At 27.3% G+C, this 115,343-nt stretch carries 106 protein-coding genes, 1 riboswitch and 1 other annotated feature (1 of these 108 only partly in view); of the genes, 36 read left to right on the top strand and 70 right to left on the bottom strand.

From position 1 onward, the window contains the following. The 4 genes from IC173_RS02175 to IC173_RS02160 form a co-directional block, all read right to left on the bottom strand. Positions 1-89, bottom strand: the 5' portion of a protein-coding gene (locus IC173_RS02175; protein WP_227823726.1) for a PAS domain-containing sensor histidine kinase. It extends 2,650 nt beyond the left edge of the window; only the first 89 of its 2,739 coding nucleotides appear in the window; the start codon lies at positions 87-89; its stop codon lies off the left edge, out of view. Positions 90-237: 148 nt separating this feature from the next. Then, on the bottom strand, positions 238-1,029 hold the full coding sequence (locus tag IC173_RS02170) for a MetQ/NlpA family ABC transporter substrate-binding protein (RefSeq protein ID WP_227855096.1): 792 nt from the start codon (positions 1,027-1,029) through the stop codon (positions 238-240). A gap of 37 nt (positions 1,030-1,066) precedes the next feature. Then, a complete protein-coding gene (locus IC173_RS02165) occupies positions 1,067-1,723 on the bottom strand; it encodes a methionine ABC transporter permease (protein WP_227432857.1) in 657 nt (218 codons plus the stop codon). Further along, a complete protein-coding gene (locus IC173_RS02160) occupies positions 1,716-2,681 on the bottom strand; it encodes a methionine ABC transporter ATP-binding protein (protein WP_227432855.1) in 966 nt (321 codons plus the stop codon). Before IC173_RS02160 ends, IC173_RS02165 begins: the two co-directional genes overlap by 8 nt. Positions 2,682-2,799: 118 nt before the next feature. After that, positions 2,800-2,906, bottom strand: a riboswitch (SAM riboswitch). A 350-nt stretch (positions 2,907-3,256) separates the two neighbouring features. Here IC173_RS02160 and IC173_RS02155 point away from each other — a divergent pair. Continuing rightward, on the top strand, positions 3,257-3,976 hold the full coding sequence (locus IC173_RS02155) for an alpha/beta fold hydrolase (protein ID WP_227855095.1): 720 nt from the start codon (positions 3,257-3,259) through the stop codon (positions 3,974-3,976). 26 nt (positions 3,977-4,002) lie between these two features. Continuing rightward, a complete protein-coding gene (locus tag IC173_RS20885) occupies positions 4,003-4,101 on the top strand; it encodes a cysteine-rich KTR domain-containing protein (protein ID WP_227433305.1) in 99 nt (32 codons plus the stop codon). A gap of 152 nt (positions 4,102-4,253) precedes the next feature. Here the strand turns inward: IC173_RS20885 and IC173_RS02145 are convergent, their stop codons facing one another. Beyond that, the gene (locus IC173_RS02145; RefSeq protein ID WP_227432853.1) at positions 4,254-4,853 is read right to left on the bottom strand and encodes a hypothetical protein; all 600 of its coding nucleotides are present in this window, start codon (positions 4,851-4,853) and stop codon (positions 4,254-4,256) included. Positions 4,854-5,097: 244 nt separating this feature from the next. On the opposite strand from IC173_RS02145, the gene IC173_RS02140 reads away from it, so the two are divergent. Then, the gene (locus IC173_RS02140) at positions 5,098-5,694 is read left to right on the top strand and encodes a DUF3793 family protein (protein WP_227432851.1); all 597 of its coding nucleotides are present in this window, start codon (positions 5,098-5,100) and stop codon (positions 5,692-5,694) included. Between the two features lie 115 nt (positions 5,695-5,809). Here IC173_RS02140 and IC173_RS02135 read toward each other — a convergent pair whose 3' ends face one another. From IC173_RS02135 to IC173_RS02080, 12 genes are all read right to left on the bottom strand, one after another. Continuing rightward, positions 5,810-6,772: an NrtA/SsuA/CpmA family ABC transporter substrate-binding protein gene (locus tag IC173_RS02135; protein ID WP_255612921.1), complete on the bottom strand. Its 963-nt coding sequence runs from the start codon at positions 6,770-6,772 to the stop codon at positions 5,810-5,812. A gap of 33 nt (positions 6,773-6,805) precedes the next feature. Further along, positions 6,806-7,537, bottom strand: a complete 732-nt coding sequence (locus tag IC173_RS02130; RefSeq protein WP_227432849.1) for an ABC transporter ATP-binding protein — start codon at positions 7,535-7,537, stop codon at positions 6,806-6,808. Further along, complete coding sequence (locus IC173_RS02125) at positions 7,530-8,300, bottom strand: ABC transporter permease (protein ID WP_227482321.1); 771 nt, start codon at positions 8,298-8,300, stop codon at positions 7,530-7,532. The genes IC173_RS02130 and IC173_RS02125 overlap by 8 nt, the downstream gene beginning before the upstream one ends. Positions 8,301-8,388: 88 nt before the next feature. Continuing rightward, entirely contained in the window at positions 8,389-9,099 is a 711-nt protein-coding gene (locus tag IC173_RS02120; RefSeq protein WP_227432847.1) for an AIM24 family protein, read from the bottom strand. A 180-nt stretch (positions 9,100-9,279) separates the two neighbouring features. Continuing rightward, positions 9,280-9,432: a FeoB-associated Cys-rich membrane protein gene (locus tag IC173_RS02115; RefSeq protein ID WP_227432846.1), complete on the bottom strand. Its 153-nt coding sequence runs from the start codon at positions 9,430-9,432 to the stop codon at positions 9,280-9,282. Between the two features lie 25 nt (positions 9,433-9,457). Next, positions 9,458-11,614, bottom strand: a complete 2,157-nt coding sequence (gene feoB / locus IC173_RS02110) for a ferrous iron transport protein B (protein ID WP_227855094.1) — start codon at positions 11,612-11,614, stop codon at positions 9,458-9,460. A gap of 99 nt (positions 11,615-11,713) precedes the next feature. Next, the gene (locus IC173_RS02105; RefSeq protein ID WP_227432844.1) at positions 11,714-11,935 is read right to left on the bottom strand and encodes a FeoA family protein; all 222 of its coding nucleotides are present in this window, start codon (positions 11,933-11,935) and stop codon (positions 11,714-11,716) included. Positions 11,936-11,947: 12 nt separating this feature from the next. Continuing rightward, positions 11,948-12,157 carry a FeoA family protein gene (locus tag IC173_RS02100; protein WP_227432843.1) on the bottom strand — a complete coding sequence of 70 codons (210 nt, stop codon included), beginning with the start codon at positions 12,155-12,157 and terminating at the stop codon, positions 11,948-11,950. 510 nt (positions 12,158-12,667) lie between these two features. Further along, positions 12,668-13,279 carry a dienelactone hydrolase family protein gene (locus IC173_RS02095; protein WP_227855093.1) on the bottom strand — a complete coding sequence of 204 codons (612 nt, stop codon included), beginning with the start codon at positions 13,277-13,279 and terminating at the stop codon, positions 12,668-12,670. A 164-nt stretch (positions 13,280-13,443) separates the two neighbouring features. Next, positions 13,444-13,989 carry an NADH peroxidase gene (locus IC173_RS02090; RefSeq protein WP_107594844.1) on the bottom strand — a complete coding sequence of 182 codons (546 nt, stop codon included), beginning with the start codon at positions 13,987-13,989 and terminating at the stop codon, positions 13,444-13,446. 118 nt (positions 13,990-14,107) lie between these two features. After that, entirely contained in the window at positions 14,108-15,931 is a 1,824-nt protein-coding gene (locus IC173_RS02085; RefSeq protein ID WP_227432841.1) for an ABC transporter ATP-binding protein, read from the bottom strand. A 12-nt stretch (positions 15,932-15,943) separates the two neighbouring features. Further along, the gene (locus IC173_RS02080) at positions 15,944-17,719 is read right to left on the bottom strand and encodes an ABC transporter ATP-binding protein (protein WP_227432840.1); all 1,776 of its coding nucleotides are present in this window, start codon (positions 17,717-17,719) and stop codon (positions 15,944-15,946) included. A 291-nt stretch (positions 17,720-18,010) separates the two neighbouring features. On the opposite strand from IC173_RS02080, the gene IC173_RS02075 reads away from it, so the two are divergent. Continuing rightward, complete coding sequence (locus IC173_RS02075; protein WP_227432838.1) at positions 18,011-20,239, top strand: YhgE/Pip domain-containing protein; 2,229 nt, start codon at positions 18,011-18,013, stop codon at positions 20,237-20,239. Between the two features lie 200 nt (positions 20,240-20,439). Next, positions 20,440-21,009, top strand: a complete 570-nt coding sequence (locus tag IC173_RS02070; RefSeq protein ID WP_227432836.1) for a TetR/AcrR family transcriptional regulator — start codon at positions 20,440-20,442, stop codon at positions 21,007-21,009. A 303-nt stretch (positions 21,010-21,312) separates the two neighbouring features. Here the strand turns inward: IC173_RS02070 and IC173_RS02065 are convergent, their stop codons facing one another. Beyond that, a complete protein-coding gene (locus IC173_RS02065; RefSeq protein ID WP_227482318.1) occupies positions 21,313-21,612 on the bottom strand; it encodes a rhodanese-like domain-containing protein in 300 nt (99 codons plus the stop codon). 207 nt (positions 21,613-21,819) lie between these two features. Between IC173_RS02065 and IC173_RS02060 the strand changes: the two genes are divergently transcribed. After that, positions 21,820-24,864: a serine hydrolase gene (locus IC173_RS02060; RefSeq protein WP_227855092.1), complete on the top strand. Its 3,045-nt coding sequence runs from the start codon at positions 21,820-21,822 to the stop codon at positions 24,862-24,864. Between the two features lie 75 nt (positions 24,865-24,939). Here IC173_RS02060 and IC173_RS02055 read toward each other — a convergent pair whose 3' ends face one another. The 6 genes from IC173_RS02055 to IC173_RS02030 all read right to left on the bottom strand — a co-directional run bounded on the left by IC173_RS02055 (position 24,940) and on the right by IC173_RS02030 (position 32,426). Beyond that, positions 24,940-26,214, bottom strand: coding sequence for a 4Fe-4S dicluster-binding protein (locus IC173_RS02055; RefSeq protein WP_227855091.1), 1,275 nt, complete (start codon positions 26,212-26,214; stop codon positions 24,940-24,942). 224 nt (positions 26,215-26,438) lie between these two features. Then, positions 26,439-29,003 (bottom strand): ABC transporter permease, encoded by a 2,565-nt coding sequence (locus IC173_RS02050; protein ID WP_227845310.1) that lies wholly within the window; start codon positions 29,001-29,003, stop codon positions 26,439-26,441. Beyond that, positions 29,004-29,681, bottom strand: a complete 678-nt coding sequence (locus IC173_RS02045) for an ABC transporter ATP-binding protein (protein WP_227432830.1) — start codon at positions 29,679-29,681, stop codon at positions 29,004-29,006. It abuts the gene before it with no gap. A gap of 79 nt (positions 29,682-29,760) precedes the next feature. Continuing rightward, positions 29,761-31,011, bottom strand: a complete 1,251-nt coding sequence (locus IC173_RS02040) for a sensor histidine kinase (protein ID WP_227855090.1) — start codon at positions 31,009-31,011, stop codon at positions 29,761-29,763. After that, on the bottom strand, positions 30,998-31,702 hold the full coding sequence (locus IC173_RS02035) for a response regulator transcription factor (protein ID WP_227482313.1): 705 nt from the start codon (positions 31,700-31,702) through the stop codon (positions 30,998-31,000). The genes IC173_RS02040 and IC173_RS02035 overlap by 14 nt, the downstream gene beginning before the upstream one ends. 268 nt (positions 31,703-31,970) lie before the next feature. After that, positions 31,971-32,426: a hypothetical protein gene (locus tag IC173_RS02030; RefSeq protein WP_227432827.1), complete on the bottom strand. Its 456-nt coding sequence runs from the start codon at positions 32,424-32,426 to the stop codon at positions 31,971-31,973. 206 nt (positions 32,427-32,632) lie between these two features. Between IC173_RS02030 and IC173_RS02025 the strand changes: the two genes are divergently transcribed. From IC173_RS02025 to IC173_RS02015, 3 genes are all read left to right on the top strand, one after another. Then, the gene (locus tag IC173_RS02025; RefSeq protein WP_227432825.1) at positions 32,633-33,022 is read left to right on the top strand and encodes a GntR family transcriptional regulator; all 390 of its coding nucleotides are present in this window, start codon (positions 32,633-32,635) and stop codon (positions 33,020-33,022) included. Beyond that, a complete protein-coding gene (locus IC173_RS02020; protein ID WP_227855089.1) occupies positions 33,015-34,112 on the top strand; it encodes a DUF5808 domain-containing protein in 1,098 nt (365 codons plus the stop codon). The genes IC173_RS02025 and IC173_RS02020 overlap by 8 nt, the downstream gene beginning before the upstream one ends. 118 nt (positions 34,113-34,230) lie before the next feature. After that, positions 34,231-34,707, top strand: a complete 477-nt coding sequence (locus tag IC173_RS02015; protein ID WP_227432822.1) for an HD domain-containing protein — start codon at positions 34,231-34,233, stop codon at positions 34,705-34,707. Positions 34,708-34,825: 118 nt separating this feature from the next. Here IC173_RS02015 and IC173_RS02010 read toward each other — a convergent pair whose 3' ends face one another. Beyond that, a complete protein-coding gene (locus IC173_RS02010; RefSeq protein WP_227432821.1) occupies positions 34,826-35,377 on the bottom strand; it encodes a tryptophan transporter in 552 nt (183 codons plus the stop codon). A gap of 170 nt (positions 35,378-35,547) precedes the next feature. Further along, positions 35,548-35,814, bottom strand: a binding site (T-box leader). 146 nt (positions 35,815-35,960) lie between these two features. On the opposite strand from IC173_RS02010, the gene IC173_RS02005 reads away from it, so the two are divergent. The 3 genes from IC173_RS02005 (at position 35,961) to IC173_RS01995 (ending at position 38,293) form a co-directional block, all read left to right on the top strand. Then, positions 35,961-36,428 carry a pyridoxamine 5'-phosphate oxidase family protein gene (locus IC173_RS02005; protein WP_227482310.1) on the top strand — a complete coding sequence of 156 codons (468 nt, stop codon included), beginning with the start codon at positions 35,961-35,963 and terminating at the stop codon, positions 36,426-36,428. 298 nt (positions 36,429-36,726) lie between these two features. Further along, a complete protein-coding gene (locus IC173_RS02000; protein ID WP_227432818.1) occupies positions 36,727-37,446 on the top strand; it encodes a hypothetical protein in 720 nt (239 codons plus the stop codon). 244 nt (positions 37,447-37,690) lie between these two features. Continuing rightward, positions 37,691-38,293 carry a TetR/AcrR family transcriptional regulator gene (locus tag IC173_RS01995; protein WP_227432817.1) on the top strand — a complete coding sequence of 201 codons (603 nt, stop codon included), beginning with the start codon at positions 37,691-37,693 and terminating at the stop codon, positions 38,291-38,293. 342 nt (positions 38,294-38,635) lie between these two features. On the opposite strand, the gene IC173_RS01990 is transcribed toward IC173_RS01995, so the two are convergent. The 26 genes from IC173_RS01990 to IC173_RS01865 all read right to left on the bottom strand — a co-directional run bounded on the left by IC173_RS01990 (position 38,636) and on the right by IC173_RS01865 (position 62,877). Next, entirely contained in the window at positions 38,636-39,157 is a 522-nt protein-coding gene (locus IC173_RS01990) for a GNAT family N-acetyltransferase (protein ID WP_227432815.1), read from the bottom strand. 142 nt (positions 39,158-39,299) lie between these two features. Further along, the gene (locus IC173_RS01985) at positions 39,300-39,881 is read right to left on the bottom strand and encodes a flavodoxin family protein (RefSeq protein WP_227432814.1); all 582 of its coding nucleotides are present in this window, start codon (positions 39,879-39,881) and stop codon (positions 39,300-39,302) included. Between the two features lie 62 nt (positions 39,882-39,943). Further along, positions 39,944-41,041 (bottom strand): Nif3-like dinuclear metal center hexameric protein, encoded by a 1,098-nt coding sequence (locus tag IC173_RS01980; RefSeq protein WP_227855088.1) that lies wholly within the window; start codon positions 41,039-41,041, stop codon positions 39,944-39,946. Positions 41,042-41,054: 13 nt separating this feature from the next. Then, positions 41,055-41,744: a class I SAM-dependent methyltransferase gene (locus IC173_RS01975; RefSeq protein WP_227831165.1), complete on the bottom strand. Its 690-nt coding sequence runs from the start codon at positions 41,742-41,744 to the stop codon at positions 41,055-41,057. 148 nt (positions 41,745-41,892) lie between these two features. After that, positions 41,893-43,059: an RNA polymerase sigma factor RpoD gene (rpoD, locus tag IC173_RS01970; RefSeq protein WP_227432810.1), complete on the bottom strand. Its 1,167-nt coding sequence runs from the start codon at positions 43,057-43,059 to the stop codon at positions 41,893-41,895. Between the two features lie 17 nt (positions 43,060-43,076). Next, complete coding sequence (dnaG, locus tag IC173_RS01965; RefSeq protein WP_413927533.1) at positions 43,077-44,900, bottom strand: DNA primase; 1,824 nt, start codon at positions 44,898-44,900, stop codon at positions 43,077-43,079. Between the two features lie 227 nt (positions 44,901-45,127). After that, positions 45,128-45,913 (bottom strand): 3-deoxy-7-phosphoheptulonate synthase, encoded by a 786-nt coding sequence (aroF, locus tag IC173_RS01960; protein ID WP_227855087.1) that lies wholly within the window; start codon positions 45,911-45,913, stop codon positions 45,128-45,130. Continuing rightward, positions 45,894-46,400, bottom strand: a complete 507-nt coding sequence (gene folK / locus IC173_RS01955) for a 2-amino-4-hydroxy-6-hydroxymethyldihydropteridine diphosphokinase (RefSeq protein ID WP_227432806.1) — start codon at positions 46,398-46,400, stop codon at positions 45,894-45,896. The genes aroF and folK overlap by 20 nt, the downstream gene beginning before the upstream one ends. After that, positions 46,393-46,758 carry a dihydroneopterin aldolase gene (folB, locus tag IC173_RS01950; protein WP_227432804.1) on the bottom strand — a complete coding sequence of 122 codons (366 nt, stop codon included), beginning with the start codon at positions 46,756-46,758 and terminating at the stop codon, positions 46,393-46,395. The genes folK and folB overlap by 8 nt, the downstream gene beginning before the upstream one ends. 10 nt (positions 46,759-46,768) lie before the next feature. Continuing rightward, entirely contained in the window at positions 46,769-47,560 is a 792-nt protein-coding gene (folP, locus tag IC173_RS01945; RefSeq protein WP_227432802.1) for a dihydropteroate synthase, read from the bottom strand. Positions 47,561-47,626: 66 nt separating this feature from the next. Further along, positions 47,627-48,199, bottom strand: a complete 573-nt coding sequence (gene folE / locus IC173_RS01940; protein WP_003429416.1) for a GTP cyclohydrolase I FolE — start codon at positions 48,197-48,199, stop codon at positions 47,627-47,629. 25 nt (positions 48,200-48,224) lie between these two features. Further along, positions 48,225-48,926: a hypothetical protein gene (locus IC173_RS01935; protein WP_227432800.1), complete on the bottom strand. Its 702-nt coding sequence runs from the start codon at positions 48,924-48,926 to the stop codon at positions 48,225-48,227. A 36-nt stretch (positions 48,927-48,962) separates the two neighbouring features. Next, positions 48,963-49,703 (bottom strand): aminotransferase class IV, encoded by a 741-nt coding sequence (locus tag IC173_RS01930; RefSeq protein ID WP_227432799.1) that lies wholly within the window; start codon positions 49,701-49,703, stop codon positions 48,963-48,965. Beyond that, positions 49,693-51,042: an aminodeoxychorismate synthase component I gene (gene pabB / locus IC173_RS01925; RefSeq protein ID WP_227432797.1), complete on the bottom strand. Its 1,350-nt coding sequence runs from the start codon at positions 51,040-51,042 to the stop codon at positions 49,693-49,695. Before pabB ends, IC173_RS01930 begins: the two co-directional genes overlap by 11 nt. A 1-nt stretch (position 51,043) precedes the next feature. Next, positions 51,044-51,628 carry an anthranilate synthase component II gene (locus tag IC173_RS01920; RefSeq protein WP_227432795.1) on the bottom strand — a complete coding sequence of 195 codons (585 nt, stop codon included), beginning with the start codon at positions 51,626-51,628 and terminating at the stop codon, positions 51,044-51,046. A gap of 24 nt (positions 51,629-51,652) precedes the next feature. Then, a complete protein-coding gene (locus IC173_RS01915) occupies positions 51,653-52,372 on the bottom strand; it encodes a polysaccharide deacetylase family protein (protein WP_227834603.1) in 720 nt (239 codons plus the stop codon). Positions 52,373-52,399: 27 nt separating this feature from the next. Then, positions 52,400-53,464, bottom strand: coding sequence for a CAP domain-containing protein (locus tag IC173_RS01910; protein ID WP_227432791.1), 1,065 nt, complete (start codon positions 53,462-53,464; stop codon positions 52,400-52,402). A gap of 159 nt (positions 53,465-53,623) precedes the next feature. Then, positions 53,624-54,433, bottom strand: a complete 810-nt coding sequence (locus IC173_RS01905) for an MORN repeat-containing protein (RefSeq protein ID WP_227432790.1) — start codon at positions 54,431-54,433, stop codon at positions 53,624-53,626. Positions 54,434-54,678: 245 nt separating this feature from the next. Beyond that, on the bottom strand, positions 54,679-55,545 hold the full coding sequence (locus IC173_RS01900) for a YitT family protein (RefSeq protein ID WP_227432788.1): 867 nt from the start codon (positions 55,543-55,545) through the stop codon (positions 54,679-54,681). Positions 55,546-56,056: 511 nt separating this feature from the next. Then, a complete protein-coding gene (locus tag IC173_RS01895; RefSeq protein WP_227432787.1) occupies positions 56,057-56,746 on the bottom strand; it encodes an LrgB family protein in 690 nt (229 codons plus the stop codon). Next, positions 56,739-57,110, bottom strand: a complete 372-nt coding sequence (locus IC173_RS01890) for a CidA/LrgA family protein (RefSeq protein WP_227432786.1) — start codon at positions 57,108-57,110, stop codon at positions 56,739-56,741. The genes IC173_RS01895 and IC173_RS01890 overlap by 8 nt, the downstream gene beginning before the upstream one ends. Before the next feature lie 180 nt (positions 57,111-57,290). Then, complete coding sequence (locus IC173_RS01885; protein ID WP_227855086.1) at positions 57,291-58,691, bottom strand: tetratricopeptide repeat protein; 1,401 nt, start codon at positions 58,689-58,691, stop codon at positions 57,291-57,293. 130 nt (positions 58,692-58,821) lie between these two features. Further along, positions 58,822-59,415, bottom strand: coding sequence for a GAF domain-containing protein (locus IC173_RS01880; protein ID WP_227432784.1), 594 nt, complete (start codon positions 59,413-59,415; stop codon positions 58,822-58,824). Positions 59,416-59,479: 64 nt separating this feature from the next. Next, positions 59,480-60,949 (bottom strand): VanW family protein, encoded by a 1,470-nt coding sequence (locus IC173_RS01875; RefSeq protein WP_227432783.1) that lies wholly within the window; start codon positions 60,947-60,949, stop codon positions 59,480-59,482. Positions 60,950-61,072: 123 nt separating this feature from the next. Beyond that, complete coding sequence (locus IC173_RS01870; RefSeq protein WP_227855085.1) at positions 61,073-62,464, bottom strand: UbiD family decarboxylase; 1,392 nt, start codon at positions 62,462-62,464, stop codon at positions 61,073-61,075. 164 nt (positions 62,465-62,628) lie between these two features. After that, complete coding sequence (locus IC173_RS01865; RefSeq protein ID WP_255612780.1) at positions 62,629-62,877, bottom strand: hypothetical protein; 249 nt, start codon at positions 62,875-62,877, stop codon at positions 62,629-62,631. A 264-nt stretch (positions 62,878-63,141) separates the two neighbouring features. Here IC173_RS01865 and IC173_RS01860 point away from each other — a divergent pair, with 264 nt between their 5' ends. Then, positions 63,142-65,265, top strand: a complete 2,124-nt coding sequence (locus IC173_RS01860; protein WP_227432778.1) for a peroxiredoxin — start codon at positions 63,142-63,144, stop codon at positions 65,263-65,265. Between the two features lie 184 nt (positions 65,266-65,449). On the opposite strand, the gene IC173_RS01855 is transcribed toward IC173_RS01860, so the two are convergent. Both IC173_RS01855 and IC173_RS01850 read right to left on the bottom strand, forming a co-directional pair. After that, positions 65,450-66,049: a viroplasmin family protein gene (locus IC173_RS01855; protein ID WP_227432776.1), complete on the bottom strand. Its 600-nt coding sequence runs from the start codon at positions 66,047-66,049 to the stop codon at positions 65,450-65,452. Between the two features lie 24 nt (positions 66,050-66,073). Further along, on the bottom strand, positions 66,074-69,184 hold the full coding sequence (locus tag IC173_RS01850) for a helicase C-terminal domain-containing protein (RefSeq protein ID WP_227855084.1): 3,111 nt from the start codon (positions 69,182-69,184) through the stop codon (positions 66,074-66,076). 224 nt (positions 69,185-69,408) lie between these two features. On the opposite strand from IC173_RS01850, the gene pdaA reads away from it, so the two are divergent. Next, positions 69,409-70,233, top strand: a complete 825-nt coding sequence (gene pdaA / locus IC173_RS01845; protein WP_227432773.1) for a delta-lactam-biosynthetic de-N-acetylase — start codon at positions 69,409-69,411, stop codon at positions 70,231-70,233. Between the two features lie 94 nt (positions 70,234-70,327). On the opposite strand, the gene IC173_RS01840 is transcribed toward pdaA, so the two are convergent. Beyond that, positions 70,328-71,113 carry a GNAT family N-acetyltransferase gene (locus IC173_RS01840; protein WP_227836039.1) on the bottom strand — a complete coding sequence of 262 codons (786 nt, stop codon included), beginning with the start codon at positions 71,111-71,113 and terminating at the stop codon, positions 70,328-70,330. A 642-nt stretch (positions 71,114-71,755) separates the two neighbouring features. On the opposite strand from IC173_RS01840, the gene IC173_RS01835 reads away from it, so the two are divergent. From IC173_RS01835 to IC173_RS01825, 3 genes are all read left to right on the top strand, one after another. After that, positions 71,756-72,034: a winged helix-turn-helix transcriptional regulator gene (locus IC173_RS01835; protein WP_413926667.1), complete on the top strand. Its 279-nt coding sequence runs from the start codon at positions 71,756-71,758 to the stop codon at positions 72,032-72,034. A 78-nt stretch (positions 72,035-72,112) separates the two neighbouring features. Next, positions 72,113-72,667, top strand: a complete 555-nt coding sequence (locus IC173_RS01830; protein WP_227823704.1) for a cysteine hydrolase family protein — start codon at positions 72,113-72,115, stop codon at positions 72,665-72,667. Between the two features lie 220 nt (positions 72,668-72,887). Then, positions 72,888-73,562: an MgtC/SapB family protein gene (locus tag IC173_RS01825; RefSeq protein ID WP_227432770.1), complete on the top strand. Its 675-nt coding sequence runs from the start codon at positions 72,888-72,890 to the stop codon at positions 73,560-73,562. 43 nt (positions 73,563-73,605) lie between these two features. Here IC173_RS01825 and IC173_RS01820 read toward each other — a convergent pair whose 3' ends face one another. Together IC173_RS01820 and IC173_RS01815 are read right to left on the bottom strand one after the other, a co-directional pair. Beyond that, positions 73,606-74,289, bottom strand: a complete 684-nt coding sequence (locus IC173_RS01820; protein WP_227855083.1) for a hypothetical protein — start codon at positions 74,287-74,289, stop codon at positions 73,606-73,608. Between the two features lie 440 nt (positions 74,290-74,729). Continuing rightward, complete coding sequence (locus IC173_RS01815; RefSeq protein WP_227432767.1) at positions 74,730-75,539, bottom strand: MerR family transcriptional regulator; 810 nt, start codon at positions 75,537-75,539, stop codon at positions 74,730-74,732. A 410-nt stretch (positions 75,540-75,949) separates the two neighbouring features. On the opposite strand from IC173_RS01815, the gene IC173_RS01810 reads away from it, so the two are divergent. Both IC173_RS01810 and IC173_RS01805 read left to right on the top strand, forming a co-directional pair. Beyond that, complete coding sequence (locus IC173_RS01810; RefSeq protein ID WP_227432765.1) at positions 75,950-78,184, top strand: EAL domain-containing protein; 2,235 nt, start codon at positions 75,950-75,952, stop codon at positions 78,182-78,184. A 413-nt stretch (positions 78,185-78,597) separates the two neighbouring features. Further along, complete coding sequence (locus IC173_RS01805; RefSeq protein ID WP_227432764.1) at positions 78,598-80,331, top strand: sensor domain-containing diguanylate cyclase; 1,734 nt, start codon at positions 78,598-78,600, stop codon at positions 80,329-80,331. A gap of 658 nt (positions 80,332-80,989) precedes the next feature. Here IC173_RS01805 and IC173_RS01800 read toward each other — a convergent pair. Next, a complete protein-coding gene (locus tag IC173_RS01800) occupies positions 80,990-81,172 on the bottom strand; it encodes a hypothetical protein (protein ID WP_227855082.1) in 183 nt (60 codons plus the stop codon). A 196-nt stretch (positions 81,173-81,368) separates the two neighbouring features. Between IC173_RS01800 and IC173_RS01795 the strand changes: the two genes are divergently transcribed. Continuing rightward, entirely contained in the window at positions 81,369-82,355 is a 987-nt protein-coding gene (locus tag IC173_RS01795; RefSeq protein WP_227855081.1) for a CPBP family intramembrane glutamic endopeptidase, read from the top strand. A 28-nt stretch (positions 82,356-82,383) separates the two neighbouring features. After that, positions 82,384-82,701, top strand: coding sequence for a hypothetical protein (locus tag IC173_RS01790; protein ID WP_227482290.1), 318 nt, complete (start codon positions 82,384-82,386; stop codon positions 82,699-82,701). Between the two features lie 701 nt (positions 82,702-83,402). Here the strand turns inward: IC173_RS01790 and IC173_RS01785 are convergent. Continuing rightward, on the bottom strand, positions 83,403-83,690 hold the full coding sequence (locus tag IC173_RS01785; RefSeq protein ID WP_227482289.1) for a hypothetical protein: 288 nt from the start codon (positions 83,688-83,690) through the stop codon (positions 83,403-83,405). Between the two features lie 948 nt (positions 83,691-84,638). On the opposite strand from IC173_RS01785, the gene IC173_RS01780 reads away from it, so the two are divergent. Next, positions 84,639-85,994 (top strand): MATE family efflux transporter, encoded by a 1,356-nt coding sequence (locus IC173_RS01780; RefSeq protein ID WP_227434323.1) that lies wholly within the window; start codon positions 84,639-84,641, stop codon positions 85,992-85,994. Between the two features lie 111 nt (positions 85,995-86,105). Here IC173_RS01780 and IC173_RS01775 read toward each other — a convergent pair whose 3' ends face one another. Further along, on the bottom strand, positions 86,106-86,756 hold the full coding sequence (locus tag IC173_RS01775; protein WP_227434322.1) for a diphthine--ammonia ligase: 651 nt from the start codon (positions 86,754-86,756) through the stop codon (positions 86,106-86,108). A gap of 90 nt (positions 86,757-86,846) precedes the next feature. Continuing rightward, positions 86,847-87,275, bottom strand: coding sequence for a DMT family transporter (locus IC173_RS01770; RefSeq protein ID WP_227855080.1), 429 nt, complete (start codon positions 87,273-87,275; stop codon positions 86,847-86,849). A 152-nt stretch (positions 87,276-87,427) separates the two neighbouring features. Between IC173_RS01770 and IC173_RS01765 the strand changes: the two genes are divergently transcribed. Next, on the top strand, positions 87,428-87,976 hold the full coding sequence (locus IC173_RS01765; protein ID WP_227434320.1) for a DUF308 domain-containing protein: 549 nt from the start codon (positions 87,428-87,430) through the stop codon (positions 87,974-87,976). Positions 87,977-88,094: 118 nt separating this feature from the next. Beyond that, positions 88,095-89,036 (top strand): TIGR01212 family radical SAM protein, encoded by a 942-nt coding sequence (locus tag IC173_RS01760; protein WP_227823701.1) that lies wholly within the window; start codon positions 88,095-88,097, stop codon positions 89,034-89,036. A 153-nt stretch (positions 89,037-89,189) separates the two neighbouring features. On the opposite strand, the gene IC173_RS01755 is transcribed toward IC173_RS01760, so the two are convergent. Beyond that, positions 89,190-90,134, bottom strand: coding sequence for a DMT family transporter (locus tag IC173_RS01755; protein ID WP_227434318.1), 945 nt, complete (start codon positions 90,132-90,134; stop codon positions 89,190-89,192). 325 nt (positions 90,135-90,459) lie between these two features. Between IC173_RS01755 and IC173_RS01750 the strand changes: the two genes are divergently transcribed. Both IC173_RS01750 and IC173_RS01745 read left to right on the top strand, forming a co-directional pair. After that, the gene (locus IC173_RS01750) at positions 90,460-91,881 is read left to right on the top strand and encodes a sigma-54 interaction domain-containing protein (protein ID WP_227434317.1); all 1,422 of its coding nucleotides are present in this window, start codon (positions 90,460-90,462) and stop codon (positions 91,879-91,881) included. A gap of 199 nt (positions 91,882-92,080) precedes the next feature. Then, positions 92,081-92,665: a zinc dependent phospholipase C family protein gene (locus tag IC173_RS01745; protein WP_227482286.1), complete on the top strand. Its 585-nt coding sequence runs from the start codon at positions 92,081-92,083 to the stop codon at positions 92,663-92,665. A gap of 193 nt (positions 92,666-92,858) precedes the next feature. Here the strand turns inward: IC173_RS01745 and IC173_RS01740 are convergent, their stop codons facing one another. Beyond that, a complete protein-coding gene (locus IC173_RS01740; RefSeq protein ID WP_227434315.1) occupies positions 92,859-93,638 on the bottom strand; it encodes an HAD family hydrolase in 780 nt (259 codons plus the stop codon). 69 nt (positions 93,639-93,707) lie between these two features. Further along, positions 93,708-94,964: a competence/damage-inducible protein A gene (locus IC173_RS01735; protein WP_227831182.1), complete on the bottom strand. Its 1,257-nt coding sequence runs from the start codon at positions 94,962-94,964 to the stop codon at positions 93,708-93,710. Between the two features lie 259 nt (positions 94,965-95,223). Between IC173_RS01735 and IC173_RS01730 the strand changes: the two genes are divergently transcribed. The 4 genes from IC173_RS01730 to IC173_RS01715 all read left to right on the top strand — a co-directional run bounded on the left by IC173_RS01730 (position 95,224) and on the right by IC173_RS01715 (position 100,404). Further along, positions 95,224-96,123 carry a D-alanine--D-alanine ligase gene (locus IC173_RS01730; protein ID WP_227482284.1) on the top strand — a complete coding sequence of 300 codons (900 nt, stop codon included), beginning with the start codon at positions 95,224-95,226 and terminating at the stop codon, positions 96,121-96,123. Between the two features lie 23 nt (positions 96,124-96,146). Continuing rightward, positions 96,147-97,595: a PLP-dependent aminotransferase family protein gene (locus tag IC173_RS01725; protein ID WP_227831183.1), complete on the top strand. Its 1,449-nt coding sequence runs from the start codon at positions 96,147-96,149 to the stop codon at positions 97,593-97,595. 81 nt (positions 97,596-97,676) lie between these two features. Next, positions 97,677-98,459, top strand: a complete 783-nt coding sequence (locus IC173_RS01720) for a M15 family metallopeptidase (protein WP_227836121.1) — start codon at positions 97,677-97,679, stop codon at positions 98,457-98,459. Positions 98,460-98,484: 25 nt separating this feature from the next. After that, positions 98,485-100,404, top strand: a complete 1,920-nt coding sequence (locus IC173_RS01715) for an ABC-F family ATP-binding cassette domain-containing protein (protein WP_227482282.1) — start codon at positions 98,485-98,487, stop codon at positions 100,402-100,404. A 146-nt stretch (positions 100,405-100,550) separates the two neighbouring features. On the opposite strand, the gene IC173_RS01710 is transcribed toward IC173_RS01715, so the two are convergent. The 3 genes from IC173_RS01710 to IC173_RS01700 form a co-directional block, all read right to left on the bottom strand. Next, positions 100,551-100,904: a PqqD family protein gene (locus IC173_RS01710; RefSeq protein WP_227434309.1), complete on the bottom strand. Its 354-nt coding sequence runs from the start codon at positions 100,902-100,904 to the stop codon at positions 100,551-100,553. Further along, complete coding sequence (locus IC173_RS01705) at positions 100,891-102,819, bottom strand: OPT family oligopeptide transporter (RefSeq protein ID WP_227434308.1); 1,929 nt, start codon at positions 102,817-102,819, stop codon at positions 100,891-100,893. The genes IC173_RS01710 and IC173_RS01705 overlap by 14 nt, the downstream gene beginning before the upstream one ends. A 410-nt stretch (positions 102,820-103,229) precedes the next feature. Then, positions 103,230-105,419, bottom strand: a complete 2,190-nt coding sequence (locus IC173_RS01700) for an amino acid adenylation domain-containing protein (RefSeq protein ID WP_227855079.1) — start codon at positions 105,417-105,419, stop codon at positions 103,230-103,232. 336 nt (positions 105,420-105,755) lie between these two features. Between IC173_RS01700 and IC173_RS01695 the strand changes: the two genes are divergently transcribed. After that, positions 105,756-106,487, top strand: coding sequence for a glycerophosphodiester phosphodiesterase (locus IC173_RS01695; protein ID WP_227434306.1), 732 nt, complete (start codon positions 105,756-105,758; stop codon positions 106,485-106,487). 79 nt (positions 106,488-106,566) lie between these two features. Beyond that, positions 106,567-107,205 (top strand): isochorismatase family cysteine hydrolase, encoded by a 639-nt coding sequence (locus IC173_RS01690; RefSeq protein ID WP_227434305.1) that lies wholly within the window; start codon positions 106,567-106,569, stop codon positions 107,203-107,205. Positions 107,206-107,427: 222 nt separating this feature from the next. Here the strand turns inward: IC173_RS01690 and IC173_RS01685 are convergent, their stop codons facing one another. Together IC173_RS01685 and IC173_RS01680 are read right to left on the bottom strand one after the other, a co-directional pair. Beyond that, the gene (locus IC173_RS01685; RefSeq protein ID WP_227434304.1) at positions 107,428-108,021 is read right to left on the bottom strand and encodes a DUF3867 domain-containing protein; all 594 of its coding nucleotides are present in this window, start codon (positions 108,019-108,021) and stop codon (positions 107,428-107,430) included. Between the two features lie 70 nt (positions 108,022-108,091). After that, a complete protein-coding gene (locus IC173_RS01680) occupies positions 108,092-108,955 on the bottom strand; it encodes a S66 peptidase family protein (RefSeq protein WP_227434303.1) in 864 nt (287 codons plus the stop codon). Positions 108,956-109,128: 173 nt separating this feature from the next. Between IC173_RS01680 and IC173_RS01675 the strand changes: the two genes are divergently transcribed. The 4 genes from IC173_RS01675 to IC173_RS01660 all read left to right on the top strand — a co-directional run bounded on the left by IC173_RS01675 (position 109,129) and on the right by IC173_RS01660 (position 112,737). After that, on the top strand, positions 109,129-110,298 hold the full coding sequence (locus IC173_RS01675; RefSeq protein WP_227855078.1) for a M20 family metallopeptidase: 1,170 nt from the start codon (positions 109,129-109,131) through the stop codon (positions 110,296-110,298). A 97-nt stretch (positions 110,299-110,395) separates the two neighbouring features. Beyond that, positions 110,396-110,872: an SAM-dependent methyltransferase gene (locus IC173_RS01670; protein WP_227482276.1), complete on the top strand. Its 477-nt coding sequence runs from the start codon at positions 110,396-110,398 to the stop codon at positions 110,870-110,872. 604 nt (positions 110,873-111,476) lie between these two features. Further along, entirely contained in the window at positions 111,477-112,271 is a 795-nt protein-coding gene (locus IC173_RS01665; RefSeq protein ID WP_227855077.1) for a M55 family metallopeptidase, read from the top strand. Between the two features lie 22 nt (positions 112,272-112,293). Next, positions 112,294-112,737, top strand: a complete 444-nt coding sequence (locus tag IC173_RS01660; protein WP_227434299.1) for a regulatory YrvL family protein — start codon at positions 112,294-112,296, stop codon at positions 112,735-112,737. Between the two features lie 78 nt (positions 112,738-112,815). Here IC173_RS01660 and IC173_RS01655 read toward each other — a convergent pair whose 3' ends face one another. Together IC173_RS01655 and IC173_RS01650 are read right to left on the bottom strand one after the other, a co-directional pair. Then, positions 112,816-114,102: a Gfo/Idh/MocA family protein gene (locus IC173_RS01655; protein WP_227434298.1), complete on the bottom strand. Its 1,287-nt coding sequence runs from the start codon at positions 114,100-114,102 to the stop codon at positions 112,816-112,818. Positions 114,103-114,288: 186 nt separating this feature from the next. Continuing rightward, complete coding sequence (locus IC173_RS01650) at positions 114,289-115,188, bottom strand: DMT family transporter (protein ID WP_227482274.1); 900 nt, start codon at positions 115,186-115,188, stop codon at positions 114,289-114,291. Between the last annotated feature and the right edge of the window lie 155 nt (positions 115,189-115,343).

Raw genomic sequence — 115,343 nt, 5'->3', positions numbered from 1 at the left:
AAATTTATATTCAAAAGTGCAATAATTAAAAATAACCCATTAGCCAATATATAGCCCTTATTCTTCCTTAAAGTTCCTTTAGATTCCATATTCTCCACCACTTCTTCATTTTTATATAGTTTTATCTATAAATATGTTACCACAATTCTCCCAAAAAATTTGTCACTTTCTAGTTATAAAAAAAAATGAGTAAAGTTTTTAAAATTTTACTCATTTTATAGATTTTGTATATTTAATTTAAAAAGCTGGAACTATACTTCCTTTATATTCATCTTGTATAAACTTTTTAACTTCTTTACTATTCATAGCCTCTGATAAAGCTTTAATCTTATCGCTATCTTTATTATCTTCTCTACAAGCAATTATATTTACATATGGAGAATCGCTTGATTCTATTACTATTGCATCTTTAGTAGGATTTAAATTCGCTGTTAAAGCATAGTTAGAATTTATTACTGCTCCATCAACATCTTTTAATACTGTTGGTAATTGTTCTGCATTCATTTCTTTTATTTGTATATTTTTAGGATTTTTAGTTATATCTTTTTTAGTTATAAGTTCGCCATCCTTTACTTCTATTAATTTATGCTTTGCTAATAATTTAAGTGCTCTAGCTCCATTAGTCGCATCATTTGGTACAGCTATAACTGCTCCATCTTTTACTTCATCTAATGATTTAACTTTTTCTGAATAGAATCCCATTGGCTCTATATGAACTTTAGATGTATAAGTAAGTTTATATTCCTTTTCCTTCACAGTCTCCTCTAAAAATGGAATATGTTGAAAGAAGTTAGCATCCAAAGAACCTTCATCTAAAGCTGTATTTGGAAGCACATAATCATCAAATATCTTTACTTCTAAATCATATCCTTTTTCTTTTAATAAAGGTTTTGCAACTTCCAATATTTTTGCATGTGGATTTGATGATGCCCCTACTAATATTTGTTTATCCTCTTTGTTTGAACATCCTACTGCTGATATTGCTATTGCTGACACTAATGCTACTGATAATAATTTTTTTAATTTCATTTTTTACTCCCCCTTTAAAAATGTTTTATTGATTAAATTATTTTAGTTTCTTATAAGCTAGATTTCCTAAACCTTGTATTATTTGAACTAGTATTACAAGTGCTATTACTGTATAAACCATTACTGCTGTGTCAAATCTTTGGTATCCGTAAATAAGAGCTATATTACCTAGTCCACCAGCTCCTACTGCACCTGCCATAGCTGTATAACCAAGTATAGAAATTACTGATAATGTAATTCCAGATACTATTGAAGGCATTGCTTCTTTTATCATAACTTTAAATACTATTTGTTTTTTTGTAGCTCCAAAAGATTTGGCAGCCTCTATTAGTCCCTTATCAACTTCGTTTAATGAACTTTCTATAATCCTAGCGATAAATGGTGCTGCACCAATAGTTATTGGTACTATTGCAGCAGTTTCTCCTATACTTGTTCCAACAATTAATCTTGTTATTGGAATCATTGCAACTATAAGTATCATAAATGGGAAACTTCTAAATATGTTTACTATAAATCCTAGTGCACTATTAATCGTACTATTTGGTTTTAATCCATCTGGTTTTGTCACTACTAATATAATTGCTAGTATAAATCCTAATATTGTTGCCACTACAGTTGGTACTATGACCATATATAAAGTTTGTAGTAATGCATTTGGAAATAGTGTTGTTAAAAAATCAATTAGACTATTCATTTATCATTTCCTCCCATCTTATGTCCTTATCTGTAAGATACTGTTTTACTTTATCTCCACTTTTATCTGAAACATTTATAATAAGTGAACCTAAAATATCTTCTTTAAATTGTTCTAATTTCCCAAATATTATAGATACATCTATGTTTAACTCTCTTGCCATTGTTGTAATAATAGCTTCATTAGAAATGTCTTTAGGGAATAGTATTTTTATATTTGTTCCTTTTGGTAAAATTATACTTTCTTCACCTATTAATTTTCTAAGTCCTTTAGTATTTCTCAAGAAAATTTCTTCTGTATCTCCTATTTCTAATACCTCTCCATTTTCCATTATTGCCACTCTTCCACAAATTTGTTTTATAACTTCCATTTGGTGAGTTACAACTATTATTGTTATTCCTAGGTTTTTGTTTATATCTTCAAGTAATGAAAGAATTGATTTTGTAGTATTTGGGTCTAGTGCTGAAGTTGCTTCATCACAAAGAAGTACTTGTGGGTTTAGTGCTAAAGCCCTAGCAATTGCAACTCTCTGTTTTTGACCACCACTTAAGTTTCTTGGTTTATCATTTTTCTTTTCAGATATACCAACCACTTCTAGTAACTCTAAAACTCTTTTTTTTATTTCTGCCTTTGTATATCCAAAGCACTCTAAAGGTAATGCTACATTATCAAACACTGTTTTTCTTTCAAGTAATGAAAAGTGTTGAAAAATCATACCTAACTCTTTTCTTAAATCCCTCATTTGCTTTTCATTTAATGACTTTACTTCCTTATTAGATACAAGCACACTACCTTCTTGATATTCTTCTAGCCCATTTATACATCTAAGTAGTGTTGATTTTCCAGCACCACTATGACCTATTATTCCAAAAATTTCTCCAGATTCTATCTCAATACTTACATCTTTAAGTACTTGAGTCTTTCCATAATACTTATTAACATTTTTTATGCTAATCATAAAATTTCCTCCCCACATATTCTGCTCAATTTGTATGTTTATTTTTATTTATGTATTTTAAATTTGTATCTAACAAAATAAAAGCCTGAGTATAAACTCAGGCTTAGAAAGCTATTTATACTCATCTATCAACTATATTAGTTGCAGGATTTAGCACCAATGTATATAAAATATACTGGTTGCCGGGTTTCAAAGGGCCAGTCCCTCCACCACTCTTGATAAGACGTTATTTAATTTGATTCGATTATCATTTCTTGCTATGTTATATATAATATATTTATTAATAATATTTGTCAATAAATTTATTTGAAATTTTTATTTTTTATTATTCTGAATTGAAAACAAAGTTCATAAAACCTCATATCAGTTTAGAAAATGGATATCAAGATACTACTCTTTCAATTATTTTGACAAAACTGATACTTGTTCTATCTAATTTCTATTTGGATGTGGATTTCTTCGAGTAGAATGTTAGTGATTTTCCAGCAAAAGTAGAAGCATATAAAGAACTTATTTGCAAAGAACTTGGAGTAAAAAATAAAAACGAACTATTTTAAAATGCGAAGTAAATATTTGTGAAAATATTAATCATGCTTCCTGGACTAGGCGATGGATTAACCACAGTCAAAAGAATGGCTATCGCATATCGCATGTACGCCAAAGACTATAAAGTATATGTTTTTAGCAGAAAAAACCATTTAAAAGAAGGTTATTCTACACGAGATATGGCTAAAGACCAAGCGAAAGCCATGAAAATACTTGGTATCACTAAAGCTAAAGTTTTAGGTATTTCTCAAGGTGGAATGATAGCACAATACCTTGCTATTGATTATCCCGATTTAATTGAGAAACTCGTACTGGCAGTTACGCTATCAAAGCAGAATAAAAACATACAAGAAGTTGTTGGGAATTGGATTACATTGGCAGAGCAAGAAAAATATAAGTATCTAATGATTGACATATCAGAAAATTCTTATTCAGAGAATTATCTAAAAAAATATCGTTTTCTTTACCCCTTGCTTGGGAAAATCGGTAAACCTAAAGATTTTAGACGGTTTCTCATACAAGCATCCTCTTGTATTCAGCATGATGCATATATGGAGTTGAATAATATTATATGTCCCACTTTGATAATTGGGGGCGATAACAATAAGATAGTTGGTGTAACTTCTTCTGTTGAATTAACTGATAAAATTAAGGACAGCGAATTATTTATATATAAAGGTCTTGGACATGCTGCGTATGAGGAAGCAAAAGATTTTAATAATCGTGTTCTAAATTATTTATCGAAATAAAGTAAAGCATTATAAAAATAGAGTAGATACGCTATCCTGTATGTGGCAACAAAACAAGGCTAAAAATTCGATTAGATACTATACCTGAAAATTTCTCGTTTTATATTTTTTTACTGTTTTTATAAGCCATCATTGAATATTGAAATCAAATAGGCGTAAAACGGAATTTTTAAGCAACTAAAATAGAAACACATAAAGCCACACAAACATAGTGTTCGTGTGGCTTTACAGCGCTTTATAAAATAATTTTTATTGTTGATATTGGCAGGTTATTCTACTATTTTTTATTATTTCCTGTTATTCCTAATCTATCATTCATGTCTTTTATCATTTTTCTAAAACCACTACCTATATCATTTCCAACATCTTCTGTTCCATGAACTAGTTTCATAAAGTCATTTTGACCTTTTTTCATATCTTCATCAGATACTTTATCTAATTTCTCTAATCTAGCATCTATATCTTTTACTAATCTTTCACCTTCAGTTATTAATTCATCATTCATTTTCTTTAATTCAGCATCTTCTGTTTTACCATCTTTTTTAAGAGATGTTACAAATGATTGTATTTTGTCTCTACTGTCTTTGTATGCAGCCTTTACATCACTTAAATATTTTTCATTTCCTGGATATTCTTTATCTTTAAATTGATTATTTATACTTTCTGGAGTATCATAAATAGAATATCTATTTAAACCTGCTATATAATCATTATAGCTTGTTGAATAATAATTCATATAACCTTCATTGTTGTTTACTGATTCATTTGGATTTTTTCCTGCATTTTCATTTGGTTTTTCAGTTTTTTTAGTACAAGCAGTCATACCTATAGCTAATACTAACGCTAGTCCTACAAATAAAGTTCTTTTTAATTTCATTTTTATTATCCTCCTAGATGTTTTATATTACAAAAAGTTTTAATAAAGTTCTTTCTCAATTTAGTATTTCTATATTTTTATTTTTTATTTACTAAAATTAAACAATTTATAATTTATTTTTTGGGAAATTATAATAGATAAGTAATTAATAAAAAAAATATAATTTTATTATTGATATTGATTATCATTCATAGTATAATTTAATTAATTGATATTAATTTTCATTTGAAGGAGGTTATCTTTTATGCATTGTTGCAATTCACAATTTTGTTGTAAGAATAAAATTGAATCATCATATATAAAATGGCTTTTAGAAGTTTTAGGTCCAGTTTTTTTAGGCTCTAAACCTGCTGAAATAATAAATATTTCATTTACTGATGTAAATAGAGAGGAAAAAATTAATGATATTTACAAATATCTATATAATTGTAAAAGAATAGATTTTATAGTTATTGATAAAGAAAAAAAAGGATTAAAAATTTTATTTGTAAATAAAACAGCATTGTCAGAAAGATTAAAATGTAAAAAAACAGTAAATTTCTTGAAGTTTTTAGGATACAAACAAAATACTAATGTAAATGCTTATTTAGAGCATCTAGTTGAAAAGCTTAAAACTGATACTTTTCCTGATGAAATAGGTATTTTTTTAGGATATCCCCTTAAAGATGTAATTGGATTTATGGGATATAGTAACTATGAAGTTTCTATGATTAGGTATTGGAAAGTTTATGGTGATCCAAAACAATCAGAAGACACATATTCTAAGTTCTTGCTTCATCGTAAAAAAATGAGAAAATTACTTGACTACATAAGTGTAGATAAAATAGTAAGCTGTTTCTAATTAGATTTTATTCTATAAAATAATTAAAAATAAAAATACATCCTTTTTTATCATGTTATTATCACAATAACTTAAGGATGTATTTTCTATTTTAATATGCTAATTTCTTAATATACTAATTTTGGTTATATAACATATCTTTAATATTTATTTTCTTTTCTTGCATTCCATTAGACATCAAGAATTCTTGTGTATCCTCTAACTCTTTTATGTCCTTATCTGTTATCTTAGAACTAAAATCATACCAAGAATACATTTCCTTTGTTTCATCTAAAGTTAAACCAACTTCTTTTGATACCTCTTCCATTACCTTATCTTTATTCTCATCCATATATTTTAAAGTATCTTCATGAACTTTCATAAATCTTTTTACTAATTCAGGATATTTTTGAGCAAAATCATCACTTACTGCAGTAACTATTATTCCACTAACTAAACCTTCTCCATTTACTATCATTTTGCTACCTGCATTTATTGTTTTTAAAGCCACTGGCCCTGCAAGCATTGCAACATCTGCACTTTTACTTTCTAATGCAGAGGCAGCACTAGGAATATCCATGTTTACATATTCAACATCATCTATCGTATAACCTTCCTTAGCAAGTGCAGCAATCAATAATTGATGAAGTATAGTCCCTTTTGGACCTACAATTTTCTTACCTTTTAAATCTTTTATAGATTTGATATTTTCATTGTTAGTTATAAGCATATATCCTTTTGGTGATCTACTATAGATATTTGTAACTTTAAGTCCAACTCCATTAGATGCTGCTATTATAGCAGATGTTCCACCTAATGCATGTAAAAAGTCTAATTCTCCAGCAGCTAGTGCCTGAGTTTGTTCTGGGCCTGTTGTTAGTTCATGAAAATTAACTTTTATATTATCCTTTTTAAATTCCTTACCAAATGAATCATCTTTCTTTTCCAGTATACTTGGAACGTTAAGTGGAGACTTCACATAGGTTAAATTTATTTCCTTAGGTAAACTAGTCTCTTTTTTTGTAGGAACATCTTTATTACCCTCTTCTTTGGTTGAACATCCCACAGTCCCAACCAATACCATTACTAAAGATGTCATTACTGCTAAAATTTTTTTGTTTCTCTTAATCACTTAAAACTCCCCCAATTCCCTTAATATTTCTTTTTTTAAGCTTATATAATAGCTTTTAGTTAAATCTCTATTATATTCATCTTCGACACTAAATTGTTTAATCCCTTTATTTTTACTAAAAACAATTATTTTCTTTGCTATTTCCATAGCTTCTTCTATATTATGAGTTACAAATACTACCCCTTTTTTAGTATTTTTATGGATATTTACTACTTCTTTTTGCATTTTTCTTCTTGTAAAATAATCTAATGCTGCAAATGGCTCATCCATCAATAGAATATCTGGGTTAAAAGAAAGAGCTCTTGCAATACTTACCCTGTGAGCCATTCCTCCTGATAACTCATTTGGATATGAGTTCTTAAACTTTTCAAGTTTCATCATCTTTAAATATCTATCTAAATCAACTTTATTTCTATTATTTTTTTCAGTATGTAAAAGTATATTTTCACTTACATTTAGCCATGGCATTAGTCTACTTTCTTGAAAAACAACTCCTACTTTTGGGATACACTTTTTATCATTATTAAAAAAATATACATTTCCACTAGTAGTACTTTCAAGACCTGCTAAAATTCTAAGCAAGGTTGTCTTCCCACAGCCACTTTCCCCTAGTATAACCGTTATTTCTTCGCTAGATATACTTAATGATATATCATCAAGCACTAAATGTTCTTTATTATCAACTAAATACTTTTTATGTATATTCTCTAATAAAAATCCATTTCTAACCATTTAAATCAACCTGCTTCCCTTTACTAAATTTTGCTATTGCCATTGAAAATAGATAATCTGAAAGTATACCTAAAAAACCAATAACAAAAATTCCAACCAGTACAATATCAGTTCTTGACATATCCTTACCGTCAGAAATCAAGTATCCTAAACCTGAAGAAGCCGCAATAAGTTCTGCACCAATTATAGCTCTAAAGCTATACCCAAGACCTAAACTAAGTCCAACAACAATATCTAACATAGAATTAGGAATTATTATTTTGCAAAAAATTCTTTTCTTAGATAAATTAAAAGACTTGCCTACTTCAATTAATTTACTGTCACAATTTTTTATCCCTTTTAGTGTATTTAAAAATATTGGAAAAAACGATGCTAAAACTATAATTATAATTTTAGACTCTTCACCTATACCAAACCATAAAATCAGCATAGGTATTAAGGCTAGTGGAGGTGTACTTCTCATAAATTCAAATAGTGGCTTGAAATATTCATACATTTTTTTATTTACACCAAACACGATTCCAAGTGGTATTGCTATCAATGAACTTATTAAAAAACCTATAAATATCCTCTTCACACTAGCATAAACATTTAAAAAAATAGAACCATCATTTATCATTTTTATAAAAGTTTCCAAAACTCTTTCAGGCGGAGGCAAAATATAGCTACTCCATATACCTAAAACACATACAATTTTCCATAAAATTAAGATTAGTAAGAAAATGTAATATCCTTTAAACTTTCTATGAATTCTCTCCAGCATCTAATACTCCTTTTTAATATACCTACCCCTGCTACCCTTTTTATTCTTTAAATATATTTTAAGCTACAATTAAAATTCACTATAAAAATTAATCTATGCCAATTCTTACTCCACCTGACCTCATTCTGTCAGAAGGTGTTGCATCTGTATTCAAGCTAGACAATCTTTCAGATGGTTGTATAATAACAATTTGACCATGCTCAACAAACTCCATATGATAAGATTCCCCTGAAGTCTGACCAACAAAAGTTTTCCATGATAGTTTTGCTACTTTAGGATATGGTTCCCTTCCAGTCCATGCTACTAACGCATCTGGGTCGACACAACAAGGCCCTTCAAGTATTAGAGGGTTCCCATCTGTTATTATGGCAATATCTTGATTTTGACTTGTTTTATTTATTAAATGTGTAGTAAAAAGTCCTTTTTGAGATATTACTCCTGAACCAATTAATTTTACACTATAATCTAGTTGTTCTGAAAATGCTAATAAGTTTTCACTCTCAACACAAATCGAGTCACCTGGGTCAATTGATATTACATCTACATGATAAGCATTTTGCGCTAGGTAAATTTCACCTTCACCTTCAACAACCATTATTGGCATTTGTTCTCCTGTCAATGACCTTTGAACATGTCCTAGCAATGCTCTACCTAAACCACCACCATTATTTGGGCCTAATATTAATTTTTCAAAGTTAAAATTTCCTTTAAATGCTACCATAGCACCTTTTTTAGCAAAAAATTTACCACTTCCTCTTGCTATACACATAAGTTCATTTGTTACATCAAATTTAAACATAATAAACATTTATATTGCTGTATTTAGCAATAATCCCTCCTAATCATATATTTGTCTATAATTATACAGTAAAAATATAATATAGTCTAATTGACTTCAAATATGAAATTTATTATTTATATATAAAATAAGAGCCTGATAAAAAGTTTAACTTACTTTATTATCAGACTCTTATTTTATCTATCTTTTAGTATCATGGCAACTCTTACTACTTGAGCATCCAGAACAACCACATCCACAACTACTGCCATTCTTTTTCTTGTTATTAACCATATGCATCACAGCCAATGCCATTAATACTACCACAATAGCTGCTATAATAAATGTAGCCATAATCATCACTCCTTATTTATATGAACTAATTTTTCATATAGCTCAAATTACCAATTTTATCTTTTTTTATTGTTCGATTTGAATAAGTTAAAACCCCAAATACTACAGCTATTGCTATAACTATAGATATTATTGCCCCAGCAATACTTCCACTAGTTCCTAAAAGTACACTTCCAACTTGATTGATAAGAAGAGCAACTATATAAGCTGTTAAAGTTTGGAACCCTAATGTAATCCATGTCCATTTCCATGAACCCATTTCTCTTTTTATAGCACCAATAGCTGCAAAACAAGGTGCACAAAGCATGTTAAATGCCATAAATGAAAATGCACTGACTACTGTAAACATACTTGCAACTGAACCAAGAAGTGTTGGGTCTTGTTCTGTTGCATCTGATATACCAAATAAAACGCCAAATGTTCCAACTACATTCTCTTTTGCTACTAGACCTGTAACTGTTGCTACTGATGATTGCCAGTTTCCAAATCCAAGAGGTGCAAATATTGGTGCAACTATATTTCCTAGACTAGCCAATATACTATCTCCTGCATCTACCATTTGTAGTGACCAGTTAAATGATTGTAAGAACCATATTACTCCACAAGCAACAAATATAATTGTACCTGCTTTGATTATAAATGCTTTTCCTCTATCCCACATATGAATTAAAACTCCTTTTGCACTAGGAACATGATATTGAGGTAGTTCCATAACAAATGGAGATGGTTCTCCAACAAATAAAGAAGTTCTTTTTAATATAATTCCACAAACAATTATCATTACAATTCCTAAGAAATACATTGATGGTGCTACCCATGAAGCCCCTCCAAACAGTGCTCCTGCAAATAAAGCTATTATTGGAATCTTAGCTCCACATGGAATAAATGTAGTTAACATGATAGTCATTTTTCTATCTCTGTCATTTTCTATAGTACGAGTTGACATAACACCAGGAACTCCACAACCTGAACTTATAAGCATCGGTATAAATGACTTTCCTGAAAGACCAAACTTACGGAATATTCTATCCATTATAAAAGCCACACGTGACATGTATCCACAATCTTCAAGTATTGATAATAGCAAAAATAAAAGCATGATTTGTGGTACAAATCCTAATACAGCTCCAACTCCACCAATTAAGCCATCAACTACAAGACCTTGTAACCAATCAGCTACATTTACGGAAGCTAGGAAATTACTTACATTACCTTGAATAATTTCTCCAAACAATACATCATTTGTCCAATCAGTTGCTATAGCACCCAATGAACTTACTGCTATGTAGTAAACTCCCCACATTATAAGTGCAAAAATAGGTAGTGCTAATATACGGTTTGTTACAAACTTATCTATTTTATCTGAAACAGTTTCTTTACCATTTCTATTTTTCTTTATTATGCTTGAAATTATTGAACTAATAAATTCATAACGATTTGCTGTGATTATACTTTCACTATCATCATCCAATTCATCTTCACAATTTCTAGTTATCTCTTCTATGTCATTTAATATTACTTTAGAAATATCAAGCTTTTGTATAACATTTTCATCTCTTTCAAATAACTTTATAGCTAACCAACGTGTTTCCATATCTATATATGGAGTTTTTTCCTCTATTATCTTTTCGATTTTTTCTATTGCTCCTTTGCTTTCATCAACAAAAGGTAACTTAAAATCTAATTTATTGTTACCACTTGCAATTTCAATTGCTTTTTGAGCAGCTTCCATAATTCCTTGCCCTTTAACAGCTGTTACTTCTACTACAGGGCAACCTATAACCTCTGATAATTTTTTAATATTTATCTTATCTCCATTTTTCTTAACAACGTCCATCATGTTAAGAGCTATAACAGTAGGTATACCTAATTCCAAAACCTGAGTTGTTAAATATAAATTTCTCTCTATATTTGATGCATCTACAATGTTTATTACTGCATCTGGTTTATCATCAAGCATAAAATTACGTGTAACAACTTCCTCTAATGTATATGGTGATAGAGAATAAATACCTGGTAAATCTACTATTTCTACATCTTTATTTCCTTTTAATTTTCCACCTTTTTTTTCAACTGTTACTCCTGGCCAGTTACCAACATATTGTGATGAACCTGTAAGTCCATTAAACATTGTTGTCTTGCCACAATTAGGATTTCCTATGAGACCTATTTTTATTGACATTTCCATTCCCTCCATTAATATTTAGATATATAAATTATTTTTGATACAGAAAATCATTCTCACTATATAATTGCATTAACTCTACTATAATTAACTTTATTATTCCACAATAATTTTTTCTGCATCTGATTTACGAATTGATAGTTCATAATCTCTAACTGTTATTTCAATTGGGTCTCCAAGAGGAGCTACTTTTCTCACAAATACATCAACACCTCTTGTAATTCCCATGTCCATTATACGTCTTCGTGTAGCTCCTTCTCCTTCTAATTTTTTAACTTTTACAGTTTCCCCACACTTAATATCCTTTAGCTTGTTCATATTACTACCTCCCTATATTATTATTCTACTTGCCATTTTTTTATCTAATGCAATTCTAGTATCCTTTACATCTATTATTAAATTACCATCTATCTTAGAAATTATTTTAACATTTGTTCCTACTACAAATCCTATGCTATTTAAAAATGTTCTTGTCTTATCACTTCCTGAAATCTTCTTTATAACTACTTCTTCTCCTATATTTGATAATACTAATGGCATACGATATTCCTCCTTATACTAGTTTAAATTTATATGTAAACTTTTCCTTCTATTTAAATTCTAGTATCTTATTTTTAAATTGTGGTTCATTAAAATGATTACCTATTTTTTTCCTTCTTTTTACAATTCTTAATTTTGATTTAAGTCTATCATAATAGTATAGTTTTTGCAAGTGATTATTGTATTCTTTTGATTTTTTCTCTCAATTAATTTTATTCCTCATACAAATCTTATTTATCTTAACATAATTTTTATAAAATAAAGATGCTTTTAGATAGTATCTTTGACTATCTAAAAGCATCTTTATTTTTCATCTATTTTATATTTATTTATATACTTAATTCTTACTTGGAAACATTTTCATTATTACTTTCATCTTTTTCTGTAAAAATGTCTTTATCTAATTTTAAAATATCAACAAACAAATGTATTTTGACATACTCTCTTCTTCTATGTATGAGAGTGTGACAAACAAAGTTTAAATTCTATTATAAATAATTATATTCTCTATTAACTTGAATATTTAGATAGAAACTCTATTTGTTGAAGATTAAATGTTTGTGTATGAATATTGGAATAATTTTTTGAGTATGTATCAACAAAACCATGATTTGCATCTGCGATTTCAATTTGAATATTTTGTTTTTTGGCAAGAAGTTGAGAGGCAACAAACTCAACATCAAATGAATCGTATTTTGCAAATACTAATAAAACAGGACATTTTGGAATTACATCCATATAATCTCTAATTCGAGAACCATAACAGCAAATTATTCCATCACATAAGGAATTTTCACTGCATCTCCATGCAATTGTTGCACCTACACTATATCCAATAACGAATACATGCTTATATTTTAATTTTAAATCATTTATAAGTTTTTCTACTTTTTCATAGATATTAAATCCTATATTACTTATAAAAAAATTATATGCATCTTGAGCTTTTAAATAAGAAAAAACTTTCCCGCTACCCAAAAGTTCAGGGCAAAATACATCATATCCATCTTGATAGTATTTTTCACAAATATCCTTTATAAAATTGTTAACTCCATAAATTTCATGTAGCACTACAATAGCTATATTACTTTTATGTGTATACTTAATCAGTTTATCCACCACCTTTATTAAATAGTCAATATTTTTATACTTAGTTTAATGTATTCCTATATGTATGTCAATTTACTGTTTTAGAATCTAATTTACTCAAAAAGGAGTATTTCACTCATAATCTTTAAAAACCATGAATGAAATACTCCTAAAAGTTTACTTAATTTATATTAAATTTATTTTCCAAAATATCTATTTAATAATCCTAAGAATGCTTTACCATGTCTAGCTTCATCTTTACACATTTCATGTACTGTATCATGTATAGCATCTAATCCTAATTCTTTAGCTTTTTTAGCTAATTTTAATTTTCCATCAGTTGCACCATATTCAGCGTCAACTCTAACTCTTAAGTTTTCTTTTGTATCTGCAACTACAACTTCTCCAAGAAGTTCTGCAAATTTAGCAGCATGTTCTGCTTCTTCAAAAGCTATTCTCTTATAAGCTTCTCCAACTTCTGGATATCCTTCTCTATCAGCTTGTCTACTCATTGCTAAATACATTCCTACTTCTGTACACTCACCAACAAAGTTAGCTCTTAATCCTTCGATTACTTCCTCATCTACACCTTGAGCTACTCCTATTCTGTGCTCATCAGCCCAATTCTTTTCGCCTTTCATTTCTTCAAACTTATCAGCTCCAACTTTACATACTGGACATTGTGCTGGTGCAGCATCCCCTTCATGTATATATCCACATACTGTACAAACAAATTTTTTCATAATTAATTTCCTCCTAATATTTTATATATCAAATTTAATTTTTTATTTTCTAAGTTATTCTATATATACCCGTGTCATATACCTTCAAACAATTTTTTTTAAAATTTTTTATTAATTTTTAATTTCGATTTGTCAGCAGTATATTTCTGTAGTAATGACCTTTGAGTTTCATTAGCTCTTTATGATTTCCAGATTCTACAATTCGTCCATTTTCTAAAACTATTATATTGTTACAATTTGATATAGTACTTAGTCTATGAGCTATAATTATACTAGTCTTTCCATAAGTCACATTATTTATTGCATCTTGAATCTTAGCTTCAGTTGCTATATCTATATTACTCGTAGCTTCATCCAAAATAAGTATTGGTGCATTTTTTAATACCGCCCTAGCAATACTAATTAATTGTTTTTGCCCCTCACTTAAATCCTCACCCCTATCTGATAAAACAGTCTCATATCCTCCATGCATTTTAATTATAAACTTGTGTAAATTTGCTATTTTACTAGCAGATATAACCTGTTCATCAGTTGCTGTTAGGTTTCCATACCTTATATTTTCCATAACAGTGTCATTAAATATATAACTTTCTTGTGGAACTACTCCAAAATAATTTCTTAAACAATTCCTATCAACTGAATATATATCATTCCCATCTAAAAATATCTTCCCTTTTTCTACTTGATAGAAATTTGTAATCAAATTTATAATTGTCGTTTTTCCACTGCCAGTTTCTCCTATTATAGCATTTGATGTTCCAGCCTTGATTTTTAAGTTTATATCACTTAGAATATTCTTTTTTGAGTCATATGAAAAACTTACATCTTTAAATTCAATATCTCCATTTATAAAAGATTTTTTTAAATTATTATTTTTATTGTTGTAAATGTCACTTTTAGTGTTACTATTTATTTGTTCTTCTTCTTGCTCATCCATAACTTCAAAGACTCTTTCACATCCTGCTACAGCTGAAAGCAATGTATTAAATAAGTTAGCTAATTCATTTAAAGGTCTTGTAAATTGTCTTACATAACTTAAAAAACTTGCTATAACGCCTATAGTTATAACGTCTTTAGACGCAAGTACTCCACCTATAATACATATAATTGCAAATCCTATATTACTAATTACGTTCATAATAGGCATTAAAAGAGATGTATAAATCTGTGATTTAAGTGAAATACTCAAAAGCCTATCATTGATTGCTTTGAAATCACCTACAGATTTTTTCTCATAATTAAAAGCTTTTACTACATTTATATTTGATATCATTTCTTCAATATGAGAATTTAGTTTTCCTAATTCTACTTGTTGTTGCTTAAAAAAAACTCTAGTCCTCTTTGCGATGAAATTGCTTAGAAACATTACTATTGGTATTAATACGATACTGCAAAAAGTTAAAATAGGGCTTAATATAAACATCATAATGAAAGTTAGCAATATGTTCAAAATTCCTGTAATTAATTGTACTAATGAAGTTGAAATACCTGTACTAATATTATCAACATCATTTGTTACTCTACTCATAATATCTCCAGTAGGGCTCTTATCAAAGAAAGTTATTGGTAAATTCCTAAATTTTAGAAATAAATTACTTCTCATATCTCTAACTATGCTTTGAGATAATCTAGCTGTAAATATCCCCTTGAACAACTTAACTAAAAATTCAATTATATAAAATAAAAGTAAAATAAGTATTCCTTTTAAGAAAATAGACTTTGAATATATATCAATATTTATTATGTCAACTACTTTTCCAAGAGTATATGGTATTATAGTTGATATAATTGAATCAATTATTACTAGTAAAAAAATTAATCTAGTAATTTTTTTATCTTTTTTAAAGTACATAAAAACTCTTTTAAATGTTTTTTTAAAATCTTTAGGCTTTGCTTTTTTCTTTAGTCTACTCACCTTTTGATTTCCAGTACTCAAATTCAATACACTTCCTCCTTAATTTACATCTTCATTTACTAGATTTTGCAACTCAAAAATCTTTTTATAAGTTGGAGAACTAACCAGTAAATCTTCATGTGCAGCAAATCCAACCACCTCTCCCTCATCTAAAACTAAAATCTTATCACAGTCAATTATAGAACTAATTTTTTGTGAAATAGTTATAATAGTACATTTCTTGTTTTCATTTTCTCTTAAATTATTTATATAATCTTTTATATTTTTCCTTATAACTGTTTCTGTATTGATGTCCATCGCACTAAAACAATCGTCAAGAATTAATATTTGTGGTTTTTTTGCTATAGCTCTAGCTATTGTAACTCTTTGTCTTTGTCCTCCTGATAGGTTTTTACCCCTTTGAAACAAAACTTCATCATAAGAATTTTCAAGTTTTGTTATAAATTGATTTGCATTTGCTATTTCGCATGCTTTTACAACATCTTCTTTACTTATATCTTTACTTCCCATAATTATATTTTCTGATATACTCTTTCCAAACACACTGCTATTTTGAAAGACTACACCTATTTTTTCTCTTAAACTATCTTTAGATATACTGTATATGCTATGCTCTCCAATCTTAATATCTCCTTTATCAACTATATATAGTTTTTGGATTAAATTGACTAAAGAAGTCTTTCCTGAACCAGTTTGACCAATCACGCCAATATTTTGCCCTTCTTTTATTTTAAAAGATATGTCTTTTAATATCTTCTCATCTATATTTTTATTATACGAAAAATCTACATTTTCAAAAATTATATCACCATTTATAAATTCTAACTCTCTTTCTTTAGCATCTAAATCAGTATTTTTGATAATTACTTCTTCATTCTCATCAATTAGGACTTCACTTATTCTTTCATAAGAAGCTTTTGCTCTCACAAAAACATTAAAAACGTGTGAAATCATTATAAGTGATGTTAATATTCTAGTCATGTAGTTTACATAGGCAACTATAATTCCAATTTTAATTTCTCCAGAATAAATTAAATATCTCCCAATTAGCAATATTATTATTATAGCAATGTTAATAATTATTGTAATTGTTGGTCTAAAAAATGACATCATTGTTGTGGCTTTTCTACTATTTTGAAAAAGTTCATTATTTAATTCTTCAAAACGTTTATTCTCATAATCATACCTACAGAATAATTTAACTACCTTTATTCCACCTAAAAACTGTCTCAATTTTGAGTTTATCTTATCTGTACTTTCTTGTACTTTTTTAAACAACTTATATCCAATCTTCATGTTAAGCAATATTATAATAAATATAATTGAAACTGCAATTAAAATAATTATTGACATTTTTAAATTTAATTTTATCGCTATAATTAAACTTCCTATACACATAATTGGTGATTTTATAAAAACTCTCATCATTCCATGAACAAATAATTGTATCTGATTAATATCATTAGTAATTCTTGTTATTAGTGAGGCTCTACCAAATTTATCTACTTGCTTCAATGAATATGTATTTATCTTTTCAAATACATCCTGTCTTAAATCATAAGAAAAACACTGAGAAACTCTTGCTGAGATTATACTTCTTATTATTGAAAATACTGCTCCTAAAAAAGTTATACCTATCATTAATGCTCCCGTTGATAATATGTAATCTAAGTCCTTATTTGAAACCCCTATATCAATTATTTTAGCCATTATAGTTGGTTGTGCCAAATCACAAAAAGCTTCCAATGTTAAGAAAAATATTGCTGTTAAAAACAACACTATATATTTTTTTATATATTTTTTAAAATACCTCATTCAACCATCCCTTCATAGCATTTTCTAACTATTAAAAGTATATCACAATCAATAATTTAATTGATTATATCAATTATAAATATTTGATTTATTCTTAATTTTTATACTATATATTTTATAAATTATTTGTTTTTATTTCCCATATTTATATATATTTATAGCATACTATTATATATAATATATATGTATTAAAATTAAGACAAAACTTTAACTTTACTATTTGTGTAAAAAGTAATATAATTTAAAATTGATTATAAATCTAACTTTTTTATCTATTAAAATATTCAGGAGGTGAGAGATTTGAAAAAAACAAATGGTTTAAAAGAAATTTTAAACTGGAATAATATGAAAAATTTAAGACCTTCAAAGGGTTTAAAAAATATATTAGAAATTTTTAAAAATGACCTAAAAGATATACGTGGAAATTATGCAGTACTTATAATAGTTGTAGGACTTGCTTTTTTACCATCTTTATATGCTTGGTTTAACATAAAAGCATCTTGGGACCCATATGGGAGTACTGCTAATATGCTTGTAGCAGTAACAAATGAAGATAAAGGTAATGAGATAGCAGGACAGAAAATTAATATCGGAGACCAGTTAATTGAACAACTTAAAGATAATAAAAGTTTAGGTTGGCAGTTTGTAGATGAGAAAACGGCTCTTGAAGGTGTTAAAAAAGGTACTTATTATGCATCACTTAAGATTCCAAAGAATTTCACAAAAGATTTAACTTCCCTAATTACAGATGATGTCAAAAAGGGTGAACTTATCTATACAGTAAATGAAAAGATAAATGCAGTTGCACCAAAGATTACTGACAAGGGAGCTTCTGCAATACAGTTACAAGTTAATCAAACAATAATAAAGACAGTGAGTGAAATAGTTCTTGGTGTATCAAATGGAGTTGGTGCAGGAATTGAACATGGGCTTCCAAAACTAACAAAAGTTGAAAACTCTCTTATGGACCTTCAAAAAAGATTTGACCATATAAATAAAACGGTCGATTTAGCTGCTGATGCTACTTCAAAATTATCAGGTACAGTTAGAGATATTAAGGCTGATTTACCTACAATTAAAAAGACTTTAAATGATACAAAATTATTATCAAGTGATGTAAAAAAATTCTTAGAGGATACAAATAACAATGTAGATGAACTTTCTCCTCTTATAAAGTCTGATTTAAATTTAATGGTTGACCTTTCATCTTCTGCTTCTTCTCTTACATTAAATTTAATTGATGCTGTAAACAGTGGAAGTGAAGATGTACCAAAATTGATAGACAATTTATCAGAAAAGCTTTCTAACTTACAATCTTTAAATGATACTTTAGAAGATTTTTTAACTAAATTGAATCAGCTTACATCCAACAATAGACTGGATGATGTAATAAATAGCCTTGAAGATTCCAGTAATAAAATAGATTCTTCTATATCAACATTAAATGATATTAAAGATAAGGTTATATCTGGGCAACAGCCATCTATAAGTGCCTTAAATAATGTTTTAAGTTTATCAAATGGTATAGGAAGAATTAATTTAAATATTTTGAATAATTTTGACTCAAAAATATCAAAACCTATAAACAGTATATTTGAAAAAAGCATAAATGTAGCAAATGATATAATTACTGTTTTAGATAAAGCAGAAGCAAAACTTCCAAAGGTTGAAGAAATTCTTACTACTTCTTTAAGTCTTTCAGGAAATGCACAAGAAAGTATATCATTAATAAGAGAAAAACTGCCTTTGGCAAAAGGAATGTTGGATGACTTAGTTGATACTTTAAGTAAAATTAGCAATGGCGAGGATATGAAAAAATTAGTTAACTTACTTGAAAGTGATATATTGACAAAATCAAACTTTTTAAAGGAACCTGTTGAAGTAAAGACAGAAAAATTATATCCAATTGCCAACTATGGTTCTGCAATGACACCATTTTATAGTGTTCTTTCTACATGGGTAGGTATATTACTGCTTTCAGCATTATTATCTACATCTGTACATGGAAACTATAAACCTTATGAGATTTATTTTGGAAGAGGACTTACTTTTTTAAGTATAGCCCTCGTTCAAGGATTTATAATTGGAACTGGAGATATATTATTATTAGGAGTAACAGCAGAACATCCAATTTTACTAATAATTCTACTCATGTTTACTAGTATGGTGTTTAATTTTATAGTTTACTCTTTAGTGTCTGTGTTTGGAAATATAGGAAAGGCAATTGCAATAGTACTACTAGTTGTACAGATTGGTTCTTCTGGTGGTACATTCCCTATACAAGTTACACCTACATTCTTCCAAAGAATAAACCCTATAATGCCATTTACTTACGCAATAGGTGCCACAAGGGAGGCTGTTGGTGGTATATATCCTCCAAATTTAATTAAGGATGTATTAGTATTACTATTATTTATGATTTTGTTCATCTGCTTAAATGTACTTTTAAAAGGGCCTATAAATAGAGTTATAAAACCATTTAACAAAAAATTTGGTGATAGTAATTTAACTGGACATTAAACACTTGATTATATCTTTAAAAATCCTATAAAAATAATCTATAGTTTAAGTTTATATTAAAGGTAGTAGCTTCTCAGTTACTACCTTTTTCTAGTTAATAGACTATCCCTCACAATTACTTATAAATGACTGATATTCATTCATTGACTTTCAAAATCCCATATGCTATTATGTACTTGAAATCAGAAGGAGGATGCTATATGCCACGTATTACTAAAGAACCTAATGAGCGTAGACAAGAAATTTTAGATACTGCAATGAAGTTATTTTATGAAAATGGATATGAAAAAACTTCTATTACTGATATTGCAAAATATATGAATGTTGCACAAGGTTTATGTTATCGTTATTTTCCATCAAAAGAAATCTTATTTGATAGTGCTATAGATCAGTATGCACAAACTTTAGTAGATAAAATGCTATCTATACTAAACGATAAAAATAAAACATTAAAACAAATAATTGAAGAAGTACCAACATTTATTGATATAGAAACTGATGATAATCTTTATTACAAAATATGTCATGGAGAACAAAACAAAAAAATTCATGACCAGTTATCTTTAAAAGTCTGTGAAAAGCTTTTGCCAATTGTAAAAAAACAAATTGAACTAGCTCATTCGCGAGGAGAAATTGATGTTCCTGATTCCGATACAACAGCATACTTTTGTGTATACGGTCAACAAGGTATATTACTACGTAATGACATTTCTAATGATGAAAAGATAGAAAGAATTCGTTCTTTTCTAACTTATCTTATGAATATTTAAATATATACCAGCTCAATAATCAGAGATACATATATTTTACAAATACAATTTAGCATTATACTCTATCTCTTACTTCTATATCTAAAGATACACAGATTGACACTTTTTATACCACTCTGCATATCTTTAGATAAACTTGTAGTTACATTAATCCTTTGTAATTCTCTTCCTCTAAAAAATAACTATAACTTTTACATATATTCTAGCTTTATTTTCTTTAAATAAAAATATGCCTTTATAATTTATAAAAGCATATCATAAAAATTTAATATTAAATTACTTCACCTAACATAACCTAAGTATTTAATTCATATAATCAGTTATTCCAGATTTTAAGTTATACAAATGCTTAAAACCTTCCTCGACTAATAAATTACATGCTGTAACACTTCTGTGACCACTTCTACAATAAACTATTACCTTTTTATCCTTATATTCATAAATTTCATCTATATTATTAATTAACTCTTGTAAAGATATATTTATCGCATTTTCTATTTTACTTTCATTAAATTCATCTTTAGTTCTTACATCTAACAATAAAACATCTTTTTCATTTTTCATCATTTCCTTAAGTTGATTTTTATTTATAGTTTTGTACATAATTTAAGATTCCTCCATTTTATTTATATATTACTTATACCCTTTATTTTTTATCAGATAACAAAATATTGTATTTTTATTTTTCTCATATATATAAAATGTATACTTATTATAAATACACTTTTATTGAACAATAATCTGTTGATTAAAATAATTAAGAATGTTATGCTAATTATAATTATTAAAAGGGAAAAGAGGTAATTTAATATGTTTAAGCAAAGATTATGTAAGTTATTATCTAGCACATTAGTACTTAGTATGTTATTTACTGCTACTCCAAGTATTACTTTTGCTGATAATGACACAAACAATATCTCCGATAAGTATCAAAGCTCTGATATAGAGTTAAATGATTATAGTAAAGGTTCGGAGTCTTACACAAAAACTAGAGCTCTTGCTAAAGAGAAAATTCAAACTTTACTATCTAAATATGGTGCTGTAAGCGCTCAATATGCTCTAATTGATAATGGTAAAATTGAGATTTCTGGAAATGGTGGAGTATACAGCAAACAAGATAATAAAAATTTAACTAAGGATAATATGTATAATATTGCCTCTATCAGTAAAGTATTTACTACTACAGCTGTTATGAAGTTGGTTGAACAGGGAAAAGTAAATTTAGATACTCCTGTTGTAAAATATATACCTGAATTTAAGATGGCTGATGATAGATATAAAGAAATCACTCCAAGAATGTTATTAAATCACTCATCAGGGCTAATGGGAGGAAGTTTAAAAAATGCCCTTTTATTGGGAGACAATGATTCTTATAGTCATGATAATTTCTTAGAAGAATTAAAGAAACAAAGATTAAAAGCTAAGCCAGGAGCTTTTTCCGTTTATTGTAATGATGGATTTACTTTAGCTGAAATTTTAGTAGAGAAAGTATCTGGTATGTCATTTACTAATTTTCTTGATAAGTACATAAATAATCCACTTAACTTACAAAACACAAAAACTCCAGAAAATAGCTTTGATAGTTCAAAACTTGCAAAAGCCTATGTACCTTATTGGGAAGATGCAGTTCCACAAGATAACTTTAATACTATAGGTATGGGTGGCTTATATTCAAGTGCAGAAAATCTATGTACATTTGCACAAACATTTATGAAAAAATCAAATGGAATTCTTTCTCCTGCTTCAGTAAAAGCTATGGAAAATAAAGAATATTTAAATGGTCTATGGCCTGAGGGAGAAGACTCTATCCTTGGATATGGTTTAGGATGGGATTGTGTCAACACTTATCCATTTAATCAATATAATCTAAAAGCACTTACAAAAGGTGGAGATTCTTTATTATTCCATAGTAATCTTACAGTGCTTCCAGATGAAAATATGGCAGTTGCAGTTGTTTCTTCTGGTGGAAGTAGTCAACTTAACGAAGTAATCGGACAAGAAATTTTACTATCTGCACTAAAAGAAAAAGGTAAAATTAAAGAAATAAAACCTGATAAAACATTTAGTAAGCCACAACAAGTCAAAATGCCAAGTTACTTAAAAGAAAATAGTGGACTTTATGCTTCTTCAAATATGCTAAAAATCGATGTTAATGATAATGGTACTCTAACAGTATCTTCTCCATACATAGAAAATGGACCTGAAGATAAATATGTATACATAGGTCAAGATAGATTTGTATCTGAAAAAGGTAATAGTTGCCTAAAATTTGTAAAAGAAAAAAATAATATCACATATTTAAATATGAGCTCTTATGATGATGTTCCTGGATTAGGTCAGACAGCAAGTTTATACTACGTAGCTCAAAAGGTAGATGACAATGATATATCAGATAGTGTCAAAGAAGCATGGGAAAAAAGAGGTGAAAAAGGCTACTATATAGTGGATGAAAAATATAGTTCTCAACACTATATGCTTGGTTCTGTTAAAGCAATTCTTGGTGTTTCTGATAAAACTCCAGGTTTTTTAGCTAATACTAAAATAATAGATGAGAATAATTCAAATGCTTTTATAGAAATACCTGGTGTAATGGGTCGTGATTTGAGTGATATCAAACTGTATAAAGAAAATGGTACAGAATACCTAAAATTTGCAACACAAACATATGTAAGTGAAGATTCCCTAACTAATTTATCATCAGAAAAATCTTTTACATATCAAATAGATTCAAAAGGGTATGCAAAATGGTACAAAATTGGCGATGATATAGCAAATAAAAAAATAGAAGTTAATCTTCCTCAAAATTCATCTTTTGCAGTTTATGATGATAAAGGAACTCCTGTAAATTACTCTTTAGTGACAAAGAATAATAGAGTTAGATTGCCAAAAGGAGGCGTAATAGCTTTCTTAGGAAGTCCAAATGCCAAATTTGAAGTTACATACCAAGATGAAGTAAATGCAAATGAATTAACAGGAACTGATAGATATGAAACTTCTATTAAGATAAGCCAAGCAGGTTGGGAAAATGCTGAAAATGCTGTTTTAATAAATGATTCTGCAATTGCAGATGCTTTGGCTGCAACACCATTTGCATATAAAAAAGATGCTCCTATATTGTTAACTGGAAGTTCTCAAATAAATGAAAAAACTTTAGCTGAATTAAAGAGATTAAAAGTTAAAAATGTATATGTAATCGGTGGTGAAGCTTCTGTAAACGAAAAATCTTTAGATACTATAAAGTCAGATAATATGTCTGTATCTAGAATTTCAGGAAATGATAGATATGAGACTTCTTTAAATCTTGCTAAAGAATTAAAAGGAATTAGTAATGTATCAAAAATATCAGTAGTTAATGGTGAAAAAGGATTAGCAGATGCAGTAAGTATTGGTGCAGCATCAGCTCAAAATGATATGCCTATAATACTTACTAATGAAAATAGTAATATAACTGAAATAAATGATTTATTCAAAGATAAAAAAATAGATAAATCTTATATAATAGGTGGAGAATACACAGTTTCTAAAAATATAGAAAGTAAACTTAAAAATCCACAAAGAATATCAGGTAGTACTAGAAATGAAACAAATGCAAAAGTAATAAAAGAGTTTTACAAAGATTCTAATATAAATAACCTATATGTAGCTAAAAATGGAATCAATAAACAAGATGATTTAATAGATGGTTTATCTGTTGGGGTTTTAGCTGGAAAAACTAAATCTCCTGTAATACTAGTAGGAAATTTACTAGACTATAGTCAAAAAGAACTATTTAAAACTATGAGATTTAAATCAGTAACACAAATTGGTGGAAATGGAAATGAAAATTCATTTAAACAAATTAAAGAAATAGCTTAATATTTTAAAACGGGCTATATTCAAATAATTTTATTTGAATATAGCCCGTTTTTATTACAATTATAAAATTAATCTTTATTTATCATTCATACTTAGTAATTTATCTAAGTATACTGACTTTAGCTGCTTACTAGCCAAAGCTTTTTTAGCTGGTTCAAGTTTTAATATAGCTGATAGTATAGCTCCCATAGCTCTATGACTAGCTAAGGCATTATTATCAAAAATTAGATTTTGTAACTGCCCTTTTTCAATTGCCATGAGAACTGCTCTATGTACTGAATTTGCAGGAGTTATTATTTTTTCATCTCTCTTTAATAGCATAATACTATTTTTGTGACAATTTCTAACACAAACTCCACAACCTAGACATCTATCCTCATCAATTTTTATATATTCTTTATCATTTTCTTTTACTTTACTTATTGCATCTATTGGACATGCAGATATACATTTACCACACTTTACACAACTTTCATGGTTTATATTTGGTATAAAGCTAGTTGTTTGTACTGGGTGAAGATTTCCAAATCTTTTTGCTGCTACTAGCGCCTCACAACAGCAACCACAACAATTACATATAAATGTAACTCCTTTTCGAACATTTTCTCCACATTGAACTAAATTATGTTCATATGCTTGATGAAGTAATTCCTTACATTCTACTTTATCTACACGTCTTGCAAATTTATTGTTTATTAAAGAATTAGCTACATTGTCAAATGTCATACATATATCCATAGGAGCATCACAGGCTTTTCCAACATGTTGCATTCTATGTCTACAATAACACATGCTTATACCTATATGAGTCGATTCATCAATTATATGAGTAGCTCTTTCATAATCTAAAATACTTACTTCATTATCATTAGTCAATACTTCTTCTTGAACGTAAACTCTTCCAAGTTTTGTTTCTGTTGAATAAAATAAATCTTTAATAAAATCTTCTTCTACATTCATATACTGATAGTAAAGTTCTGATAAAAGTTTTTGGTCTATATCGTGTCTTGTTCTCATCATGGCAAACTCAAAAAAACCAGCCATTGGAGGAGGCATTATATATTTTTTACCTTTTTTATCTTCTATATCTAGTATTAGTGCCCTGCTAGCTAGCTTATCTAGCACCCTATATGCTTCACTTTCACTTATACTCCAAATTTTAGCTGCTGTTTTTACTCTAAAAGGCTTTATTGGAAGTTGTGCCACTAATTTTGCCTCTTGTTCTGTAAAAAGTACATTTAATATTTTATATAATGTATCGGAGGGTGGAGCACCCTGTGGAAATTTATTTATTCTTTCCTCTAAGCTTTTATACATGTTTTTAGCAGTTATATGAGAAATAGTAATCACCTTCTTTTTCTTTTGTTTTCCAATATAATCAAATATCTTTCTTTATTATCTAAACTCCTACTTTATATAATACCAATTCTTTCTAAATAATTAAATACCTCTAGCAATTTATTTATTAGATTTCTTATATAAATAAAAACCGTTTAATCAGCATAATTATAGTTTATACCAATTAAACGATTTTAATAATATTTTATATATCTATAAATTATTTTTATAGTATTTTATATACTTTCCTTTCTTATATTATCTATTATATTCTCCTTATTTAATTTATTCATAGGTATATATGCTGCTATAAAGGTTATTATAAACACACTAACTATGCATATGCCAATTGCTGTCCATGGTATAACTGTAGAAAATTCAATTACACCTGAAACTAATTTATTCATAATTAATATCAACCCAATACCAATTGGTACGCCAAACAATAAAGATAAAATACCATAGATAAAACTTTCTAAGTATATCATTTTTCTAAAACCTACAGGAGTAACACCTATTGATTGTATTATTGCTAGTTCTCTTTTTCTTAGATTTATACTTGTACTTATTGTATTTAGTATATTTGTAACACTTACTAGAGATATCACTACTATAAACCCATATACAAAAACTTTAATAGCTTTTAAATTTTGCTTTGCACTTTTGTCACTTGTATTTTCATCATGAAAATTGACATTATTTTTTTTAGCCAAAGACTCTACACTCTTCCTAGTCTGAGCACTTCCCCCTGAATCAATAAAGACAATACCTTTCTCTAACTTTAAATTCATATTTTCAGCAACCTCATCATAAGTTAAAAATTGCAATCCCATATTTTGATAACCCATTCCTAGACGTTTTTCATCTGTTATACCAAGAATTTTTATGTTTACTTTTTTCTTTGAATCATTTTCGCCAGTATATTCACAAGTTACAATATCTCCAACTTTGTAATTAGTTAACTCTATTACGCCTTTCTTACCCTTTGATTCAAAGTAACTTTTTCTAACAAATATCACTCCATTTTCTTTAATCGCTCTTTCTTTATCAAAAGAGCCTTTTATTAAGTTTTTTGTTTTATTTTGTATTGCAGTTTCTCCAGGAAAAATTAGTTCGTTGTTGTTAAACTCATATACATAACTATCTCCAACCTTACGTTGTTGATAATAATCCTTAATTAGATTTTCTTTAGATTTATTTATTTTATCCTTATCTACTCCTATAGAAATATACTCTCCTACAGCTACTTCAAAGTTTTTTATTCCAGATATATTTTTTAGTTTATTTATAGTATCATCCATAGACTTAGATATTTGTCTTGAACTTAAATATAAATCGTAGTTTCTTTGAGAATTTCTGATTTCTTCACCTTTTAAGAAATTCGCCATAAATCCGCTAAAAGATATAAATATTACTATACTTACTATTAAAGAAAAAAGTGTCACAATAAATTTCTTTCTATTTCTTCTTACACTTTTATATGCAAGTACACCTTCTGTTCCAAAAACTAATTTAATAAGTTTCGAATTTTTAACCTTACCTACTTTGTAATCTCCACTACTTCTTATTACACTAAGAGGAGAAATATTAGAGGCTGTTATTGCAGGTAGGAGAATTGATATAAAAATTGTAAGTAAAACAATTATTATACTGATAATTATTATTAATGGATTATATACTATTTGTAAACCCATCTGTGATACAACTGATTCTGTAAGATATTTATTTATAGCTTTAAATACTAAATCTATAGCTACTGTTCCAGACAATAGTCCTATTGGTATTCCAATACAGCTAATTATAATACCTTCAATAAAAACTAATCTTTTAATTTGATTAGTAGTAGCTCCTATAGAATTTAATATTCCAAACTGCTTTTTTCGTTCAGTTATAGAAATACTAAAAGAATTATATACTGTAGCAATTGTACATATAATTACTAAAATAGTTACCATAGTAATTATAGCTTTTATAGAACTATTTATATTTGCATACTTACTAGCTCCTTGTAATCTCAATAAATGTTCATTGTATTTTATCATTTCAGAGTTTGATGCTTTATCTTTATTTGTATATATATTATTACTTATTTTTCTTGTTATTTCATATATATCTTTAGGATTTTTTGCTGTTATTGATATATTCACTGTCTCTTTATTATTATCTATAGGATTAAAGTAAGTTAAACCAGTAGCAACTTGGTCAGTGAGTTCAAATCCTGGCCTTTTGATTATACCTACAATTTTAAATGTCTTTTCTTTTTCATTGGCAATATAATCACCTTCATGAAATACACTCATATCATCAATTTTTTTGTTATTACTATCAAACATATCACCTACTTTTAAGGTTATCTTATCTCCTATTTTTAGCTTTTTCTCCATAAGATTAACTATGTTTTCACTTAAAATAATTTCTCCATCTTTATCTGGAAATCTACCTTCTTTTATAGAAACTCTATATCCTTCCATAGCATTTTTATCATATTGCTTAACGCTTAATATACCATTTACAGTATCTTCTATTCTAGAGTATCCAAGTTGATTAGTAAGTGCATAACTTTTTATTTCAGCCGATTTTGTTGCATAGTCTATATTTTTTTTGTTTACATTGTAGAATTTAGCATGAAAACTCCCATCATTTTTTATGGTTTCTCTTATTTGATAATCCATAAAACTTTCAAATATGTTACCTATACCACAAATTAGAGCAGTGGAAAGTATTATTCCAATTATAGTTACAATAGTTCGTCTTTTATTTTGTTTTAAATATCTAACAGTTAGAGATGTATATAGATTCATTTATATCACCTCATCACTTTTTATAATTCCATCTTCTATGCCTATAATTCTATCCGCCTGAAGTGCTATATTTTTGTCATGAGTTATCATTATTAATGTTTGATTATATTTTTTCACTGATAATTTTAATAACTCTAGTATTTCTTTTGAGTTTTTGCTATCTAGATTACCTGTTGGTTCATCTGCTAATACTATAGATGGTCTATTAATTAAGGCACGTCCTATAGATGTTCTTTGTTGTTGACCTCCTGATAATTGATTAGGAAGATGATTTTCTCTATTGCTTAGACCCAATGTTTTCATCAAATCATTCAAGTATTCTTTATCAATCTTTCTATTATCAAGCTCTGCTGGAAGTAATATATTTTCTTTGACATTTAAAACTGGAATCAGATTATAGAATTGATATATAAGACCTATATTTCTTCTTCTAAAGATTGCCAAATCCTTAGTTTTTAGATTATATATATCTACATCATTTATATAAACCTTACCACTAGTAGGTCTATCAACACCTCCTAATAAATGTAATAATGTACTCTTTCCACTTCCGCTTGGACCTGTTATTGCTATAAACTCACCTTTTTCTATAGACAAGCTTACATTTTTTATTGCATCGACTTTTGTTTCATTTTTACCATAACTTTTAGTCAGATTTTCTACTCTTAAAATTTCCATAACTACCTCCAATATTTATATTCTATACTTCATATATTAGACTCAAGCTATTACTATAAAGTGAATTAAATATTACAGATTAGTCACTATTATCATCATATATCTTATGAAATGCTATATGAAATTCAGTTCCTTTACCTTTTTCACTATTTACATAAATATCTCCATTTTGGCTTTCTATTATGGATTTTGCCATTGCAAGCCCTATACCTACACTATCCTCTTTTGAACTACTTTTCCCTCTATAGAAACGTTTAAAAATATGTGGTATATCTTTTTTATCTATACCTTCACCATCATCTTTTATTATTAACTCTGAAAATAATGGATTTTCTTTGTAAATTATACTTATATTTCCAAACTCAGGAGTATGTTCTATACAATTTTTTATTATATTTACTAAAGCCTCAACTGACCAATCAATATCACCAACATAAGATACATTACCATTGCCTTCTATACTTAACTTTTGGTTTTTAATCTCCATAGGTATTTTCATTGGTTGGATTGCTCTATGTATAAGTTCACTAAACTTTATTTTTTCTCTCTTAAACTTTATAACTTTAGCTTCTACTTTTGATAATTTAAGCATACTTTTAATCAACCAATCCATACGATTTAGTTGATTTTTTATCTTGTCTAAAAAATCTATTTTCACTTCATATGGTACATCATTATATAATAAATCACTTAGTATGATTAAGGAAGTCATGGGAGTTTTTAACTGATGTGATATATCTGAAATTGTATTATTTAAAAATATTTTTTCTGAATTTAAAAGTTCAACTTTTTCATTAAGAATTGTTGTCATCTTCAATAGCTCTGTTTTTAAAAGACCTATCTGCCCTTCTTGATTTCTATTTTTCATATCAAATTCTTTTCCTTCTGAACTATAGTAAACATACTTAGTCATATCTGATAAATCATTATATATAGTTCTAAAATATTTAAGTATCAACATAAATATCATTATAAAAATTATACAAACTAAGATTATATTTATTTTTATAGTGTTTGAAAGTAATTTGGAAGTAAGAGGCTCAGAATTTATTCTAATAGTTTTGTCATAGTTATACTTACTTAATATTTTCTCACCAAATTCTACATTTTGCATGGACTTTCCTTGTGTTATTATATCTACGATATCACTTTCTAGTTTTGGATACTTGTTAACTAAGGTTCCTATTATAGCTTGATTATTTTTTACAATCGTATTTTTAGTTGTATTTATATTGATTATACCAAATCCAATTGATATAAGAATTACCATCAACATTAAAATAATATATTTACTAAAAAAGTTCTTTACTTCAGGATTATATAGAAACATTATTTTCACTTCCTATCCATTTATAACCTAGTCCTCTTACAGTTTCTATGTAAATTGGTTTACATAAGTCATCTCCTATTTTTTCTCTAAGTCTTTTTATATAAACAGTTAAAGTATTATCACTAACAAAATCATAAGTTACATCCCAAAGCTTTTCTAGTATTTGACTTCTACTCAAAACTGTATTTTTATTCTGTATAAGAATTAAAAGAAGCTTATATTCAACAGATGTCAGAAATATTTCCTTGTCATTTTTATATACTCTAGCTTCTAATGTATATATATTTAAATCTCTATATTTAAGTATCTTCTTATTTTCTTCTGTAGCGTCACCTTTTCTTCTTAAAACAGCTTTTATTCTCGATATTAATTCTCTAATTCTAAAAGGTTTTGTTATATAGTCATCTCCACCTATATCAAGACCCAGTACAATGTTTACTTCTTCATCACAAGCAGTTAAAAATATTATGGGAATCTGAGAAAACTTTCTTACATACTCACAAAATTCATATCCTGTTCCATCTGGTAACATTACATCCAGTAGTACCATACTATATTCATTAGAAGATATCATTTCTTTTCCACTTGATAAATCCTTTGATATATCTACACTAAATCCCTCTTGCTCCAATGCATACTTTATTCCAAAAGAGATAGTACTGTCATCCTCAACTATCAATAACTTTAACATAACTATTTCCCTTCTTAACATTTTAATTTTAAACTATTTACATATACAACTTTTATTATACACAATTGTTTTAGATACTAAAATATATTTAGAATTACAAAATAGTCACAAACAATTACTAAAAAACATAAAAATAAAAATGCAAGTTGACACTTAACTATTTTGAAAATAGTATAGATTTTTCTCAAGTTAAGCTACAACTCACATTTTAGATATTTAATTTTATATAAACTGGTATTCTCATCTGTTTAACTATTTAAAGCTTACTTTATTCTTCCTCATATTTTTTATATTCTTCTTCTTTATAAATATTATTTTTTTTGTCATCTTCATGTAAATCAATGTCTTTTTTATCATTTTTAACACTATTTACATAATGCATCATTTCTTCTTGAGAAACATGTGGACAATTTTCACAATTTATTCTTCTTGAATTAAATTCTCTTACTTTTTTTTTTAATTCTTCATATTCATAATCTTGTTTTTTATCACTACAATCACATTCATAACCAAACTCATCATATTTATAGTCATTGTATTGATTATTTCCATAATACTCTGTATCAATCATTTGAGACATTTGAGATTTAGATTTAATGTTTTTTATCATCCTATAAGTTGCATATGCACCCACTCCTGTAATCACGGCTCCTGCAAACATCATTGGCTTACTCATTCCATCATCTTTTTTATTCATTTGTCTTTTAATTAAATATGTTAACATATTTTTTCTCCTTTCTGATTTCTATTTATAGATAGTATCTGTATTATTTTGATAAAAATTATGTTATTTTTAAATTACAATTTTTACAAATAATATAAATCATCTTGTAGAATATAAATTTATATTTTGTACTTGATAATGTTTTTTGTGTTATACTATATATATAACAAGTATTTTTATTTATAACGATATTATGGAGGTTTTTTATGATTTTAAATTTAGATTTTAATAGTGATAAGTCTATTTATGTACAAATTAAAGAAGAGATAACTAAAGCTATAGCTTCAGGAGAATTAAAAATAAATGAATCACTTCCATCTGTAAGAAGTATGGCTGAAAATATTGGTGTAAATCTACATACTGTAAATAAGTCTTATAATGAACTAAAAGAAGAAGGATTTTTAAATATTGATAGGCGAAAAGGTGCAATTGTAGCTCAACTTCCAATGGAAACAGAAAATTCAACTCGCCAAAAAAATAGAATTGATTTAGAACTTTTAGTAGCAAAATCTTATTTATCAGGTATCAATAAAGAAGAGTTCTTGACGTTAAGTAAAAATCTATTTGATAAGTATGAGGTGAAATACTATGAATAAGATTGAATGTTTATTTACAATATTTTCAACCTTAATTTTGATGTATGCTACTTTTTATTTTATGCCACATCTTATTGGCAAAAATCACATTTATGGTGTTTCTATAAACCAAGAACATAGAAACTATCCTGATTTTATAATACTTGATAAAAAATTTAAAAAACTTTTATCTATAGGACTCATTGTGATTTTTATTTTAGTTTTAGCTCTAGTTTTTATGTTTGATAAAATAGAATTTTCTTATTCTATTAGTATTATAGGGTTTTTACTATATGAAAGTATATTATATATCTATATTCATAAAGAAGTTAAAATGACTAAATCCAAGTTTTTCACTGAATTAAGTCAGATAAGTGCAGACTCAAAATTGGTAATAGATATGGATTTTATAAATGAAAAAAATAAAATAATAAAAAAATTTAAGATATTGTATTTAATACCAGTATTACTTACTTTTGGAATAAGTATTTTTATATTGCTTAACTATAATCAATTACCAGATTTAATTACTACGCACTCTACTATAACAGGAAAACCTGATGGATTTATGAAAAAATCCTATCTTGGTGTGTTTAAATTAATAGGTCTTGAGTTTTGTATAATGATTTTATTATATATAACTTCTATTGGAGCTATAAAAGCGAGAATTAAAGTAGATACAAATAAAATTGAAGAAAGTAAAACTAAAAACATTAAATATCTAAATAAAATTGGTTATTTGTTTTTTATATTGATGATTATGATGATAGTACAATTCTTTATCGTTTTTTTATCATTAAAAACAAATTCAAATTTATTAACTGTTATAAATATAATAATGCTTTTAGTTATAATTTATTTAATGGTAACATATATTAATTCTCCAAATTTAAAATCCAATTCTTCTTATACTCCAGATAATGATGAAAAGTACTGGATAGGAGGTATTATATATAATAATCCAAACGACCCATCATTTATGGTTGATAAAAGATTTGGCATAGGATGGACTATAAATTTGGGAAATCCGATTGGAAAGATATTATATATTCTTATAGCTATATTTTTAATTTTTTCACTTTTTAGTGTTATAAAATCTCTTTTACTTTAAATACCATAAAAGGTATCTTACTTGTATTATTGGGTATTATATTTTGTAAGATAAGAAATATTTCATATTATCATTGAAATATAGTATTTATATATTACTAGGAATGGAGATTTGCATAATGTTGTCAAAAACTGAAATTAAATACTTTAATGATTGTGCTTCTGAGATACTTTCATCTGAAAAAGTACAACTTATGAGAACATTTCCTCATCATGGCAATGTTTCATGTCTTGAACATAGTTTATCAGTAGCATATTATAGTTATCTATTATGTAAAAAATTGCATTTAAATGTTGAAATTCAAAGCGTTATTAGAGGGGCTCTACTGCATGATTTTTTTCTTTATGACTGGCATTATAAAGGTGATAGAAAGGGATTACATGGTTTTACTCATCCTAAAGAAGCACTAAAAAACGCAAATTTATTCTTTCAAATAAATGAAAAAGAAACAGACATTATTTTAAAACATATGTGGCCACTTACTGTTAGACCTCCTAGATACAAAGAAGCATTAATTGTTTGCTTATTAGATAAATTTTGTTGTCTAGTTGAGACTCTAAGGATACACTCACTACTCTCTCCTTACCACATATAAAATAGGTCTTTGATATTGTTATAATTTAATTTAAAAAGAGGTATTAAGATTACATTTAACTTAATACCTCTTTATTAATTTATTATTTATTTTTGTCATATGCTTATAAAATATAATCTTATCCTTGATAACTTATTCTTCTTATAGAGATACTTACTACTTTAAATAATAACATACCAGCTATTAAGTTTATCAATATTGCTGGTACCACTGCTACCATAAATAACGCTGTGAATGAACCTCCAGGAAGACCTACTATAGCTTGAGCAACTAGTAAAAATAGAGTTCCACTTATAACTGTACCTACTGGGAATATTATTGTTGCAGCTATTAAATCTTGTTTTTTACTGTTCAATTTTTTCATAAATGGTAATTTATAAATTATATACATTATCATGAACATTATATTTATTGTAATAGTTTTATCAAGTATATTTGGAATCTGACCACCTGGGAATTTAGTTGTTAATGCTGCAAATATTCCTGTTACAATTCCTGCTACCAAACAAATCTTATAATCATCCTTATTTAGTATCATTATTATAAACATCATTGCTAGTGATATATCTGGTTGCATTGGAAGTCCTATAGCAGGTGTAAGTTGATGTATCAATAATCCCATAGCTAAAAGTATTGCATTTAAAGTTAATTTTTTTGTATTTGTTTTCATTGTAATATTTCCCCCTAATTTGTTTAATATTTATTTCATTTTCGTTCCAATTTTCCATATCATTCTCTTTAGCTTTAGAAGTTCATAACATCTCTCTCACCACCTTTTATTTTAAATTATATAATTTCTTTATTAATAGTTTTTGCAAAATAAAAAACTCCGTCCTAAATCAATAGGACGGAGATTATCCGCGTTGCCACCTAAATTATATAAAAAATAAGCTTAAAACTTAATTCTTATATATCTCATTATCAAGTACTTACATACCCTATTCGCTGTAACGTGCGACTGACGATAAAGTCTACTCTCATAAAAATATGATTTCAATTTATTCCTCTAAGGTCCATTCACTATATTCCTTCTTGCTAAGATTCCACCATCCTCAGCTCTCTATGTTGAAGCTAAACATAATTACTCTTCCTTGTCATAGGATTTTTAATTTGCTGTTGCTATTATAATATTCTAAATTTTTATAATTGTCAACTGTATTTTTTATTTTATTTAAAATTTACAAAAAGTGTAGAATAATTTTTATAAATGCTTTAAACTTTTATTTAAATATTGAATTAGGAAGGATGATATTATGTTTAGAGAAATGAGATTAAAAAAGAGAGAAATGACAAAAGAAGATACTATAGAAGTATTAAAAAATGGTGAATTTGGTACTTTTTCTACTATAAGTGAAAATGGCTATCCTTATGGAGTTGCTGTAAATTATGTATACTTTAATGATTCTGTATATTTTCATTGTGCAAGAAGTGGACATAAATTAGATAATATCTCAGCAAATAACAAGGTTTCTTTCTTAGTAGTAGCTAATGAAAGTGTTCTTCCAGATAAATTTAGTACTACATATGCTAGCGCTGTAGTATTTGGAAAAGCTTCAACAGTAGACAATGAGGAAAAGAAAAATGCTCTTGTAGAAATAATAAAAAAATATTCTAAGGGCTTTATTGAAGAAGGTATGAAGTACATAGAAAAAGATATAAATTTGACAACTGTAGTTAAAATAGAAATAGACCATATTTCTGGTAAAGCTTCTCGTTTATAATAATCTAATACGATATAATAAAGTGGCTATATGTATGGTCACTTTAAATATATTTATTTATCATTATTTTTATTAATTGAAAATGCTCAAAACACTTTAAGAAACTTCCTCAATACCTATGTAGATACAACACAAAGTTACTTGTATCCAAGCTGACATAAATTTTTCCACACCCATATAAAAACTTGAAAATAATACAGTCATATATGTCAAATATCAACATAAATTACAGAATTTTTTTGCCATTAAAACTATCAAAAAAAGTAAGTAATTATTGAAAGAGAGGTTGAAAATAATTATGAAATTCAAGAAAAAACCAAAGTTTTTACTCCTCATTACATTTTTAATAATAACTATATTATCAACAGGAGCAACAGCTTTAGAAATCCATACATCATCACAAGTACATGGTGATAGTGATATCAGCAATAGAGGAAATTTCAATACCTCTGCTAATTCCAAGGTAGGTGCAGACTCACAAAAAAGCAGTGATAGCTTACCTCACAATGCACAAAACCTTAATGTTTCTTTAGACATCTGCAATGGAGGAGTAGAAATACTACCAACCTCATCCAACAAAATAATAGCAAATTACAACAACCAATACTACAATATTAAAATGATAGAACAAAACGGAAAATGGGTTGTATCTATATCAGGAAAAACAGCTAAAATGGGCAATTCTAGCTATGTTCAACTCCATATTCCAAATATAAAATGCAATATGGATGTAAATGTGCTTGATGGTAGCTTTAGTTATGATTTACCCGAAAATTGTATTGATGCAATAAATGTTACTTCAAAAGATTCAAGTATAGAATTTACTTCAAAAAATCAATACAAAAATAGCACTATTTCTCTATCCGCAACAGATAAAGAATTTCTTAAATATGGTCTAATTAATTATCCAGACTATTTTACTAAGATGAATAAAGGATTTGAATATAAGAATGGTACGAGAAAAAATCAAATTGACATTTCGCTAACAGGATTTACTAATGTTGATTTTAGAGATTAAAACATAAAAAATTGAAGACTTTAGCCTTCTTTTTCTTTGACTTTCTATATTCATATTTATATTTTATTGTTTATTTTTCCTTTTGGATATGAGTACATATATCATAGCACTAGGTAAAATTGAACATATTACTCATCCACAAATAATAATTATAAGAACATTATTCTTTTTATTATTGACGTTATTTATACATTGTGATATTCTTTAAGCAAAACACCATTCTGTTTAAGGGAGGATTAAATAAATGGCACGAAAACCTATTTTAGAAGGTGGTAAAAGAGAAGAAATACTTAAATGCGCTTTACAGTTGTTTCTAAAAAACGGTTATGAAAGCACCTCTATTCGCATGATATTAAATGAGGTTGGTGGAGAAGTTGGGATGTTCTACCATTACTTTTCTTCCAAACAAGAATTATTTGATGAAGCCTTAAGACTCTTCATGAAAATGCAAGGAGAGCGAACTTCTAAACTGATGAGTCAGAAATCCGATAAGATTTCCCCACGAATGAGATTGGAACAACTTATAGAATGCTATGACAGCGGAATGGATGAATTTTCGAAATTATCTGATGGAGCTATTCATTGGTCAGTTTTATCATCTATTCACAGCTTAACCTTAGAAGCAATTCTGCCCTCTTTTAGGACAATGATTATTGAAATACTCAGATTAGCAGATAAAAAAGACTTAAGTGAGTCTAAATGGCTTGCGCCATTTGTACTAAAAGGTATCAGTGGATTATTACATGATAAATCATTTGCTGAATTAAGCAAAGAAAAACAGATGCTTTTAATTATAAATTTACTATGCAGAACTTTACAAGTTCCATATAGCTTGTTTGAAGAATAAGAGAATATCGACAATGAACATCTATGTATTAAAATTGAACAATGACATCAAAAGTATATCTGAGAGAAAATGGCATTAAAAACTGATATAAGATTTGGCACTCGTTATTATGAGTAAGCAAAGAAAACTGAGTTAAAAATATAGAAAACACCAACAACTCATAAAAATGTAGTGTTTATACGAGTTTTGGTGTTTTCCTTATTCTTGACTTGCATGAAAATATGATTGGCAAGAATGGGCTAGTATATACCACTCTTTCATGCTTGCCATTTTTAAAAACAGCAAAAATGATGTTTCGTAAAATATCTCAATAAGGCACATATAAATTATACCTACTCTGAATCATAACCCCATTACTGTTCTTCTTAAATACTGATTGAAATTACCATACTCAACTTTTGTCAATGTTTCTGGATAAGACATCAAAATTAACTGATGTCCATTGCATTCTTCATGGTATGGTGGGTGAATATGTTCAAAATCATTTACCTTATATCCAACCCTCTCATAAAAACCTTGTCGCTTGATGGAAATTTTATTAATGGGAGGGTCGATTTCTAGAATAACAGTTTTGCCTCGCTGGTTTAACAGCTCCAAAGCTCTTTTTCCATACTTTTTATTGCGCATTTCAGGATTGATACAGAAATGTTCCACATAAATAAAATTCTCTGTTTCCCAGCATAAAATGATACCAACCATGTCGTTTTCATCATAAATTAAGTTAAATTGATATTCTTCATGACCCATAATTTCTGCTTGTAAAGATGGGTTTCTCTGTTCATGAAAAGGAAAACTTACATTGTATAACTTTATTGCCTCTAAATACAATTTATCTTCATATGTTCTTAGCCTCTCAAAGCGCATTTTGCTATCCTCCTATTATATAAAACAACCTTCGCATCACATCTTTTTAGTCTAATGAAACTCTAATTAGCTCTTATTTAGATTATAATATCTGTCCAAGTATAAAATGAATTGTAAGGTTAAACCATTGCTGAAAATATATCTATTTTTTATATATACTAAGACTGTTTAGATAATCTCTTATACCAAACTTAACATCATCACTTGGTCTTATATCAGAGTTATCTCCTGCTATATGAAGTATTCCATATGCTGGATGGCCTCCTCTTACTGTACATGGAACTGATAAAAGCGTCATCCCCATATGTTGAGCAAATATATTCATTGATTGTAAAGCTAGTTCTCCTCCTCCATGTTGTGAACCTGCAGTAGCAAAACAACCAAATATTTTTCCACTTAAAGGTGCTCCTACCCATACATCAGAAAAACTGTCCATAAACATCTTCATTTGACCAGATACATTTCCATAATATGTTGGTGAACCCATAAATATTGCATCATAATCTAGTAATTCTTTTCCAGATTTAATTACATTTATACTTTCAAATTCATCTTTATGTTCCTTTGAATTTATCAAATAGTACTGAGGAAGTGTTTTTGCAACCTCATCACTTACTTTAAATATATCTACCTCTATATTCATTTCTTCAAGTACCTTTTTATACTCCCTTGCTAATAAATATGTACTTCCACAAACGCTATGAAAAATCACTGCTACTTTCATTTTTATCCCCCTAATCAAAATCAAATTTATTTTTTATATAGTGCTTTTATTATCAAGTACCATTAAATGATACTAAATGGATTTAAATATACATTACTTTTTATTGTTTCAATCTCTTCAAATTCATCCAAAAATCTCTTCATAACATGTTTAAATATATCTTCTGTATCAAAATGTCCACAATCTACTATACATATTCCCATATCAAGTGCATCTTGTGCCTCATGATATTTTACATCACCAGTTATTAGAACATCTGCTCCTTGTCTCTTAGCCTTTTTCACAAACTCAGAACCAGCTCCTGTTACAACAGCAATTTTTGTTATCTCGGTATTAAGACCTCCAACTACCCTTATATGCTTCATATTTAATTTTTCTTTTATTTTATTAGAAAGATTTTCTAATGTTGTACTTTCATCAAGTTTACTTATTCTACCTAATCCAAATGTTTTTCCTTTGTTTTCTAGCTTGTACAAATCATAAGCAACTTCTTCATAAGGATGTGCATCTATCATAGAACTTATCACTCCGCCTAAATGCTTCTGTGGTACTACAGTTTCAATTTTAACCTCATTTACACTTTCTATATCATTTATACTTCCAATAAACGGATTTGAGCCTTCTAATGGCTTAAATTGACCTTCTCCTTCTATAGAAAATGTACAGTTACTATAATTTCCTATATGACCTGCTCCTGAATTACTTAGTGCCTTTCTCAACACTTCTGAATAATTACATGGAGCATATACTGCAAGTTTGTATAAAGTCTCATTTTCAGTGACATCTAAAACTTTTGAGTTATTAAATCCCATAATCTCCATGAAATAATCATTTAGACCATCAAATGCTATGTCAAAATTGGTATGCATAGAATAAAGGGCTATATCATTTTTAATGAGTTTTTGTATAAGTCTACCTTTTAAGTCGGCGCTATTAATCTTATTAATTTTTCCAAATATAAAAGGATGATGTGTAACAATTAAATCAACATTTTGAGATATAGCTTCATTGATTACATTTTCATTGGCTTCTAAGGATACCAGAATCTTCTTTACATCCATATCAAAATCTCCAACTATAAGACCTACATTATCCCAATCTTCAGCTAAGCTTAGAGGATACTTTTTTTCAATTTTTCTAGTAAGACTCTTCAGTAACATATTTACCTCCTATTTATTTTATTAAATTTTCAAGTTTTCTTATTGCTATTTTACTTTCTTCTCTCTTCCTATCTATTTCTTCTCCATGTTTACCTTCTAGTTGATTAACTATAGCACTATATGTTTTTATTTTTTTTTCTACAAAGTCATAAAAAAGAGAATCTTTATTTTCTAAAAGTTTTATTCCAACTTCAAACTGTATCTCATCTTCTATTATAGTATTTTTACCTGTATATTTGGCAACTATTATTTCATATATCCTAAAATCTTCTCTCACTAAAGCCTCTGTTAAAATTTCATATCCATTATTCAGAAGATAGCGTCTAAGCTCTTCTTGTGCCTGCATAGGCTGTAATATCAATTTTTCTATACTATGTGCTACTTCTTTTTTAGCTTCTAGAAGCTCACTTATCAATATACCTCCCATACCAGCAATTATTACTTCTTCAACTTCACCTATTTCTAGTACCTCTATACCAGAACCCAATCGTAAATCGACTTTCTCTAAAAGATTGTTCTGTATGACCTCTTTTCGTGCATTGTCAAGAGGTCCTTTATTAACATCTGCCAACACTGCAAATGGAACTCTTTCCTCCTTTAGCAAATAAACTGGTATGTATCCATGGTCCGTTCCTATATCAGCTATCTTTTTACCATCTGACACCAATGATGCTATTTTTAATAATCTATCTGTTAGTTTCAAAGATATATCTCCTTTCAATCTTTTTATTTGTTCTTGATTTTAAACTAAAACCAAGATAAAAAATAATATAAAATCTCTACCACAAAATAGCCATGAGATATCACTTATCCCATGGCCTTTATTGCAAAAACATTAATGATGTATCTTTTTAATCTAAATAATCTCTAAGTTTTTTTGATCTACTTGGATGTCTTAATTTTCTTAGTGCTTTTGCTTCTATTTGTCTTATTCTTTCTCTAGTTACATCAAACTCTTTTCCAACTTCTTCAAGAGTTCTAGCTCTTCCATCCTCAAGACCAAATCTAAGCTTTAATACCTTTTGCTCTCTATCATTTAATGAGCCAAGTACATCTTCTATTTGTTCTTTAAGTAAAGAATATGCTGCTGCCTCAGCTGGAGCTGGTGCATCATCATCTGGAATAAAATCTCCTAAATGACTGTCCTCTTCTTCGCCTATTGGAGTTTCTAAAGACACTGGGTCTTGAGCTATTTTCATTATCTCTCTTACTTTATCTTCTGTCATTTCCATTTCTTTTGCAATTTCTTCTGGTTTTGGGTCTCTTCCAAGTTCTTGAAGTAGTTGTCTTGATACTCTTATTAATTTATTTATAGTCTCTACCATATGCACTGGTATTCTTATAGTTCTCGCTTGGTCTGCTATAGCACGTGTTATAGCTTGTCTTATCCACCATGTTGCATAAGTACTAAACTTATAGCCCTTTGTATAGTCAAATTTTTCAACAGCTTTTATAAGACCTAAATTTCCTTCTTGTATTAAGTCTAAGAAAAGCATACCTCTACCTACATATCTTTTTGCTATACTTACAACTAGTCTTAAGTTCGCTTCAACTAATCTTTGCTTTGCTATCTCATCACCTTCATGCATTCTTCTAGCAAATTCTACCTCTTCATGTGGCTTAAGTAGAGGAATTTTTCCTATTTCTTTTAAGTACATTCTAACAGGGTCGTCTATACTTATCCCTTTTGGTAAAGATAAATCCACAGTTTCTATTTCTATTGCAGAAGAGTCCTCATGTGAAATTACTTCTGCATCTTCATCTATGTGGCTCATATTTAAATCGTCATCAGTAGCCGAAAAGTCTATATCAGCTTTATAGTTCTTTGTTTCTGTTATTTCTATTCCCAAATTACCTAAAGTTTCATAAAGATTTTCTACCTGATCCTTATCAAGTTCAGTTTCAGAAAAAGCTTCCATTATTTCTGCAAGCGTCAATGAACCTTGCTTTTTTCCTTTTTCTATTAGTGTCTTAGCGGTAACTTTTTTTAACTCTTTTTTATTCGACTTATTTTCCACACTCAAACCTCCTTTCTCTACAAGCTTTTTAAAATTTTATTTATCTCAACTATTTTTAAAGCAATTTCCATAACTTTACCATCTACCTCTTTCATATCATTATTATTTTCTAATTCCTGTTGTTCTTTCAACAAGTTATTAATTTGTTCTTCTAATGAGTTCTTTCTGATATTTGTTATTATTCCTTCTATTTCTTTTGTGTTCTCTAAGTTTATACTATTCAAAGAAATTGAATTTAATTCTTTTAAGTATTCTTCGGATATGTTTAAACTTTTCAATTTGTCAATAGTTATTTTGTCCAATTCTTGATTTTTAATCATGTAATTTAAAATTTCTTTACTTTCATTCAATAAAAAATCACTTTCTTCTACTTTAAGTAGAGCTATTTCTCTAATTTTTTTGTCTTCTAACATTATTTTTATTAGAGTTTCTTCAACTAATTGTTTTCCATCTTGTCTAACTTCGACTTTTTCAATTACTTTTTCTTCTATCTTTTTCTGGTTTTTATTATATGGCTTATTGTAGTTTTTACCATACACTTCCCTTTTTATAGACTCGACATTAATATCTATTTGATTACTTAAATATTTTGTATAAAAATCAATTTCTACAGGACTTGTCAATTGTTTTATAATCTTAGAAGCTTCTTTTGCAAACTTCACTCGTTCTTCATCTTTTTGAATATTGAATTCTTTTTTAAGATGATCTATTTTATATTTTATGTAGTGAGTAGAAACATCCATTGCCTTTTTATAATCACTAAGTCCGTACTTTCTTACAAATTCATCTGGGTCTTTAGAGTCTTTCAAATCCAAAACTTTTACAGTAATACCTAATTTAATAAGTATATCTATAGCTCTTAAAGTCGCTTTTATTCCAGCTTCATCAGAGTCATAAGATATAATAGCAGTATCCGCATATCTTTTTATTAAAATACCTTGTTGTTCAGTCAAGGCTGTTCCAAGGGTTGCTACTACATTTCTTATACCATACTGATAAAGTGAAATTAAATCCATATATCCTTCAACTAAGACTATAGTTTTATTATCTAAATTTTTTCTAGCAAAATTTAGTCCATATAAGTTTTGTTTTTTATTAAAAATTAATGTGTCTGGAGAATTTAAGTATTTTGGTAAAGAATCATCTAGTACTCTTCCTCCAAATCCAATTATATTTCCTCTATAATCAAATATAGGAAACATAACTCTATTTCTAAATTTATCATAGCAATTAGTTCCATCTCTATTTCTTGCAATTAGACCGCACTCCAATAAATCTTGTTTTGTATACCCTTTATTAATAAGAGCATTCATAAGAGAATTCCATGAATCCAAAGAAAATCCTAGACCAAATTTTTTAATTATTTTATCATCTAATCCTCTAATCCTTAAATATTCATACCCAAGATTTTTACTTCCCAATAAGTTTGAAAGATAAAATCTAGCAGCTTCTGTATGAATATCTTGAAACTTTTTAGATTTCTCTATTTTCATTCTAGTTTCTTCATTCATGTTGGTATTAATTTCTATACCACATTTATTTGCTAAAATTTTTACAGCATCCATAAAATCTAAATTTTCCATTTTCATGACAAAATTTATCACATCTCCACCTTCACCACAACCAAAACACTTATAAATTTGTTTTGATGTATTTATATAAAAAGATGGAGTTTTTTCTCCATGAAATGGACATAATCCTTTATAATTAGCTCCAGATTGTTTTATATTCATATATTCAGATATTATACTTGCTATATCACATCTAGCTTTTATTTCTTCGATAACGTCTTTTATATCATTCATATTATCACCTTCTGGTGTAATTTTTTGTGTTAACATTTCTATTCTACACTATATTCTAAATTTGTCAATCACTCAATATACAGAATTCGACTTTTTTTATTGATATCCTTCTTATTAATCAAAAAATTTTTATTTTTTATGTTAATTACATCAATATTAGATTTTTATTTATGTCAAATAATCTAACTATTAAATTATATATCTATTATCTTATAAATTTACATCAAAACTATCACGAATAAAAAAGAGGCTCTTGCCTCTTTTTAATAAACACTAATTGATTTCATCAAATCTTCAAATTCATCAAAGCAGAGAGATTGAATCCCATCTGATAGAGCATTTTCTGGGTCTGGATGAACTTCTACCATTATTCCATCTGCTCCACATGCAAGTGATGCCATTGACATAGGTTTTACTAAATATCTAACTCCAGTAGCATGACTTGGGTCTACTACAACAGGAAGTCCCGTTTCTTTTTGAATAATCGGTACAGCCGCTAAGTCTAATGTATTTCTAGTATAATCATTGTATGTTCTTATACCTCTCTCACACATTATAATGTTACTATTTCCTTCTATTGCTATATATTCTGCTGCACCTATCCATTCAGTAATTGTTGATGCGATTCCTCTTTTTAACATAACAGGCTTATTTTGTTTTCCGATTTCACTTAAAAGAGTAAAGTTTTGCATATTTCTTGAGCCAATTTGAATTATATCACTGATACTATATAATTCATCCATATCTCTTATATCCATAAGTTCTGTAATAACAGCTATCCCAACCTCTTCTTTAACTGCTTTTAATATTTCAAGACCTTCTTTTTTTAATCCCTGAAATGAGTTTGGTGATGTTCTTGGCTTATATGCTCCTCCTCTTAAAATATTTGCACCATGAGTTTTTACAAATTTAGCAGTCTTTAAAAGTTGCTCATAACTTTCTATTGCACATGGCCCAGCTATTACAAGTTTATCTTCTTTTACAGTTATTTCTTTATTATTTGTATTTATCACTATCTTTGAATTATCATTAAATAGGTTTTTTCTCATAACCTACAAGCTCCTTTACTTCTTCTATTTCTTTAGCAGATAGGAGATTTAAATATTCTTTTATTGATTTTTTATTTATTAAAAGTTCCTCATTCAAATCCATAAGTGGTATCAAAACAAAAGCTCTATCTTGAATCCTTGGATGTGGTATTAGTAATCTTTCATCAGTTGAAACTACATCATTAAAAAATAGTATATCTACATCAATAGTTCTTGGACCCCAATGTACTATTCTCTCTCTATGCAATTCTTCTTCTATTTTTTGACAATATTCTAACAACTCATAAGGTTCAAACTCTGTTTCTATCTCTACACACATATTTAGAAAATCTGCTTGTTCTGTATATCCCCATGGCTTTGTTTCATATAATTTTGATTCTTTTACTTCATATATAGAATCACTATCTCTCAAAAGTTCGCATGCTTTTGATAAATTATCAAATCTATTGCCCATATTCGTCCCTATTCCCAAATAAGCCTTATTCATCTCTTGTTCTCCTTATCTCAACACCAAAGTAGTCATAAATTCCATTTACAGGAGCTTCTGGCTTTCTAACTCTAACCATAACTCCATTTACAAGGTTAAATTTATTTAAGACTTCTTCAGCAATGTTCTCTGCCAAAGCCTCCAAAAGATTAAATTGTTTATTTTCTGTAATATCCTTAACAACACTATAAACTTCAGCATAGTTTACAGATTTATTTATATCATCACTAAGTCCTGCTTCTCTTGAATCAACATAAAGTTCCATGTCGACAAAAAATTTCTGACCTAGAAAATTTTCTTCTTTAAGCACACCATGATATCCATAGAATCCTAGATTACTAAGTAATATTTTATCCATTATACTACACCTACTTTCTATATATTGCATCAGTCATTTTAGCTGCCATTAAATTTTCATAAACATCATGCACCCTAACTATATCTACACCATCTCTTATTCCAAGTACAGTAGTAGCTATTGTTCCTTCCAATCTCTTTTTAGGTTCAACTGGAAGTACTTTTCCTATTACTGATTTTCGAGATGTTCCAAGTAAAATAGGATAGTCTAATTCTTTCAATTCATTTAATCTTCTTAATACTTCTATATTTTGCTCAAATGTCTTCCCAAACCCTATCCCTGGATCAAGAACTATTTTTTCTTTTTTTACACCACAGTCTATTGCCATTTTTATGCTCTCTTTAAAGAAGTCCTTTATTGACTCCATTATATCTTTGTCATAGTTTGTCCCATCTTGATTATGCATTATACATACTTCTGCATCATATTTTCCTACTACAGAAGCCATATTCTTATCTCTTCTAAGCCCCCAAACATCATTTACCATAGTGACACCTAATTTTAGAGCTTCTTCTGCAACATCTGCCTTGTAAGTATCTATTGATATTGGTATATCTAATTCTTTTTTAAGTTTTTTTATCACAGGGATTACTCTTCTTAGTTCTTCCTCTGAATCTACATATCTATGACCTGGACGTGTAGATTCACCACCTAAGTCAATTATATCAGCACCTTGTTCAACCATTTCTTTTGCATGTTTTATTGCTATGTCTAAATTACTAAAGTCTCCTCCATCAGAAAAACTATCTGGAGTTACATTTAATATACCCATTATATAAGTTCTTTTACCATAATCAAACACAGTTAATGACACTCCCTTAAATTAAAATTTATATCTTATCAAACGATTTTTATCTACAATAATTTACTACTTCATAGTAATTAAACTCATAGCCTCAGCTCTTGATGCAATATCTTTTTCAAATATACCTCTAACTGCTGATGTAACAGTTTTTGAACCAGGCTTTTTTACACCTCTCATTGTCATACACATATGTTCAGCTTCCACTACTACTAAAACACCATATGGCTGTAGCTCTTCCATTATTATGTCTGCTGCATTTTTAGTAATTCTTTCTTGTAATTGAGGTCTTTTTGCTAATGTGTCTATTACTCTAGCAAGCTTAGAAAGCCCTGTAAGTCTTCCACCTTTTGGTAAATAAGCGATATGTGCCTTTCCAAAAAAAGGAACCAAATGATGCTCACAGCATGAATAAAATGGAATATCTTTTACTAGTACTAGTTCTTCATGCTTTTCATCTGCAAAAAGAACTTTTAAGTGGTCTCTTGGTTCTTCACTAAGACCAGAGAATATCTCTTCATACATTCTAGCAACTCTATTTGGAGTCTCTATTAGACCTTCTCTATCTGGGTCTTCACCAATTGCTTCTAATATTTCTCTTACTGCATGTTGTATTTTTTCTTTATCTACTTTATTCATTTAAACTCCCCCCATTGACTCGTGACTAGAAGATTAATTTTATAATCTTTTTTGTCTCAATTTCTTTAAAAATATAATTATAAACATCTAAAAGTTTTTGATAGTCATAACTTTCACTTACCTTTGATACTAGGTTAAAAAGTTCCTTATTTTCTTTTTTCAAAACTTTTAGCAATTTTTTATCTTTTGGTACCCATTTATCATTTATATTAAAGTACCCAATTATTATATCTTTTAAATATAAATTCGTCAAAAAATGATATTCAAAAACATCAAATTTTTCTTTATTTTTCAACTTTGATATTTTTGTTTCAATATCTTGTTTTAAAAAAGACTTTTCTTCTAAAGACAATTTGCTAGGACCTTTTAAGTAAATATCTCTGCTCATATCTTTTATAGTATTGGATATATTCTCCATATCAAATAGTACTTTAGCATCCTTCATCTCTTTCACAAAGAAGTACTCTCTATCTGACAATAATTTTTTTACACCATCTTTTGAAAAATAATTTATATCAAATTCTATTCCCTTTTGTTCAAACAGTACTCGCTCTTGTTTTTCCCCTTCTTTTACAAAAACGAATACATCAATATCATTAACTTCTACATTATAAAAACTAAAATCTACATCTTTACTAGAACCCACTAGAAATACTGCTAATGTATTTGGATTGTCTATTATTTTTTTAATATTTTCACTATATACTTTATAAGTATGACTTGCCATCTCTTATCTCCAATAAATTGTTAATATTTTAATTTATTACAAACACTCTATTATTTTATTAAAAATAATATTTTCTTTGCCAAATTCTGTCTTGTCAATTTCTGTAACTTTCATTGCTCCCATAAGACTATTTGTGACAAAAACAAAATCAAAACTACTAATTTCTGATATGTTAATTTCATTTTCCATCAACTCTATATGTAATTCGTCACAAATCTTTATAATCCTTTTTTTTATTGTTCCATTTAAAATTGGTAATTTACTACTGGGTGTATATACTTTACTTCCTCTTATAAAGAATATATTACTCATAGAACATTCTAAAATCACACCATCTGAATTTATAAATATACCATCATTGTATCCATTCTTATTTGCAATATTTTTAGTATATATATTTTCAAAATAATTAGTAGTCTTATGTCTATAAATTAGGCTATCTCCCCTAACTATAGGAGATATAGTCAATTTAAAACCTTTATTATATGCTTCTTTATTATATGGAATTTCTCTAATAGATATATTGTAACCTTCATCAAAAACGGTAATCCTAAGTGCTTTATTAATAATATTTTCTTTTTTTATGTATTTAATAATTTCATCTATTAGAAATCGCTTTTCATAATTTATATTCAAATCCAAACATGTTATCGAATTGAGCATCCTATCTATATGTGTATTTAAATCTATAGCTATACCATCTTTAACTTTAATAGTCTCAAATAACCCAATTCCAAATTTACTCAAGCTACTATTAAAGCTTAAATTATTCTTCATAATATCCCCTCAAGGCTTTCATTATAGATTTTGCTTTATCTAGTGTTTCTTGGTATTCTTCATCTGGGTCAGAATCCCAAGTCATGCCTCCTCCAACTTGGAAGTATACTTTTTTGTCTTTTTTTATTATAGTTCTAATTGCTATATTAAAATCCATATCACCATTAAAACCTATATATCCAATTGAACCAGTATATACATTTCTCTGTGTTGGTTCCAGTTCATCTATGATTTCCATTGCTCTAATTTTAGGTGCTCCTGTTATAGAACCACCTGGAAAAGTTGCTTTTATTATATCAGTAGCATCCTTATCATCTTTTAGTTCACCTACAACTGTTGAAACCAGATGATTTACATTTGCATAAGGTTCAATTACAAACAACTCTGGAACTTTGACACTTCCAGTTTTGGATATTCTACCAATATCATTTCTTTCTAAATCCACTATCATAAGTAACTCTGCTCTATCTTTTTCGCTATTTTTAAGCTCCTCTTGAAGCTTTAAATCTTCTTCCTTATTTTTACCTCTTGGTCGAGTGCCTTTTATTGGTCTTGCTTCTATTTTTTTATCAATACATCTTATAAATCTCTCTGGAGAATTTGATAAGATATGTGCTTCTTCAAAATTTAAAAATGCTCCAAATGGTGCTGGACTAAATCTTCTTAAATCTCTATATAACTCAAAACTTGTCAATTCTGTTTCCCCACTAAACCTTTGTGTCAAATTAGCTTGATATATGTCACCTTGTCTTATGTACTCTCTAACATTTCCAACTGCATTTTTAAATTCTTCCTTTGTAAAGTTAGATTTAAGTTGAATAGGTTTTACATCTTTTTCCTGATAGCATATACTATCTATTCCTTTTTTCTCTCCTGTTAATATTTTTTCTTCTATATCAGCTATTATTTTTTCTTCTACTTTTATATCTATATCTGGAGTGGCTATGTAAGTTTTTCCCTTCAAATGGTCTATTACTATAACATGGTTATAAAATCCAAAATACATATCAGGCATCTCAATATCATCTATAGCAGTTCTAGGTAATTTTTCTATATAATTTCCCAAATCATAAGACAAATATCCTACAGCTCCACCTATAAACGGTAAGTCAGTTTTATTTACAACTTTATATTTATCTAATTCTTTTTTCAAATTTTCTAATGGATTTTCATCAGTATTTTTATATCTTAACACTTTAAATGGCTGGCTACTTATAAAAGAATATCTTCCTAACTTTTCTTTGTCCATAGCACTATCTAATATAAAACTATCATTTTCATTTCTAAAAATAGTAAATATCTCAAAAGAATTTAATTTAGTTTTTATTTCTCTTATCATTTTATCTATGTATCCTTTCCCTAGCTTCTTTTATAAAGTTTTTCAGCATTTCATGACCATACTCTGATAAAATAGCTTCTGGATGAAATTGTACTCCTTCTATTAAATACTTCTTATGTCTAATTCCCATTATTTCACCTTTACTTGTTGTTGCTGTAACTTCAAGTTCATCTGGAACTGTATCAGAATCAATTATAAGCGAATGATACCTAGTAACATTTAAAGGATTTTTAAGACTACTAAAAACTCCCTTATTACTATGGTTTATACTGTATACTTTTCCATGAACAGGTTGTTGTGCTTTTATTATGTTACCACCAAAAACATGTCCAATAGTTTGGTGACCTAAACAAATTCCTAGTATAGGCTTCTTATCTTTGAAATATTCAACAATATCTATACAAACCCCAGCTTCTTTTGGAGAACATGGACCTGGAGATAACACAATTATCTCTGGATTTAGTTCTTCAATATCTCTTAATGTTATTTCATTATTTCTTTTTACTATAACTGTTTCCCCCAATTCTTCTATGTATTGTACTAAGTTATACACAAAAGAATCATAATTGTCTATCATGAGAATCATACTATAAATCTCCCCCCAAAAAAATTATTTAATTAATTCAGAAACTGTAACAAACTTAAAACCTTTTTCTATCATCTTTGGAATAAATATATCCAAAGCTTTGACTGTATCATCAGTTGCATAGTCATGTAAAAGTATTATATCTCCATTTTGTACTTTATTAATTATTTTATCTGCGATACTATTAGCTCCAGGATTTTTCCAATCCCTCACATCTACACCTGTCCATAAAACTACTTTGTAATTATGCTTTTTTGCAATTTCTACTAAATCCTTTTCTCTGTAACTCCCAAATGGTGGTCTAAATAATGTAGGTTTCTTTCCAGTAACTTTCTTTAAAATTTCTTCACACTTAACAATCTCCTCTTCAATTTGACTAGAAGTTAAATTGCTTATATCAGGATGATTAAAAGTATGATTTCCTATTTCATGCCCTTCTTTACTTGCTCTTACCAGTGGTTCTTTATACCACTGTGCATGTTTTCCAGCTATAAAAAATGTAGCCTTTACATTATAATTCTTTAACACATCTAAAACTTGATCAGTTTCTTTAGGATGAGGTCCATCATCAAAGGTAATTGCTATTAGTTTCTTTTCCCTTGAACCATGTTTAATTAAAATATTTTCATTCGTTTCCATCATTAAAGCAGAAACTTTACTAAAATTGGCTATTAGTATTATTCCACAAAACAAGACTACTGCTATTAAACTCTTAAATATTGTCTTTTTTTTCCCTGGTGTCATTTTTAAACTTCCTTTCAAATATTTTAGTTATTTATAAAAATTTTGAGTGTAGTACGTTTTATAACTTCCTCCAAATATTACTCCAACTCCAATATTATTATAATTCCCCAAAATATTTTTTCTATGTCCTTCTGAATTCATCCAAGCTTCATGTGCATATATTGCATTAATCTGTCCTGCTGCTATGTTTTCTCCTGCTGAAGTATATATTATTCCTTCTCTTTTCATTCTATCAAAAGGAGTTTCATCTTTTTTGTTTATATGGTCAAAAAAATTATTATCTCTCATATCTTCACTGTGTTTTCTTGAACTTAAAGTGGCTTGCTCACTGTATCTTAGTGAATTCAATCCTCTTTGATTTCTAACACTATTTACAAGGTCTATAATTTCAAATTCAAAGCATTTTTTAAGTTCTTCTTTATCAGTTGGATATAATTCTTTGAACTCATCTTCTGTACTTTTATCAATTATTAAATATGAACAAACTCTATTTTTTTCATGAATATCGTAGAAAATTGTAATATATTTACCTTCCTTATTTATTATATCATATTGATTTTCTGAATTTATTATATATCTAGTATTTCCTTTTTTCTTATATTTTAATGGAGTAATCTTGTTTCTTACTGTTTGTCTATCTTGATTTATTTTTATATCTTGATTTTCACATGAGTTCATAGAGTTACTGTAAAGTGCAACTACCTCATCATTTTCAACACCAACCATTGCAAAATCTTTTCCATATTGATTATATACATACCAGTCAAATCCATATTCACTAGTATCAATTCTACCAGGCTTTCCAATATTAGCTAAAACTTGATTTAAGTTTTCTCCTAAATTTAGTTTTTCAAAATTTTTTATATTAGTCTCGTTTAAATTATTCTCTCCATTATTATTTAGTTGTGAGCTTTGATTTTTCTCATCTTCCTTTTTCTTTGAATTATCACTTAAGTTTATTTTATCTAAAAACTCATTCCATATTTCGCTTTGAAAAAATTTTTCCTTCAAATCATCTACTTCTCTCAATAATTCAGGACTATAAAATAAAACAATAAGTATTACTAATACTAAAGCAATTAATTTTTTCAATATATTCCTCCTTTAAAAAGCTTCACTAAAAATTTCTAATATATACATTATCATGTATTAATACTGATAATATATACTAATTAAATCCTATTAACATCTCTTTATATGTTTTTTATTTAATAAGTATTATAAAAAAGCTTTACCTATTAATAGATAAAGCTACAATCTTAATGAAAATATTTCATCTAAAGTTCTATCAAAGATAGATGGCTTATCAAATTTCCAAGTTCCTTCATAAACTAATTCATTATTTAGATAAAAAGTACCTTGACCATGTTTTTTACCATGCATAAACTCTCCTACATACTTCTTTCCTTTTGACCATATGTAAGTTCCTTTTCCATGAATCAAATTATTTTTCCATTCTCCTTCATAAAGTATTTCTCCTTCACTATTATAACAAATACCATATCCCTCCATCTTTCCACCTTTAAATTCTCCTGCATATATACATCCATCATTCCATTTATAAATACCTTTTCCATCTTTTTTGCCATTCTTCCAAGTTCCAATATATTCATCTTTACTGTTATAGAGCATATTCCCAATGCCATTCATCATGTCTTCCTCAAAATAACCTATATACTCATTACCGTTTGAAAATACAAAATTTCCTTTTCCATTTTTTTTATCTTGTTTAAATTCTCCTATGTACTCCATATCAGTTCCTTCATCAACAAAAAAAGTATATGAACCTTGACCTTCCATCTTTCCTTCTAAAAACTTTCCTACATATACATCTCCATTAGAAAATTTATATATTTTGTTTTTTGGCTTTTTTGTATCGACATCATCTATATCACGAATTGTTTTTCCTTCTAATTCCAAGACTTCACTTTCTGATGCAAAATCACCCTTTTTTAAAACACGTTTTTTCATATTTTTTATGCTCTTAATCTCTTTATTTACTTCATTTATATATTTTAAATAATTATCATACAAATCAACATATTCTTTAGATAAATTCATAATGCCATTCCTCCAACGTTATTCATAGATATTTTATTAAATCTATTAAATTTATTATATCCTAATACTGGTCATGTTTTCTACACATTGAGTAATTTTTTCAATTTTAATTTTAAAATAACCTCTTTTAAAGTGATACACAAATAGTAAATAAACCATATTTATTATATTTTTAAATAAAAGAAGCTGAGGACTATAATATATAAATTTACATATTACAAACCCTCAGCTTATATTTTTATAGTTTATAAGTCTTTTGCTTTAAATCCTCTTCCTTTTACCTCTGTAACATCATTTACAGATATAAATGCTTTTTTATCATATTTTAAAGCTATATCCTTTATCTTTGGTATCTCACTTGATGCAACTATTGTATATATAATCTTCTTTTTTTGATGAGTGTATGCACCCTCTGCATCCAAGAAAGTTACACCTCTAACTAAACTTCTCATTATGTCTTCTGCTATCAAATCGACTTCAGTTGACATTACCATAACAGATTTTTGATAATTCATTGCATCTTTAATAAAAGTCATTGAATATGCATTTAGAAATAATCCTATGAGAGTATATAATGCTAAATCTAAACCAAATAAAAAGCTTCCTGTAAGTACTATCAAACCATTTATTGCTAAAGCAGTATCTTTCATTTCTATATTTTTCTTAATTTTTAGTATTGCAGCTATAATGTCTGTACCACCTTGAGAAGACCTAGTTCTAAATACAATACCAACTCCTAAACCAGATAATATACCTCCATACACACTTTGAAGTAATATATCATTGATAGGTATGATATTACTTACTTCCTGAGTTGCACCTAATAATAATGAAAATACAATCATATTTAATAAACTTGAAATACAAAATTCTTTTTCTAGGTATATAAAACCTAAAATAAATATTGGAATATTGATTAAAAATGTTAATAGACCCACATTGATATTTGTCAAATAGTTTATAGATGTTGCTATACCTGTAGCACCTCCACTTAATAGATGTGCTGGTCTTAAGAACCCATTTATTCCTATAGATGTCATCAACATCCCCAGTAGCATTGTTGAATATCTTAAAGCTGGATGTTTTTGTAGGGTATTCTTAACTTCACTCATTTCTTTCTCCCTTCAATTCTTATAAATCTTTAGAATTTTAAAAACTTACTTTTATATATATTATTACTGATGTAATAGATAATATTTCAAGCAAATTTTTTCATAGAGTTTCTTGAACTGTCATCTATTACATCATCTATTATAGTATCTTTTATATATATGTCTAGTGCATTTTTTTATATTCCAAAATTTCAAAGTACTTAAATTCTCTCATTTATGCTCCAAATTAAAATTCTTCTAGCACAATATGATACTATATATTATGCAACTTGCAATATAGTAAATTTATAGTATTTTTTCTTAAATATTTATTTTTATAGTATTTTAGTAAACTTAACCATATAATTCTTTATTCATAATTAAGTTTTAAATGAAATTTTTATTTTTATAATTTCAGTACATGATTTTTTTATTTCATTATTTGCAATTTTTTCATTCAGTTTTTACTTTAAAATTTTTTTATTTTATTTTGTTTTAAGTATTCAAAGACGCCTATTGTTACTTTATATTTTTACATAAAATTCATTATAATTGGGATTAATATTACTGTAATCGTACCAGAAACCCCAATAGAAACTCCACTCATTGCTCCTTCTACTTCTCCAAGTTCAAAAGCTTTAGTTGTTCCCAGAGCATGTGCTGATGTCCCAAGTGCAATTCCTTTAGCAACTGGATGATTTATATTTCCAAGTTTAAATACAGTAGAAGCAACCATCCCACCAAAAATACCTGTAAAAATTATAGCTACTACTGTTATTGACTCTACACCATTTAAAGAATTTGCTAAAGATATTCCCATTGGTGTTGTTATAGATTTTGGAATAAGAGAGTTTATTATACTTACATCTGAATTAGCTATTTTACCAATTATTAATACAGATGCAAAAGAAATTATTATACCACAACCTATTCCTATAACAATCTCAAGCATATGCTTTTTAAATAATTCAAACTGTTTATAAAGTGGAACTGCAAGCACTACTGTAACAGGTCCTAAAAAGAAATTTATGCTATCTGCTCCTATCTTGTAATTTTCATAAGGAATTTTTGTTATGCTTAGAAATAATATGATTCCTACAATAGCAATTAACATAGGGTTACATATAGGATTATTTGTTTTTCGCTGAATGTATCTCCCTAAATTAAAAAACACGATTGTTACTATTATACCAAATACTGGTGTTTGTAATACATTATACATTCTTTTGTCCTTCTTCCTTCTTTTTTATCATTTTTTCCACTATAATTCCAGTGGTGTACATTACTACTAATGTACTTAGACATATAACTAGTAAAAGTACTAATACATTTTCTTTTATTAGGTCTAGTGATTTTATAAGAGACACTCCCGCTGGTATAAAAAATACAGCCATATTATCAAGGAAAAATCCACTTATATTTTCTATACTGCTTAAATCCAACACTTTAAATTGTAGCAATAGGAATAATAATAGCATGCCAACTATACTCCCAGGAATAAGTATAACACTTTGTATAAATGAGCTTATATACTCTCCTATTACCCATATACATAAAATTATTACTAATTGATTGAAAACTTTCATTTTCCACCTCCAAAAACTAAAGAGATTGTTTCAAACCATATATTTGTAGTCTTATAAACAAGCAAATATCTTTCTTCAAATAGAAAGTTATGATTTAATACAATCTCTCTTTAAATTTATTTTTATTTTAATTTAATAAAATACATACTTGGTTGTTTCAAAAAACTTAATTATATAAATCTATTTTTTGCTTAAAATTTCTTTTATTTTTGAATTGTTATACATACTATCTGGAACTTCACTTCTTAAACTATAAAAAGTTTTTTTTGCATTTTCTAAATCTCCATTATCATAATATAGCATGCCTAACTCATAGTATGAATCATCATAGTACTGGTCATTTTTAGTATACGTATTTATATACTTCTTATAATACTTTATAGCTTCATCCTTATTTTTCAATGCTTTATTTGTTATTGCTAATTGATATATTGATTCAGAAATGTATTTTTTAGTTTTTCCTGAGGAAACTATACTTTTGAAACTATCTATCGCTTTTTCATACTCTTTATTTTTCTTTAAATCTAAAGCCTTATAGTATAAGTCTTCCTCATTAGCTACAGTGATTTCTTTTTCTGGTTCTTTATTTTTAGCTTCATCTAACTCTTTATTTGTTTTTTCTAATTCTTTATTTGTTTCACCCAGTTTTTTATCAGTTTCAGTTAACTTCTCATCTTTCTTACTTATCTGATTATTCAAGGTTTCTATTCTCTTTTTACTTTGAATAAAATATACACCCATTGCAATTACAATACAAGCAAATATAATATATGGTAAGCTATTTTTCTTCTTCTTTTTAACTCGTTTTTCCTCTTCTTTTTTACTTGTATCTTCTGGTTTCTCTTCTTCTTTTTCAAATACTGGATTATCTTTATCTATCTCTTTGAGTCTATCCAAATATCCTTCTCTCTTTTTTACATTACCTAGTTTATCATACAATAAAGATAGGATTACATATGGTTCTATTAGTTGTGGTTCTTCCTCTACTATATTCTCCAAAATATGTATTGACTCATAATTCATTTCTTCATTTATAAACCTTATAGAATGATTGTATCTGCCTAAAAATGTTTTGAAATCTTCAGATGAAATTAAATTAACATATTTTCTTGATATATGATTATTTTCATAACATAGAGCAGTATAAAAACTTTCAAATGATTTAGCAAAATCGCATTTTAATAACTTTAGAAGCCCTCTAAGATTTAATATATCAATATCTTTAGGATTTATTTCTAAAGCTTTATTTACCATATTAACAGCACTAGTTATATAGTCTTTATACGCTAAGTCCAATGCATTATTGTACCTTTTATATGATTCTAATTTTAACTCCTTTGATGTTGTATCTGACTTTGACTTCAAAGCTCCTTGTAAATTTAAAAGAGTCTCTTCTTTATAATTAGTAGTCACATAGCTTTGTTTTAATGCTTTTAGTGTCTCATCACCATCTTCTTCTTCTATGTTAAAAAAAGTTAAATCGCTTTTATTTTCTTCTATCAAAGATATATCTAAAATTTTTCTAGGCATGTTTTCTATATCTTGTTTTATATCTTTTACTAAAATAATAATCACCTCCACTTCAAAATATATATTTAAGATAACATATTTAATATGTCAAGTCAAAACTATACATTTTTTGCCATTATTCTCACAATAAAAAAGGTAATCCAATTCTTTTTATGAAAAGGTTACCTTTTTTACAATATTACTAACTTTTAATGTTGAATTTTTTTACTTTTCTATAAAGAGTAGCTATACCTATATTCAATGCTTCTGCTACTTTTTTCATTCCTTCTGTATTACTGCCATATTTTTTGATAGCATTTTCTATAGCTTCTCTTTCAAGGTCATCCATAGTCTTAACCTCTTGTTTGTATAGTTCATCCAATTTAAAAGATATTAAATCAGACATACTCCTTACAAAAGCAGTTAATTCCTTATCTTTTGAAAGTATCTTTTCTTTTTGCTCTTCATTAAATGCAGCTATACCCAATATTCCAAGTATATGTTCTCCCATTTTAACAGGAGTACAGATATCTGCTAACTCTTTACAGTTTTCTCTATTTGCACACTTATTACAGTTCTCTTCTATTTCCTTATTTATAACATAGGATTTTCCATCTTTTAAAACAAGAGAATACACAGATTTCTCTGATATTGTTTCTCCTATTTTACCTCTGAATATTCCTGTTCCTGCTATCCTAGTCAAATCTTTTGTAACTAAAGTAACATCTACATCTAACACATTAGAAATATTCTCGCAAATACTTTGAACGTAATTAGTTATATTATTTAAATTCAAAGTAATCCCTCCTATTTAGATTTATATTTTTTAATACTCTACATAAATCCTATTCTTGAGAACTTTAAGCTTGTGGTTGTGGTTGTGTCTCACTAGGTTTATTATCAGTTGGTGGTGTTTCTGGTTTTGGTTTATTATCTGTATTTTGATTATTTGTATTTTGATTATCTTTATTTTCATCTGTCTTTGGCTTTTCTTCTGGTTTTGGTTCCATAGTTCCAACTAATATAATACCTTCCTTCTTAGGATAATATGAATTAGCTATTTTTTCAGTTTTAATTTTCTTGCCATTTGCATCATTAAATGTTCTATATGTTGATACAGAGTATGCATTTCTTCCACTCTTATCTACTTTTTCTTTTCCTTTAGGCATTGAAGAATCATTGACCCTCTTCATTGTAGTTTGTGAAACTCCATCTAATTTTGTTGATATTGTTATATTTTGTTTATCCTCTGCACTTCCATATATATTGCAAACAATTTGATTTCCTGAAACATAATTTTTTATGTAAATTGGATGCTTAAGATTGTTTTTAAATAAGAAATCTATTCCGCTGTCTGCAACAGTGGCATCCCTTCCTTTTGGAACATAACTTGATGGTATAGTATGATTTTTTACATTAGTAATTTCTAAGCCTGCATATAAAACAGAATTATATAGAGTTGATGAAACTTGACAAACTCCTCCACCATAATCCTCTTCCATTTCTCCCTCTACTATAACAGGAGCACTTTTGTAGCCATTCGCTTTGCTTCTTTTTCCTGTATGTTCATTAAACGAAAAAGTTTCTCCTGGCATAAGTAAAATATTACTTATACTATCTGTTGCTAATTTTATATTTATACTTCTATTTACCTGAGAAGTTTTAAATGTTGTTGCATATTTACCTAAATTTGTGTCTATATTAGCAAGTTGCTCTTTTTTTATTTTTGCTGAAGTAGCTTTTACCACTAACTTATTTGTATACTTTCCTTTTTTAATCTGACTGTCAAAACTATTCATACTCTTAGAAATATCCATTTTAAGGCCATCAGAATCTGGTACAACCTTTACCTTATCACTACTTATATCAATTGTTGCATCTTTTACCTCTACATCTATTTCTTTAGCTATTTTTTCCATTTCTGTTTTTAACTTATTTTTATCATAATTTGTTACTACTACTAAATTACTCTTTTTACCAAAATTTGCTGAAATAGTTTTTGATAGGTTGCTAAAGAAACCATTCTTTCTATTTAAATTATATGCATTTTCTACAGTTTTATCCAAATCAGCAGATAAATTTAGGTCTTGACTTTTAACTTTCCAACTTCTATCGTTGTAATTAAATTCAACATTATCTAAATTGTATTTTTTAGCTAATTCCTGCTTAGCCTGAGATTTAGTTAATCCTCCAACACTTATGCTATTAACATATGTGTTTTTTGCTATTTTCTCCCCTTTAAACTGCATACACATTATACCTACAAATATTACTAATAATAATGCTACAGCTCCAATAGCTATAACTAGCTTTTTGTTCACATTAATCATCCCTTACTTCTCCTTACAATAAAATTATTTATATACACCTACTATTATATTACTACATAATGTGCCTTAAAAACCCAAAAACTTTTTAATTATATAATAATTTAACATTATCAATATAAATAACTAATATTCACTCAATCCTTTTTCTGATATAGAATATATTTTTTCATTGTATATGTTGATAGCATAAACTTCTTTTCCTCTAAATAAACCTTTGTTTACTACAGCATAATAATAAATATTTTTTTGTTTTCCAAATAATTCTTCTAAACTTTTTTTACTTTTTACATATTTATCAGCTTTTTCTATATCCAATATATCAACCTTTTTGTATTTATTTTCTTTTTCATCAAGAGTATTAGTCAACACAAATTTAGCTTTATCTTTAGTAATACCAAATTGATAGCTTCCATCTTCTAATATTCTAAAATATCCTTCTCCATAGTCCACCTTATAATCTTTTTTACCATCTTTATATGAATATAAATCTTTAGTTTTTGCACTTATTAAAACTTCATTTATTAATTTATCATACTCATATACCTCAGCATAATAGTATTTATCGTTTTTTACCATTTGTGGAAGTGAGTTTATAGATAGATTTGCCTTTTCTTTCCCACTTTTTTTAGAGATTATATTTATAATGTCATCAGATGTTAAAGTATACAATGATAAATTCTTTTTATATTTCTTCTCTAAACTTTGTACCTTTTCATCGTCTGAATAGTCTTCTTTTAGATAGTCTATATACTGTAATGCTTTCTCATAATCACCAGAAGTGTTTGCTTCTTCTGCTTTACTTATATAGTAATCATACATTTCTTCAACACATTGTTTTTTAGCGCTTTGAGCTAGGTTGTAATATTTTTCGTCTTCTTTTAATACTTTATTATATTTTTCAATAGCATCATAATATTTATATACTTTTTGGTCTTTTACTGCAGAGTCATAAACATCTCTGGATTCTTTAATTGTTTCTACATTTTGCTTGTATACATCTAAGTTGCTACCTATACCATTTAAAATTGAAATAGTATTTATGTAAGAAATTGCCACATTGTAAGTAATATTTTCTTCTTTATACATTTCTCCAACTCTATTAGCTTGAGTTATTAAATCATCTACATTTATATTTATTTTATCTAATGATTTTACTGTATTTATTAATCCAATAAAACTTTCTTGACTTATATCTCCATCTAAATATTTGTCACCACTATTTAATAATAATTTATTTATTTTTTTAGAAATGGATTTATTAAACCTTTCCATTTTTGAATCAGAAAACTTTTTATCTACACTTGCATAGTAATCCACAGCAATAGAGTATTGTCTTTTCTCTACAATTTTTAACAACTCATTTGCTTCATTTCCTACACTAAATTCATTACTACTTAAGAAAAATACTATGATTAAAACAAGTATGCCTAATGCTGATAATGAAACTGCTACTATAGATTTTCTTTTTTCATCAATAAAATCTACAGTTTTTTCAAATAAATCTCTAAAATTCATTATAGTTCCCTCTCTATTTAGCAATATTTATATTTATGATAAACTAAATTTCTTATTGGTTATTATATCATAATTCCTGAAAAAAAATAAAAACACAAGTTAAATCGTGTTTTTATTTTACCTACCAATCATTATTTTATACATAAATATTTCCTTTACATAAATTATGATATCTTTCTTTTTATATCCCTAGAATGACTTTTTTGTTTTTTATTAGCACTGACATTTTTCATTCTTGTTGTATGTATAGTTTTGTTAGCAAATATTTTTCTAGCATTGCATAAAACAACTCCTGTAGTCAAGCATACTGTAAGCACACTCGCCATTAAAAAGTAATAATCCAATCCTACATGTACTCCCATAACTGAATTTATTAATACTAATGCAAAAGTCATTGCAAAACATATCATCATGGAGATAACTAAAATTCTTAGAATTTTTTTCAATCCAATCACCTCGTATAATCACTAATATTGACACTACCCCTTATCCATTACTATACCAAATTAGTAAAAAAATAGCAATTATTATTGTCATTTATATTACGAAAATATTAAATATTTTTAATAAATATCTTTTTTTGACATTAGTATTCCTTCATTTTTATAAAATAGTAACACTAATCTGTGCTAATTAATAGAATGAAATAAATGATAATTTATTGAGGGGTGATTTACATGCCAAATTTGCCAAGTTTAGGATCCAAGGCTCCTGATTTTAAAGCCAATACAACAGATGGCCCTATTAGACTGTCTGATTACAAAGGTAATTGGGTTGTTTTATTTTCACATCCTGGTGATTTTACACCAGTTTGTACTACTGAATTTTTATGCTTTGCTAAATATTATGATGAATTTAAGAAAAGAAATACAGAATTAATCGGCCTAAGTGTTGATAGCAATAGCTCTCATTTAGCTTGGATGTACAATATGTTTTTACTTACAGGTGTAGAAATCCCATTCCCTATCATAGAAGATAGAGATATGAGAATTGCCAAATTATATGGCATGATATCAAAACCAATGAGTGATACATCTACTATCCGTTCTGTATTTATTATAGATAATAATCAAATATTAAGAACTATTCTTTATTATCCATTGACTACAGGAAGAAATATACCAGAAATACTTAGAATAGTAGATGCTCTTCAAACTAGTGATAGAGATAATGTAGTTACTCCTGCAAACTGGTTCCCTGGAATGCCTGTTATCTTGCCATATCCTAAAAACTATAAAGAGTTAAAAAATAGAGTAAATAGTTGTAATAAAAAGTATTCATGTATGGATTGGTACTTATGTTTTGTGCCAGATAATTACACAGATGAAGAATATACTAAAAATATTGATGATACTTACAGTTGTAAAAAAGAACATACTAAAAATATTGAAAATGATTACGAACAAGAAAATATTAAGTGTATAAACAAATCTCATGACCACAAACAAGAATACAATAAGGATGTTAAAGATAGTTGTGATTGCGAACAAAAACATACTAAAAATACTAACAAAATTCATAACTCCAAACAGGATAAACTTAAAGATAAATCCTGTGATGAAATAAAATACAAATACGATAAATGTAGTAAAGAGGATAATAGCTATGATAAATGCGATAAAGAAGATAATAGCTATGAGGATTTCTATAAACAAAATTATAAAAACTATGATTATACAAGTGAAAAAAATTCTAAAAAAATAGCTATGAAAACATTAAAAGACTCAAAGAAGTTAGTTAGACCACAAATAAATGACCCATATAATCCAATAGTTGAAAATATAAATTGTCCAGATATAAATCCTATTGTAATGGAATATGTTCTTGGTAATCCAACTAATGTAGATGCTCAGTTATTAGATGCAGTTATTTTTGCATTTGCTGAAATAGACCAATATGGTAATTTATTTATTCCTTATCCTAGATTCCTAAACCAATTGCTTGCGCTTAAAGCTGAAAAGCCTAGCTTAAAAGTAATTGTAGCCATTGGTGGTTGGGGAGCTGAAGGATTCTCCGATGCAGCTTTAACGCCTACATCCAGATATAACTTTGCAAGACAAGTCAATCAAATGATAAATGAATATGCTTTAGATGGAGTTGATATAGACTGGGAATATCCTGGAAGTAGTGCAGCTGGTATAAAATCGAGACCTCAAGATAGAGAAAATTTCACACTTTTACTAACAGCTATAAGAGACGTTATAGGAGATGAGAAATGGCTTAGCGTAGCTGGAACAGGGGATATGGGATATATAAACTCAAGTGCTGAAATAGATAAAATAGCTCCAATAATAGATTATTTTAATCTTATGAGTTATGATTTCACAGCAGGTGAAACAGGGCCAAATGGCAGAAAACATCAGGCAAACCTTTTTGACTCAGACTTATCCTTACCAGGATATAGTGTTGATGCAATGGTTAGAAACCTTGAAAATGCTGGAATGCCTTCTGAAAAAATCCTTCTTGGCCTTCCATTTTATGGAAGATTAGGTGCCACTATAACAAGAACTTATGATGAACTTAGAAAAGATTATATAAATAAAAATGGATATGAATATAGATTTGATAGAGTTGCTCAGGTTCCATATTTAGTTAAAGATGGAGAATTTGCAATGTCATATGATGATTCATTATCTATATTCTTAAAAACTCAATATGTGCTTAGAAACTGTTTAGGTGGTGTATTCTCTTGGACATCAACTTATGACCAGGCAAATATATTAGCTAGAACTATGTCTATTGGTATAAATGACCCTGAATTGTTAAAAGAAGAACTTGAAGGTCTTTATGGTCAATTCTAATTAGACATAATATAAAATTTTATACTTTTGCCATATAAAAAAGCAGATTGCATTATATTAAATGAGTTTTACTTAATTGATAATAATATCAATTATTTTGAAATCAGAAACTTATCTTATTATAATACAATTCTGCTTTTTTGGTTATAAGTCAATGTTTTTTTAATAGCATGCTAATTCCTAATTATATACCAATAGCTTTTTTGGCTAACTTATCAGCTTCTTCATTGTATTTATTTCCAGAATGCGCTTTAACTTTCATAAATCTGACATTTAACTCCGTTTTGATACTATCATAAAAGTTTTTATATGCTATAGTTCCTTCTTTATTTGTTTTCCAAACTCCAGTGCACCACTTTTCAATACCTTCATAGTCAAAATATAAAATCAGGTTTTGAATATTATTATCAATACAGTACTGCATTGCAATTTTAGAAGCTTCTATCTCACCCGCCACATTTCTCATACCTACTAAAGTTTGCTCTTTTCCATTTTTACTATAAGTTTTTATAACTTCATTCTTCTTTAGAATTACAACACCTGAACCATACATCTTTATTGAATGCTCATAACTACCATCAACATATGCTTCTATAAATTCTTCATCTTCTTTAAATGTTGGTTTTGTTGCTCCATAAACATACTCTTTTGCTTCCTGTGATGTAGTAAAACTCTTGTATTCAGCTCCTGAAAATCCATTTACTTGTTTTTTACACTCATCCCATGTCTCATATATTCCAATTTTTTTGCCCTTTTTTACAGCATAAAACTTTTGTTTTGCCAAATATATCACTCCCACCATTAGTTTTTATGTTTCTCTCATAAATATATCTAGATTTATTAGATAATTTTTATCGAAATACTTTACTCTCATATCTTTGTTTTCAATATCTATATGATATACTTCTCCTTTTACAGCTCTTTGCCTTATATTTTCATTGATATCTTTTTTTATAGTATTTTTATCAACTTCATCATGTTCTATTTTAGTATTGACCTGTAATGCTTTTATAGTATCAAATATAACAGATTTTAGTATTAGGCTTCTAGATTTATTTAAGTGTTTTTTTGCATAAGTATAAAAATCGTTACTATTCATCTTTAAAATTTTACAACCATGCAAATCTTGCTCTAGTCTTTTTAATATGCTTATATTAGTGCCAACATCAAAAATCACAAAGCATCCATAATCATATTTACTTCTTAAAAGTCTTCCCATAGCTTGCTTTACTTTTATAGTCATCTGGGGATAATTTATACTGTAATAATCTATATTATACTTCTTCATTATAGTATAATACAAAGGGTCTTTAGGGTTTAAATTAGGAAGCTTGTCCAAAGTTACACATACCAAACCATCGCCTGGAATGTCTACACCTTCAAAACATCCTTTTGAGCCAAGTACTACACACTTTCTATTTAAATCATTAAGATGTCTAACACCTTTTTTATTAGCATAAATTTCTAAATTTAAACCATGCAAATATTTTTTTAATATATCATAAGTTTTTTCTTGTCTATTTTTACTATTAAAAAGAGCTAACATATGCCCTTCTGTAATGCATGATATATTCGATATAATTTTACTTATTTCATTTGGAAATTCAGCATTTTTATACTCACAAATATCAGAAAACGCTACTACAGAAACCATATTCTTATAATCAAAAATTGGTTCTATAATTTTTTCTATATTCTTAACCCTATCTATTCCCAATGTAGTTTTAAAATAAGACATATTTTGAGATAAACTTAAGGTTGCTGATAAAAATATTCCTTTCTCTAGCTGAGATAAAATATTTTCTTCAAATAAATCTGCTATTTTTAATGGAACTACTCTAAATTCAAAATCATTATAATTCTTTTCAATTTCAACTATTCTTGCATAATCATCATTCTCATCATACTCCAAGAAAATTTCAAAAACAATTTTTATATCCTCTAAGTCTCTTGTCTTTGCTTTTCCAAACTTGTATATATCTGTTTCTTTATCTATACTATCATCATCAATATTCCTATAAATTACAATTATTATTGAAACTAAATTTTTTATTATTTTTTCACAACTTAGCTTTATCTTTTCACTATACAATCTATAGCTAACTTCAGTATCTATATCATCTTTTTTTATTTTTCCTGCAATTTCATCTATTTGTAAATTTAATTCCCACCTTAAGTTATAATTGCTTACATTACCATATTCACTACAATTGCCAAATGCTAATATTGAATCTATTTCTTCAATAATAAGATTTATACTCCTAGCAATCTTTTGTTTATCTTTTCTTTCAATTTTTAATATATGATAGAATTTATCAAAAGCCTTTATTTTCTTCATGTTTGTATTAGTTTTTTTATACATAAAACTACTATCTTGTATAAATTCATAAGGATAAATTTCTTGCAATAAGTATCTTAAAGACTTTGAATTTATGATACTTGAAAAAAAATCATATCCTTTTTCAGTTAAATTGTGAGCCTCATCTACTATTATATTTTCTAAAGGCTTTTCATCTTTATATGGCCATTTAGCCAGTAAAGAGTGGTTTATTACTGTTATATGTTCATCTTTTAACTCTTCTGTCCTATTTTTATATAGACAATCTTTTTTACATTTTTTAGGTTTACACATGTTTGGGTCACAACTTATATTTCTTAAGTGAGTATTTATTTCCTTGAAGTTATCCAACACCCAATAATTTATTTCTTCTATATCTCCATATTTACCACCTTCAACTAATCTTTCTAAAAATATTAAAGATAATATTTCTTCTTTAGTAGGTTCTTGAGACTCATAATCTGCTATATATGCTTCTAATCTATCTATACATATATAGTTGTTTTTTCCCTTTATATATCCATAACTTACTTTACCATTTAACCCTAAAGAATTTAACACATTTGGAATATCTTTATTTATCAATTGTATCTGCAATTCTTTTGTATCAGTAGAAATTAGCAATCTTTTTTTATTAATTCTAGCTTCTAATATAGCTGGCAATAAGTATCCAACACTTTTTCCTATCCCTGTTGGCGCCTCTATGCACGCAATTTTTTCGTCATCTTCATTATTTCTAAACAATTCTCGTATTGCCTTAGTAAGCTCATACTGACCTGGTCTATATTCATATGTAAATCCCTCTTTACTCTCCCATATATGCTTATATTTTAATAATTCTTCATATTTCTTTTCTTGCTCACGTAAAATTTTTAAAGTTTCTTTTTCTTTTATATTTTCTTCTTTTGGATTAAACTCCTCATGTTCTTTTATAATACTTACATCATGAGATAAATCATAGTTTGCTTCTTCTAAAAATTTACTCCATTCCCATTTTCCAAGATTAAACTTATTTAGATATGAATTTATTTTAAAACTTAATGGCTCTAAATTAGTTTTCTCATGGTTATTAAATCTTATTAAAAGAGAATTTACAATATTTATAGTATCAATAGCATCTGATAAAGCTCTATTCTTGGTCTCAGATTTATCACTAGTTAAAATACTTTTTAAATACACCAAACTATAATCCTTATGATATGGCTCTAAAATAATTGCCAACTCAATTGAATCAATAAATTTATTTTTTAGCTTTGGCATATAGTACTCAAAAAACTTTATTTTAAAACTTAAATCATGACATATAATCAGACTATCTCCTACAAAATTTCTTAACTCCTCTTCTACCATTTTTAGATTAAAAGCATCTTCTAAATCAATTTTTTTAAGATTATCACATAGAGAGAATACTTCTATAGGTACTTCAGCTTTATTTTTTATTAACGATTGATATGTCTCAGCTTTCCAATCTTTAATTTTAACAGCTCCAACTTCTAAAATTTCTGAATTTAAATAGTCTATTCCACTAACTTCTATATCTAAAAAAACAACATCATTCAATATACTTATTATATTATTCATTTTTTTATCCCTTCAAGTTAAACCAATTTCACTTCTACACAATAATTGCTCCTTATATTTTATCATTTATAATGTATTTTGTTTAAGATAATTAATGTTATTTTATATATCTTAAAAGAAACTTCTTTAATTTATTATTTGTATATATGAATATTTTTAACTATAAATATTCAAACTATATTATAAGAAAGATTTACTTGAAATTTTAAATAAGAGGTGACATTGTGAAAAAAGATAGCCTGAAAAAATACATTATGATAGGAGCATTCGCTTTAATACTTTTTGGAATTGCTAGTATGAACTTTAAATCCCTAGATAAAACAAAAACTCAAATTTCTAGTCCAACACTTGATACACATGAATATGATTGGTATTTTAATCCTAGAGAGGATGGCAAACAACCATCCCCTATAAAAGAAGCCAATTTTTTTAAGAAATATGATTCATATTATGTAGGAAACCCTAATGAAAAAGTTATATACTTATCATTTGATGCTGGATATGAAAGTGGGAACACTCCAAAGTTGTTAGATACACTAAAAAAACACAATGCAAAGGCACAATTTTTCGTAGTTGAGAGTTATATAAAAAGTAATCCAGATTTAATAAAACGTATGGAAAAAGAAGGTCATTTGGTTTGTAATCACTCAAAAAGTCATCCATCAATGGCTGGAATTACAGATTTTGAAAAATTCAAAGAAGAAATTACAAGTGTAGAAAAAGCATATAAAGATGTTACTGGAAAAGAAATGCCTAAATATTTTAGACCACCAATGGGTAAATTTAGTGAACAATCTCTAAAATATACACAAGACTTGGGTTATAAATCTATATTTTGGAGTTTTGCTTATGTAGATTGGTATGAAAAGAAACAACCTACTCATGAGTTTGCTAAAAACAAAATTTACTCTAGAACACATCCTGGTGCAATAGTTTTATTACATCCAAATTCTTCAACTAATACTGAGATATTGGATGAAGTACTTACACATTGGGAAAAAGAAGGTTACAAACTTAAAACACTTGACTATTTAAGCAGTAAAAAATAACATTTTAATTAAAATAAAACTCCCTCATGAATTATAGTAAAAATAAATCTATTTATAAATACTTTAATTCTTGATGGAGTTTTGTGTTTTAGAATTATTTAAAAAGCATTGTCCATTCATTTATCTCTTCATATCCTATATCGTGATATATTTTTCCTGCTATTTCATTATTATAAAAAAGACATGGTATTTTCCCTTCTGACAATAGTTCTTTACTTAAATTGTACACCATATAACTAGCAAGCCCTTTTTTTCTATGCTGTTTGTCTGTACTTACAGAAACTATCATTGCTAAAAAACTAGTTTCCATACCAGTTGATACAGTACTAATCATAGTATTATTATCTTTTATGAAATATGCTCTTACGTTACCTTCTTTTAAGTACTCTTTTCTTGCTTCTATGTAATTTGGACTTACCTTATATCCTGATTCATTTAAAAGTTTTCCTATTTCATCAATGTCTCTTTCATATGCCTTTTCTATCCTATATTCATTCATAGTAGAAAAATCCAGCTCTTTTATTTTCTTTAATATACAAAATTTATTATCCAATTTTTCATAAAAATCTTTGTATATACTCACTAGTCTATCTATTACACACTTTTTTCCACTTATACTTTCTATATCTAATCCTTTTATATGGCTTTTCATTTCTTCTACATCAAAATTATTTTCTAAACTATAGATTATAAGTGTTGACTTATTTTTTAATATTATAGAAGTTATACTTCCTTCTTTTGTCTGAGACCATACTTCTTGAGAATCAGAACTAAATCCATAGTTTTCAACATATCCAATTATAAATAAGTTTAAACTTTCTTCATGTGATACATATTGCCAGAATTTTTTTTCTAAAGTATTATCTATTTTTACAATCAAGTGTACATCCTCCTTTTGTGTTAATAATGATATACCTTATAATTTATAGTATCATTTAAAGTTATTAACTTCTACTAAATATTCTAAATTTTTGTAAATAATTTAAATTTGTAAATTTATAATTTTTTCAGAAAAATCAATCAGTGATTATATTATATTTTCTACTTTACAAAATTGAACTATATTTTTAAATTTCTATGCAATATGTTGGTATTTCTGTTTATATTCTTTTAATGCCTCATCCTAGGCTTCTTCTACTGAGATACCTCTCTTGGTTGCAATCCTTTGTGCTAATTCTATTATTCTCATAGCTTTTCTTGATATATTCATATATTTTCCTCCTCTAAATTATCATAAATTATTTTAAAATTATTTAATTTGTATCAAATATATTACTTACTTATATATTACTAACTATTTGTGTACTAAGTGTGAACTATATTAGAAGAAATTTAGAACTTAATAAAACACAAATTTTATATATACTTCATATAGATTTGTCATATTATAAAAACAGTGATATAATTTATTATCATTTTATGGAGGTGATATATTATAAAAATAAGAGATGAATATACATGCCCTCTTGAAATTGTACATGATATCATTAAAGGGAAATGGAAGACTATAATTGTATTCAAGTTGAGACAATGTAATAAAACATTCTCTAACTTAGAGCATAGTATAGATGGAATAAGTCAAAAAATGTTAATCCAACAATTAAAAGAACTTAGAGAATTTGGTATTGTTGATAAAATCAGTTCAACTGGATATCCATTACATACTGAATATTTCCTTACCAATCGTGGCAAAAAAATGCTCCAAGCTGTAGAGATAATGCAAGAAATAGGTATAGAATATATGCTTGAACATGGACAACAAGAATTTTTAGACAATAAAGGAATCTGTTATAATAAATAATTCTATACATACCAAAAAGTAAGTAATTTACATTTCATTTAGCAGTATTATAATTAAAATATAAAAGGAGGTATAAATATGTCTATAGCTTTAATTTTAATTGATATTCAAAATGATTATTTTAAAAATGGGAAATGTGAATTATTTAATACAGAAAAAACTGCTGAAAATGCTAAAAAAATACTGACACTCTTTAGAAAAAATAACTTACCAATTATTCATATACAGCATATATCAATGAGTTCAACTTCATCATTCTTTCTCCCTGACACTTATGGTGCAAAAATAAATAAAAATGTTTTTCCACTTGAGAATGAAGAAATTATCATTAAACATACACCAGATAGTTTTTTTAAAACACGTTTACAAAGTTGTCTTGAAGAAAAAAACATAGATAAATTAGTGATTTGTGGAATGATGAGTCATATGTGTATTGATACAAGTGTAAGAACAGCAAAGAAACTTGGATACGATATTACGCTTATAAGCGATGCTTGCACAACAAAAAATTTATTTTGGGATGACAAAGAGATTAATGCTGAAATTGTACATCAAGTATTTATGGCATCCTTACAATCTAGTTTTGCAGATATAAAAAATACAGACATTTTTTTGTCTAATTATTGTAAATAAAAATATTTACCATTATAAAGAGCAAACTTAATTAATTTAAGTTTGCTCTTCAATCATATAATCTTATATATCCCTTCTAGTATTTTTATATATATAAAATACTTTTTCTGATTTTAGATTTAGGTGCAACAATCATATAATTTTCAAATGTTACTATATCCACATAAAAAATGTAGTGTTATAGTATATATAATATTACATAAAAGGGGGTGCTAAATAGATGAATAATCATATACTTATTCAATTTGAATATATAGCAAGAATCATTATTGCTGGTTTATGTGGAGCTTTGATTGGATATGAAAGAAAGAATAGGCTAAAAGAAGCTGGAATCCGAACTCATTTTATAGTAGCACTAGGATCAGCACTTATAATCATTGTTTCTAAATATGGGTTTGATGATGTAGTAGGTACTCCAGGTATTGGTTTAGACCCTGCCCGTGTTGCAGCACAGGTTGTCAGTGGGATAGGTTTTTTAGGGGCTGGATTGATATTTATCAGAAATCAATCAGTGAGTGGACTTACTACAGCTGCTGGTATATGGGCGACAGCAGGTACAGGGCTTGCAATTGGTTGTGGATTATACTTACTTGGTATTGTTTCAAGCATTATTATCGTTATCACGCAAATACTACTTCATAGAGATAGGAAATGGATGAAACTCCCTACAGCAGAGCAGGTCTCTCTCAAAATTTCTAACAGCACTGATTCAATCTCATATATTGAAGAAAAATTTAAGCAGTCTAAAATTGAAATTATAAATATGAATATTAAACGCATTGATGGAGATTGGCTAGAAGTAATTATCTATACTAAATTACCCAAAGGATATAAAAAGACAAATCTGTTAAAGTTGTTTAGTGATAATCCTCTTATAGAATCTTTAGAGATATAATATAAAAAATAGACTAGCTAAACACTAGTCTATTTCTTTGTTACTAATAACATATTTTACAAGCTACATATCCATTTGCTTCTGCTTCTTCTCTACTCATTGAAATTGCACCTTCCATATTATGTGCAGTATGAGAAGAATGATATTTATTTGATTTAGATTTTCCTCCATTTGCATATACAGTTTCAGATGTTTTTTGGTTGTTTGGATTTGATTCTTCAGTTTTAGGATTTTGAACTTGAACGTTTTCAGTTGACTTATCGACACTTTCTTTATCAAGTTTTTCTGCTTTTTCCTTTTCTTCTTTTTCTTTCTGAGCTAACTCTAACTCCTCTTGTTTTTTCTTTTCTTCTAACTCTTTTTTCTTTTGTTTCTCTAAGTTATCTTTTTCTTCTTTTGCTTTTAATTCTTGTTTTTCTTCTACTTCCTTGTCTTTTGTATCCTGTTCTTCTTTTATTTTTATTTCTTGTTGCTCATTTAAGTTAGGTTCTGTTGCTACTTTGAACGTTGCTCCCCACCATACCCAATTGAACATTAAGAGTATAAACACTACAAATAGGCTTATAACAACTTTTAATGTTTTTACTATTTTATTACTATTTTTATTTACACTTTTTACTAAAAATAGAATAGACAATAATAATAATGTTAATGGTAATAATAAAATTCCTATAATAACAATTAATATCTTTTGCCAACTTTTTAATACTTTAAACTTCTCAAACATAAATTCCCCTCCAAAACATTAAGTTAACTACTTTATCATCCATGACTATCAATCTAATAAGATTTAAGTCTGATAAATATTGATGTTAATTTTTAATAATCCCTTAATTTTCATCCTATATCCCCCTGTTTATACATTATTAATTAAATTATATAGTAAACAAATAATAAATGTTGTCGAAAATCAAAATTATATATTGTTAATTGGGTATAAAGATAATTATTACTAATTTTCAATCTAAACACTATCTACTTATACTTTAACCAATATAAAACATAATTAAGACTTATTCTTATGTCACACATAGAATGGAAATGAAACAGTAAATATTTTAGAAGTTCTTAAAATACAATTTGCCACCGATTTTATAATAAAGTGGCAAATTGGTGGCAAATTTACATTTTTTTATGTTATTTATTGTCTAGTTTATTAAAATTTAGCTATTTATTTACAGGAACTTGAATTTCAGTTACAAATTCATCTACAATTCCAGTTTCATGTATATCTATTTTATATATCTCTATTGGCGCAGCATTTATTTTATAATTATTTTCTTCTATAAATCTAAATACTTTTTCCATATATATTTTATTATTAGAGTTACTTCCAGTATAATTTAATGTTACATAGTACCCCTCATCAAAAACTATATTATATATCTCCTCATTATCTTCCAAAAAACAAAATACAGACTTAAACTCATTAAAGATACCATTATTGATTGCTTCAATAGAAAAAGCAGAACCAATATTATTATTTCCAAGTATATTAAATCTGTCTTCATATTCTTTTTGAAGCTTTTGAATTAAGAAATCAAAATCCTCATCTCTTTCTATATCAGCATTTAATTCTAAGGCTTTTCTTTTTTCTATATATACAACTTCTATCTCATCTATTTTAGTATTTTGAATCACACTTTCAATTGAACTTAATCTTGTTATGATATTTTCCTTGTGACTTACAAGTTCAAGCATCTTTTTGTCAATTAAATCAAGTTCTTCATTTAATATAGTTTTTGTAGATTCTATACTTCTATCGTCTAAATATTCTTTTATCTTTTTCATTGGAAAATTCAAACTTCTAAATTCTTTTATCAAATTCAATTTCCATATATCAGATATATTATACATTCTATATCCATTGGTATCTCTAAATGGTTTTAGAATTCCTATTTCTTCATAGTACATTAAAGAATCTCTTCCTATACCATATATTTTAGATATTTCTCCTATTTTATAATAATCTTTCATTTATATATAAAGACCTCCATAATTATATTTTTTCTTAAAAATAAATAACTCGTCTATTTCCCTAATTCTATTTTAGAATATACTAAAAAATCGTCTAAAACAAGTTTTCAAAAATAAATTGTATTTTGTTAACTATCTAAATATATCTATATTTTGTTCATTATTCTATTATAATATTGATTATGATGTTTCTGACTCTACGCTTTTCAAAAGATATATTTGACTTTGTATTTACACCTATGCCATTATGTTTTTATATGATATTTTTTATTTCCAAAATACCCCTTTATAAATTTAATAATATTGATATATTATTTCAGTATATTGTTCAAATATTAATTAACATTTAAATATTTTTAGTATAAACACAGTTAGTATCAAAAAATCAAAGTATCTTATGGAGGAATGCTATGCCAAATTATGATTATATAAAAATGTTAAATAAAAAAGTAGAACTATTGTCTAAAGATTTAGAGAAAAGAAATTGTAAATTAAAAGTCTCAAACGAAATAGATTTTTTTACTAAAATGCCAAATAGAAAATGTATATATCAATATATTGATAATTGTATTTCAAAAAATACTTCTATTGGAATTATGTTATTAAATATTGATAATTTTAAATTATTCAATGATATATACGGATACCTAGTTGGAGAAAATTTATTAATTAATCTCATTCAAAAACTATTGTATTATGTTCCAGAATCTAAAGGAATAGTTGGCCATTTAAAAGGAGAAGGATTTTTGATTGCTATCCCAAATATATCAAAGGAAAAATTAGATGATATGGGAACATCTATTATAAAATCTGCTAGGGAATTAAAAATACAACTTCCTAATGAAAAAGAAGTCTATTCTAATGTTACATTTAGTATTGGTAGTACAGTTTGGAATGGTAAATCAGATGTAACTACTTTAATACTTTTAAATCAAGTATATAGTGCTTTAAAAAAAGCTAAAAGTGAAGGTAAAAATAGATACATTTCATTTGATTTTAATGATAATAATTTTTATAATAAATTAGAAAGTGATAAAGAATTTTTATCAGAAATATCATATGCTTTATTGGATAAACAAATTGAGGTATTTTACCAACCACTTTATAACATAAAAAGTAATACTATAGTTGGATGTGAAGCACTTGCACGCTGGAGACATCCTCTTAAAGGGCTTCTCACTCCAGATAAATTTATATCTTTATTTGAACACTCTGGACTTATAATAGAATTAGATTTATATTTATTTGAAGAAAACTGTAGAAATATAAGAAGATGGATTGATAACAATGATGTGTTTGTATCAATTTGTTGTAATTTTTCTCGTCTTCACTTTTTTAACCCTAATTTTCCAAGTACTTTAAAAAATATTACTGAGAAATACAGTATATCTACATCAAATTTTAGCATTGAAATTACAGAAAATATATTAATAGAAGATACAAATACAATTATTCAACAACTAAACGAATTACGTTCTTTTGGTTTTTCTGTATCAATAGATGATTTTGGCTCTGGATATTCATCCTTTGGTATGTTGCAAAATCTCCCTTTGGATATAATAAAAATTGATAAAATATTTTTATCCCATGACTTAAATGATTTTAAAAATACAACAATTTTGTATTCTATAATAAATATTGCAAGAGCTCTTGGTATGCTTACAGTATGTGAAGGTGTTGAAACAAAACAACAAGTAGAGTTTATCAAAAGCATAAACTGTGACATTGCTCAAGGTTTTTATTATGCAAAACCTATGGAATGTAAGCAATTTGAAAGGTTACTATCTAAAAAAAATACTTCAGATAAAATGTTTATCAAATATTCTGATATAGGAAAATCTTTAATAGAAAAAATCTTTGATGCATTTTTTATTATGCAAGATATGCAAAAACTAAGAGCAAATGTTATTGAAAATATTAAATGGTTTGATTTTTATAACAAAAAAGAACTTATATCTTTTTCTGAGGTGATAGAACACTTTGAAAAACATATCAAAGGTAAAAAATTTTCTATTCTTTATAAAAGTATAACTCCACATGATGTTGGTTCAGATTCATTACTAATTAGTGGAGAAGCTGTTTTATCTGATGAAACTACTGATTATCAAAAATATAGTAATTTCTATTTTAGTGCAAATTGTATTATTTCAGAAAATAAATTAATCTTAACAAAAATACATTTAGATTTAATTAAAACTGCTGGTTATATAAATGAATTTGAATCATATTCAATACCTAAAATGACAAACACTCATCTCGATGAAAGTAGTACTTTATCACAATTTTATTCAATGCTACCTGTAGGTATCATTCGCTATGATTTACTTGGTGATATGATTATTACATATATGAATGAGGAAATGTTTGATATTATAGGTTATACAAAAGAACAATTTTTTGGTGAAATGAGTGGCAACTTAAGAGCAATTGTTCATCCAGATGATTTAGATTTTGTTTATAAAAAAAGTTTAGAAATGATTGACACAAATAATATTAATCCTTTTTTATACAGATTTATAAAACGTAATGGTCAGATTGTTACAGTTATGTATAAACAATGTAATCTTTCTGCAATTGATGGAAGATCTATTGCACAAGGTATGTATATAGATGTTGATAAAATAAAAAATTTAATAGATATTTAATTTTAACTGTCTCAACTATAAATAAATTACAAATACTGTTATAGATTTATTAAATTAAAATTCCAATTTATGTATAATTAATAACAATCGTTCGACAAATTGATGATAAAATTCCCACTATGTGCTATAAGTTAATATATAATGCAATAAAATTAATTTAAATTTAAGGCACTAAGCTATTTAGAGTAACTATTTTTGATTTATTTGTGTTTTTATAATAAAATCATTTGATGCTATAAATCAGAGTTAACATAGATAAAATAAGTTTTTATATAAAAAACCTACTTTTACTTAAAATATTGCATAAATTTTTCTTATTTCATAGAAATGTCATAGTTCAACAAAGTTTTCTAATTTAAAAGCATTAATGTATAATATAATTAATTTATATAATATTAAGAAAGGGGAATATCATGAGCACACTCTCAAAAAAAGCACCTGAATTGGTAAGACATATTTTAATGAGTTTTTATGTAAATCGAGATATTAATGAGGTATTAAGATATCTGTCAAAAGATATTACTTGGATTGGTCCAGGGGAACAAGAGTTTCTCACTTCTTTTAATGAAATAAAAGACTATTTTTATGCTGGTCAAAATGAAGTCCCTTCTTGTGATATGAATAATGAAACATTTGAAGTTGTAAGTGAAGATAAATATAGATGTATTGTAGTAGGAAAATATACTATTCGTACTAAAGAAAATGACCAAATGATTTTAGAGGTGTGTCAGCGTTGTACATTTGAAATAATTGAAAATAATGGACAGTTATTGGTGAGACATATGCATATATCAAATCCATATAGTGAAATGCAAGTTGATGAATTCTTCCCTAATAAAATAGGAACACAAAGTTATGATTATTTGCAAAGATTACTAAAGGAAAAAACAGAAGTAATTGAAATGATTACCAATAATATCAATGGTGGATTAAAAGGAAGTAATGATGATGATACATATTCATTCTTCTATGTCAATGAAGGATTACCCAAAATATTAGGATATACATACGATGAGTTTATTGAAATGAGTGGTGGCTCTGCAGTAGGTGCTGTATACCCACCAGATTTACCTAAAGCACTAGAAGATTGCCAACGTTGTTTTGCAAAAGGCACTACCTATTCATCTGAATATAGAATACGTAAAAAAGATGGAACATTAATGTGGGTATTAGACTCTGGAATGAAATCCTTAAATAGTGATGGTATCGTAAAAATTAATAGCATTATTACAGATATCACTCAACTAAAAAATATAGAGTCTGAATTAAAGTTAGAGAGAGAACGCTATCGCATTGCTTTACAAAACATTACAGATATTATGTTTGAATATGACATTGAAAACGATAACTTTATGATATATCAACGAGTTGAAATAGACCGAAAAATTGAACTAGAAAATTTTGAAACGAAAAATTATTCTAACATATTGAAAGATGGAAAAAGCATTCATCTTGATGATATTGGTAAATTATTAGAAGTACTTCGCGGAAATCTTCGTGAAACAATTGAAATACGACAGTTAGAATCATTAACTAAAGATGAATGGAGATGGATTCGTGTTCAATGTTCAGTTATTTATGATGGTGATCATAATCCAATCAAAACAATTGGTGTTTTGAAAGATATAACTGAAGACAAATCTAAATTAGAAAAATTAATTGCTCAAACTCAACGAGATCCATTAACACAGCTTTATAATCAAAAAGCATCAGAAAATTTTATAGATGAGTATCTTAACAATACTAAACAAAAAAATAGTGAAGCTTTAATGGTCATTGACATTGATGACTTTAAAACTGTAAATGATTCTTTTGGACATTTGGAAGGAAATGAAGTTTTAGTTGCTGTTTCAAAAATATTAATGCAAAATGCAGATGATAAGGATATAGTTGCTCGTATTGGCGGAGATGAGTTTATGATATTTATGAAATCGTTGACAAAGGATTTTGTAATAAAAAGTATTAATGATATTTTAACTGATGTAAGCAAAATAAAAGTAAAAAACAATCATCAAATAACATTAAGTATTGGTATCGCTTTTGCTACAGATTCAAGTAAATCATATAAAAACTTATTTTCTAAAGCAGATGAAGCTTTGTATTTAGCAAAAGCAAGTGGTAAAAATTGTTACAGAATATGTGAATAATATATTTATTTAACATATTCCATATTAATATAAATATAATTTATAAGACATATACTTTTATAAATGCTATAATGAAGCACTGTAAACAGTAAATTCTTCCCAAGTTAAATTATTACAATCAATATAATTTTTAATAATTCAACTTCTTTACTATATGCTCCAATCCTCTAACTACTACTTATATATTAAACTTTCTGAGGTTAACATATAGACCTCTTTACTGATTTTTATACTATCTTTTAATCTTATACATATTTTATATATAACGAAATATTTTTGTATAAAAACATTTCGTTATATATAAGTTTCTAATTTTATAATCAATAATATAAGTTAAAATATTTGTCAATTTAATAAGATGTATTTTTAATTTGTGTTATTGTTTATAAGTCATCTCGATGATATACTGAAATTATTTAAAACATCTTTCATATGCTTAAAGAATAAAAATACTATGAAAACAAAAAATTTAAAGAATATCCCCCTTTTACTGACAGTTTTTTCTTGGCATCAAAAGATGGAAATGCGATTTTTCCAAATGTCAAAAAACTTGATATTTCAGGAAGGCACTACTTTAAATCAATTAATAAACTTAAAATACCTCTAAGTCTAGAATCTGAATCAACATTTATAGTATATTCAAGTTGTAGTGCTAAGTTTACCCATTTACCCAAATATCTAAATCTATTGTTAACTCTTTTTCATACTTTTTACAATTTTTTAGTTTTTCTACTTCCACTTCAAGTAAATTGGATAAAATATTTTCATTGATGCTATCTTCATTGATTAATTTATTAAGTAAATGTTCTATATAATTACTATCTATCTTTTTTATTTCCATAAAAATTAGCCCTTCTAAATAAAATTTTATTAATTTATTTTTGTTATATTATATTTGAAGTTAAATCAATTTGTATTTGTAATTTTTTAGACACTCTTTATACTTATACTACTGCTATACTTTGATTAGGAAAATTAAATATAATATAATTTTGCGATTATTTAAAAAAAGTCATATCTTAAAGGAGGTTTTTCTATTGAAGTTAAAAGAAAAATGGATTGATTTATTAAACCCAAAATATATTGAAAACGAGGAAAAAAGAAATAAAATACAGATTATAATATTTTTTTCTATAACTTTTGGTTTAACTTATTTATTAGGTTTTCTATTATATTTCAATAAGTTTATTGACCCAGAAAATTTTGGATTATTTATGATGATATTGCCCTTATCCTCAGTTGCAATCGCAAAATTTTATACAGAAGGAGTGACTAATGATAAATATAAATTTTATTCATTAATAATATTATTTTTTCTAATTTACTTATTTTTACTTATTATTGAATTATTAAACTTAATAAATAATCAGCAATTTCAATCATTAAATACTATATTGGTTATTATAAGTAGTTTATCTATCATTCTTTATTCTGACAGTATAAAAGATTTGTCTCCTATAAAAAATATTAAAGTGGGTTGTTTACTAATTTTTTATTTCATATTTTCCAAAATTATTCCAGAATCACTTAGCCTGATAATACAAGGAAATCAACCTAACTATGAAGGTATTTTTAATTATATATTCTCTTCTATGATGTTATTCTTCTCTATATACCCTTTTTTTGGTGAAGAATATGGTTGGAGAGGATTTTTGCAAGATATATTTTTTGATAGATTTGGTAAAAAAATTGGTATTCTAGCACTAAGTATGTGTTGGAGTTTGTGGCATTTACCTCTAATATTTACATTATATACACCCGAAACACCAGTATTAGGCTTAATAACTCGCTCAATATATATATTTGGAATTTCAATATTTTTAGGATATGTATACATGAAGACTAAAAATGTATGGTTTTGTGCTATAATCCACGCTTTAAATAATACATCTTTTCTTATATCAGGTTCTAGTATTACCTATTGTTCAACTATTACTTATTCTGATATATTAGAAATATCCATACTTATTTTAATTTTTTATGTTCCATTTCTATTTACAAAAGAATATAAGCAAAACATATAAAAATTATTATGTAAAGGAGATATACTATATGAACTTTTGGAATACCTATCTTATATTTATTGGAATAGGAATTATAATATTAACTACAATAATATACTTAATTAAATATAAAATTATTTTTTGTAGTGAAAAATATTTTAATAAATTAGAATCAATGTATGGAAATATAGATAAAAAAAGAATTGTTAAGTTGGAAGTACTTTATCGTTATGTAATAGGACTTGAGTACATAGTTATAGGTTTATTCATAAGAAAATTAGATGTTGCAATAATAGCATTAATATTAGTATCTATTATAACAATAGTATCCTATTATCTAGTCAGAAAGAAATATATAACTGTATAAATTATTTATAATAAAATGCTAATATAAGTGATAATCAAAAGAAGGTGATATGATTACTCTATCACCTTTTGCTTAGTCTAATATTGTATGATTTCATCCTGTTTTTGTTAACTAACTCTATTTTTATATAAAATCGTTCAACAAATTGCTGATATAAACTCTTAAATATGCTATAAATTAAAGTATATTATTTACAGAATGTAGATGGACTAAGGAAGGATTTTTAATATGCCTAAATCTAATAATGAGATATATAATATGGATGAATTGAAAAAATTCATAAAGAGGAAATAATTGATATAGAAAATATTATGATTATAGTTTTAAATTTTATAATAATATGAAAGAAATGAACTCTATTGAAAATATAAGAAAAGGCTAGAATTAAGTCATCCTTGAAATCTAAAAATAACCCTGTAACCTCATTTTATATTACTTTGTATGTAGCATTTTTAACAACCTTCTTTGTAATTATAATTAGTAAATTAAAAATATACTTTATTATCATTGAAAGTTTTATCTTGATTTTCTTTATTCTTATTCTAGGTAAAGCAAATAAAAAATCAATAGAGTTTAAAGAATACCAGATATATTGCATGACTTCATTACAAATGTTGGATGACATGGAAAATAAAAAATTTATAGAAAGAAAATATATAAAAAGAAGGTAACAAATAACTCTAGTTGCTACCTTCTAACCATCAATTCTTAAGTTTTGATATACTAAAATTTTCAACTTGAGACTTAAATAACTGCTCAATCTCGTCAATTATACTTTGTATCTTATTTTCATGTTCTAAATCATAATATATATTTATCTCACCGATGCTATTTATACTTATAGAATATTCTTTTCTTTCTATTATACATATGCTTCCACAATCTGATAAATCATTCTTGTATATTGATTTTAATTGTCTTTTTATCTTGAGAAAGTCTATCGCTGGATAAATATTATTTGGATAAAAACTCTTATCATTTATTAACATCTTATCCACCCCTTATCATTCTATTTATTAAATTTATACCTTAATCAAAATCATATTAAACATATTTTCCATATTTTTCATAATTATTTATAATAAAATATTAAATCTATAATTTGGCTTTTACAAACTCTCTAGCCTTATCCATTGTAGACCACACATCATTGTCATATATCTGAGTGAATTTTTTTCCTATAATCTTACTCATTTCTTTTATTTTATTGCAAGTTACTCCACCAATTACATACAGATTTTGTGTTTAATGTGGCTTATAGGCTTCTATATCTGTAACTAGATAACTTTCTTTTACTCTCTTGTAATATAGTCCTAAAATGTCTGCTGATACTTTATCATCACCACTATAAACAATTGTTTATACATTTGCTTCACATCATTATTTACAATACTCTTATTTAATATACCTTCTACAATTAACTTGGCCATACTTTCATATCCAAGTTTTTTAGTTCTCTAATAATCTTCTTTATTGTCACAGAAAAAACTTTCAATTAACATTGCTGTAGGCTTTGAATCATTTAAAATATATCCACTAATATTGGTGCAACTCCAAGCAAAATAAATAATTCAAATTCTAAGTTTTATACAAAACAAGAAGCACAATTGTTATTAGAAAAATAGAAAAATATCCTTATAGGTATACCAATTTTTCTGATGCTAACTCTTGGATTGCATTTTGGTAAAGCTGTATCACTTAGATGGTCAGTTAAAATACTTTTTTTCTATTTGTCAGTTAAATGTCAGTAATATAGATAATACAATTTACTTATAAAACATTTAAAATCACTATTGTTTAATAAAATTTATAATTATTTGCTATTTGCTGTTGACATTGGTACTATACTATAGTTTATCATCTATATTAGTAATAAATAAAATTATTAATTAATAGTTTCATAATTTTTATAATAGCTTTACAAGGAGTGATAATAAATGGATACAAAAATATCTATAGACGAAAACATAAGTTTGGGCAAAAGGTTTTTTAAATACTTAGCTCCATCTGTAGTTGCAATGTGGGTTTTCTCATTATATACAATGGTTGATGGAATATTTGTAAGTAAAGGAGTTGGAGAATTAGCCTTAGCTGCTGTTAATATATCTATGCCTTTTATTAATTTTATATTTGCGGTTTCTTTGTTATTTTCAACTGGTGCATCTACTATAATCGCAATTTATCTAGGAAAAAAAGATATCAAATCTGCAAATGAAGTTTTTTCATTTAATTTAGTATCAATAATTATACTATCATTAATTATATTGGCAGTAACCTTTTTTAACTTAGATAGATTGGCATTATTTTTAGGTGCCACAGAATCTACAATTGGTATGGTTAAAGACTACCTAGGAATAATAATATTTTTTAATGGTTTCTTTATAGTTTCCTATTCTTTAGAAGTTATAATAAAAACTGATGGATTCCCAATATTGGCTACTGTTGGTGTTATAATATCAGCCCTTACAAACATCATACTAGATTATTTATTTGTAATAGAGTTTGGATGGGGTGTAAAGGGTGCTGGTATTGCGACTGGTTTGTCTCAAGTTTTTTCTACTGTTTTTTTCTTAATACACTTTTTTAGAAAAAACTCAACTTTGAATTTTTCTAAATTTAAGGTTAATTTTAAGACACTTAGAAAAATTCTCTTTATAGGTTTCCCTGATTCAACTACTGAATTAAGCTGCGGTATAGTTGTTTTACTTTTTAACTTGAGTCTTACTAAATATATAGGAGAAAATGCGCTTATTTATTATAGTGTTATAAACTATATAAACACATTGGTTCTTATGACTATGATGGGTATCACTCAGGGTATGCAACCACTTACTAGTTTTTATTATGGTGCAGGAAACATAGATAATGTAAAGAAATTATTGAAGATGGGTGTAAAAGCTACAATAATAGCTTCAATAGCTGTATTTGCAATCTGTATGACTTTTTCAGAACCAATAGTTTCTCTGTTTATTCACCCAGAAGAGACTATATTATTCAATGAAGGAGTTCGTGTATTTAAAATATTCTCTATATCATTCTTATTAGTTGGATTTAATGTAATAATTTCAGGATTCTTTGTTTCAGTAGAAAAACCATCAATTTCTACAGTTATATCTCTTGGTAGAGGTCTTATAATCGTCTCTCTAAGTTTAATTGTAATGATACTAATGTTTGGTGGTCAAGGAATATGGATGACTACTATTGTTTCTGAATTTATATGCCTTATTGCATCAATAATTTTCTTAAAGAAGAATTTTTCTACATTAGATTCTAGTCTAAAAAAAATAGCTTAAACAAAAGTAGCAGTAATAATATATAAAATACAGAATACCTATTATACAATCTTGCAAACGTCAATACTTTGCATACATTAAGATTGTATAATAGGTATTTTATTTATGTACTTATTTTATTTCTAAATAACCATAACCATCTTTTATTACATTTCCTTTTACTTCATATTCTACAGGAGTTCTAAATACTGGCCCATCTACTACAAATGTATGATATTCTCCATGCTCTCCACATGGGTCTGAGCCTGTTTCTTTTATCTTTTTCACAAGTTCTCTGGTTAATTTTTTTCCTAGAAATTCCTCTCCTAAATGCTTTAAGTTTACTTTTGTTATGACACTACAAAATCCACTATCTATAAATTCATATACCAATTCCTCTCTACTTTCTTGCCACAATGGTAGTTCTACCTTCATACCAACTGCATCACATCTGTCAGAGTCCCACTTTTTGTGACTTTCTATATCTATATCTCCATATGCACATATTGTTGCTCCCATGTTTTTAGCTTTTATTAAAGCTCTCTCAAAACTCTCTTCATACCCTTCTACTCCACATTCAGCAACTAACAAAGGTAGTCCAATACTATCACTTACTTGTTTAAGCATCTTATGCTCTAAGTTATGAGTCCATGATTTTCCATGTTCTTCACTTATAGTTGTCAAGAGTGCCACAGGCTTATATCCTTTTTCCAACATTCTATTTAATGCTAATATACTATCTTTACCACCACTAAATGACATTACAAATTTTTCATCAGCCATTCCTAACACCTCTTTCTTTTAACTTTACTTACTATCCTAATTATACCAAATTTTTAAGTTATATAGCAAATTATATAGTATTTTAAATCATTAGTTTACTATAAAGAATGTACCTAAAATTAAAAGTATAACCCCTATGTATTTGTATAAATGCATTGTTTCTTGTCCCAAAATCAAACTATCAATAAAAAAACCGATTAGAACTTGAGATACAAGTGTTAATATAAGTGTATTTGATACCCCTAAGTTTGGAATTGCTTTTACTGTAAAATATATTATTAGCCCTCCAAATACTCCTCCTAGCAATAACTTATAATTAAAACCATTTAAAGATACTAAACATTTTAAATCTCCAGCAACTATTATACTTGCAAGAAAAAATATTGCTCCTACAGTCAAACTTATAAAGGTGGCAACCAATGCTGTTGTACTCTTACCTAATTCTCCATTTATAAAAGCTTCAAGAGCAGTAGACCCACCCGCCAATAATGCAAATATTATTGCCCATAATTTTGTCATGGACAAACCTCCTCCTATATAATTCTATTAATAAGAGTTTATGATACAACCTATTAATTAATTACTAACTAGAGTTTTATTTTTATACTATGTGGCTTTATTTGAGTATAAATTTCTGTTATAATTGTTCTATTGATTTTGGAGGTGATTTTATGTATACAAATTTTAATATCAATTTTGATAACTTTAATAAAAAGGAAAATGCTACTAAATTTATGATAATGGGAGTGTTACTTGTTATATTGGGATTCTTGTGCCTTACGTTTAAGACTCTAGGTATAAAATTAATTTCTTGGACTTTTGGAGTTGCACTTTTATTCTTTGCATATTTAAATCTTAAAAACATTAATGAGTTAAAAAGATATGCTACTAAAGAAGAAATTAAACCATCTACCAATGTTCAATGGATTCTAATAATTACATGTATACTACTTTTTATATTTCCTCAAAAAATACAGAGTATTTTCTCATTACTTTTGGGCTTTTATTTAATTTTTAATCAACTCGTAGTGTTTGTAAATAGTAAAAATAATCCATATTCTAAGTTTACAACTTGGAATATAGTTAAAACTTTATTTGGTATATGCCTTATATTGTCACCACTATTTTTATCTAGATTTATAGTCTCAATAATGTCATTTTTTATAATATTATTTGGACTTGCTCTATTTTTTTCTGGAAACAAATCTAGAAAGTATTAATTATTTTGTTGCTTTATTCTTCATTACTTAAAATAGAATTTGTTTAAGTCACCTATTTGTGGTAATATGTTTTTTGTACAAATTTAATGTACAATTTTATTAGAAATAGGTGATTACTTTGGATAAATTTAAATATGCTTTTGATAATAAAAGATATCATACTTGGAATTACTACCTTAGAAATACATTTGGAGAAAAAGTCTTTAAAGTATCAATAAATGCAGGATTTACTTGCCCAAATATTGACGGAAGTATTGGCTATGGTGGTTGTACTTATTGCAGTAAAGAAGGTTCAGGCGACTTTGCTGGAAATCCTAAGGATAATCTTATTAATCAATTTTATAATATAAGAGAAATGATGTTAAAAAAATGGCCTCATGCTAAATATATTGGCTACTTTCAAGCTTATACAAATACTTATGCACCTCTTGAGGTTTTAAAAGATAAATATGAAACTATACTATCTCTTGATGATGTTATAGGCCTTTCAATCTCAACAAGACCTGACTGTTTACCAGATGATGTAGTTGATTATCTATCTGAACTTAATAAAAGAACTAATCTATGGGTTGAACTTGGACTTCAGACAATTCATGATTCTACATCTAAAATTATAAATAGAGGACATGATTATAAAACATTTGTTGAAGGTGTTGAAAAATTAAAGGCTAAAAATATAAAAGTAGTTGTACACATTATAAATGGTCTACCTGGTGAAGATTATAATATGATGATGGAAACTGCTAAGGCAGTTGGCAAAATGAATGTGGATGGTATAAAAATACATCTATTACATGTTATAAAAGATACTCCTATGGAGAAAATGCTTCAAAATGGGATGTTAACTCTTATGAACCAAGATGAATACATTAATCTTGTTTGTGACCAACTAGAAATATTACCTGAAACTATGATAATTCATAGACTTACTGGCGATGGTAAAAGAGATGAACTGGTTGGACCTTTATGGAGTTTAAAAAAATGGGAGATTTTAAATCAAATTGATGATACATTAAAATCTCGAAACTCCTATCAGGGGTGTAAATTTATTCAAGGTTAAATAAATGATTAAAGATAACATAATAGCTATAGATAGCTTTATATAAACATAAATCTATCTATAGTTATTTTATTGTTTACAAAGCAAATTTCATATTAAAAATTACAATAAAAAATACCCCTATATAAATATATAAGGGAAAAATACATATTCTTAAATACTTTCTGTTTTCTCAGTTTGTTTTAATTTATTAGACTTATAGAACATTTTTATTCCATCATAAGAAAGATTAAGTGCTATTACAGCTGATATCAACATTAACATCACTCCAAACAGCTTTCCTATAGAAAAACTTTCTCCTAGCATAGTGCATCCAATTATAACAGAGCCTACTAATTCTACTGATGCTACAACACCTGCAACAGATAACTCTACACCTTTAGATATACCTGCTGCATAAAAAATATATGCAAGTGCCGCTGGAACAACCCCTAACATCAACATACAAGATAAAATATTTAAATCTTTAGCATAGGTTAATATTTCCCATGGTCTAGCAGAAGGAATCATAAATATCGCTCCAAATAAAAAGCTGTAAACTAATATTGTTGAACTTGAAAATTCTTTTAAGGCATTCTTACTAATAGTTGGCATAAGTGCATACGCTATTGCAGATAATATTCCAAGCAATAATCCCATAGTACTTAAGTTTTGAAAATTTAAACTTCCACCAGTTACTGCCATAATAGCTCCAATAAAGCAAAAAATCAGCGAAAATATTTTACTTCTAGTAATACTCTCTTTATAAAAAAATTTTGAAAATACAGCTAAAAACAATGGCGATGTATACAATAAAACTGCTGCTACAGATACACCTACAGTATCAATAGCTTTAAAGTAACATAAATTAAACATAGCTTGACATATAATTCCTATTATTACTGAATAAATAATTCCTCTTTTGTTTATTTTCAAAATATGTGGTGTTCTTATAGCTGAATAAACACCTAAAACTATAAATCCAAAAAATAATCTTGTAAATGCTACTTGTTCTGATGTCAATCCACTTCCCATCAGAAACTTTCCAAACAACCCAAGTGTAGCCCATAAGATTCCTGCTGTTGCTATAAATACATACCCTTTACTTTTTTCTCCCATCTTAAATACCCCTCTACTATTATTTAGTCAATACACATCATTTTTATCAAGCAAAAACCATGCCACTTTTATTTTATTTATATCGACACTAAAAACTTAGAATTTGCAACAATATTACTAGTTTTTCAACTTTTCTATAGTTATTTCAAGTATATTTTAAGTTGATTTAGACTCGCTTTAATTGTAAAATAAGTTATATATAACTTATTCAAAGTTAAAATAGACTGAAGTTTATGTATTATATAAAGATTATACTTTTAATTATATTTAATAAATTAAATATATTTTAATATATCATTAAAAATTTAGGGGGACAATAGGGAAAATGGATTTAGATTTAGAGTTTTATAAAAAAATATTAGAGGCTTCTCATGACGAAATATGTGCATCTGATGATAAAGGTATAATAATATATTGTAATAAGGCATTTGAAGAAAATTATGGTCTAAAAAAAGAAGATATTTTAGGAAAAAATGTTTCTTTCTTAGAAGAATCTGGATATTCAACAAAAAGCCCCATACCAGTAGTATTGAGAACAAAGTCTAAATTTTCACTTGAACAAGATACTCAAACAGGAAAAAAACTTATTATAACTGCAAGTCCTGTATTTGATGAAAATGGTGAGCTAGAATTCACTGTTGAAAATTGTAGAGATATAACCGAACTTAATAATATAAAAAATAAACTTGAAGATACAAAAAAACAAGTAAAAAAATACAAATCTGAAGTGGAAACACTATATAGAACCGCTCTTAGGATTGAAGATACAGTAATTATGGATGGCATAGTTATGAGACCTATTATGAATACAGTCAACCATGTTTCTAAAACTGATGTAAGCGTACTATTATTAGGAGAATCTGGAACAGGAAAGAGTTCACTTGCTAGATATATACATCACAATAGCAACAGGTCAAGTGGTCCATTTATAACTATAAACTGTGCAACCATATCTCCACAACTACTTGAATCTGAACTTTTTGGATACACTTCAGGTGCTTTTACAGGTGCAAGTACCAAAGGTAAAGTTGGTCTTGTAGAATTGGCTAACGGAGGAACTCTTTTTTTAGATGAAATAGGTGATATACCACAAAATCTACAAGCAAAATTTTTACAATTGATACAAGATAGGACTTTTACTCCAGTCGGAAGTTTAAAAAATAAAAAAGTTGACATAAGAATTATATCCGCTACAAATGCTGACTTAATTTCTAAAGTAAAAGAAAAAAAATTTAGAGAAGATTTATATTATAGATTAAATGTTATAGAAATAAAACTCCCTCCACTTAGAGAAAGAAAGGATAATTTAGTAGAGATTATAAAATATTATTTTAATAGATATTCAAGTGACTTTAATCTAAACAAGACAATTTCAAAAGAAGCTATAAGTATTATTGCAAACTACAGATTTCCAGGTAATATAAGAGAGTTACAGAATATAATTCAAAAAATCTTACTTACTTGTAGAGATAATCATATAACAACAGACGATTTACCAAGTATACTCACTAAAAATGTAAATATTGTAAATTATGGAAATAACCCTCCAACATACACAACCAATGTAGATAATTCTCTACATATTGATTATAAAAACAAAAACTTTGACACCTTGATTATGGAGTATGAAAAAAATGTAATTTTGGATGCTTATGAGAAATTTGGTAGTTCTTATAAAGTAGCTAGACAACTTGAAATTTCTCAATCCAAGGCTAATAGGCTAATTAGAAAGTATACTAATACTTAATTTTAAATTTGATAAATAAAAACTTAACATTATTTACATATTGTAAATTTCGCCAATTACTGGTATTATGAATATGGTTGAAATTATTTAAATAAATGTGATTGACTTAATTTCATATATTTATCATTAAACTTTTATCATAAATATCATATCATAATAATATATTTAATAAGTCTAATAAACTATACGAGGTGTAAATATGTTAATGAATACCCATTTTATTATGGCAAAATCGATACTTAATAATATAGATGAAAATAAAACATTCTTTATAAGCGAAAAAAATTTTATATATGGTAATATAAAGCCAGATGCTTTTTCTAAATATAAATTAAAAAAACATTATATGGATGAATCATTTAATATGATTGCTTCTAAAATAAAATATCTGTGCAGTCTTACTATAGACAGTGTTTCTAAATATTTTTCAGTAAGTAGACTTAGTCAAGAGCTTGGTGTTATCTGCCACTTTTTATGCGATTTTTTCTGCTTAGCTCATAGTGAACGCTGGGAATTTAAGCATAGTTTGAATAAACATGTTACTTATGAAAGAGAACTTGGAGCATTTGCAAAGGATGTTGATTTATCTAAAATTAAAGGTAATACTATAAATAGTGGATTTGAAAAATTTTTTGTTAAACTTTACAATGAATACAAAAAGAAAAGCGACTATATGAATGATTTAAAATTTTCAGCGTATACTTGCAATAGTGTTATAAATTATATATTAGATTCTATTTTAGCTAATACAATAAAATCATACCATATAGCAAATTGTGGTTAACTTAAGAATTTTAAACTGACAATTAATATAATCAAAATGACTGCTCTACAGAATATAAAATCTAGTTTTATAATTCTACTGAACAGTCATTTTTTTATACTGAATAGGTAATACCTTATAAAATTGATTAATTAGTAAATCAACAAACAAAAATAATTTACTAATTTTTTATTACTTCTCATCAATCTTATATCTAACTGTTTATTTTTATGATAGCATCTATAGCACTTTTTACACTATCTACTACATAATTTGCACTTTGTTTTACTTCTTCTCTTGCCTTTGACATTACAAAACTATATTTAAATCCCTCTAACATACAAATATCATTTGGAGAATCTCCAATAGTAGCAACTTCATCTGGACTTACATTTAGAGTTTTTATTACATGTTCTATGCTACCTCTTTTTGATACACTTTTAGGAACTATGTTTAAAGTATAAGTACTAGAAAAATATATTTCCAACACTTCACTAAACTCACTTTTTAAATATAATTCTATTCTAGACAACTCTTCTAAATTTTCAGAGCATATACCAATATTGCCTATAAGATTATCAAAACTATCTCTTTTCTCAAAATCGGGGTCCACTATAAAATCGCTAGAATAATGTCTAAAAGCTGTTGTGTCACTATCTACAATTACATCTCCTTTATATTTAAAATACAATTGTGCATCAGTTGATTCAAATCTATCAATAACTTTTTTTACTAATTTATCATCTATAGTTTGCTTAAAAATCACATTATAATCTTTATCATGTATAAATGCACCATTTTCACATATATAATAGCCATTCATATCTAAGCTCCCTTCGATAATATCACGAGCCTGTTTGAAAACTCTACCTGTAGCAACATTAAACTGTACTCCTCTTTTTTCTATTTCCTCAATTGCTACTATATCTTCTTTTGTTATAGCTCCATTTTCATATAAAGTTCCATCTAAATCACAAAATATATGTTTTATCATAAATTAAAAGCCTCCAAAAATGATTTTATATTATACCAATACTTTAAATATAATCAATATCACAATAGTTTAAAGTTTTTCTAATTGTATTCTCAACTCATTAAGTAAATCTCTAGTAGCTCTCAATCTTATTTTTCTTCTATCTCCATTAAATATATTTTTTTTCACTATTATTTTTCCATTTATATATATTGCAGTATAAACCAACCCTACAGGCTTTTCCTCAGTTCCTCCACCAGGTCCAGCTACTCCAGTTGTAGATATACCTATATTAGCTCCAAGCCCTTTAGCAACGCCCTCAGCCATTTCTATTGCTGTTTGTTCACTTACTGCTCCAAAGTCTTCTAAAGTTTCTTTTTTTACTCCCAATCTTTTCATTTTGGCTTCATTAGAATATGTTACACATCCTTCAAGAAATACAGAAGATATTCCTGGGTAGTTTATAAGAGATGAAGATACCAAACCTCCAGTACAAGATTCAGCCACTGCTATTGTTAAGTTTTTTTCTACAAGAAGCTTAGAAACAGCATCTTCTAATGCAGACTCTCCTTCAGATACTGAAATATCTCCTTCAGTATATACATATTTACCTACTCTGTCCTTTATCTTTTCTTCTACTGGTCTTATAAATTCAAAAGCTTGTTCTTCATTTTCAGCTTTTGCAGTTATTCTTATTGTAACTTCTAATTCCTTTGCATACAAAGCAACTGTTGGATTAGTTTGTTCATCAATTATATCTAAAATTTCCAATTCTAGGTTTGACTCCCCTATTCCATACAATCTTAAAGTTTTTGATACTAGCATTTCCTTTGTAAATTGTTGTAGGTAAGGTTTGACACTTTCATTAAACATTGCCTTCATTTCTCTTGGAGGTCCAGGTAGTACTATTATACTTTTATCATCTTTCTTTAAAATAGCTCCTGGTGCTGTTCCATTATTATTTTTTAATACTATAGCATCCTTTGGAAAATATACTTGTTTCATATTATTTTCGGCCATTTTTTTTCCTGTTTTAACAAAGAATGATTCTAAGACTTCTAATGATGGTTTATGTAATTCTAATTCCTGTCCAAAATACTCTGCTGCAGTTTCTTTTGTCATATCATCACCAGTTGGTCCAAGACCTCCTGTAGTAATTACTAAATCACTTCTTTTTAAGCTTTCATCAAAACATTCTAAGAGTCTTTGCTTATTATCTCCAACTGTACTTTGATGGTATACTTCTATTCCCAATGCTGCAAGTTCTTTAGCTAAAAATTGAGAGTTTGTATTTACTATATCTCCCAACAGTATCTCTGTTCCTACACTTATTATTTCTGCTTTCAAATTTTATCACTCCTTGATTTATAGCCACTAAGACTAGTCTTAAGTTCATACCACTAATTTTAGCAAAAATAATGATATAAATAAAGTTAAAAAATCATTCAAATCTATCTGTAAGTTAGATTATCACTCTAAAACCACACATAATATAAACTTCACATGTAGTGGTACTTTCATCATCAACCATTAATTCATATAATTAAGTAAGTAAATTAAAAAATTTAATTTAAAAATAATAAAATTTAAAATAGGAGTGTATAATATGAAAATAGCAGTTATAATGGGTGGAATATCATCAGAGAGAGAAGTTTCTTTAAATTCAGGAAAAGAAATATATAATAATCTTGATAAAAGTAAATACGATGTTGTAAAGGTGATAATAGATGATAAAAAAGATATATTTACAAAAATACCAGAAGATACAGATTTTGCAGTACTAGCACTACATGGGAAATTTGGTGAAGATGGATGCATTCAGTCAGTACTTGAGACTATGGATATACCATATTCTGGATGTGGACCTCTTTGTAGTGGAATGTGTATGGACAAAAACATCACTAAAAAAATGCTTAGAGATTCAGACCTTCCTACTGCTCCATGGGCTTTAGTAAAATCAATTGATGAAATAAATTATGATGAGATAGACAAAATAGGCTATCCAGTATTTATAAAACCAAATTCAGGAGGTTCAAGTGTTGCTACATTCTTCATCCATTCCAAAGATGAAGTTGAAGAAGCAGTTCGTAAAGGTTTAGAAGTTGATGAGTTTGTAATGATTGAAAAATATATACCAGGTGGAGAATATACTTCATTCATACTAAATGGCGAAGTATTTCCTACTATATCTATAAAATCAGACTCAGGATTCTTTGATTATGAAGCTAAATACTCACTTGAAAAAGGAGCAAAAGAAGAAGTTATTTATTTAGATGATGAACTTCAAAAAAGAGTAAATGAGATTTCTGAGACTTGTTGGAAAATTTTTAATTGCAAAGCATATGTAAGAGTTGATATGATTATAAGTGAAGGTATTCCTTATGTTCTTGAGCTAAATACTCTTCCTGGCATGACTAAAACTAGTTTAATACCTAGAAGTGCCGCTGCTAAAGGTCTTGAGTATAGCCAATTATTAGATAAACTTATAGAATACTCTTTAAATTAGATAATACAATTTGAGGTGGTAATTTGATATTTTCAAATCTAAGATTAAATGATAGTGAACCAATTTATATACAAATTAAAAATTATATAAGTGATATGATATCAAAAGGATTAATTCCAGACAATAGTAAGCTCCCTTCTACAAGGGAGCTTAGTCAGCTTTTACAAGTTAGTAGAAATTCCATAGTCTTAACTTATGAAGAACTAAAATCAGAGGGCTTAATCTACTCTGTTTCAGGAAAAGGTACATTTGTTAATTCAAAAAATAAATCTTCAAACACTACATGGTCTTTAAATTGGGATTGTTTAGAGAATACATACTCTAAAAAAGCTAATGAATTAGATATTATAAAAAGCGAAATACCTTGGAGCTCTAACCTAATATCATTTAAAAGTATATCTCCTGATGGAGATTTATTTGATATGGAGGAATTAAAAAAATCTTTTTTAAATAGAATCTCATTAGAAGGTCACAAACTACTTAACTATGGATATGCACAAGGTTATAAACCTCTTATTGACTATTTGCTTGAATATATGACAAATAAGGGCGTTGATATTAATAACAAAGATATATTAATTACAAATGGATTTACAGAAGGCTTTGATATTATTATGTCCTCTTTCACTCAAGAAGGAGACTATATAATTTGTGAAAATCCCACTCACAACACGGCTATAAAAATTATGAAGTCACACAATCTCAATATTTTAGGTGTGGATATATCTGAAAATGGTTTAGATTTCAATATGCTCGAAAATCGTTTAATTGAGTACAAAAATAAAATAAAATTTGCATATATTACACCTTCTTATCACAACCCAACAGGGATTGTAATGACCCCTGAAAATAGATATAGATTCTATAATCTTATGAAAAAATACAATATAGCAATTATAGAAGATGGATTTAATGAAGAATTACTCTACAATAGTTCTCATATATTTCCCCTCTGCTCTCTTGATAATATGAATAATGGTGTTGTATATATTGGTAGCTTTTCAAAAATTTTATTTCCTGGAATAAGAATTGGATGGATTTTTGCAGATAAAAAAGTTATAGATAAGTTAGAAAGTGTAAAAAGGTGCAGAAATATACATGTATCTTTTTTAGACCAAGGTATTTTATTTGATTATTTAAGTAATGGAGGATTTGAAAAATACGTAAAAAAAATACGTAAATTCTATGGGGATAAATTTAACTTCGCCTATGAATGTGTAAAAAAATATATGCAAACGGAATATATCTTAGGTGATGGTGGTTTGCATATATTTATCAAGCTTAAGAATATAGATACTAGAAAGCTATTAGAAAAATGTTACAAAAAAAATGTTATCTTCATGCCTGGAGATTTATTTTTTACAAATGGCTTTGGTTCTGACACTTTAAGACTTGGATTTTCGAGACTCTCTTTTGAAGATATTGAAACTGGTATAAAAATAATAGGAGAAACTATAGATGAAATGTCCTAGGTTAACTAAATATTGTTAGCCTAGTTTATTTTTATGAGGTATAATATATATAGTTTATATGAATCTAACATGGGGGATAATATGAGTAAAAAGTCAAAACGAAAGAAGATTAATAAATTAAAGCTAACAATTGTAATAACTGTATTATTTCTTGCCTTACTATCTATATATGAGATATTTTTCTCTAAATCCAACAAAGAAGATAATATAAAAAGTCAAGAAACTATGCAAGATAAAAACAATACAACAGAGGATTCTAAAAATAATCAAAACTCTACTAAAAAACAGGAAGATAACAACATTAAGCCCACTTTTTCATATTCTTCAATACCAGATAACATAAAAAACAAAATGATTGGTAAATCTATGCCTTCTGATGAACCTATAGGATTTAATAGTTTATCTTACTTGCAACTTACCTACTACGGATTTGATGAAAAAACTCATCAAGGTGAGATGATAGTAAATAGTGAACTAGCTTCAGAAGTTGTCGATATTTTTAAAGAGTTATATGAAAAAAAATATCCAATTGAAAAAATTAAATTAATAGATGATTATGATGCTGTAGATGAAAAATCTATGTCTGATAATAATACATCTGCATTTTGTTATAGAACTGTAGCTGGTACAAATACTGTCTCAAATCATGGTAAAGGACGTGCTATAGATATAAATCCATTACAAAACCCACATGTTTCTGGAGACAATGTTAGTCCTAAGGTAAGCACTGTTTATGCAGATAGGTCTGCTTTAAAATTTGGAATGATAAAAAAGGGTGATGATTGTTATAATGCTTTTGTAAGCAGAGGTTGGAGTTGGGGTGGATATTGGAAAAACCCAGACTACCAACATTTTGAAAAATAATAGATTAGAAATAAAGGTGAATTATATGAATTTAATGACATTGGAAAATATAAGTAAAAGCTATTCTGAAAAAAAATTACTTGAAAATATATCTCTTGGTATCAATGATGGAGAAAAAATAGGACTTATTGGTGTAAATGGTACTGGTAAATCTACTTTACTTAAAATTATTGCAGGAACTGAAGAAAGTGAAACTGGCAATATAACAAAGGCTAATGGTATTAGAGTAGAATATCTTCCTCAAAACCCAACTTATGATGAAAATTCAACTGTTCTAGAACAAGTATTTAATGGAACTTCAGAAGAATTAAAACTCCTTGGTAAATACCAAGAAACTTTAGAAAAACTTAATTCTAACTTTACAGATGAACTAAATAAAAAATTATTATCCATGCATGAGAAGATAGATGCTTTAAACCTTTGGGATTTAGAAAGCGAAGCCAAATCTGTACTTACAAAGCTTGGTATAAATGATTTCAATCAAAAAATAATAGAACTTTCTGGTGGTCAAAGAAAAAGAGTTTCTCTAGCCTCAGCTCTTATTACTCCTTGTGAGCTTTTAATATTAGATGAACCAACAAACCATCTAGATAATGATACCATCGATTGGCTTGAAGAATACCTAAATTCAAGAAAAGGTTCATTGCTTATGATAACTCATGATAGATATTTTTTAGACCGTGTTACAAATAGAATAATTGAATTAGATAAAGGTAGATTATTTAGCTATGATGGTAATTATTCAATATTTTTAGAAAAGAAAATGGAAAGACTTGCATTAGAATCAAGTATTGAGGATAAACGACAAAATTTAATCAGAACAGAACTTGCATGGGTTAGACGTGGAGCTCAAGCTCGTAGCACAAAACAAAAAGCTCGTCTACAAAGATTTGATGAACTTGTAAATAGAGACTCTTTCAAACCTGATGAAAATATTGATATATCGGTTGCCTCAAGTAGGCTTGGAAATAAAATAATAGAAATACACAATATATCTAAATCTTTTGAAGAAGTTACAGTTATAGATAATTTAGAATATACTTTAGCACGTACAGATAGAATTGGCATAATAGGTAAAAATGGTATGGGTAAATCAACTCTAATAAACATAATAAATGGGAAATTAGCCCCTGATAGTGGATATATCTCAATTGGAGAAACTGTAAAAATAGGTTGCTTTTCTCAAGATGATTCTCATATGAACATTGGCATAAGGGCTATAGACTATGTAAAAGAAGCTAGTGATTATATAGAAACTTCTGATGGTACTAGGATTACAGCTTCTCAAATGTGTGAAAGATTCCTTTTTAATGGTACCATGCAGTATACTTTGATAGGCAAACTATCTGGTGGTGAGAGAAGAAGACTACACCTTCTTAGAATTCTTATGACAGCTCCTAATGTACTTCTTTTGGATGAGCCTACAAACGACTTAGATATAGAAACACTAAAAATATTAGAAGAATATCTTGATGAATTTAAAGGTGTAGTAATTACAGTATCACATGATAGATATTTCCTAGATAGAATCTGTAATAAAATATTTGCATATGAAGGAAATGGAAAAATTCATATTTATACAGGTAATTATAGTGACTATCTTATTTATAGAGAGATTCAAGGAATTGAATTTGAAGAATCTAAAAAAGAATCACTTAAAAATGATGATTCAACTGCTCCAAAAAAAGAAAAACCTAAAAATGATAAAAAACTTAAATTCTCATACAATGAGCAAAGAGAGTTTGAAAATATTGATTCTGACATAGAAAAACTTGAATCTAAAATTGCAAAACTTGATGAAAGTACTTCAAAATTTGCAACTGATTTTACTAAACTTCAAGAAATTTTAGATGAAAAATCAAAATTGGAAAAAGAACTTGAGTACAAATATGAAAGATGGGAATATCTAAATAATTTAGCTGACGAAATAGCTAATAATAAATAATATTAAAACATCTAAGTTTAATAACCTTTACTTTAAGTTTATAAGTTATAAATATTTAAAAGAGCTATATGTCTTTAAAAACATATAGCTCTTTTTTAACTATCTTCTAATTTTTATATTCTGATATATCCTATAATAATTCTTTATTATAAGTCTATATCCATTCTTTCAACATAGTGACAATTGACATCAATATGATTTAAAAAAACCAATAACCTTTCATAAAGTGGATGAGATTCTTCTCCATATTTAGATTCTAAGTTTTCACCTATTTCCCTAACAGTCTTTTGACCATCAATTTGTAAAAATACAAAACTAGAATATTCATCTAGCTCTATTTTTTTATATTTAGGTATTCTAGCTTTTAACTTTCTAAAAAACTTTTGAATCTTATGGTCCTGTTTTTCAAGTATAGTTACAATACCATTTTCATCTACTTCATATTCAAGTCCATCAGTAATTTTAAATACAATATCTAAAACATCATTACTCTTGCTCATTATTTTTTACTTTAGATAAAATGATAGGTAATGTTGTAAGTACAACTAAAACTATTAATAAAGCAATTGCCATTGAATTTGTAGCAGCAAAACCACTTGGTACTTTTGGAGTTATAACTCCAGTTACTTGTAATATTATACCTATTAAACCAATGATAGATCCACCTGCAACAAGACCAGAAGATAAACTTATACCATTAGAAACTTTAGCTTCTTTTTCTTTTTCAGATTTAGATACTAGTTCAACAAATAAACGAATTAATGCTCCAACTAATATTATAGAAGTTGTTGCTATTGGTAAATAGAATCCTATAGCTATAGTCATTATTGGTAAGTTTAATGCATATAACACAATTGCCATAAATACTCCAACAATAATCATAACCCAAGGTAAACTACCTGACATAATACCAGAAGTTAATGTTGACATTAAGTTTGCTTGTGGTAATGCAAATTGTACATTATCACCAGTAGCTTTAAGTTGGTCAGAAAGTAATAAGATTACTCCTACAACAACTATAACACCAACTATACTTGCAACTGTGAAGTAACGTTGCATTTCATTTTTGCTACCACCAATGATGTAAGTTACTTTTTGAGATTGAGTATATCCTCCAGCTATAGCAATAGCAACAACTATAAATGACCCAAATAAAAGTAATGATTTATTAGCTTCTAAATCAGTCCATCCCATTATAACAAATACTAATGTTACAATAACTAAAGAAGCTATAGTCATACCAGAAACTGGAAGATTTGATGTTCCTATTGTTCCTGTTAAACGTCCAGCTACTATGACGAATAATAAAGATAATAAAAGAGATATGATAGCTCCAATAATTGCCATAGCAATATTACCAGAAATCAAGAACGCTGCTAAGAACCCAACTACTACTCCACCTAATAAAAGTATCATTTGTATAGATGAACCTTCTTCTGCATCTCCAGTACTTGATTTAGCTTTAAGTGTTTCTTTTATAGAAGCGATTATAGTTGGGATAAGTTTTATTGCACCAATAATACCTCCACAAAGCATCATACCAGCACCTATATATTTTACATAACTACTAGATATAGCTCCAACATCCATTTGGTTAAGAGGCATTGCAGGATTATTCCATACCATAGCTCCATCTTTAGCCATATCAGTAAAGTAACCTATTAAAGGTGCAATACCAAAGTTTGATAAGATACTTCCTGCAAACATTGTTAAAGAAACTTCAAGCCCTACTATAAACCCAATTCCTAAAAGTAGAGGGTTTACTTCAATATCAAATTTCCATTTGTAGAATTTACTTCCTACAAGACTCATTACATTGTTCGCTACATTTAAGAATGAACCAGTTAATACAGTGATAAATCCACTTATTACAAATCCAATTCCCATGTATTTAATTGAGTCTCCACCAGCCTCTGAAGCAACAAGTGTTTCAGATATAGCCATTGATTCTGGGTACATAAGTTTACCATGTTCTTCAATTATTAAATAATTGTGAACTATTGCTGCAACTCCTATACCAAATAAAACACCACCAACTCCAACAGCTAAGCCTTCTAAAAATGTGATTTGGCTTCCAATTAAGATAACTGCTGGTAATACGAAAATGAATCCACTTGCAACAGATTCCCCACCACTTGACATACCTTGGATTAAGTTCTTACCAAGAATACCCTTTTGGCGAGCAAATGCTCCAACAAAAGCAGAACCTATTATAGCTCCTGGAATACCTGCTGCAACTGTAAGACCAGCTTTCATTCCAGAATAAGTTGTAGATGCGGCAAAAATGGCAGCTAAAATGATACCGATAATCAATACAGCTACATTTCCACCGGTTCTGGACTTATCTGTGATGTATGGAACGTAATCTTTTCCACTAACCTCACCATAAGCTCCCTTAGGTAATTTTTTGTTCATAAAATTTTCACCCCTTTTCAGTTTGTATATATTATAACATATATACATATAAAACTTAACTTTTTATTATTTTACAAATAGCGAGTAAAAACTACTAAAATTTAATCCCATATTATTAATTTCTATTTTTAGATATTTTTATGCTAATTTTCTTTTTATTTTTCGATTATACTAAAAAGGATTAAGATAAAAAATAAAAATTTTTTTTATATTAAAATTAAATTTGTTATAAAAACACTTTAAAACGCGGAAAAGTATAAAAAATACAATAATCATCCTTATAAACAGATTTTCACCACAGTAAAAATGTACAGAAAATTCTTTCTTTTATGTCAATTGATTCATTCTTGAAAATAGGTGTCATAAAGAAACTTCTATAGTTCCTTTATAACACCTGTCATAATACAAAATCACTCTGGCAATGCCCTTTTATTTACTTTTCCAATTGGTGTAACTGGTATTTTATCTATCCTCATTATTATTGTTGGAATCATGTATGGAGGTAAATGCTCATTTAAATATTCTCTAACTGTTATGTCATTTATTTTTTCACTATCCTCATCATCAATCACATAATATGCACATATATACATCTCTCCATCCTCATTTGTTCTTGAGATACAAACAACACTTTTAATTTCTGTAATATTGTTTATTATGTTTTCAATCTCATACAGCTCTATTCTAAATTCATCAATTTTTACTTGATTATCCATCCTACCAATATAATCCAAATTTCCATCATCTAGCCATCTTACCAAATCACCAGTTCTATACATTAATTTATTATGTTCACAAGTTTTGTAAGGATTTTCTACAAATACTTGCTCTGTTAAACCTTTTTTATTTAAATAGCCTCTTGATATTTGGATTCCTGATAGACAGAGTTCTCCTGGAACTCCAATTGGGCATAGTTTATTTTTTTTATCTAATACATATGCATAAGTATTAAAGATTGGCTTACCTATTGGTATTTTCCCATACTCTTTATCCACATGAAAAGAGGTTGATACAACAGTAAATTCTGTTGGTCCATACTCATTATATAACTCATAGTTACGTTTTCTATATCCTTTTAATCTTTCTCCTCCTGTCTGCACAATCCTAAGTGAACTGTTGTTACAGTTTTGTATAAATAATCTTGCAAACGCTGTTGGTAATGCTAATATGGTTATATCATTTTCCTCACAATACTCATTTACTGTATATTCATCAAATTTTGCTTCTTCTGGCATAATGTTTATTGAAGCACCCATCAATAGATATGGAAATAGTTGTTTCATTACAGCATCAAAACTAAAACTTAAATATATCCCACATATATCATTTTCTGTAGCACTTATAGCTTCTATACTATAATAACACATATTTACTAAACTCTTATGCTCTATAGCTATAGTCTTTGGTCTACCAGTTGACCCTGATGTAGATATTGTATATGCACAGTTTGATGGTGTTATTTTTTCAGTTAAGTCATATCTAATTTTAAATATATCTTCATCATTTATATCAATTACTATTGTGTTTTCATTTATAACCTTACATCTAAGTTCGTCTGTAGTTATTACTACTTTTGCATTACTATCTTCAAGAAGGTAATTTAATCTTTCTTCTGGATTACTTGTGTCTATCGGGAAGAATGCTCCTCCTGATTTCATAATTCCTATGGCTGTAACAATTATATTAATGTCTCTTGGCAACATTACAGCTACTATATCTTCACTTTTTACCCCTATATGATTTAAATAGCCTGCAAATCTATCAGTTAACTCATCAAGTTCTCTATATGTCAAATTTCTATTTTCATCTCTGGCAGCTACATTATTAGGTGTTCTCTCAACTTGTTCCCTAAATAAATCAATATAACTTCTGTCATATGGTATCTCACATTGATTATCATTAAAATCTTTCAATAATATTCTTTCTTCTTTCTTACATACAAATTCTAAATCTTCTATTAAAATGTTATTATTCCTTATTATCTGCTCTATTATATAATCAAATTGATTTAATATCCTTCTAATAGTTTCTCTTTTGTATATAGATGGCTTATATTTTATTTTTATTTTTAATGCCCTTTTAGTATAAACTATTACAGATAAATCATATCCTTTTTTTTCTATGTCATAGTCATATGATAAATCAAAACTTTTAGCTACAAATATTGTATTTATAAGTTTAGTATTCAGATGATTTTTATTCTCTATATCTGATAATAAATAGTATCCATATTCTAAAGACCTACTCCATTGCCTTTTTAAATTTTTTACAACATCTATAAACTTTTCGCTTTGTCGAACCTTAACTCTTATAGGAATTATATTTATTGTTTTTCCAAAAACTACATCATCTTCATATGTATACTTTTGTAATATAAGTCCATAGATAGTTTCTATAATAGAACTTATGCTTATATTATTCATTTTAGAATATTGAATTAGTTTCTCATGTTTTTCAATATCAATCTTAAAAATTTCATCTACAACTTCGTCAGAACAATCTTTATAAAAAAAATCATTTGGAATTTTTGCTAGATTGGTATAATCATCTAACAAATCCATCCAATAATTCATAGCTCGTTCTAAATTAACTTCATACATATCAAAATTCCCCCTTACTACTAAATCTATAGAAAAAATTCTTTTGGAATTTCATTTTTTTAAATACAGAAATATATTAATAATATATATGCAAGCTCTAAACACATGAGCTTGCATAAACTTATACTTATATATTATGACTATTAAATTCGTAATATTTATAATGTTTAAAATATATTATAACACAGATATGATTTTATTTTCTTACATTTATATAATATATAAATTATAAATTGTTATTTAATTAATGTATAATTATATTGTTTAGAATATGATATATTATATTAATTAAAATTTTATAAGAATAAGTTATATTTATTGAAAGGAGCTTTACAAATGAACATTTATGCTCACAGAGGTTTTAGTGGAAAATATCCAGAAAACACTATTCTCGCTTTTAAAAAATGCTTAGATATGGATATATACGGAATAGAACTTGATGTTCACAAGACTAAAGATGGAAAAATTGTAGTTATTCATGATGAAACGGTCGATAGAACTTTTAATGGACATGGTTTTGTAAAAGACCTTACTTTAAGAAAACTAAAAACATTGAACTCATCCTTTGAGGGTTACCAAAACAATAAAGAATGTAAAATTCCAACTTTAGAAGAAGTCTTAATCTTAATTTCGCCTACAGACCTTATCTTAAATATAGAACTAAAAACTGACAAAGTAAATTACACTAATATAGAAAAAGATGTTTTGAAACTTATTTTAAAGTATAATATGAAAAACAGAGTTCTTATATCTAGTTTTAATAGTAATAGCTTAAAAAATTTTCATAAGTTAGAACCCAGTATAAAAACAGCTTTATTATGCTACTTACCTATAAATAATGTAGTTGAATTTGCTAAATTTCTAGGAAATAGCTATCTTCACCCTCCTTTAATTTTAGTAAATGAATCTCTAGTTGAACTTTGTCACAAAAATTTACTAGGTGTCAATGTGTATACTGTAAATGAAGAAGAAGATATGCTACATTGTCTATCTCTTAATGTAGATGGTATTTTTACTAACTATCCAGATATAGCTTTAAACCTTTTACAATCGAAGCAATATAGCTAGTTATATAGTAGTTTATACTCCTTGACTTTTATATGATTAATATGTACAATTTTATTAAATTTAGCTTGGAGGTATACTTATGGATAACTTATTAAATGAACTTAAAGCTTTAAAAAGTAATTTGGATAATTTACCAATAGAAAAAATAGAAAATTACGATTTGAGTAAAACAGTTTTATTTATAATTGATGTCAATAATGGTTTTGCAAAACAAGGTGCCTTATACTCTCCCAGAGTAGAATCTTTGATAAAACCAATTGAAATTTTCGCAAAAAAAATATCAAATAAACTAAATAAAGTAATTGCATTTACTGATTGTCATACACCTAAATCTATAGAACTTTTAAGTTATCCTGTTCACTGTTTAGAAAGTGATGTGGAAAGTGAATTGGTTGACGAAATTAAATCTATAGAAAATCTACAAGTTTTCCCTAAAAACTCTACTAATGGATTTTTCGCACTAGAAAATTTAGACTTTGATGGGATAGACAATATAATTATAGTTGGTGATTGCACAGATATATGTATATATCAATTTGCAATAACTCTAAAATCTTATTTTAATCAATATAATATCGAAAAAAATATAGTTGTTCCTATGAATTTAGTAGACACTTATGACATTCCTAATGTTCATCCTGCAGAGATTTTAAACCTAGTATTTTTTAATAGTATGCTTCAAAATGGAATTAAGGTATTAAAGGAAATTAGCTTATAATAAATACTTTATAGATTTATATAGGGATACAACTTTGATAATAAGATTGTTCTATACAAATATTACTTAATACAATTAATTTAACATAACTAAAGTATATAAATATAGAAATCGCAATTTAAATATTCTTCTATACATCTTCTGTAGGAGAAATTAAATTGCGACTTCTATTTTTTACATAATACTAATCAACTATACCGCTTCAATAGTTAAATTTACTTTTTAATAATCGTATTTATTTGTAGTTTCACACATAACTACTTTTATCTTTTTATTAAACATATTCTTATATTCTAATAAAAACTCATTTAATTCTGAGTCCATAAGATTTATTTTTTTGTCACTACAAAGCATTATTTTTTCTTGATCTATTATTACATTAATATCATTTAAATCATTTTTTATGAATGTTGTTATACAACTCTTAGGTTGAATTTTTTCACCATATTTCTCATAAAATCCTGCACTCTTTTTAAACGATTCTAAATCTTCTGTAGATACTTTGCTGGAAGTATTATTACTCATAAAACCTGCTGTAGAAGGGTCGATTCCAAAGTTTCTAAGTTGTTTTTCTACTTCTTCAGTGTCCATACCATATCTTTCCATGAACTGTTTTTGTATTTTCATAAACTTTTCTTGAGATATGTCATTATCTTTCATATAATCAAATATTTTTCTTGAAAATTCAGCCATCGACATCTTTCCATCCATAACAGAAAAATATAAGTTATATATGTATTGCTCAAATTTATCTACATCAGAATCTTTAACTTTGTTTTTTAATTCGTTAAAGTCAATTATTCTATCATCAGACATTTTTTATCCTCCTAGCTAAATTTTTACTTGTATAAGATTATACCATACTTCTAATATATTTATATATACACTATTTTTTTAATTTAACCATTTTTTCTGTTGCATCTAATTCACACATTCTTCCTAAAGGAATAGTTATCATTGGTATACAGTGCCCAGATTGTAGATTATATATAGCTGGCTTATTAACCTTCTGCGCAAATTCCTCCAATAGTTCTATTAAATCTTCTTCTTTGATACAGTCTTTAAAATCTCCAAAAATTATACCATTACATTCATCCAGTTTTCCTGAAGAATACAATTGAGTTAACATCCTGTCTAATTTATATTGACATTCTCCAATTTCTTCAATGAATAAAATTTTATCCTTTGCATCTATTTCATATTTAGTTCCTATTGTAGAAATTATTAGAGATAAGTTTCCTCCCATTATTATTCCCTCTGCTTTGCCTTCACATACAGTATAAATCTTTTCTTCTTTTGGATTTTCTAAGTATAACTCATCTTTAAATTCTAAAGCATCTACTAGAGATTTATAAGTAAATTCATCCCATTTAGCTACATTCGCTGCCATTATTCCATGATATGGTAAAAGACCACAATTTTTATAAAAAGCTAGATTTAAACCTGTTATATCAGAAAAACCTATAAATGGTTTAGGATTTTGTTTTATTATTTCGTAATTTATTTTATCTAGTATTCTTGTTGTTCCATAACCTCCTCTTAAACACATAATTATATCTACTTCTTCATCTAAGAACATCTCTTCTATATCTCTTACTCTAATATCATCATTCCCAGCTAAATAACCTTTATAATTTAGTCCACAACTTTCAGAAAATTTAACTTTATAACCATACTTCTCCAAATTAAATTTTATTTCTCCTAGACTTATATTTCTCAATGGTCCAGAAGGCGCAATTACTCCTAACATCTAAACACCTCTTCTTCTAAAATGATATATTCTAATTTATGCTAAACATCTCTACTATAATTATAAGACATTTTATTTATACTTGATACAGAATAATGTTTTATATAGAATAATATAATTATAATAATTAAGAAAAATAAATTTTTAATTTTAATATAGTTAGGATGTGTTTTATGATTAATATTAAAGCTCTTTGCCATGATATAAATGATTGGGTTATAGATATTAGAAGAGATTTACACAAAACTCCAGAACTTGGCTTAGAAGAATTTCAAACTAAGAAAAAAATTATTAAATATTTAGATGAAATAGGTATAAGTTATATTGAATATGAAAATCACACAGGAGTAACTGCATATATAAATGTAAATCCAAACTTTGAGACAATTGCTATAAGAGCTGATATAGATGCTTTACCTATAACAGAAAAACTCAATCGTCCTTATAAATCCATTAATTTAGGTAAAATGCATGCATGTGGCCATGATGCACATACTGCTATTTTACTTGGTACTTGTAATATACTATTTAAATTAAAGGATTATTTAAATGTAAATGTAAAGTTTTTTTTCCAACCTGCTGAAGAAACTATTGGTGGCGCTAAACTTATGATAGAAGATGGATGTATGAAAAATCCAGATGTAAATTATATATTTGGTCTTCATGTAAATCCCAATATTGATAAAAGTTTAATTGAACTAAAATACAATACTTTAAATGCATCAACAGATACACTTTGTATAACTGTATATGGCTCAAAATGCCATGGAGCTTATCCTCATCAAGGTGTTGATGCTATAGTTATCTCTGCTCATATCATAACTGCTTTGCAGACAATTGTCAGTCGAAATACAAACCCCACTGATTCTGTAGTTATTTCTTTAGGAAAAATTGAAGGCGGAATTAAAGAAAATATAGTTTGCGATAAAGTTGTTATAAAAGGAACCTTAAGGACTTTAACGCAGGAAACCAGAGATTTTTCAAAAAAACGAATTAGAGAAGTTTGTGATTTTACTTGCAAAACATTTGGTGGAAATATTGATGTTGAAATTGAAGAGGGTTATCCTTCCCTTATAAATTCAAATTATCTTGTAGATTATGTTAAACAAAATGCAGTAGAATTATTTGGAAAAGAAAATATTTTGATTAAAGATACACCTACTCTTGGTGCTGAAGATTTTTCATATTTTTTGGAATATTGTGAAGGTGTTTTTTATCACCTTGGTTGTGCAAATCAGGGAAAAAATATTAATTCTCCTCTTCATACAGATACCTTTGATATTGATGAAGATTGTCTTATTACTGGTGTTATGCTTCATTCAAAAAATGTATTATCCTTTTAATTATATGCTTCTATCTCCTTTTTATATTGACTCTCACATGGTGTTAGGGTTTACTCTAAAATTACAAATAACAAACCAAATAATTGGAGGTAATATTATGAAACAAATTTTAGTAAACCCTATAGGAAAAATACGTGTTCAAGGTGAAGAAATTTCTATCAAATTGGATAAAAAGTATATACCTGCATTAAAAGCACTTGATGAATTTAGTCATTTAAATGTAATCTGGTGGTTTGATGGATTTGATGATGTTGAAGCAAGAAGTATCTTAGAAACTCCAAAGCCTTATAAAAAAGCACCTGATGTTATGGGAATATTTGCGACAAGGTCACCTATTAGACCTAACCCAATAGCATTAACTACTGTACAAATTATTAGCATCGACCATGAGCATGGTATAATAAGAATTCCATATATCGATGCTAATGATAATAGCCCTGTTATCGACTTAAAACCATATACTCCAAGTATTGATAGAGTTGAAAATCCCTCAGTCCCTGAATGGTGTAGTCATTGGCCTAAATGTGTAGAAAAATCAGGGGAATTTGATTGGGAAAATGAATTTGAATTTTAATTTATTTTAGATAGAGTATTAAATTAAAGGTAGAGTATTAAATTAAAAAATTCTAATTTAATACTCTACCTTATTATATTTTAATTATATAAAATATTCGTTGTATTTCATTTTCTTGAATTATATAATTGATTTTATCCACTTTCATATTGGCAAATTATCTTGTATACTTAATATAAATAATTATAAAGGAGAATACTCATGACAATATTTAGTCTACAAGCAGCAAATTTATTTGGATGGATAGCTATTTATAGCCCCTTAAACATCTTCTTTTTTACTAATTCTATAATTCCACTCTTTCTCCTAATCTTAAAATACTACAACCATTAAACAAACTTAAAAATAATATCTATCAATGTTTTAAGTATGTTAAACTAGTAAATGTAGCTACTTCTGTGTTACAATTTTATATAAATATTGTATATAGCAATAATAGGATAATAGATACTAGTTAGTGTTATATTTCTAATATCAGTTATTTTTCAGTTACAGATTTAATAATAATTAATAATGAGAAATAATATTTTTCTACCTTTTATTAATTGTATGTTTACTGTTATCTGTTATTATCATTAATAATAAATTTAAGGGGGCTTATATTATGAAGTTATATTTAAGTGCCGATATAGAAGGTACTTGTGGCATTGTAAATTGGGATGAAACAAAGCTTGAATGTGAATTTTCACAACACTATAGAACACAAATGAGCAAAGAAATAGCAGCTGCATGTAATGGAGCTACTCAGTCTGGTATGCATGAAATACTTGTTAAAGATGCACATGATAGTGGTAGAAATATTAATCCAGATATTTTACCTGAAAATGTCAAAATCCTTAGAGGATGGACTAAAGACCCACTAGTTATGATGGCTGGTATTGATAAAAGTTTTGATGCATGTGTATTTACTGGCTATCATTCTGGAGCTACTTGTAATGGGAATCCACTTTCTCATACTATGGATATTGACTATGACTATTTTAAAATAAATGATGAAATAGCATCTGAATTTACTATAAATGCTTATGCTGCTGCATACTATAATGTTCCTGTAGCATTTTTAAGTGGAGATGAAATGCTTTGTGAAAGTGCAAAAAAACTAAACCCAAATATAATCACTGTTCCTGTTTCAAAGGGAATTGGAAGTGGCTCAATTTCAATCCACCCAAATCTTGCACTAAAAAAAATAGAAGAAGGTGTTCAAGAATCTTTATCTGGAAATTTATCTAGACACTTAATAAAATTACCAAACAAATTTAAAATTGAAATAAAGTTTAGAGAACATTACAAGGCTTTTAAAGCTTCTTTTTACCCAAGTATGAAAAAAATAGATTCTCAAACAATACTATTTGAAACAGAAGATTATTATGAATTTTTAAGAATGTTGTTATTTATATAAATTTCATGTTATACATAAGGAGTTGATTAAGATAAGTAATAAAAGAAGGATTCCTTTAGGCGAATTTATTTCTGTATTTTTATTTTTTGCTGTTTTTTTTGGTATAACTTTTTGTATTTTCACTGTTATAGGAATTGGCTTCTTATCATTCTTAGGTTTTGAATATAAATCTCTTGGGTCTGTACTAATTTTCTTTTTAATATATTTTTGTATAACTACCCCAATTGATTTTCTATGCACTACCATTTTAGATATATTTAGATATGTAAACAAATTGCCGTATTCAATTTATAAATTTTGCGAATTTATAATTGATTTTATACTGACTTTTTTAGCTATGAACATAATTGATACATTTATGGATTCAATAATGATTCCTTTAAGTACAGAAATTTTATTTGCCTTACTTTCTTATCTCTTATCTGAATGCATGGATTTTTTTGATAAAGATAAGAAAAAATCTTAATAAAAAGATAGATTACTTAATAGACAATTTATATATCCCTATTATCTAATCTATCTTTATTTGTGTAATCTTTTATATTTAAAATATAGTTTCTTCTATTTCTTTAGTCATCTTTATAGCATCATCAAAAAATTTATCTATATGCACCACTTCATCACTCAATCTTGAATACTCTGCTGCAAATGCCATTACATGACTTTCTATAGCATCTTTTGCTGCTGCTCTTCCTTTTTCTAAGTCTTTATTTAAAACTAATTTAATAAATTCAGTTATGAGATTTCTATCATATTCTTCTACCATATCTTTCTTATTTGATGGATTTATAACTACTTCTTCATTTTTTCCAAATTCTTTAATTCTTATCTCATTTTTATTTAAATCTCCACCAACTTCTCCCTGACTAAACATCATCTTTATAGTTCTTCCATTTTCTTTAGTAAATGCACATAAATTAAAAGTAGCAGTTACTCCATTTTCAAATTGTAATATATTTACCATGTTATCTACTACATTATTATCACATCTGTAAACACATCTTCCATATGGACTTGTCTCAAGTATCTTTAAAAGATTCTCTTTTGTAGGATTTATATGCACAGCTCTATTTATATTTCTGTCATTTTCTAGGTAAATTTGTTTTGCAGAATATGGACATTTCTTTTCTACCAAACATTGAAGGCAATTCTGTGCCATTTCTCCCCCAGCATTTTCATTATTAAGATGCTTTAAACTTCCAAATGCAGAGATTTTTTTACATCTACTACCTACCAAATATAATAGAATATCCATATCATGACAACTCTTCGCCAAAATCAAAGGGCTTGTCTCATTACTATTTCTCCAATTCCCTCTAGTAAAACTATGAGCAAAATGCCAATAGCCTATATTCTCATTATATTGTATACTAACTAATTCTCCTAATTTTTTACTTTCTACAATTTCTCTTAATTTATTGTAAAATGGAGAATATCTAAGTACATGACAAATCATAAAAATCTTATCTTTATACTTCTCACATAGGTCATTTATATGTACTAATCCATCTAAACTATTAGACATTGGTTTTTCCAATAATATATGATAACCTTTTTGAAGAGCTAAACTTGCTACATCATAATGTCTATCATCATTTGTAGCTATTATGACTGCATCTGCCATTTTATCCTGTTTAAAGAATTCTTCTAGACTTTCAAATACATTTTTGCTATTTAAGTTATACTTCTGTGCAAATAATTCACGTCTTCCTTTTTTTGGCTCTGCTACAGCAACTATCTCACATGTATCAGAATTTTCATAAATATATGGAGCATATGCATATGTACCTCTATTACCTGCTCCAACCACAGCAACTTTTACTTTTTCCATACTTTAAATTTTCCCCTTTATATTATTCTACTACTTTATTATATTCTATTTTTAAATATATTTGGATATTTTTGATAAAAGAAACAGCAGTTATAGTTTTTTACTTTTAACTGCTGTTTTAACTTAATATGCTATTCTTTTTTAGAATCATATTATTTATTTTTAATGTAAATTTTAATACCATTTTTATTTATTTTGCTTGTCAATTTCTTTTTCTAGCTTGTCTAATTTTTTATTGTATAAAAACATATAAAATGCTGCTGAAAAGACTATTACATATCCTACAACACTTAGCATATCTGGATAAACATTAAACAAGAATATACTCAAGATTGCTGAAAATATTATATTACTATAGTCAAATATAGAAATTTCTTTGGCTGGCGCATACTTATATGCTAAAGTTATACCAAATTGACCTAAACTTGCAAATACTCCACCTAGTAATAAATATACAAGTTGCATAAGAGTCATTGGTTCATACACTGCAAAAGCTATTGGTCCTACAGTAACTAATGAAAAAACTGAAAAGAAAAACACAATTGTATAATAATCTTCTCTATCTCCAAGAATTCTTAAACAAGTATATGCCATTGCTGCAAATACAGCTCCTGCAACTCCTCCTAGATATGGAATTACTTCAACACTAAATGTTGGTTTTATTATAAATAAAGCTCCTATAAATGCAATTATAATTGCCCCTATCTGTTTTATGTTTATTTTTTCTTTTAGAATAATTGCACAAAATATAACTACGAGAAAAGGACTCATTTTATTTAGCATATTAGCATCTGAAAGCATCAACTTATCAATTGCATAATAGTTAAATATAACCCCTAAAGTTCCAAAAATTGACCTATATAAAAGAACCTTCATATTTTCTTTTTTACCTGTTAAACTTCCTTTATGTTTTATGATTAGCCAAAACGCTATTATAGCCGATACCAAGTTTCTAAAAAATACTTTTTGAAAACTTGGTAAATCGCCTGCCAGTTTTACAAATGCAGACATCATTGCAAAACCAAGAGCTGATGCTATTATAAACATTATACCTTTTATTCGATTTGATTTGATTGTACTACTCATATTTACCTCTTTTCTATACAAATACATAAACCTATATTTAAAAACTACTTAAAAAACTAAAATTTCTAAATTAAATAATAATTATCTAAATATTCCAATTTATACTATAATTAAAAGTATAAATTATGTCAAGTAACTAATAAATCTTTTCAATT

Origin of the sequence: Clostridioides sp. ES-S-0048-02 (assembly GCF_020658495.1) — a bacterium.
Classification (GTDB): Bacteria; Bacillota; Clostridia; order Peptostreptococcales; family Peptostreptococcaceae; genus Clostridioides.
This window is presented reverse-complemented; position numbering and strand designations above follow the sequence as displayed.

Coding starts and splice junctions, on each gene's coding strand:
- IC173_RS02170 (WP_227855096.1), bottom strand. CDS start 1,029: ATGAAATTAAAAAAATTATTATCAGTAGCATTAGTGTCAGCAATAGCA.
- IC173_RS02165 (WP_227432857.1), bottom strand. CDS start 1,723: ATGAATAGTCTAATTGATTTTTTAACAACACTATTTCCAAATGCATTA.
- IC173_RS02160 (WP_227432855.1), bottom strand. CDS start 2,681: ATGATTAGCATAAAAAATGTTAATAAGTATTATGGAAAGACTCAAGTA.
- IC173_RS02145 (WP_227432853.1), bottom strand. CDS start 4,853: ATGAAATTAAAAAGAACTTTATTTGTAGGACTAGCGTTAGTATTAGCT.
- IC173_RS02140 (WP_227432851.1), top strand. CDS start 5,098: ATGCATTGTTGCAATTCACAATTTTGTTGTAAGAATAAAATTGAATCA.
- IC173_RS02135 (WP_255612921.1), bottom strand. CDS start 6,772: ATGACATCTTTAGTAATGGTATTGGTTGGGACTGTGGGATGTTCAACC.
- IC173_RS02130 (WP_227432849.1), bottom strand. CDS start 7,537: ATGGTTAGAAATGGATTTTTATTAGAGAATATACATAAAAAGTATTTA.
- IC173_RS02125 (WP_227482321.1), bottom strand. CDS start 8,300: ATGCTGGAGAGAATTCATAGAAAGTTTAAAGGATATTACATTTTCTTA.
- IC173_RS02120 (WP_227432847.1), bottom strand. CDS start 9,099: ATGTTTAAATTTGATGTAACAAATGAACTTATGTGTATAGCAAGAGGA.
- IC173_RS02115 (WP_227432846.1), bottom strand. CDS start 9,432: ATGGCTACATTTATTATAGCAGCTATTGTGGTAGTATTAATGGCATTG.
- feoB (WP_227855094.1), bottom strand. CDS start 11,614: ATGTCAATAAAAATAGGTCTCATAGGAAATCCTAATTGTGGCAAGACA.
- IC173_RS02105 (WP_227432844.1), bottom strand. CDS start 11,935: ATGAACAAGCTAAAGGATATTAAGTGTGGGGAAACTGTAAAAGTTAAA.
- IC173_RS02100 (WP_227432843.1), bottom strand. CDS start 12,157: ATGCCATTAGTATTATCAAATATAGGAGAAGAAGTAGTTATAAAGAAG.
- IC173_RS02090 (WP_107594844.1), bottom strand. CDS start 13,989: ATGAAAAAATTTGTTTGTACAGTATGTGGATATATACATGAAGGGGAT.
- IC173_RS02080 (WP_227432840.1), bottom strand. CDS start 17,719: ATGAGGTATTTTAAAAAATATATAAAAAAATATATAGTGTTGTTTTTA.
- IC173_RS02070 (WP_227432836.1), top strand. CDS start 20,440: ATGCCACGTATTACTAAAGAACCTAATGAGCGTAGACAAGAAATTTTA.
- IC173_RS02065 (WP_227482318.1), bottom strand. CDS start 21,612: ATGTACAAAACTATAAATAAAAATCAACTTAAGGAAATGATGAAAAAT.
- IC173_RS02060 (WP_227855092.1), top strand. CDS start 21,820: ATGTTTAAGCAAAGATTATGTAAGTTATTATCTAGCACATTAGTACTT.
- IC173_RS02050 (WP_227845310.1), bottom strand. CDS start 29,003: ATGAATCTATATACATCTCTAACTGTTAGATATTTAAAACAAAATAAA.
- IC173_RS02045 (WP_227432830.1), bottom strand. CDS start 29,681: ATGGAAATTTTAAGAGTAGAAAATCTGACTAAAAGTTATGGTAAAAAT.
- IC173_RS02040 (WP_227855090.1), bottom strand. CDS start 31,011: ATGTTTCTATATAATCCTGAAGTAAAGAACTTTTTTAGTAAATATATT.
- IC173_RS02035 (WP_227482313.1), bottom strand. CDS start 31,702: ATGTTAAAGTTATTGATAGTTGAGGATGACAGTACTATCTCTTTTGGA.
- IC173_RS02030 (WP_227432827.1), bottom strand. CDS start 32,426: ATGTTAACATATTTAATTAAAAGACAAATGAATAAAAAAGATGATGGA.
- IC173_RS02025 (WP_227432825.1), top strand. CDS start 32,633: ATGATTTTAAATTTAGATTTTAATAGTGATAAGTCTATTTATGTACAA.
- IC173_RS02020 (WP_227855089.1), top strand. CDS start 33,015: ATGAATAAGATTGAATGTTTATTTACAATATTTTCAACCTTAATTTTG.
- IC173_RS02015 (WP_227432822.1), top strand. CDS start 34,231: ATGTTGTCAAAAACTGAAATTAAATACTTTAATGATTGTGCTTCTGAG.
- IC173_RS02010 (WP_227432821.1), bottom strand. CDS start 35,377: ATGAAAACAAATACAAAAAAATTAACTTTAAATGCAATACTTTTAGCT.
- IC173_RS02005 (WP_227482310.1), top strand. CDS start 35,961: ATGTTTAGAGAAATGAGATTAAAAAAGAGAGAAATGACAAAAGAAGAT.
- IC173_RS02000 (WP_227432818.1), top strand. CDS start 36,727: ATGAAATTCAAGAAAAAACCAAAGTTTTTACTCCTCATTACATTTTTA.
- IC173_RS01995 (WP_227432817.1), top strand. CDS start 37,691: ATGGCACGAAAACCTATTTTAGAAGGTGGTAAAAGAGAAGAAATACTT.
- IC173_RS01990 (WP_227432815.1), bottom strand. CDS start 39,157: ATGCGCTTTGAGAGGCTAAGAACATATGAAGATAAATTGTATTTAGAG.
- IC173_RS01985 (WP_227432814.1), bottom strand. CDS start 39,881: ATGAAAGTAGCAGTGATTTTTCATAGCGTTTGTGGAAGTACATATTTA.
- IC173_RS01980 (WP_227855088.1), bottom strand. CDS start 41,041: ATGTTACTGAAGAGTCTTACTAGAAAAATTGAAAAAAAGTATCCTCTA.
- dnaG (WP_413927533.1), bottom strand. CDS start 44,900: ATGTTAACACAAAAAATTACACCAGAAGGTGATAATATGAATGATATA.
- aroF (WP_227855087.1), bottom strand. CDS start 45,913: ATGAGAAAAAACCTATTTAATGATAATTCAAAGATAGTGATAAATACA.
- folK (WP_227432806.1), bottom strand. CDS start 46,400: ATGAATAAGGCTTATTTGGGAATAGGGACGAATATGGGCAATAGATTT.
- folB (WP_227432804.1), bottom strand. CDS start 46,758: ATGGATAAAATATTACTTAGTAATCTAGGATTCTATGGATATCATGGT.
- folE (WP_003429416.1), bottom strand. CDS start 48,199: ATGAATAAAGTAGATAAAGAAAAAATACAACATGCAGTAAGAGAAATA.
- IC173_RS01935 (WP_227432800.1), bottom strand. CDS start 48,926: ATGGCAAGTCATACTTATAAAGTATATAGTGAAAATATTAAAAAAATA.
- IC173_RS01930 (WP_227432799.1), bottom strand. CDS start 49,703: ATGAAGAATAATTTAAGCTTTAATAGTAGCTTGAGTAAATTTGGAATT.
- pabB (WP_227432797.1), bottom strand. CDS start 51,042: ATGATAAGAGAAATAAAAACTAAATTAAATTCTTTTGAGATATTTACT.
- IC173_RS01920 (WP_227432795.1), bottom strand. CDS start 51,628: ATGATTCTCATGATAGACAATTATGATTCTTTTGTGTATAACTTAGTA.
- IC173_RS01915 (WP_227834603.1), bottom strand. CDS start 52,372: ATGACACCAGGGAAAAAAAAGACAATATTTAAGAGTTTAATAGCAGTA.
- IC173_RS01905 (WP_227432790.1), bottom strand. CDS start 54,433: ATGAATTTATCTAAAGAATATGTTGATTTGTATGATAATTATTTAAAA.
- IC173_RS01900 (WP_227432788.1), bottom strand. CDS start 55,545: ATGAGTGAAGTTAAGAATACCCTACAAAAACATCCAGCTTTAAGATAT.
- IC173_RS01895 (WP_227432787.1), bottom strand. CDS start 56,746: ATGTATAATGTATTACAAACACCAGTATTTGGTATAATAGTAACAATC.
- IC173_RS01890 (WP_227432786.1), bottom strand. CDS start 57,110: ATGAAAGTTTTCAATCAATTAGTAATAATTTTATGTATATGGGTAATA.
- IC173_RS01875 (WP_227432783.1), bottom strand. CDS start 60,949: ATGATTAATGTGAACAAAAAGCTAGTTATAGCTATTGGAGCTGTAGCA.
- IC173_RS01870 (WP_227855085.1), bottom strand. CDS start 62,464: ATGAATTTTAGAGATTTATTTGAAAAAACTGTAGATTTTATTGATGAA.
- IC173_RS01865 (WP_255612780.1), bottom strand. CDS start 62,877: ATGATGATATGTTTTGCAATGACTTTTGCATTAGTATTAATAAATTCA.
- IC173_RS01860 (WP_227432778.1), top strand. CDS start 63,142: ATGCCAAATTTGCCAAGTTTAGGATCCAAGGCTCCTGATTTTAAAGCC.
- IC173_RS01850 (WP_227855084.1), bottom strand. CDS start 69,184: ATGAATAATATAATAAGTATATTGAATGATGTTGTTTTTTTAGATATA.
- IC173_RS01830 (WP_227823704.1), top strand. CDS start 72,113: ATGTCTATAGCTTTAATTTTAATTGATATTCAAAATGATTATTTTAAA.
- IC173_RS01825 (WP_227432770.1), top strand. CDS start 72,888: ATGAATAATCATATACTTATTCAATTTGAATATATAGCAAGAATCATT.
- IC173_RS01820 (WP_227855083.1), bottom strand. CDS start 74,289: ATGTTTGAGAAGTTTAAAGTATTAAAAAGTTGGCAAAAGATATTAATT.
- IC173_RS01815 (WP_227432767.1), bottom strand. CDS start 75,539: ATGAAAGATTATTATAAAATAGGAGAAATATCTAAAATATATGGTATA.
- IC173_RS01810 (WP_227432765.1), top strand. CDS start 75,950: ATGCCAAATTATGATTATATAAAAATGTTAAATAAAAAAGTAGAACTA.
- IC173_RS01805 (WP_227432764.1), top strand. CDS start 78,598: ATGAGCACACTCTCAAAAAAAGCACCTGAATTGGTAAGACATATTTTA.
- IC173_RS01800 (WP_227855082.1), bottom strand. CDS start 81,172: ATGGAAATAAAAAAGATAGATAGTAATTATATAGAACATTTACTTAAT.
- IC173_RS01790 (WP_227482290.1), top strand. CDS start 82,384: ATGAACTTTTGGAATACCTATCTTATATTTATTGGAATAGGAATTATA.
- IC173_RS01785 (WP_227482289.1), bottom strand. CDS start 83,690: ATGTTAATAAATGATAAGAGTTTTTATCCAAATAATATTTATCCAGCG.
- IC173_RS01780 (WP_227434323.1), top strand. CDS start 84,639: ATGGATACAAAAATATCTATAGACGAAAACATAAGTTTGGGCAAAAGG.
- IC173_RS01775 (WP_227434322.1), bottom strand. CDS start 86,756: ATGGCTGATGAAAAATTTGTAATGTCATTTAGTGGTGGTAAAGATAGT.
- IC173_RS01770 (WP_227855080.1), bottom strand. CDS start 87,275: ATGACAAAATTATGGGCAATAATATTTGCATTATTGGCGGGTGGGTCT.
- IC173_RS01765 (WP_227434320.1), top strand. CDS start 87,428: ATGTATACAAATTTTAATATCAATTTTGATAACTTTAATAAAAAGGAA.
- IC173_RS01755 (WP_227434318.1), bottom strand. CDS start 90,134: ATGGGAGAAAAAAGTAAAGGGTATGTATTTATAGCAACAGCAGGAATC.
- IC173_RS01750 (WP_227434317.1), top strand. CDS start 90,460: ATGGATTTAGATTTAGAGTTTTATAAAAAAATATTAGAGGCTTCTCAT.
- IC173_RS01745 (WP_227482286.1), top strand. CDS start 92,081: ATGTTAATGAATACCCATTTTATTATGGCAAAATCGATACTTAATAAT.
- IC173_RS01740 (WP_227434315.1), bottom strand. CDS start 93,638: ATGATAAAACATATATTTTGTGATTTAGATGGAACTTTATATGAAAAT.
- IC173_RS01730 (WP_227482284.1), top strand. CDS start 95,224: ATGAAAATAGCAGTTATAATGGGTGGAATATCATCAGAGAGAGAAGTT.
- IC173_RS01720 (WP_227836121.1), top strand. CDS start 97,677: ATGAGTAAAAAGTCAAAACGAAAGAAGATTAATAAATTAAAGCTAACA.
- IC173_RS01715 (WP_227482282.1), top strand. CDS start 98,485: ATGAATTTAATGACATTGGAAAATATAAGTAAAAGCTATTCTGAAAAA.
- IC173_RS01710 (WP_227434309.1), bottom strand. CDS start 100,904: ATGAGCAAGAGTAATGATGTTTTAGATATTGTATTTAAAATTACTGAT.
- IC173_RS01705 (WP_227434308.1), bottom strand. CDS start 102,819: ATGAACAAAAAATTACCTAAGGGAGCTTATGGTGAGGTTAGTGGAAAA.
- IC173_RS01700 (WP_227855079.1), bottom strand. CDS start 105,419: ATGTATGAAGTTAATTTAGAACGAGCTATGAATTATTGGATGGATTTG.
- IC173_RS01695 (WP_227434306.1), top strand. CDS start 105,756: ATGAACATTTATGCTCACAGAGGTTTTAGTGGAAAATATCCAGAAAAC.
- IC173_RS01690 (WP_227434305.1), top strand. CDS start 106,567: ATGGATAACTTATTAAATGAACTTAAAGCTTTAAAAAGTAATTTGGAT.
- IC173_RS01685 (WP_227434304.1), bottom strand. CDS start 108,021: ATGTCTGATGATAGAATAATTGACTTTAACGAATTAAAAAACAAAGTT.
- IC173_RS01680 (WP_227434303.1), bottom strand. CDS start 108,955: ATGTTAGGAGTAATTGCGCCTTCTGGACCATTGAGAAATATAAGTCTA.
- IC173_RS01675 (WP_227855078.1), top strand. CDS start 109,129: ATGATTAATATTAAAGCTCTTTGCCATGATATAAATGATTGGGTTATA.
- IC173_RS01670 (WP_227482276.1), top strand. CDS start 110,396: ATGAAACAAATTTTAGTAAACCCTATAGGAAAAATACGTGTTCAAGGT.
- IC173_RS01665 (WP_227855077.1), top strand. CDS start 111,477: ATGAAGTTATATTTAAGTGCCGATATAGAAGGTACTTGTGGCATTGTA.
- IC173_RS01655 (WP_227434298.1), bottom strand. CDS start 114,102: ATGGAAAAAGTAAAAGTTGCTGTGGTTGGAGCAGGTAATAGAGGTACA.
- IC173_RS01650 (WP_227482274.1), bottom strand. CDS start 115,188: ATGAGTAGTACAATCAAATCAAATCGAATAAAAGGTATAATGTTTATA.